General features: G+C 65.3%; 106 protein-coding genes and 1 tRNA gene. 65 read left to right on the top strand and 42 right to left on the bottom strand.

What is annotated here, in order from left to right:
• The first annotated feature begins 197 nt into the window (after positions 1–197).
• The gene (gene smc / locus AC5P67_RS03380; RefSeq protein WP_241889344.1) at positions 198–3,701 is read left to right on the top strand and encodes a chromosome segregation protein SMC; all 3,504 of its coding nucleotides are present in this window, start codon (positions 198–200) and stop codon (positions 3,699–3,701) included.
• A gap of 46 nt (positions 3,702–3,747) precedes the next feature.
• The gene (zipA, locus tag AC5P67_RS03375) at positions 3,748–4,488 is read left to right on the top strand and encodes a cell division protein ZipA (RefSeq protein WP_005410225.1); all 741 of its coding nucleotides are present in this window, start codon (positions 3,748–3,750) and stop codon (positions 4,486–4,488) included.
• A gap of 118 nt (positions 4,489–4,606) precedes the next feature.
• Here the strand turns inward: zipA and AC5P67_RS03370 are convergent, their stop codons facing one another.
• The gene (locus tag AC5P67_RS03370) at positions 4,607–5,731 is read right to left on the bottom strand and encodes a pyridoxal phosphate-dependent aminotransferase (protein WP_165710647.1); all 1,125 of its coding nucleotides are present in this window, start codon (positions 5,729–5,731) and stop codon (positions 4,607–4,609) included.
• Positions 5,732–5,979: 248 nt separating this feature from the next.
• Here AC5P67_RS03370 and ligA point away from each other — a divergent pair, with 248 nt between their 5' ends.
• The 8 genes from ligA (at position 5,980) to AC5P67_RS03330 (ending at position 18,237) form a co-directional block, all read left to right on the top strand.
• A complete protein-coding gene (gene ligA, locus AC5P67_RS03365) occupies positions 5,980–8,451 on the top strand; it encodes an NAD-dependent DNA ligase LigA (RefSeq protein ID WP_172711800.1) in 2,472 nt (823 codons plus the stop codon).
• Positions 8,452–8,500: 49 nt separating this feature from the next.
• A complete protein-coding gene (locus AC5P67_RS03360; protein WP_005413904.1) occupies positions 8,501–8,986 on the top strand; it encodes a GNAT family N-acetyltransferase in 486 nt (161 codons plus the stop codon).
• Positions 8,983–9,939: an EF-P lysine aminoacylase EpmA gene (epmA, locus tag AC5P67_RS03355; protein ID WP_099523252.1), complete on the top strand. Its 957-nt coding sequence runs from the start codon at positions 8,983–8,985 to the stop codon at positions 9,937–9,939. Before AC5P67_RS03360 ends, epmA begins: the two co-directional genes overlap by 4 nt.
• Before the next feature lie 138 nt (positions 9,940–10,077).
• Positions 10,078–10,806, top strand: coding sequence for a DUF3011 domain-containing protein (locus AC5P67_RS03350; RefSeq protein ID WP_099523256.1), 729 nt, complete (start codon positions 10,078–10,080; stop codon positions 10,804–10,806).
• Between the two features lie 47 nt (positions 10,807–10,853).
• The gene (mtnA, locus tag AC5P67_RS03345) at positions 10,854–11,918 is read left to right on the top strand and encodes an S-methyl-5-thioribose-1-phosphate isomerase (protein WP_005413901.1); all 1,065 of its coding nucleotides are present in this window, start codon (positions 10,854–10,856) and stop codon (positions 11,916–11,918) included.
• 217 nt (positions 11,919–12,135) lie between these two features.
• Positions 12,136–14,850: a DNA gyrase subunit A gene (gene gyrA, locus AC5P67_RS03340; RefSeq protein WP_088431503.1), complete on the top strand. Its 2,715-nt coding sequence runs from the start codon at positions 12,136–12,138 to the stop codon at positions 14,848–14,850.
• A 131-nt stretch (positions 14,851–14,981) separates the two neighbouring features.
• Complete coding sequence (locus AC5P67_RS03335; protein ID WP_495214296.1) at positions 14,982–17,510, top strand: membrane-bound PQQ-dependent dehydrogenase, glucose/quinate/shikimate family; 2,529 nt, start codon at positions 14,982–14,984, stop codon at positions 17,508–17,510.
• A 244-nt stretch (positions 17,511–17,754) separates the two neighbouring features.
• Positions 17,755–18,237 carry an REP-associated tyrosine transposase gene (locus AC5P67_RS03330; RefSeq protein WP_165711286.1) on the top strand — a complete coding sequence of 161 codons (483 nt, stop codon included), beginning with the start codon at positions 17,755–17,757 and terminating at the stop codon, positions 18,235–18,237.
• 151 nt (positions 18,238–18,388) lie between these two features.
• Here AC5P67_RS03330 and AC5P67_RS03325 read toward each other — a convergent pair whose 3' ends face one another.
• Together AC5P67_RS03325 and AC5P67_RS03320 are read right to left on the bottom strand one after the other, a co-directional pair.
• A complete protein-coding gene (locus tag AC5P67_RS03325; protein ID WP_024957221.1) occupies positions 18,389–18,790 on the bottom strand; it encodes a DUF3037 domain-containing protein in 402 nt (133 codons plus the stop codon).
• Positions 18,768–19,544, bottom strand: a complete 777-nt coding sequence (locus AC5P67_RS03320; RefSeq protein ID WP_165710642.1) for a HipA family kinase — start codon at positions 19,542–19,544, stop codon at positions 18,768–18,770. Before AC5P67_RS03320 ends, AC5P67_RS03325 begins: the two co-directional genes overlap by 23 nt.
• A 239-nt stretch (positions 19,545–19,783) precedes the next feature.
• Here AC5P67_RS03320 and AC5P67_RS03315 point away from each other — a divergent pair, with 239 nt between their 5' ends.
• The 3 genes from AC5P67_RS03315 to AC5P67_RS03305 all read left to right on the top strand — a co-directional run bounded on the left by AC5P67_RS03315 (position 19,784) and on the right by AC5P67_RS03305 (position 23,254).
• Complete coding sequence (locus AC5P67_RS03315; RefSeq protein WP_005413891.1) at positions 19,784–20,113, top strand: hypothetical protein; 330 nt, start codon at positions 19,784–19,786, stop codon at positions 20,111–20,113.
• Positions 20,114–20,280: 167 nt separating this feature from the next.
• Positions 20,281–22,743, top strand: a complete 2,463-nt coding sequence (locus AC5P67_RS03310; RefSeq protein WP_495214295.1) for a S9 family peptidase — start codon at positions 20,281–20,283, stop codon at positions 22,741–22,743.
• Positions 22,744–22,933: 190 nt separating this feature from the next.
• The gene (locus AC5P67_RS03305; protein WP_005410210.1) at positions 22,934–23,254 is read left to right on the top strand and encodes a hypothetical protein; all 321 of its coding nucleotides are present in this window, start codon (positions 22,934–22,936) and stop codon (positions 23,252–23,254) included.
• Positions 23,255–23,264: 10 nt separating this feature from the next.
• Here AC5P67_RS03305 and AC5P67_RS03300 read toward each other — a convergent pair whose 3' ends face one another.
• Positions 23,265–24,248 carry a hypothetical protein gene (locus AC5P67_RS03300; protein WP_043034683.1) on the bottom strand — a complete coding sequence of 328 codons (984 nt, stop codon included), beginning with the start codon at positions 24,246–24,248 and terminating at the stop codon, positions 23,265–23,267.
• Between the two features lie 138 nt (positions 24,249–24,386).
• Between AC5P67_RS03300 and AC5P67_RS03295 the strand changes: the two genes are divergently transcribed.
• Both AC5P67_RS03295 and AC5P67_RS03290 read left to right on the top strand, forming a co-directional pair.
• Positions 24,387–25,352: a DUF2268 domain-containing putative Zn-dependent protease gene (locus tag AC5P67_RS03295; RefSeq protein ID WP_099490502.1), complete on the top strand. Its 966-nt coding sequence runs from the start codon at positions 24,387–24,389 to the stop codon at positions 25,350–25,352.
• A gap of 49 nt (positions 25,353–25,401) precedes the next feature.
• Positions 25,402–26,190 (top strand): SGNH/GDSL hydrolase family protein, encoded by a 789-nt coding sequence (locus AC5P67_RS03290; protein WP_099473759.1) that lies wholly within the window; start codon positions 25,402–25,404, stop codon positions 26,188–26,190.
• On the opposite strand, the gene AC5P67_RS03285 is transcribed toward AC5P67_RS03290, so the two are convergent.
• Positions 26,165–27,049 (bottom strand): LysR family transcriptional regulator, encoded by an 885-nt coding sequence (locus AC5P67_RS03285; RefSeq protein ID WP_005413886.1) that lies wholly within the window; start codon positions 27,047–27,049, stop codon positions 26,165–26,167. The genes AC5P67_RS03290 and AC5P67_RS03285 overlap by 26 nt on opposite strands.
• 104 nt (positions 27,050–27,153) lie before the next feature.
• Between AC5P67_RS03285 and AC5P67_RS03280 the strand changes: the two genes are divergently transcribed.
• Positions 27,154–28,287, top strand: a complete 1,134-nt coding sequence (locus tag AC5P67_RS03280) for an agmatine deiminase family protein (RefSeq protein ID WP_100438731.1) — start codon at positions 27,154–27,156, stop codon at positions 28,285–28,287.
• A gap of 6 nt (positions 28,288–28,293) precedes the next feature.
• Here AC5P67_RS03280 and AC5P67_RS03275 read toward each other — a convergent pair whose 3' ends face one another.
• A complete protein-coding gene (locus tag AC5P67_RS03275) occupies positions 28,294–28,839 on the bottom strand; it encodes a thioesterase family protein (RefSeq protein ID WP_100438730.1) in 546 nt (181 codons plus the stop codon).
• 69 nt (positions 28,840–28,908) lie between these two features.
• On the opposite strand from AC5P67_RS03275, the gene AC5P67_RS03270 reads away from it, so the two are divergent.
• Positions 28,909–29,484: a TetR/AcrR family transcriptional regulator gene (locus AC5P67_RS03270; RefSeq protein ID WP_065183680.1), complete on the top strand. Its 576-nt coding sequence runs from the start codon at positions 28,909–28,911 to the stop codon at positions 29,482–29,484.
• Positions 29,485–29,518: 34 nt separating this feature from the next.
• Here AC5P67_RS03270 and AC5P67_RS03265 read toward each other — a convergent pair whose 3' ends face one another.
• Positions 29,519–29,830, bottom strand: a complete 312-nt coding sequence (locus AC5P67_RS03265; RefSeq protein WP_223846431.1) for a hypothetical protein — start codon at positions 29,828–29,830, stop codon at positions 29,519–29,521.
• Positions 29,831–30,105: 275 nt separating this feature from the next.
• Between AC5P67_RS03265 and AC5P67_RS03260 the strand changes: the two genes are divergently transcribed.
• The 4 genes from AC5P67_RS03260 to AC5P67_RS03245 are packed head-to-tail and all read left to right on the top strand — an operon-like array spanning position 30,106 to position 32,559.
• Positions 30,106–30,258, top strand: a complete 153-nt coding sequence (locus tag AC5P67_RS03260; RefSeq protein WP_157803281.1) for a hypothetical protein — start codon at positions 30,106–30,108, stop codon at positions 30,256–30,258.
• Between the two features lie 51 nt (positions 30,259–30,309).
• Positions 30,310–31,155 carry an energy transducer TonB gene (locus tag AC5P67_RS03255; RefSeq protein WP_100438728.1) on the top strand — a complete coding sequence of 282 codons (846 nt, stop codon included), beginning with the start codon at positions 30,310–30,312 and terminating at the stop codon, positions 31,153–31,155.
• The gene (locus tag AC5P67_RS03250; RefSeq protein WP_100438727.1) at positions 31,155–32,027 is read left to right on the top strand and encodes a hypothetical protein; all 873 of its coding nucleotides are present in this window, start codon (positions 31,155–31,157) and stop codon (positions 32,025–32,027) included. The genes AC5P67_RS03255 and AC5P67_RS03250 overlap by 1 nt, the downstream gene beginning before the upstream one ends.
• Positions 32,028–32,040: 13 nt before the next feature.
• Positions 32,041–32,559 carry a hypothetical protein gene (locus AC5P67_RS03245; RefSeq protein WP_088431533.1) on the top strand — a complete coding sequence of 173 codons (519 nt, stop codon included), beginning with the start codon at positions 32,041–32,043 and terminating at the stop codon, positions 32,557–32,559.
• A gap of 46 nt (positions 32,560–32,605) precedes the next feature.
• On the opposite strand, the gene AC5P67_RS03240 is transcribed toward AC5P67_RS03245, so the two are convergent.
• The 6 genes from AC5P67_RS03240 to hutI all read right to left on the bottom strand — a co-directional run bounded on the left by AC5P67_RS03240 (position 32,606) and on the right by hutI (position 41,773).
• A complete protein-coding gene (locus AC5P67_RS03240; RefSeq protein WP_495214294.1) occupies positions 32,606–34,717 on the bottom strand; it encodes a TonB-dependent receptor family protein in 2,112 nt (703 codons plus the stop codon).
• Between the two features lie 193 nt (positions 34,718–34,910).
• Positions 34,911–36,347, bottom strand: a complete 1,437-nt coding sequence (locus AC5P67_RS03235) for a serine hydrolase domain-containing protein (RefSeq protein WP_099523301.1) — start codon at positions 36,345–36,347, stop codon at positions 34,911–34,913.
• Between the two features lie 149 nt (positions 36,348–36,496).
• On the bottom strand, positions 36,497–38,164 hold the full coding sequence (gene hutU / locus AC5P67_RS03230) for a urocanate hydratase (RefSeq protein WP_060380668.1): 1,668 nt from the start codon (positions 38,162–38,164) through the stop codon (positions 36,497–36,499).
• Entirely contained in the window at positions 38,161–39,015 is an 855-nt protein-coding gene (gene hutG, locus AC5P67_RS03225; RefSeq protein WP_495214293.1) for an N-formylglutamate deformylase, read from the bottom strand. The genes hutU and hutG overlap by 4 nt, the downstream gene beginning before the upstream one ends.
• Positions 39,012–40,553 (bottom strand): histidine ammonia-lyase, encoded by a 1,542-nt coding sequence (gene hutH, locus AC5P67_RS03220; RefSeq protein WP_049431539.1) that lies wholly within the window; start codon positions 40,551–40,553, stop codon positions 39,012–39,014. The genes hutG and hutH overlap by 4 nt, the downstream gene beginning before the upstream one ends.
• The gene (gene hutI / locus AC5P67_RS03215) at positions 40,550–41,773 is read right to left on the bottom strand and encodes an imidazolonepropionase (protein WP_049452061.1); all 1,224 of its coding nucleotides are present in this window, start codon (positions 41,771–41,773) and stop codon (positions 40,550–40,552) included. The genes hutH and hutI overlap by 4 nt, the downstream gene beginning before the upstream one ends.
• 67 nt (positions 41,774–41,840) lie before the next feature.
• On the opposite strand from hutI, the gene AC5P67_RS03210 reads away from it, so the two are divergent.
• The 4 genes from AC5P67_RS03210 to AC5P67_RS03195 all read left to right on the top strand — a co-directional run bounded on the left by AC5P67_RS03210 (position 41,841) and on the right by AC5P67_RS03195 (position 44,645).
• Entirely contained in the window at positions 41,841–43,211 is a 1,371-nt protein-coding gene (locus tag AC5P67_RS03210; protein WP_005413873.1) for a formimidoylglutamate deiminase, read from the top strand.
• Between the two features lie 28 nt (positions 43,212–43,239).
• Positions 43,240–43,968, top strand: coding sequence for a histidine utilization transcriptional repressor HutC (gene hutC, locus AC5P67_RS03205; RefSeq protein ID WP_005413872.1), 729 nt, complete (start codon positions 43,240–43,242; stop codon positions 43,966–43,968).
• A 94-nt stretch (positions 43,969–44,062) separates the two neighbouring features.
• Positions 44,063–44,239, top strand: coding sequence for a type II toxin-antitoxin system HicA family toxin (locus tag AC5P67_RS03200; RefSeq protein ID WP_076738546.1), 177 nt, complete (start codon positions 44,063–44,065; stop codon positions 44,237–44,239).
• A 13-nt stretch (positions 44,240–44,252) separates the two neighbouring features.
• Positions 44,253–44,645, top strand: a complete 393-nt coding sequence (locus AC5P67_RS03195; protein ID WP_005410188.1) for a type II toxin-antitoxin system HicB family antitoxin — start codon at positions 44,253–44,255, stop codon at positions 44,643–44,645.
• A 146-nt stretch (positions 44,646–44,791) separates the two neighbouring features.
• Here AC5P67_RS03195 and AC5P67_RS03190 read toward each other — a convergent pair whose 3' ends face one another.
• The 3 genes from AC5P67_RS03190 to AC5P67_RS03180 form a co-directional block, all read right to left on the bottom strand.
• On the bottom strand, positions 44,792–45,802 hold the full coding sequence (locus AC5P67_RS03190) for a restriction endonuclease (RefSeq protein ID WP_024956382.1): 1,011 nt from the start codon (positions 45,800–45,802) through the stop codon (positions 44,792–44,794).
• Positions 45,803–46,039: 237 nt separating this feature from the next.
• The gene (locus AC5P67_RS03185; RefSeq protein WP_024956383.1) at positions 46,040–46,531 is read right to left on the bottom strand and encodes a phasin family protein; all 492 of its coding nucleotides are present in this window, start codon (positions 46,529–46,531) and stop codon (positions 46,040–46,042) included.
• Positions 46,532–46,611: 80 nt separating this feature from the next.
• Complete coding sequence (locus AC5P67_RS03180) at positions 46,612–46,887, bottom strand: polyhydroxyalkanoic acid system family protein (RefSeq protein ID WP_005410185.1); 276 nt, start codon at positions 46,885–46,887, stop codon at positions 46,612–46,614.
• Between the two features lie 125 nt (positions 46,888–47,012).
• Between AC5P67_RS03180 and AC5P67_RS03175 the strand changes: the two genes are divergently transcribed.
• The 4 genes from AC5P67_RS03175 (at position 47,013) to aroA (ending at position 51,740) form a co-directional block, all read left to right on the top strand.
• Positions 47,013–47,819, top strand: coding sequence for an FHA domain-containing protein (locus AC5P67_RS03175; RefSeq protein ID WP_495214292.1), 807 nt, complete (start codon positions 47,013–47,015; stop codon positions 47,817–47,819).
• A gap of 194 nt (positions 47,820–48,013) precedes the next feature.
• On the top strand, positions 48,014–49,099 hold the full coding sequence (serC, locus tag AC5P67_RS03170) for a 3-phosphoserine/phosphohydroxythreonine transaminase (RefSeq protein WP_495214291.1): 1,086 nt from the start codon (positions 48,014–48,016) through the stop codon (positions 49,097–49,099).
• Between the two features lie 51 nt (positions 49,100–49,150).
• Positions 49,151–50,356 (top strand): prephenate dehydratase, encoded by a 1,206-nt coding sequence (pheA, locus tag AC5P67_RS03165; RefSeq protein WP_057503311.1) that lies wholly within the window; start codon positions 49,151–49,153, stop codon positions 50,354–50,356.
• Positions 50,357–50,432: 76 nt separating this feature from the next.
• The gene (gene aroA / locus AC5P67_RS03160) at positions 50,433–51,740 is read left to right on the top strand and encodes a 3-phosphoshikimate 1-carboxyvinyltransferase (RefSeq protein ID WP_043034626.1); all 1,308 of its coding nucleotides are present in this window, start codon (positions 50,433–50,435) and stop codon (positions 51,738–51,740) included.
• Between the two features lie 174 nt (positions 51,741–51,914).
• Here the strand turns inward: aroA and AC5P67_RS03155 are convergent, their stop codons facing one another.
• Both AC5P67_RS03155 and AC5P67_RS03150 read right to left on the bottom strand, forming a co-directional pair.
• Entirely contained in the window at positions 51,915–52,487 is a 573-nt protein-coding gene (locus tag AC5P67_RS03155) for an energy transducer TonB (protein ID WP_043034627.1), read from the bottom strand.
• Positions 52,488–52,606: 119 nt separating this feature from the next.
• Positions 52,607–53,245 carry an energy transducer TonB gene (locus AC5P67_RS03150; protein WP_005410179.1) on the bottom strand — a complete coding sequence of 213 codons (639 nt, stop codon included), beginning with the start codon at positions 53,243–53,245 and terminating at the stop codon, positions 52,607–52,609.
• A gap of 113 nt (positions 53,246–53,358) precedes the next feature.
• Here AC5P67_RS03150 and serS point away from each other — a divergent pair, with 113 nt between their 5' ends.
• A complete protein-coding gene (serS, locus tag AC5P67_RS03145; RefSeq protein ID WP_005410178.1) occupies positions 53,359–54,639 on the top strand; it encodes a serine--tRNA ligase in 1,281 nt (426 codons plus the stop codon).
• A gap of 158 nt (positions 54,640–54,797) precedes the next feature.
• On the opposite strand, the gene AC5P67_RS03140 is transcribed toward serS, so the two are convergent.
• Together AC5P67_RS03140 and AC5P67_RS03135 are read right to left on the bottom strand one after the other, a co-directional pair.
• Positions 54,798–55,148, bottom strand: a complete 351-nt coding sequence (locus tag AC5P67_RS03140; RefSeq protein ID WP_099527313.1) for an SH3 domain-containing protein — start codon at positions 55,146–55,148, stop codon at positions 54,798–54,800.
• Between the two features lie 186 nt (positions 55,149–55,334).
• A complete protein-coding gene (locus tag AC5P67_RS03135; RefSeq protein WP_024956390.1) occupies positions 55,335–55,922 on the bottom strand; it encodes an FMN-dependent NADH-azoreductase in 588 nt (195 codons plus the stop codon).
• Between the two features lie 127 nt (positions 55,923–56,049).
• Between AC5P67_RS03135 and AC5P67_RS03130 the strand changes: the two genes are divergently transcribed.
• Complete coding sequence (locus AC5P67_RS03130; RefSeq protein ID WP_005410175.1) at positions 56,050–57,042, top strand: LysR family transcriptional regulator; 993 nt, start codon at positions 56,050–56,052, stop codon at positions 57,040–57,042.
• An 81-nt stretch (positions 57,043–57,123) separates the two neighbouring features.
• Here the strand turns inward: AC5P67_RS03130 and AC5P67_RS03125 are convergent, their stop codons facing one another.
• Complete coding sequence (locus AC5P67_RS03125) at positions 57,124–58,194, bottom strand: DUF4241 domain-containing protein (protein ID WP_495214290.1); 1,071 nt, start codon at positions 58,192–58,194, stop codon at positions 57,124–57,126.
• Between the two features lie 124 nt (positions 58,195–58,318).
• On the opposite strand from AC5P67_RS03125, the gene AC5P67_RS03120 reads away from it, so the two are divergent.
• From AC5P67_RS03120 to AC5P67_RS03110, 3 genes are all read left to right on the top strand, one after another.
• Positions 58,319–58,408 (top strand) — tRNA-Ser (locus AC5P67_RS03120).
• A 436-nt stretch (positions 58,409–58,844) separates the two neighbouring features.
• Complete coding sequence (locus tag AC5P67_RS03115) at positions 58,845–63,350, top strand: RHS repeat-associated core domain-containing protein (protein ID WP_158471761.1); 4,506 nt, start codon at positions 58,845–58,847, stop codon at positions 63,348–63,350.
• A complete protein-coding gene (locus AC5P67_RS03110; protein ID WP_043034632.1) occupies positions 63,337–63,738 on the top strand; it encodes an ankyrin repeat domain-containing protein in 402 nt (133 codons plus the stop codon). The genes AC5P67_RS03115 and AC5P67_RS03110 overlap by 14 nt, the downstream gene beginning before the upstream one ends.
• A gap of 676 nt (positions 63,739–64,414) precedes the next feature.
• Here the strand turns inward: AC5P67_RS03110 and AC5P67_RS03105 are convergent.
• From AC5P67_RS03105 to acuI, 3 genes are all read right to left on the bottom strand, one after another.
• Complete coding sequence (locus tag AC5P67_RS03105) at positions 64,415–67,168, bottom strand: UvrD-helicase domain-containing protein (RefSeq protein ID WP_043034633.1); 2,754 nt, start codon at positions 67,166–67,168, stop codon at positions 64,415–64,417.
• A 107-nt stretch (positions 67,169–67,275) separates the two neighbouring features.
• On the bottom strand, positions 67,276–67,596 hold the full coding sequence (locus AC5P67_RS03100) for a hypothetical protein (protein ID WP_043034634.1): 321 nt from the start codon (positions 67,594–67,596) through the stop codon (positions 67,276–67,278).
• A gap of 146 nt (positions 67,597–67,742) precedes the next feature.
• A complete protein-coding gene (gene acuI, locus AC5P67_RS03095) occupies positions 67,743–68,732 on the bottom strand; it encodes an acrylyl-CoA reductase (NADPH) (protein ID WP_043034635.1) in 990 nt (329 codons plus the stop codon).
• A 101-nt stretch (positions 68,733–68,833) separates the two neighbouring features.
• On the opposite strand from acuI, the gene AC5P67_RS03090 reads away from it, so the two are divergent.
• From AC5P67_RS03090 to AC5P67_RS03080, 3 genes are all read left to right on the top strand, one after another.
• A complete protein-coding gene (locus AC5P67_RS03090) occupies positions 68,834–69,181 on the top strand; it encodes a winged helix-turn-helix transcriptional regulator (protein WP_005410145.1) in 348 nt (115 codons plus the stop codon).
• A 151-nt stretch (positions 69,182–69,332) separates the two neighbouring features.
• Positions 69,333–70,196 (top strand): Smlt3025 familytype IV secretion system inhibitor, encoded by an 864-nt coding sequence (locus AC5P67_RS03085; protein ID WP_087803497.1) that lies wholly within the window; start codon positions 69,333–69,335, stop codon positions 70,194–70,196.
• Between the two features lie 22 nt (positions 70,197–70,218).
• Entirely contained in the window at positions 70,219–71,541 is a 1,323-nt protein-coding gene (locus AC5P67_RS03080) for a Smlt3024 family type IV secretion system effector (protein ID WP_100438703.1), read from the top strand.
• Positions 71,542–71,651: 110 nt separating this feature from the next.
• Here AC5P67_RS03080 and AC5P67_RS03075 read toward each other — a convergent pair whose 3' ends face one another.
• The 3 genes from AC5P67_RS03075 to AC5P67_RS03065 form a co-directional block, all read right to left on the bottom strand.
• Complete coding sequence (locus tag AC5P67_RS03075; protein ID WP_005410142.1) at positions 71,652–71,849, bottom strand: hypothetical protein; 198 nt, start codon at positions 71,847–71,849, stop codon at positions 71,652–71,654.
• A 162-nt stretch (positions 71,850–72,011) separates the two neighbouring features.
• Positions 72,012–74,153, bottom strand: coding sequence for a TonB-dependent siderophore receptor (locus tag AC5P67_RS03070; RefSeq protein ID WP_100438702.1), 2,142 nt, complete (start codon positions 74,151–74,153; stop codon positions 72,012–72,014).
• A 73-nt stretch (positions 74,154–74,226) separates the two neighbouring features.
• Entirely contained in the window at positions 74,227–74,871 is a 645-nt protein-coding gene (locus tag AC5P67_RS03065) for a TetR/AcrR family transcriptional regulator (RefSeq protein WP_005410140.1), read from the bottom strand.
• Between the two features lie 82 nt (positions 74,872–74,953).
• Here AC5P67_RS03065 and AC5P67_RS03060 point away from each other — a divergent pair, with 82 nt between their 5' ends.
• Complete coding sequence (locus tag AC5P67_RS03060; protein ID WP_100438701.1) at positions 74,954–76,477, top strand: FAD-dependent monooxygenase; 1,524 nt, start codon at positions 74,954–74,956, stop codon at positions 76,475–76,477.
• A gap of 8 nt (positions 76,478–76,485) precedes the next feature.
• Here AC5P67_RS03060 and AC5P67_RS03055 read toward each other — a convergent pair whose 3' ends face one another.
• The 7 genes from AC5P67_RS03055 to AC5P67_RS03025 all read right to left on the bottom strand — a co-directional run bounded on the left by AC5P67_RS03055 (position 76,486) and on the right by AC5P67_RS03025 (position 82,032).
• A complete protein-coding gene (locus tag AC5P67_RS03055; RefSeq protein ID WP_049396605.1) occupies positions 76,486–78,189 on the bottom strand; it encodes an ATP-binding protein in 1,704 nt (567 codons plus the stop codon).
• A gap of 182 nt (positions 78,190–78,371) precedes the next feature.
• Positions 78,372–78,620, bottom strand: coding sequence for a hypothetical protein (locus AC5P67_RS03050; protein WP_005410137.1), 249 nt, complete (start codon positions 78,618–78,620; stop codon positions 78,372–78,374).
• 97 nt (positions 78,621–78,717) lie between these two features.
• Positions 78,718–78,963 (bottom strand): hypothetical protein, encoded by a 246-nt coding sequence (locus AC5P67_RS03045; RefSeq protein ID WP_005413847.1) that lies wholly within the window; start codon positions 78,961–78,963, stop codon positions 78,718–78,720.
• Positions 78,964–79,088: 125 nt separating this feature from the next.
• Positions 79,089–79,358 (bottom strand): hypothetical protein, encoded by a 270-nt coding sequence (locus AC5P67_RS03040; protein WP_005410135.1) that lies wholly within the window; start codon positions 79,356–79,358, stop codon positions 79,089–79,091.
• Between the two features lie 86 nt (positions 79,359–79,444).
• Entirely contained in the window at positions 79,445–80,089 is a 645-nt protein-coding gene (locus AC5P67_RS03035) for a hypothetical protein (protein WP_043034640.1), read from the bottom strand.
• Between the two features lie 133 nt (positions 80,090–80,222).
• On the bottom strand, positions 80,223–80,699 hold the full coding sequence (locus AC5P67_RS03030; protein ID WP_049460718.1) for a membrane protein: 477 nt from the start codon (positions 80,697–80,699) through the stop codon (positions 80,223–80,225).
• Between the two features lie 94 nt (positions 80,700–80,793).
• Complete coding sequence (locus tag AC5P67_RS03025) at positions 80,794–82,032, bottom strand: NADH:flavin oxidoreductase/NADH oxidase family protein (protein ID WP_180882404.1); 1,239 nt, start codon at positions 82,030–82,032, stop codon at positions 80,794–80,796.
• Positions 82,033–82,121: 89 nt separating this feature from the next.
• Between AC5P67_RS03025 and AC5P67_RS03020 the strand changes: the two genes are divergently transcribed.
• Positions 82,122–82,601, top strand: a complete 480-nt coding sequence (locus tag AC5P67_RS03020; RefSeq protein ID WP_005410131.1) for a MerR family transcriptional regulator — start codon at positions 82,122–82,124, stop codon at positions 82,599–82,601.
• Between the two features lie 16 nt (positions 82,602–82,617).
• On the opposite strand, the gene AC5P67_RS03015 is transcribed toward AC5P67_RS03020, so the two are convergent.
• Positions 82,618–83,829 (bottom strand): MFS transporter, encoded by a 1,212-nt coding sequence (locus AC5P67_RS03015; RefSeq protein WP_005410130.1) that lies wholly within the window; start codon positions 83,827–83,829, stop codon positions 82,618–82,620.
• Positions 83,830–83,954: 125 nt separating this feature from the next.
• The gene (locus AC5P67_RS03010) at positions 83,955–84,374 is read right to left on the bottom strand and encodes an HD domain-containing protein (RefSeq protein WP_049449078.1); all 420 of its coding nucleotides are present in this window, start codon (positions 84,372–84,374) and stop codon (positions 83,955–83,957) included.
• A gap of 130 nt (positions 84,375–84,504) precedes the next feature.
• Between AC5P67_RS03010 and AC5P67_RS03005 the strand changes: the two genes are divergently transcribed.
• The 20 genes from AC5P67_RS03005 to AC5P67_RS02910 all read left to right on the top strand — a co-directional run bounded on the left by AC5P67_RS03005 (position 84,505) and on the right by AC5P67_RS02910 (position 103,303).
• Positions 84,505–84,762 carry a hypothetical protein gene (locus AC5P67_RS03005; protein ID WP_005410128.1) on the top strand — a complete coding sequence of 86 codons (258 nt, stop codon included), beginning with the start codon at positions 84,505–84,507 and terminating at the stop codon, positions 84,760–84,762.
• Positions 84,763–84,798: 36 nt separating this feature from the next.
• Positions 84,799–86,478, top strand: coding sequence for a type IV secretory system conjugative DNA transfer family protein (locus tag AC5P67_RS03000; protein ID WP_043034644.1), 1,680 nt, complete (start codon positions 84,799–84,801; stop codon positions 86,476–86,478).
• A gap of 424 nt (positions 86,479–86,902) precedes the next feature.
• Complete coding sequence (locus AC5P67_RS02995; RefSeq protein ID WP_012480646.1) at positions 86,903–87,349, top strand: hypothetical protein; 447 nt, start codon at positions 86,903–86,905, stop codon at positions 87,347–87,349.
• A gap of 89 nt (positions 87,350–87,438) precedes the next feature.
• Positions 87,439–88,485, top strand: a complete 1,047-nt coding sequence (locus AC5P67_RS02990; protein ID WP_043034645.1) for a VirB8 family type IV secretion system protein — start codon at positions 87,439–87,441, stop codon at positions 88,483–88,485.
• The gene (locus AC5P67_RS02985; protein WP_012480644.1) at positions 88,482–89,261 is read left to right on the top strand and encodes a TrbG/VirB9 family P-type conjugative transfer protein; all 780 of its coding nucleotides are present in this window, start codon (positions 88,482–88,484) and stop codon (positions 89,259–89,261) included. The genes AC5P67_RS02990 and AC5P67_RS02985 overlap by 4 nt, the downstream gene beginning before the upstream one ends.
• Positions 89,258–90,511 carry a TrbI/VirB10 family protein gene (locus AC5P67_RS02980; RefSeq protein ID WP_012480643.1) on the top strand — a complete coding sequence of 418 codons (1,254 nt, stop codon included), beginning with the start codon at positions 89,258–89,260 and terminating at the stop codon, positions 90,509–90,511. The genes AC5P67_RS02985 and AC5P67_RS02980 overlap by 4 nt, the downstream gene beginning before the upstream one ends.
• 14 nt (positions 90,512–90,525) lie before the next feature.
• A complete protein-coding gene (gene virB11, locus AC5P67_RS02975; protein WP_033833165.1) occupies positions 90,526–91,569 on the top strand; it encodes a P-type DNA transfer ATPase VirB11 in 1,044 nt (347 codons plus the stop codon).
• 3 nt (positions 91,570–91,572) lie between these two features.
• The gene (locus AC5P67_RS02970) at positions 91,573–92,538 is read left to right on the top strand and encodes a lytic transglycosylase domain-containing protein (protein WP_024958422.1); all 966 of its coding nucleotides are present in this window, start codon (positions 91,573–91,575) and stop codon (positions 92,536–92,538) included.
• Between the two features lie 73 nt (positions 92,539–92,611).
• Positions 92,612–93,031, top strand: a complete 420-nt coding sequence (locus AC5P67_RS02965) for a TrbC/VirB2 family protein (protein ID WP_012480640.1) — start codon at positions 92,612–92,614, stop codon at positions 93,029–93,031.
• On the top strand, positions 93,024–93,332 hold the full coding sequence (locus tag AC5P67_RS02960; RefSeq protein ID WP_012480639.1) for a VirB3 family type IV secretion system protein: 309 nt from the start codon (positions 93,024–93,026) through the stop codon (positions 93,330–93,332). The genes AC5P67_RS02965 and AC5P67_RS02960 overlap by 8 nt, the downstream gene beginning before the upstream one ends.
• 84 nt (positions 93,333–93,416) lie before the next feature.
• Entirely contained in the window at positions 93,417–95,864 is a 2,448-nt protein-coding gene (locus AC5P67_RS02955; protein WP_012480638.1) for a VirB4 family type IV secretion/conjugal transfer ATPase, read from the top strand.
• A 24-nt stretch (positions 95,865–95,888) separates the two neighbouring features.
• Complete coding sequence (locus AC5P67_RS02950; RefSeq protein WP_024958425.1) at positions 95,889–96,716, top strand: hypothetical protein; 828 nt, start codon at positions 95,889–95,891, stop codon at positions 96,714–96,716.
• Positions 96,717–96,790: 74 nt separating this feature from the next.
• The gene (locus tag AC5P67_RS02945; RefSeq protein ID WP_099484038.1) at positions 96,791–97,948 is read left to right on the top strand and encodes a TrbL/VirB6 family protein; all 1,158 of its coding nucleotides are present in this window, start codon (positions 96,791–96,793) and stop codon (positions 97,946–97,948) included.
• A 14-nt stretch (positions 97,949–97,962) separates the two neighbouring features.
• On the top strand, positions 97,963–98,481 hold the full coding sequence (locus AC5P67_RS02940) for a DUF4189 domain-containing protein (RefSeq protein ID WP_223846428.1): 519 nt from the start codon (positions 97,963–97,965) through the stop codon (positions 98,479–98,481).
• Positions 98,482–98,591: 110 nt separating this feature from the next.
• Positions 98,592–99,137 carry a DUF4189 domain-containing protein gene (locus AC5P67_RS02935; protein ID WP_080356704.1) on the top strand — a complete coding sequence of 182 codons (546 nt, stop codon included), beginning with the start codon at positions 98,592–98,594 and terminating at the stop codon, positions 99,135–99,137.
• Positions 99,138–99,316: 179 nt separating this feature from the next.
• A complete protein-coding gene (locus AC5P67_RS02930; RefSeq protein ID WP_154329493.1) occupies positions 99,317–99,490 on the top strand; it encodes a hypothetical protein in 174 nt (57 codons plus the stop codon).
• A 150-nt stretch (positions 99,491–99,640) separates the two neighbouring features.
• On the top strand, positions 99,641–100,189 hold the full coding sequence (locus AC5P67_RS02925; RefSeq protein ID WP_225792051.1) for a DUF4189 domain-containing protein: 549 nt from the start codon (positions 99,641–99,643) through the stop codon (positions 100,187–100,189).
• Positions 100,190–100,506: 317 nt separating this feature from the next.
• A complete protein-coding gene (locus tag AC5P67_RS02920; RefSeq protein WP_005410114.1) occupies positions 100,507–101,043 on the top strand; it encodes a hypothetical protein in 537 nt (178 codons plus the stop codon).
• Positions 101,044–101,100: 57 nt separating this feature from the next.
• Positions 101,101–102,105 carry an XVIPCD domain-containing protein gene (locus tag AC5P67_RS02915; protein ID WP_099473709.1) on the top strand — a complete coding sequence of 335 codons (1,005 nt, stop codon included), beginning with the start codon at positions 101,101–101,103 and terminating at the stop codon, positions 102,103–102,105.
• A gap of 97 nt (positions 102,106–102,202) precedes the next feature.
• Positions 102,203–103,303: a hypothetical protein gene (locus tag AC5P67_RS02910; RefSeq protein ID WP_241889374.1), complete on the top strand. Its 1,101-nt coding sequence runs from the start codon at positions 102,203–102,205 to the stop codon at positions 103,301–103,303.
• A gap of 49 nt (positions 103,304–103,352) precedes the next feature.
• Here AC5P67_RS02910 and AC5P67_RS02905 read toward each other — a convergent pair whose 3' ends face one another.
• From AC5P67_RS02905 to AC5P67_RS02895, 3 genes are read right to left on the bottom strand one after another with little or no spacing between them, the layout of a single operon-like run.
• On the bottom strand, positions 103,353–104,681 hold the full coding sequence (locus AC5P67_RS02905; RefSeq protein ID WP_099473705.1) for an XVIPCD domain-containing protein: 1,329 nt from the start codon (positions 104,679–104,681) through the stop codon (positions 103,353–103,355).
• Positions 104,678–105,331, bottom strand: coding sequence for a hypothetical protein (locus AC5P67_RS02900; RefSeq protein ID WP_012480629.1), 654 nt, complete (start codon positions 105,329–105,331; stop codon positions 104,678–104,680). The genes AC5P67_RS02905 and AC5P67_RS02900 overlap by 4 nt, the downstream gene beginning before the upstream one ends.
• Before the next feature lie 40 nt (positions 105,332–105,371).
• Positions 105,372–106,028 (bottom strand): hypothetical protein, encoded by a 657-nt coding sequence (locus AC5P67_RS02895; protein ID WP_414486467.1) that lies wholly within the window; start codon positions 106,026–106,028, stop codon positions 105,372–105,374.
• A gap of 274 nt (positions 106,029–106,302) precedes the next feature.
• Between AC5P67_RS02895 and AC5P67_RS02890 the strand changes: the two genes are divergently transcribed.
• On the top strand, positions 106,303–106,809 hold the full coding sequence (locus AC5P67_RS02890; protein ID WP_111173730.1) for a GNAT family N-acetyltransferase: 507 nt from the start codon (positions 106,303–106,305) through the stop codon (positions 106,807–106,809).
• A gap of 22 nt (positions 106,810–106,831) precedes the next feature.
• Here AC5P67_RS02890 and AC5P67_RS02885 read toward each other — a convergent pair whose 3' ends face one another.
• The 3 genes from AC5P67_RS02885 to AC5P67_RS02875 all read right to left on the bottom strand — a co-directional run bounded on the left by AC5P67_RS02885 (position 106,832) and on the right by AC5P67_RS02875 (position 108,368).
• On the bottom strand, positions 106,832–107,038 hold the full coding sequence (locus AC5P67_RS02885) for a hypothetical protein (RefSeq protein WP_088429380.1): 207 nt from the start codon (positions 107,036–107,038) through the stop codon (positions 106,832–106,834).
• A gap of 56 nt (positions 107,039–107,094) precedes the next feature.
• Positions 107,095–107,532, bottom strand: a complete 438-nt coding sequence (locus tag AC5P67_RS02880; RefSeq protein WP_060380224.1) for an acetyltransferase — start codon at positions 107,530–107,532, stop codon at positions 107,095–107,097.
• A gap of 68 nt (positions 107,533–107,600) precedes the next feature.
• On the bottom strand, positions 107,601–108,368 hold the full coding sequence (locus AC5P67_RS02875) for an NAD(P)H-dependent oxidoreductase (RefSeq protein ID WP_171968743.1): 768 nt from the start codon (positions 108,366–108,368) through the stop codon (positions 107,601–107,603).
• A 78-nt stretch (positions 108,369–108,446) separates the two neighbouring features.
• On the opposite strand from AC5P67_RS02875, the gene AC5P67_RS02870 reads away from it, so the two are divergent.
• The 5 genes from AC5P67_RS02870 to AC5P67_RS02850 all read left to right on the top strand — a co-directional run bounded on the left by AC5P67_RS02870 (position 108,447) and on the right by AC5P67_RS02850 (position 112,357).
• A complete protein-coding gene (locus AC5P67_RS02870; protein ID WP_099527322.1) occupies positions 108,447–108,806 on the top strand; it encodes a winged helix-turn-helix transcriptional regulator in 360 nt (119 codons plus the stop codon).
• 75 nt (positions 108,807–108,881) lie between these two features.
• Positions 108,882–109,406: a tRNA adenosine(34) deaminase TadA gene (gene tadA, locus AC5P67_RS02865; protein ID WP_099527323.1), complete on the top strand. Its 525-nt coding sequence runs from the start codon at positions 108,882–108,884 to the stop codon at positions 109,404–109,406.
• Positions 109,407–109,481: 75 nt separating this feature from the next.
• Complete coding sequence (gene orn, locus AC5P67_RS02860; RefSeq protein WP_099490477.1) at positions 109,482–110,054, top strand: oligoribonuclease; 573 nt, start codon at positions 109,482–109,484, stop codon at positions 110,052–110,054.
• Positions 110,055–110,224: 170 nt separating this feature from the next.
• The gene (locus AC5P67_RS02855) at positions 110,225–111,100 is read left to right on the top strand and encodes an EcsC family protein (RefSeq protein ID WP_109337108.1); all 876 of its coding nucleotides are present in this window, start codon (positions 110,225–110,227) and stop codon (positions 111,098–111,100) included.
• A gap of 141 nt (positions 111,101–111,241) precedes the next feature.
• Positions 111,242–112,357 carry an alkene reductase gene (locus AC5P67_RS02850; RefSeq protein ID WP_495214289.1) on the top strand — a complete coding sequence of 372 codons (1,116 nt, stop codon included), beginning with the start codon at positions 111,242–111,244 and terminating at the stop codon, positions 112,355–112,357.
• Positions 112,358–112,540 lie beyond the last annotated feature (183 nt).

The following is a 112,540-nucleotide window of genomic DNA, read 5'->3' as shown; positions in this document are numbered from 1 at the left end:
TTTTGGCGCCGTTCCGCGGTGTCGGGCCAGGTCCGTCCGACGGGGTGGGGGTGGGCAATGTTCCACGCCCATTCGTAGAACACGTCCACATCGGTATACTCAGGGCGTCACACCCGTTCCACGAGCATCGATCCCAACAGGATCAATGGCTTGGAGGGTAAACGCAGGCCGCTTGCCGGCCCCAGTCCGGAACCCCTATGCGTCTTTCCACGATCAAGCTGTCCGGCTTCAAGTCGTTCGTCGATCCGACCACCCTGCACCTGCCGACCAACATGACCGGCGTGGTGGGGCCCAATGGCTGCGGCAAGTCGAACATCATCGACGCCGTGCGCTGGGTCATGGGCGAGAGTTCGGCCAGCCGCCTGCGTGGCGACTCGCTGACCGACGTGATCTTCTCCGGGTCCAATGCCCGCAAGCCGGTGTCGCAGGCCACGGTCGAGCTGATCTTCGACAACTCCGACCACACGATTTCCGGCGAGTACGCCTCGTTCAACGAGATCTCGGTCAAGCGCACGGTCAGCCGCGACGGCACCAGCAACTATTACCTCAACGGCACCAAGTGCCGTCGCCGCGACATCACCGACCTGTTCCTCGGCACCGGCCTGGGCCCGCGCAGCTACTCGATCATCGAGCAGGGCATGATCAGCCAGATCATCGAGGCGCGCCCGGAAGACCTGCGCGTGTACCTGGAAGAGGCAGCCGGCATCTCCAAGTACAAGGAGCGCCGCAAGGAGACCGAGACCCGCATCCGCCACACCCGTGAGAACCTGGACCGGCTGGGTGACCTGCGCGACGAGATCAGCAAGCAGCTCGAACACCTCAAGCGCCAGGCCAGGCAGGCCGAGCAGTACCAGGCCCTGCAGGAAGAGCGCCGGATCAAGGATGCCGAGTGGAAGGCGCTGGAATTCCGTGGCCTCGATGGGCGCCTGTCGAAGCTGCGCGAAGGCCTGTCGCAGGAAGAGACCAAGCTGCAGCAGCTGATCGCCGATCAGCGCGACGCAGAGGCCCGCATCGAAACCTCGCGAGTGCGTCGCGAAGAGGCCGCCGATGCGCTCAACACCGCGCAGGCGGCGGTCTATCAGGTCGGCAGCACGCTGGCCCGCCTGGAGCAGCAGATCCAGCACCAGCGCGAGCTGTCGCAGCGCCTGCACAAGGCGCGCGACGAAACCCAGCAGGCCCTGGCCGAACTGGGGCAGCACATCAGTGGCGACGAGGCCAAGCTGAGGGTGCTGCGGGAGGCGGTAGAGGCCGCGACCCCGCAGCTGGAAGAACTGCAGGAAGAAAACGAGATAAAGCAGGAAAGCCTGCGCGAGGCTGAAGACCGGCTGGCCAGCTGGCAGCAGCGTTGGGAACAGCACACCTCGCAGAGTTCGGAAGCCTCGCGCGCCGGCGACGTCGAGCGCACGCGCGTGGACTACCTGGACAAACAGATCCTCGATGCCGACCGGCGTCGTGAAGCCCTGGCCGCCGAGCGCGCCGGGCTGGACGTGGACGCGCTGGAAGAAGCCTTCGAGCAGCTGCACCTGCAGCACGACACGCAGAAGACCGCGCTGGATGAACTGAGCGAAGACGTTGAGCTGCGCAAGCAGGGCGTGGCGGCGGTGCAGGAACAGCAGCGCAATGGCCAGAACGAACTGGCCGAACTGCGCAAGCAGGCCAATGGCCTGCGCGGTCGCCTGGCTTCGCTGGAAACCCTGCAGCAGGCTGCGCTGGGCCAGGAGCAGGGCGCCGCCGTGGCCTGGCTGAAGGCGCGTGGGCTGGATTCGGCGGCGCGTGTCGGCGAACGCCTGGATGTCGATGCCGGTTGGGAAAACGCGGTGGAAAGCGCGCTCGGCCAGTTGATCGAAGGCGTGCTGGTCGATGACCCGGCCAGCCTGGTCGACGCGCTGGGCGAACTGGGCGAGGGCCACATTGCGCTGGTCGCCAACGATGGCGCGGACCTGAAGGTCGCGCCGACCTCGCTGGCTGCACGCGTGCGTGGCCCGGCAGCGATCCGGCGCCTGCTGGCGCACCTGCACGGTGCCAGGGATCTGTCCGAGGCCAAGGCGCTGCAGGCCAGCCTTCCGGAAGGCGATTCGATCATCACCCAGAGTGGCGAGCGCCTGGGCCAGGGCTGGATGCGCGTATCGCGCTCCGGTGCCGCCGCGCAGGGCGCGCTGCTGCGCGAACGTGAGATCCAGGAGCTGCGTGAGCAGATCGAGCAGCTGCAGGACCGCGAGGCCGAACTGGAAGAACAGCTGGCCGGCTTCCGAGAGCAGCTGCAGGCTGCCGAACAGCAGCGCGAAGACGCGCAGCGTGCGCTGTACCAGGCCCATCGTGCGGTGTCCGAACTGGCCGGCCAGCTGCAGGGCCAGCAGGGCAAGGTGGAGGCAGCGCGCACGCGCATCGATCGCATCGAAGGCGAGCTGAAGCAGCTGCAGGAAACCATTGAAGCCAACAACGAACAAGCGCGTGAAGCGCGCTCGCGGTTGGAGAACGCGGTCAGCAGCATGGGCGACCTGGAATCGACCCGGCAGCGGCTGGAGGGCGAGCGCCGCCAGTTGACCGAGGCGCGCGACCTGGCTCGCGACGCCGCCCGCGCGGTACGCGAGCGCGCGCACTCGCTGGCCCTGACCCTGGAATCGCAGCGTGCGCAGCTGGCCTCGTTGAGCCAGGCGCTGGAGCGCATGGGCACCCAGCGCGGGCAGCTGGATTCGCGCCTGGGCGAGCTGCATTCGCAGCTGGACGAAGGTGATTCGCCGGTCGAAGCGCTGCAGGCCGAGCACCAGAATGCGCTGGAAGAGCGCGTTCGGGCCGATCGCGTGCTAACCGAGGCGCGCACGCTGCTGGACGGCATCGACGCCGAGCTGCGCAACTACGAACAGACCCGCCACCAGCGCGACGAACAGGCATTGGCCCAGCGTGAGCGTATTTCGCAGCGCAAGCTTGACCAGCAGGCGCTGGTGCTCAGCGCCGATACCCTGCAGGCGGCGGTGGAAAAGGCCGGTTTCGTGCTGCAGGACGTGCTCAACGCGCTACCCGAGGACGCCCGCCTGGGCGACTGGGAGCAGGCCGTGCACCAGATCGATGGCCGCATGCGCCGGCTGGAGCCGGTCAACCTGGCCGCGATCCACGAGTATGGCGAGGCCTCGCAGCGCTCGGACTACCTGGATTCGCAGCACGCCGACCTCACCACAGCGCTGGAAACCCTGGAAGATGCCATCCGCAAGATCGACCGCGAGACCCGCGGCCGCTTCAAGGACACTTTCGACCGTGTCAATGCCGGCGTGCAGGCGCTGTACCCGCGCCTGTTCGGTGGCGGCCACGCCTACCTGGAATTGACCGGTGAAGACCTGCTGGACACCGGCGTGACCATCATGGCGCGCCCACCGGGCAAGCGCGTGTCCAGCATCTCGCTGCTGTCCGGCGGCGAAAAGGCGATGACCGCAGTAGCGCTGGTGTTCGCCATCTTCCAGTTGAATCCGGCACCGTTCTGCCTGCTGGACGAGGTGGACGCACCGCTGGATGAAGCCAACGTCGGTCGCCTGGCCAACATGGTCAAGGAAATGAGCGAGAAGGTGCAGTTCCTGTTCGTCAGCCACAACAAGGCGACGATGGAGGCTGCGCACCAGCTGTCGGGCGTGACCATGCGCGAACCGGGCGTCAGTCGGCTGGTCAGCGTGGACCTGGAAGAAGCCGCACGATTGGCGGGCGCGGCCTGACGTGCCATCCTAATTACCTGAATGAACTAGCCGGAGAACCTATCGAATGTCCGACACGGCACTGTTGCGCATCGGCATCCTGGCCGCCGGCCTGCTGTTGATCGCTGCGATCTTCCTGTTTGGCCGTCCGAAGAAGAAGCCCCAGGGGCGTCGCGTGGAAAGCGCGGAACCGACCGGCGGCGAGCGTCGCGAGCCGGTGCTGGGCGATGATGGCGTCACTGTGGCCGATGGCCGCGTAGAGCCGGGCATGGGCTCGGAAGGCGAGCAGGCCGAGCTTGGCCTGGCCGACACCGACGCCGGCGCGGCCAGCGACCTTGGCAAGCGCGCCACCCAGGACTTCGACAAGATCGTGTCGCTGTTCGTGGCCGCTCGCGCCGGCGAACAGCTGCGTGGCGAAGACATCGTGGTGGCGGCGGAGAAGACCGGCCTGGTGTTCGGCCACATGAACGTGTTCCACCGCCTGGTGGAAGGCCACCCCGAGCGCGGCCCGATCTTCTCGATGGCCAGCATCATGAAGCCGGGCAGCTTCGACATGGCCAACATCCGCGCCATGGAGACCCCGGCCATCGCCTTCTTCCTGACCCTGCCGGCGCCGCTGACCGCGCTGGATGCCTGGGAGAAGATGCTGCCCACCGTGCAGCGCATGGCCGAGCTGCTGGACGGCGTGGTGCTGGACGACAGCCGCAACGCTCTCGGCCGGCAGCGCATCGCGCACATCCGTGACGAACTGCGTGCCTATGATCGCCAGCACCAGGCGCCGCCGCTGACCAAGACCCCGCGCTGGTGAGCGCCATGGTGTGCCGACCAACGGTCGGCACCCACCCCGACCAGCGGTCGGCACCCACAACAGTAGATCCACGCTATGCGTGGATGGGGCGAACCAAGGTTCGCCCCCACCAACAGGGTTAGGCCGGTACGCCGGCGACCTTGGCAAATGCCCTGCGGAACGCGGCCATTTCATCTTCGGTGCCGACGGTCACGCGCACGCGCTGCGGCCAGATCGGCCAGCTGCGGCCGATGATCACGCCGTTGTCTGCCATCGCCTTGGCAAAGGCGGCACCGTCGCGCTGCACATCCACCACGAAGCAGTTCGCTTCCGACGGCACGCAGCTGAAACCACGCTTGCCCAGCCACGCGATGGTGGCCTGCCGCACCTTGGCATTCTGCAGGCGCCGCTGCGCGATCAACTGAGGATCCTGCAGGCTGGCCAGTGCCGCGGCCAGTGCTGGCACGGGTAGCGGGTTGTCGCCCAGGCTGGCCAGTTCGCGCAGGCGGTCGGGATGCGCGGCCGCCACGCCCAGGCGCAGGCCGGCCATGCCATAAAGCTTGGAGAACGTGCGCAACACGATCAGGTCATCGCGCTGCGCCACCTGCGCGATCAGGCTCGGCTGCTCGCTGTACTGCAGGTAGGCCTCGTCGACCAGTACGCGGGTGGACGCAGGCTTGTGGGCCAGCAGCCAGGCGAGCTCATCCGGCGGGCTGATCGAGCCGGTCGGGTTGTTCGGGTTGCACACATACAGCAGGCCGGTCGAGCGCGCGTGTGCGGCGGCCACCATCGCGCGCAGGTCATGTGCGCCGTCGTCGTGCAATGGCACTTTCTGCACGTGCGCACCGTGTGCGGCCGCGACCTCGCCCAGCGTCTCGAAGGTCGGATCGGCGACTACCAGTCCCGCCTGCGGGCCGGTCCACAGCACGGCGGCACGGTTCAGCGGTTCGCTGGAACCCGGATAGAGCCGCACGTGATCGGCCGGAATGCGCGCCTGTTCGATGAAGGCGTCGCGCACCTGACCGGCCAGTGCGAAACGGTAGCGGCCGCAACCGGCGATGCTGTCGCGTGCCGCCTGCTGGGCTGCGGGCGAGGGGCCGTAGGGGCATTCGTTGAAATTCAGCAGCACCGCACCTTCGGCGGGGCCCGGGGCGACGGCTGTCGCGGGTTGGGCATGGCCGGGCCGCGGCAGCCCGCTGCCGGCGACGGCGAGGCCGGCTCCGGCCAGTTGCAGGAAGCGTCGACGGGAAGCGGGCAGGGTCACGGGCAGGATTCCGAAGGGCAGACCGTCGCACGCTAGCGCCGGCGAGGGTGGGCGGCAAGCTGCTTTTTGTGGCGTCGCGCCATGCAGATGTGCCAACCAAGGTTGGCACCTGCCGGAACGAGGGAGAAGGTTGGCACCTGCCGGAGCGGGGAGTGCCCGTCGAGCACGCTCGACGCTGCAAAGGCGGAGGCGTTACAGGGCCTGACGGCTGGGCGCGGTAGAATCCCCGGCCATCCCAGAACCACCGGATCCCGATGAGCCCCAGCCCCGCCGAACGCGCCGAAGACCTTCGCCGGCAGATCGCCCAGGCCAACCGCGCCTATCACGAGCTGGACGCGCCGGAGATCCCCGACGTCGACTACGACCGGATGGTGCGCGAGCTGGAAGCGCTGGAGCGCGAGCACCCGGAACTGGCCCGTGCCGACAGCCCGACCCAGCAGGTCGGTGCGCGCCCCTCTGGCCGCTTCCCGGAAGTGCGCCATGCGGTACCGATGTTGTCGCTGTCCAATGCCTTCAGCGACGAGGAAGTGGCCGATTTCGTGCGCCGCATCGATGAGCGCCTGGGGCGTCGCAGCCTGCGGTTCTCGGCCGAGCCGAAGATGGACGGCCTGGCGATCAGCCTGCGCTACGAGGACGGTCATTTCGTGCTCGGCGCGACCCGTGGCGATGGCAGTACCGGCGAGGACGTGACCGCCAACCTGCGCGAAATCGGTGACATTCCCAAGCGCCTGCACGGCAAGGACTGGCCGGATGTGCTGGAGGTGCGCGGCGAGGTCTACATGGCCCGCGCCGACTTCGAGGCCTACAACGAACGTGCGCGCCTGCAGGGCGGCAAGGTGCTGGCCAATCCGCGCAACGCGGCGGCCGGTTCGCTGCGCCAGCTCGACCCGAAGATCAGTGCGCAGCGCAGGCTGAGTTTCTTCGCCTACGGCACCGGCGAAGTGCAGGGCGGCGAGCTGCCGGACACCCATTCGGGCACCCTGGCCCAGCTCGGCGCCTGGGGCTTCCCGGTCAGTGAGCTGTGCAAAGTGGTGGAGGGCACCGACGGCCTGCTCGGTTACTACCGCACTATCGGTGAACGCCGCGACGGCCTGCCGTTTGATATCGATGGCGTGGTCTACAAGCTGGATGACCGGGCGGGTCAGCAGGCGATGGGCTTCGTCTCCCGTGCGCCGCGATGGGCCATCGCGCACAAGTTCCCCGCGCAGGAACAGAGCACCACGGTGGAGGCGATCGAGATCCAGATCGGCCGCACCGGTGCTGCCACGCCGGTCGCGCGACTGGCGCCGGTGGCTGTGGCTGGCGTGATCGTGTCCAACGCCACCCTGCACAACGCCGACCAGATCGCGCGCCTCGATGTGCGCGTTGGCGACAGCGTGATCGTGCGCCGCGCTGGCGACGTGATTCCCGAGGTGGTCAGCGTCATTCTCGACCGCCGCCCGCAGGGCACCACGCCGTGGCAGATGCCGACGCGCTGCCCGGTGTGCGGCTCGGAGATCGTGCGTGAGGAGGGGGCGGCGGCGTGGCGTTGTTCGGGCGAACTGTCCTGCCCGGCGCAGCGCAAGGAAGCCATTGCCCATTTCGCCTCGCGCCGCGCCATGGACATCGACGGTCTCGGCGACAAGTACATCGAAACCCTGGTCGACGCGGGCATCGTCAAGAGCGTGGCCGACCTGTACCGGCTCAGCCGCGATACGCTGCTGCACCTGAAGCTGGTGCTGGACGCCGAGGAGCCGTCGGCGCTGGCAGCGGCGCTGAAGCTGCACCTTCCCGCCGAGGGCAGTGGTGCGGTGCTCAATGCGGTGCTCAAGCTGGACGGCAACGATCCGGGCTGGCGCGCGCAGGCGCTGGCGCAGCCGGCCAGCTTCGAATGGAACACGAAGAAGATCGCCACCAAGTGGGCCGACAACCTGATCGCAGCGATCGACGCCAGCCGTGCGGCCACGCTGGAGCGCGTGCTGTTCGCGCTTGGCATCGAGCACGTGGGCGAGAGCACGGCCAAGGCGCTGGCGCAGTGGTTCGGTGACCTGGAGCTGATCCGCCACCTGCCGTGGCCGCTGTTCAAGCGTGTGCCGGACATCGGTGGCGAAGTGGCGCGTTCGCTTGGCCACTTCTTCGAGCAGCAGGGCAACCAGCAGGCCATCGATGACCTGCTGCAGGTCGGCCAGGTGCGCATCAGCGACGTGCATGCGCCCAGTGCCAAGCTGCGCGACGGGCTGGATCTGGCGCAGTTGCTGGTCGAGTCGGAGATCCCCGGCATCACCCGTCTGCGCGCCGAAAAGCTGGTGGCTGCGCTTCCCGGCGCACAGGCGGTGCTCGATGCCGAGCATGGCCAGTTCGTCAACGCCGGCCTGCCCGATGACACCGCGCGCGGTCTGGCCGAATGGCTGGACGCTGATGGCCACGGTGCGATGCTGTTGGCCGCCGAGAACGCGATGCGGGAGATCCTGGCCAAGGCGCCGGCGCTGGCCGAGATCGTGGCGGGTCCGCTGGATGGGCAGACCGTGGTGCTGACCGGCACCCTGGCCCAGCTCACCCGCGATGCCGCCAAGGAACGCCTGGAAGCGCTGGGTGCCAAGGTCTCCGGCAGTGTGTCGAAGAAGACCAGCTTCGTGGTGGCCGGTACCGAGGCCGGCTCCAAGCTGGACAAGGCACAGTCGCTGGGCGTGCCGGTGTGGGATGAGGACCGCCTGCTGGCCTATCTTGCCGAACACGAATGATGACGCCGCCGGGTGCCCGGCACCCGGCATGAAGCACAAAGGAACACCGATGCAGACTGCCCCACTGGATTTCCGCCTGGCCACCCGTGCCGACGAAGAACTGTTGATCGCGTTGATGCGCGAGTTCTATGCCGAAGACAGGATCGACTTCGACGACGCGCGCGTGCGTCGCGGCGTGGATGCGCTGCTGGCCGACCCACGCAACGGCGAAGTGCTGCTGTGGCTGGACGAGGCGGCCGAGGTGGTCGGCTACGCAGTGATCGCGATGGGCTTCAGCCTGGAGCAGGGCGGCCACTTCATGCTGCTGGACGAGCTGTACCTGAGCCATCGTGCGCGTGGTCGCGGCCGCGGCAAGCAGGCGCTGGCCATCTGCGAACAGCGGGCACGGGGCCGCGGCGTAAGCCGCCTGCGCCTGGAAGTGAACCATCACAACGAGCTGGCCCGTCGCCTCTACCTGGCGAGCGGTTACATCGATGACACCCGCGATCTGCTGACCCTGCCGCTGGACCACCCGCGCCCGGAGGGCATCCTGTGAGCGAGGCCCTGCTGCGCGCGCTGCAGCAGCGCGCCGCGCTCAATGCGCTGGTCCGCCGCTTCTTCGCCGAACGCGATGTGCTGGAAGTGGAAACGCCGATCCTGTCGGTGGCCGGCAACACCGAGCCGAACATCGACAGCTTCCATACCGATTTCACCGGCCATGTCGATGCCGGCGGACGCCGCCGCTGGCTGCGCACCTCGCCGGAGTATCCGCTCAAGCGCCTGTTGGCGGCGGGCGTGGGTGACTGTTACGAACTGGGCCGGGTGTTCCGCAATGGCGAGGCGGGCGGCCGCCACAACCCGGAATTCACCATGCTGGAGTGGTACCGGGTTGGCTGGGATCATCATCGCCTGGTGCAGGAGACCGCCGAGCTGGTCGGCCAGGCGCTGGCGCTGGTCGGGCGCAGTGCGACCCTGCGCGTGCTGAGCTACCGCGAGCTGTTCCAGCAGCATGTGGGCGTTGACCCGTTCAAGGCCGATGAGGCTGCATTGCGGGCCACGCTGGGTGATGTGCACATCGATCCGGTCGGGTTGACCCGCGACGACTGGCTGGACCTGTTGATGACCCATCGCATCCAGCCGCACTTCGATGACGCGGTGATGACCGTGGTCCATGACTGGCCGGCCAGCCAGGCGGCGCTTGCGCGCATCCGTGCCGGTACACCGCCCCTGGCCGAGCGTTTCGAGTTGTACCTGGGCGCGGTGGAGCTGGCCAACGGCTATCACGAACTGAACGACGCCCACGAGCAGCGCGCGCGCTTCCAGCGTGACCTGCAGCGACGCCATGAACGTGGCCAGGTGCAGCCGGCGCTGGACGAGGCGCTGCTGGCCGCACTGCCATCGATGCCGGCGTGCGCGGGCGTGGCGGTGGGGGTCGATCGCCTCCTGATGGCGATGAACCGCACGCCGCGCATCGCCGACGTGCTGGCCTACGACTTTGCCCACGCATGAGCGACCTGCGTTCCTGAACGTCAAAGACTGAACGGAATTCCGCGATTCCGCGCTTGCTTCGGTAAGCAGGATGATGCTCTTATCACGGCAGATGCCGGACACTGGCACGCAGTTCATCCATTCCTGCTGGGGAAGGCTTTGGTCAAGTGGTTTGCGGTTGTCGCTGCACCGGTTTACTCCATCGCGCTCTGGGGTGCCTGGCTGCCGTCATCGGCATCTGCGCAGCAGGCCGGCTACGACGGTGAAGTGGTGACCTGCGAATCACGCGACATGGGCTGGGTGCATTGCGATATCGATGTCAGCAACGGCGTCGACCTGGTGCGCCAGCTTTCCAACAGCAGCTGCATCCGTGGCAGCGAATGGGGCACCGACCGCAGTGGCGTGTGGGTCACGCTGGGCTGCCGCGCCGAGTTCCGCGCACGCCGCGCTGCGGGTGGCGCACCGGTAGCCAGCGAGGGCAAGCGCCTGGTCCGTCGCGTGGTGCGTTGTGAATCCAATGGTCGCCCGCAGAGCTGCCCGGTGCGCCTGGATGGCGCGCCAGTGCGCCTGCTGCGCCAGCTGTCGGCGCTGCCATGCCGCGAAGGGCAGGGCTGGGGCTACAAGCGCAATGAAGTCTGGACCAGCCGCGGTTGCCAGGGGGATTTCGAAGTGGCTGACGAGGACGGCCGATTCGTTGACGTACCACGCCGGCTGACCTGTGAATCGAAGTCGAAGAAGCGCCGTTTCTGCGGCGCGAGCATTTCGGTCGGCGCCGTCGTCACCGAACAGTTGTCCAGCACCCCGTGCGAGGAAGGCAACACCTGGGGCTGGAACCGCAACGGCATCTGGGTGGACGGTGGCTGCCGCGCCGAGTTCTCGGTGAATTGAGCCCGGGCGGGCTCCAACCCCGGGGGGCGTGGCCCTACAATGGGCCCATGAACACTGCCTCCGACATCGACTACGCCCGTTACGACCATATCCGCCCGATCCTGTGGACCGGCGATGCCCTGCAACTGCTGGACCAGCGCAAGCTGCCGTTCGTGGTCGAGCATGTGGTCTGCCATGACAGTGACGAAGTGGCTGCGGCCATCCACGCGTTGACCGTGCGCGGTGCGCCGGCCATCGGCATCGCCGCCGCCTGGGGCGTGGTGCTGGCCGCACGTGACGTGCAGGCCGCAGACGGTGCGCACGCGCTGCAGCAGCTGGAACCGGCGCTGCAGCGTCTGAACGCCTCGCGTCCGACCGCCGTCAACCTGGCCTGGGCGCTGGCGCGCATGCGCCGTTGCCTGAATGCCGCCGGTGCTGACTGGAAGGCGAAGCTGGAGGCCGAAGCGCAGGCCATCGCCGAGGAAGACCTGGCCGCCAATCGCCACATGGGCGCGCTGGGCGCAGGCCTGATCGAAGCCGGCAGCGGCGTGCTGACCCACTGCAACACCGGCTCGCTGGCCACCGCCGGCTTCGGCACCGCGCTGGGCGTGATCCGCGCCGGCATGGCCCAGCACCGCATTGCCCGCGTGTTCGCTGGCGAGACCCGTCCGTGGCTGCAGGGCGCGCGCCTGACCGTGTGGGAGCTGCAGCAGGATGGCATTGACGCCACGCTGATCGCCGATTCGGCCGCCTCGCACCTGATGAAGACCGGCGCTGTGCAGTGGGTGATCGTCGGTGCCGACCGCATCTGCGCCAACGGCGATACCGCCAACAAGATCGGGACCTACCAGCTGGCCATCGCCGCCCGCCATCACGGCGTGAAGTTCATGGTCGTGGCGCCGTCCTCGACGGTGGACATGGAGACCGTGGACGGCAGCCAGATCGAGATCGAGCAGCGCGATCCGGGCGAGCTGTACGGCGTGGGTGGCACCCGCACGGTGGCAGAGGGCATCGCTGCCTGGAACCCGGTGTTCGACGTCACCCCGGGCGAGCTGATCGACGCCATCGTGACCGAGCGCGGCGTGATCCTGAACCCGACCCCGGAGAACATGCGCGCCGCCTTCGGCGGCTGACGCGCGGGGGAGGGGCCGCGTGACCTCCGCCCCCGGTGGGGCCGGCCGCGGGCCGGCAACCCCCTAAGTTCCTGATTTGTGCAGGTAAAATACCCGTAAAGGGAGGCGGAAAACGGCCTGTTGTGGTAATATCCGCAGGTTGAATCGAGGTTCCGGCACGACCCCCTCCCGCAGGGTGCTGCGCCGGACTGGACCGCTACCAGACAACGGAACCCGAATGGCAGAAACCGCCAAGGAAATCATCCAGGTCAACCTGGAAGACGAGATGCGCAAGAGCTACCTCGATTACGCCATGAGCGTGATCGTGGGCCGCGCGCTCCCGGATGCGCGCGACGGCCTCAAGCCGGTGCATCGCCGCGTGCTGTTCGCGATGAATGAACTCAACGCGCACAGCAACAAGCCCTACTTCAAGTCGGCGCGTATCGTCGGTGACGTCATCGGTAAGTACCACCCGCATGGCGATCAGTCGGTGTACGACACGCTGGTGCGCCTGGCACAGCCGTTCTCGCTGCGTTACATGCTGGTCGATGGCCAGGGTAACTTCGGCTCCATCGATGGCGACTCCGCCGCGGCAATGCGATACACCGAAGCGCGCATGTCGCGCCTGGCGCATGAGCTGATGGCGGACATCGACAAGGAAACCGTCGATTTCCAGCCCAACTACGACGAAAAGGAACTGGAGCCGACGGTCATGCCGACCCGGTTCCCGAACCTGCTGGTCAACGGTTCGGCCGGTATCGCGGTGGGCATGGCGACCAACATCCCGCCGCACAACCTGAGCGAATCGATCAACGCCTGCATCGCGCTGATCGACAACCCGGAAATCGACGTCGACGGCCTGATGGAGTACATCCCGGGCCCGGATTTCCCGACCGCCGGCATCATCAACGGCACCGCCGGCATCGTCGCCGGCTACCGCACCGGCCGTGGCCGCGTGCGCATCCGTGCCAAGGCCGATATCGAAGTGGCCGACAACGGCCGCGAATCGATCATCGTCACTGAAATTCCTTACCAGGTGAACAAGGCGCGTCTGATCGAGAAGATCGCCGAGCTGGTCAAGGAAAAGAAGATCGAAGGCATCAGCGAGCTGCGCGATGAGTCCGACAAGGACGGCATGCGCATCTACATCGAGATCAAGCGCGGTGAATCTGCCGAGGTTGTGCTGAACAACCTGTACCAGCAGACGCAGATGGAATCGGTGTTCGGCATCAACATGGTGGCGCTGGTCGATGGCCGCCCGCAGTTGATGAACCTCAAGCAGATGCTGGAGGCGTTCGTCCGCCACCGTCGCGAAGTGGTCACCCGCCGTACCGTGTTCGAGCTGCGCAAGGCGCGCGCCCGTGCCCACGTGCTGGAAGGCCTGACCGTCGCGCTGGCCAACATCGACGAGATGATCGAACTGATCAAGACCTCGCCGAACCCGAACGAAGCACGCGAGCGCATGCTGGCCCGCGTGTGGGAGCCGGGCCTGGTCGGTGCGATGCTGGGTGCCGCCGGCGCCGAAGCCTCGCGCCCGGAAGACCTGCCCAAGGGCGTGGGCCTGATCGAGGGCGGCTACCAGCTGACCGAGATCCAGGCCACCCAGATCCTGGAAATGCGCCTGCACCGCCTGACCGGGCTGGAGCAGGACCGCCTGACCGATGAGTACAAGCAGCTGCTGGAAGTGATCGCCGGGCTGATCCACATCCTGGAAGATCCCGACCGCCTGCTGCAGGTGATCCGCGAAGAGCTGGTCAGTGTGAAGGCCGAATTCGGCGACGAGCGTCGTACCGAGATCCGCCACAGCGAAGAAGACCTGGACATCCTCGACCTGATCGCGCCGGAAGACGTGGTGGTCACCGTGTCGCATGCCGGTTACGTGAAGCGCCAGCCGGTGAGCGTGTACCGCGCGCAGCGCCGTGGTGGTCGTGGCCGTAGTGCGGCGGCGACCAAGGAAGAGGATTTCATCGAACAGCTGTGGCTGGTCAACACGCATGACACGCTGCTGACCTTCACCAGTTCGGGCAAGGTGTTCTGGCTGCCGGTCTACCAGCTGCCGGAAGCGGGCTCCAACGCCCGCGGCCGTCCGATCATCAACTGGATCCCGCTGGAACCGGGTGAACGCGTGCAGGCCGTACTGCCGGTGCGCGATTACGCCGATGGCCAGTTCGTGTTCTTCGCCACCAAGAACGGTACGGTCAAGAAGACCCCGCTGGGTGAGTTCGCCTTCCGTCTGGCGCGCGGCAAGATCGCGATCAACCTCGATGAGGGCGACGCGCTGGTCGGCGTCGGCCTGACCGACGGCCAGCGCGACATCCTGCTGTTCGCCTCCAACGGCAAGACCGTGCGCTTCGGCGAGGACAAGGTCCGCTCGATGGGCCGTACCGCCACCGGCGTGCGGGGCATCAAGATGCCGGCCGGCGAGGAAGTGGTCAGCCTGATCGTGGCCGAAAGTGCCGGTGGCATCGAGGACGAGAACGAGGACGACAGCGGTGTCGAGGAAGCCGCCGGCAATGGCGATGCGGTGATCGAAGGCGCCGACGACGCCAGCGTTCAGTACATCCTCACCGCAACCGAGAACGGCTATGGCAAGCGCACCCCGCTGCCGGATTATCCGCGCAAGGGCCGTGGCACCCAGGGCGTGATCGGCATCCAGACCACCGAGCGCAATGGCAAGCTGGTCGCCGCGGTGCTGATGGGCTCCAGCGACGAAGTCCTGCTGATCTCCGATGGTGGCACCCTGGTGCGTACCCGTGGCTCGGAAATCAGCCGCGTCGGCCGCAACACCCAGGGCGTGACCCTGATCCGCCTCTCCAAGGACGAGAAGCTGCAGGCGGTGGAGCGCATGGATGCCTCGATCGACGAGGACGAGGACGAGGTGGCTGCCGCCGCCCCGGCCACGACCGACGGCGCCCCGGCTGCTGCCAGCAGCGAGGACGCCGCGCAGGAGTGATCCTGCCGCGAGCCTGAGGTACCCGACGACGCCGGCCCTGTGCCGGCGTCGTCGTATCCGGGTGCCAGGCATACGCGCGCGCTTCACGCAGGCGGTGGGATAACGGCGCATGCTGCCCCCGGAGATCGACGATGTCCGCCACGCCGCAGTCCGCTCCTGCTCCCGTCCGCGCCTCCCGGCATCCCCTCGTCACCGTGCTGTCACTGCTGCTGGTCGTGCTCGGCCTGGTCATCGGCGGGCTCGGTGGGTGGCTGCTCCGCCTGGGTGGCTCGGCGTACTACGCCATCGCCGGGCTCGGCCTGCTGGCCAGCGGAACCCTGTTGTTCGGCAACCGCCGCAGCGGCGCGCTGCTGTATGCGCTGGTGTTCATCGGCACGCTGCTGTGGACCTGGTGGGAATCGGGCAGCGACTACTGGCGCTGGGTGCCGCGGCTCGGGCTGGTGACTGCGCTCGGCATCGTGCTGGCGCTGCTGGCGCCAACGCTTCGCGAGCCGGTTTCAAAACGCCTGTCGCGCAGCGTGGCGGGCGTGCTGATGCTGGTGTTCGTGGCCGCCTTCGGCCTGGCCTTTGCCCCGCATGGGGAAGTGGACGGGCACCTGCCGTTCCCGGAAGGCGCAGTCAGCGCCGGACTGGAACCTACGCGCGATACCACGGGCCTGCAGCCGGCTGACCAGCCCGCCGAGGGCGACTGGCCGGCGTGGGGCCGCAGCAATGCCGGCACCCGCTATTCGCCGCTGCAGCAGATCACCCCGGCCAATGTGGCCACGTTGCAACCGGCCTGGCAGTTCCGTACCGGGGATATGCCGAAGAAGCGCTGGGGTGCCGAAACCACGCCGCTGAAGATCGGCGACCGCCTGTACCTGTGCACCGCACGCAACCGCCTGATCGCGCTTGATGCTGCCAGCGGCAAGGAACTGTGGCGGTTCGATCCAAAGGTGAAGGATGCCTCGATTCCCTATACCGCTGCCTGTCGTGGTGTGAGCTATTACGAGCAGCCCAGCACGCCGACCCTTGCCGATGCAGCATTGGCCGATGTTGCCGCTGATCTGGCGTTGCCGGAACCTCCTCCCAGCGTCACCCGCAGCGCTGCACCGGGCAGTCGACCGGCGTGCTGGGCGCGCATCATTGAAGGCACGCTGGACGGTCGCATCATCGCGGTGGACGCGGACAGCGGCCGCCCCTGCGCCAACTTCGGCAACAACGGCCAGGTCGACATCACCCTGGGCATGGGCGAGGTGCCACCGGGTTACGTGTCGATCAACTCGCCGCCGGCCATCGTGCGCGGCGTGATCGTGACCGGTCATCAGGTGCTGGACGGGCAGCGCCGCGATGCGCCCTCAGGCGTGATCCAGGCGTACGACGCCATCACCGGCAAGCTGCGCTGGGCGTGGGACATGGACCAGCCCGAGCGCAGCGGTCTGCCTCCGCGCGAGCAGACCTACACGCGGGGCACGCCCAACATGTGGACCACGGCCACCGGTGATGAGGCGCTGGGCCTGGTCTACCTGCCGCTGGGCAATGCCGCGGGCGACTACTGGAGCGGCGCGCGCACGGAAAACCAGAACCGCTATTCCACCTCGCTGGTGGCGATCGACGTGGCCACCGGCAAGCCGGCCTGGCATTTCCAGGCGGTGCGCAAGGATGTGTGGGACTACGACCTGGGGTCGCAGGCCAGCCTGATCGACTACCCGACGGCGGCGGGCAAGGTGCCGGCAATCCTGCTGCCGACCAAGCAGGGTGACATGTACATCCTCGATCGCCGCAACGGCCAGCTCCTGACCGCCGCCGAAGAGCGCAAGGTGCCGGTCGGCGGCGTCGAACCCGAGCAGCGTTCTCCCACCCAGCTGTTTTCGCTGTACCACACGCTGCGCCGCGAACATGACCTGACCGAGCGTGACATGTGGGGCATCACCCCGATTGACCAGCTGGTCTGCCGCATCCAGTTCCGCAAGGCGTACTACGAAGGGTTCTACACGCCGCCGAGCAGCGAGCGCCATTCCATCGAGTACCCCGGCTACAACGGCGGCTCGGACTGGGGCAGCGTATCCATCGATACGCGCCGCGGCGTGATCGTGGCCAACTACAACGACATGCCCAACTACAACCGGCTGGTGCCTCGCGCGGAGGCCGACCGGCTGGGCTGGCTGCCGCGCGAGAAGGTCCGGTTCGACAAGGGCGGTGCCGAAGGCGCGGGCGACCCGCAGGTGGGTACGCCCTACGCCATCCAGGTCAACGCCGGCTGGCGGCTGCCGTTCACCGGCCTGCTGTGCAAGCAGCCGCCCTATGGCGGTATCCGTGCCATCGACCTGCGCACCGGCAAACTGCTGTGGGACCGTCCGTTTGGCAGTGCGCGCGGCAACGGACCGTTCGGCATCCGTTCCGGCCTGCCGATCGAGATCGGCACGCCGAACAACGGCGGTTCGGTAGTGACCGCCAGCGGCCTGATCTTCATCGCCGCCGCCACCGATGACCTGCTGCGTGCCATCGATCTGAAGACCGGCAAGGAGCTTTGGCATGCCAAGCTGCCTGCCGGCGGCCAGGCCAACCCGATGGTGTACGAGCAGGGCGGGCGCCAGTACGTGGTGATCATGGCCGGCGGCCACCATTTCATGGAAACCCCGAACGGCGATTACGTGATTGCGTTTGCGTTGCCGAGGTAGGGCCGACGGGGTAGAACCGGCTGGGTAGAGCCGACTGGGTAGAGTCGGCTGGGTAGAGTCGACTGTTAGTCGACTGCTCTTACCTCCCACGCTGGAAAGCCCGCGCTTCGCGCGATAGTCGACTAACAGTCGACTCTACCCAGGCGACTCCACATCCCCGGACGCTGCATCAAGATGATCCCTGATCCTGACGTTGGCAGTGAACCGATGTCGAGCATCCATCCTGGCGGGCATTCTCGAACTCATGCCCAGCCCTCAACTGCTTGCCGGCCGCCGATCCATAGTCGGCAACGTCTACACCATCACCATGGTGTGCCGGAACCGCCATCGTGTTTTCGATAGCCCTGCCAATGCCGACCTTGCCATGCAGCTCCTCGGATCGATGGATCGGGAAGGCCTGACTGCATCGTTTGCCTGGGTGATCATGCCGGATCACATCCACTGGCTGGCTCAACTACGTGGCCATTCGCTGGGCTACTGCGTGCAGCGCTTCAAGGCGCGCAGCAGCTTTCTAATCAACCGGCGGCGAGGGAGCCAGGGTGCAATCTGGCAGGCGGGTTATCACGATCATGCGATCCGCAGTGACGCGTCGCTGCACAGGCACGCTTGCTACATTCTGGCAAATCCCGTTCGAGCCGGTCTTGCCGCGCAGATCGGTGACCATCCGTACGGATGGTGCTGCTGGCCGTTGAGCGAGCTTGAGTCGGCAGGCGAACGTGCTTGGTGATGGAACCGACCGGGCAGAGTCGGCCGGGCAGAGTCGACCGGGTAGAGTCGACCCGGTAGAGTCGACTGTTAGTCGACTGCCTTAATCAATGCCGCCGAAGAGCCCGCACTGCGTGCGTTAATCGACTAACAGTCGACTCTACCAGTCGCCGCTACGCGTTAGGTGCCGGCACCCGCACCATCTTCGTCATCAAGTGTTCCACCACACCCGCCGGGTCGGCCGTGCGGCCCACATGCGTGCTCGACATCTGCACGATCGAGCTGCGCTTGGCGGTAAGGAAGTGGAAGCGGGCACGCGCGGGCAGTTGCGCGATCGGCCCGGCGCTGGCGTCGCCGCGGCAGATGGCCACGATCGCATCCAGCCATGGTTGCAGCGCCTCCTGGTCCAACGCCGGCGCGAAGGCACGCAGGCGCGCAGGATCGATCTCGATGGCCGCTTCCAGATGGCGCGCGCCAGGGCAGGAGACGATCACCCCGACGTTGATGAACTCCTCGCGTTCCACCCGCGGTACCACGCGGATGACCGCATAGTCATACGTGTGCAGCGTGGGCACGGATGGCCTCCTGCACGAACACCGCACGCACTTTCAAGCGGTGCTTGAGATAATCGATGTAACCCTGGCGGTAGGCTTGGGAGCTGTCGAACGCCGGCTCGTCCACCAGCCAGCTGTCCGGCACCAGGCCGACGATGCGCTCGATCTCGGCATCAGTCAGGCGCGCGGCCAGCTCGGCATCCACCTCGGCGATGCGACTGGCGAACGACAGCAGCACATGGTCGCGGATCAGCACGAACGGCTTTTCGCAGGCATCGCCGGCGTTGGCCCAGTCGTGATGGAAGTACATGGCCGCACCGTGGTCGATCAGGTACAGCTTTCGATGCCATACCATCAGGTTGGGGTTGCGGGTGGTGCGATCGACATTGCTGGTGAACGCATCGAACCAGACGATGCGCGAGGCCAGGTCGGCATCCACCGGCATCGCTGCCGGGTCGTAGTTGATTGCGCCGGGCAGGTAGTCCAGGCCCAGGTTCAGGCCCTCGCTGGCGCGGATCAACTCCTGGATTTCCGGGTCCGGCTCGGTGCGAGCGAACTCGCGGTCCAGCTCGACGAACAGGATTTCCGGAATCGGCAGGCCCAGCGAGCGTGCCATCTCGCCGGCGATCAGCTCGGCGATCAACGCTTTCGGGCCCTGGCCGGCGCCACGGAACTTCAGCACGGCCATGCCGTCGTCGTCGGTCTCGACCACGGCCGGCAGGGAGCCACCTTCCCGCAAGGGGGTGATGTAGCGAAGGGCATGTACGGTGCGCATGCGCGCATTCTAGCGTGGGTGTAGCTACAACCCTCTGATCGGCGAGGACCGATTTCGGCCTTCACCTGTCCCTTCCGCCTGCGATGGCAGCATCCTGCTACAGGAACCCTTGGGTTCATGAGCGTACTGGCACTCTCGATGCAGAGGCTCCAGGCCGGGCACCTGCTCGGCTGCCAGCGACGCGCACTGCGAAGCGGAAACCTCATCCACGATGTCCTGCAGGCTACGGAGGTGCACCGATGAGCGACGAATTCACTCCCATTCTGCCGACCTTGGACGATGCCAAGGCGGAAGAAATGATCGGCAAGGTCGTCCTGGTCGGGGTCACCCGCTATGGCGGCGACGGCCAGGTGAAGGGGCTGGAGCAGTACGCCGGCACGGTGTTGCGCATCAGCGCCGACGAGGGCGTGGTGCTGGCCGACGAGAATGATGGCCACGAGCGCTACCTGCCACCGATGCTGGACCAGTACCAACCAGCCGAACCCGGCGAGTACCGCATGCGCACCAGCGGCATGATCGTGGTCGACCCCGACTACCTGGCCACCTGGGACCTGCACGCGCAGCAGTAGTGCCAGGCCATGCCTGGCAGGTGCTGGCAGTGCCCCGGCACCTCCCGGAGCCGCACTTTGCCCCATCCGGCCACTAGTCCTTCCGGCCCATTCACGACAACCCCTGCGGTGCTAGATTCGGGTCCATGCCCGATTCCGGGTACCCATTCACACCCCAGGGGATAAGGATGCTGATCCGTCGAACCTCTCTGGCGGCGGCTGTTGCCGTTGCCACCGTCGGCCTACTGGCCGCTGGACCGGCTTTCGCTGATTACGCGAAGCCGCCGGAACATCTGCTCAAGGTGCTGAAGGCACCGCCGCCGCCGGCGCCGAACGTGGCCCCGGGCGGCCAGCGCCTGCTGCTGACCACCGCGCAGACCTACCCGTCAATCAGCCGCGTCGCCCAGCCCTATCTGAAGCTGGCCGGCGTGCGCCTGGAGCCGAAGAACCGCAGCCGACATGACACGCCAGGTGGCTACGGCATTCCGGCCTGCGTGGCCGACTTCACCCTGGTCGACATCGGCAGCGGCAAGGAAACCAAGGTCAACCTGCCGCAGGGCTGCGCCACCGGCGCGCTGTGGTCGGCCGATGGCAGCCATTTCGCCTTCCAGAATGCGATCGATACCAGCGTGCAGCTGTGGGTGGGCGATGCGGCCACCGGGCAGGTGAAGCAGGTGCCGAACGTGCAGCTGAACCCGATCTTCGGCTACACCGTGCAGTGGCTGGGCGGCAGCCAGAACCTGCTGGTGAAACTGGTACCGGCCAACCAGGGCCCGGCACCTTCCAACGGCGGCGTACCGACCGGCCCGGATGCACAGGAGTCGCTGGGCAGCAGTGGCGAGAGCAGCACCTACGAGGCCCGCGACACGCTGACCAGCGTGCATGACGAGAAGCTGTTCGCTTATTACGGTGCCTCGCAGCTGGCCGTGGTCGATACCGCCGCCAACAGCGTGCGTCCGGTCGGGCAGCCGGCGCTGTTCAACGAAGTCAGCGCCGCACCCGATGGCGTGCACGTGCTGACCGAATCGATCAAGGCGCCATACTCGCATGCGGTGACCTACCAGCGCTTCGCCAACGACGTGGCCGTGCTGGATATCGCCAGCGGCAAATCCACGCCGATTGCCAGCCTGCCGTTGGCCGACCGCGTGCCGGTACATGGCGTGCCGGAAGGCCCGCGTGGCTTCGACTGGCGTGCCACCGATCCAGCCACCCTGGTCTATGCCGAGGCACTGGACAAGGGCGACTGGAAGGTCAACGTGCCGCACCGCGACCGCGTGCTGATGCTGAAGGCCCCGTTCAACGGCAAGCCGACCGAAATCACCCGTACCGCGCAGCGATTTGAGGGCTTCGCGTGGACCGCCGATCCGGCCGTGGCGTTCCAGTACGAGAACGACGAGAACCGCCACTGGATGCAGACCCGCATCGTCGATGTGGACCAGCCGAAGAAGGAAGGCCGCCTGCTGTGGGACATGTCCAGCGACGAGCTGTACGCCAACCCCGGCAACCTGGTCTTTACCCGCTTGCCGAATGGCGCGCAGGTGGTGCGCCGTGAGGGCAACCATGTGTTCCTCAGCGGCCGTGGCGCGTCGCCGCAGGGCGACCGTCCGTTCCTGGACCGCCTGGACCTGGGCACCCTGAAGAGCGAGCGCCTGTTCCGCAGCAGTGCCGACGCCTACGAACAGTTCCTCGGTTTCAGCAGCACGCCGGGGCGCTACCTGACCTGGCACCAGTCGGTGATCGATCCGCCGAATGCCTTCATCCGCCAGCAGGGTGAGGCAGTGGCTGATGCGAAGGCCGGCGAGGCGCAGTTCGCGTCCACCGCGACCGCGCTGACCAAGCTGGTCGACCCGACCCCGGAGGTGCGCCAGATCAAGAAGCAGCTGGTGACCTACAAGCGTGCCGATGGCGTGGACCTGTCGTTCACCCTGTACACGCCGCCGGGCTACAAGGAAGGCCAGCGCGTGCCGGCGATCCTGTATGCGTACCCGGCCGACTTCGCCAATGCCGCGCAGGCCGGCCAGGTGTCCGGTTCGCAGCAGACCTTCACCCGTCTGCAGCCGTACCGCCTGATGCTGCTGGCCGGCTACGCGATCATCGACAACGCCTCGTTCCCTATCGTCGGGGACCCGAAGAACGCGTACGACACTTATCTGGAGCAGTTGGAAGCCGATGCCAAGGCGGCGGTGGACAAGGCCGTGGACATGGGCGTGGTCGACCGCAACCGCATCGGCGTGACCGGTCACAGCCACGGTGGCCTGATGACCGCCAACCTGATCGCGCACACCAAGCTGTTCAAGGCCGGCGTGGCGACCAGTGGTTCGTACAACAAGACCTTCACCCCGTTCGGCTTCCAGAACGAGCGTCGCTCGGTGTGGCAGGCGCAGGACGTGTACCTGAAGGCCTCGCCGTTCTTCTATGCCGACAAGATCAAGCTGCCGCTGCTGCTGGTCCACGGCGAGGACGACGCCAACCCGGGCACCGAGCCGTTCCAGTCGCGCAAGCTGTACCAGGCGATCCGCGGCAACGGTGGTACCACCCGCCTGGTGATGCTGCCGAACGAGCCGCACTGGTACACCGCGCTGGAGTCGAACGAGCAGCTGGTATCGGAAATGCTGAACTGGTTCGACACCTACGTGAAGAACGCCAAGTGAAGGAACAGGAAGGCCACCTCCGGGTGGCCTTCCTGCATCCTGCTGTAGCGCCGAGCCCACGCTCGGCTGTAACCAGCCGCACGTGCTCTGCAATCAACTGTGGAGACTCGGTAACGACGTGTTACCGGCACATTCGCATGCCACGCAGATGGGCTAGGCTGACCCTGTGAGTTCGTCCCGGGTCGGTGCAATGAAAGCCATCGTTCTTGCTGCAACGTTGTCGTTGGTCCTGGTTTCAAACGCCCATGCCCAGTCGCTGCCCACCGAGCTGGCGCAGCTGGGGATCATCGCGGGCATGCCCTACGCGAAGGCCAAGCGCCTGCTGGATGCTGCGGGATGGCAGGTGAAGCCGGCGCAGGGCGCGCCGGAATCGCTGGAGGGCTTTCCGGAAGTGGGGTGCCAGAAGGGCGGGAAGCAGTGCGCGACGACCTTCGAGAAGGGTGAACAGCAGATTGCGGTGCGGCTGGGCACTACCCTGGCAGGGCAGCCGTTCGTGCAGAGCGCTGATTGAGCACCCGAGCTCACGCCAACGGCAGGCGGTCCTGCGCATGCGCCAACCGGTCGTGCAGTTCGCGCACGTGCTCGGCCTTGGCATGGATGCGCGTGGTATCACCGAAACTGCGCAGGTAGGCGCACGCGGCGAAGCCGGCACTCTTCTTTTCGTACTCGGCAATCCAGGCCAGGCGATCCGGGTTGTTGGCCTGCTCGGCTGACCACGCGGCCACCGGCGGACGGATGCGGTACCTCAGGCCAACGCGCCACGGCTTTGGTGTCAGGCGCGCACGGAAGCAGTGCTGCAGCCGGCACATGCGCGCGTACAGGGTGTCGGCGCCCAGCGTTCTGAAGAACGCCTGAAGCTGCTCGTCTTCGGGCAGGAACGTGGCGTGCATGGCCAGCACGCGCAATCCAGCCGGCGTGCGGTACGTACGCAGATGCCAGTCCGGATGCTGTTCGCTGAAGGCCGCGACCCGCTGCAGGGCTACGCCTTCGGCGCCACCGGCCGCGGCCAGGCGCCGCTTGCGCTGCATCAGCATCGCCGTGTTGACCAGCAGCACCGCTGCCACCCCCAGCACCAGTCCCACCAGCCAGTGCCAGATCAGAGTGCCGATGACGGCGCCAGCGAACAGCAGCACTGCGGCGATGATTGCAGGCATCACGCAACCGGCAGGTGGCTGCGCATGATCGATGTCGGCGAACAGCACGTCCGGGGTGTTCAGGCACAGCGCACCGTAGCTGTTGCGTGTAATGATGACGTCGCCGTCGCGCTGCACGATCTGCTCGCGGATCGGCACGCCCTCCACGCCGTAGTTGCTGCGCACTTCGCGTCGCGGAAGCGCCTGCCCGGCGAGGATGGCATTGAGGGCTTCGTTGGCGCGGCGATCGGCGTGCACCTGCGCCTCGGCAGGGCCTTCGTCGGACCAGCCGAAGCGGCGCACGACCACCGGCCGGCCACGGAAACGGGCCTGCAGGCGGGCTTCGGCCCAGTACGCGGGAACGATCATCATCGTGCGGTGCTCCATCTTCCATGGCAGGTGCCGAAGCGAGTCTGGCACAGCGCCGGTGCGCCCGCATCCGCCTGCTGCAGTGGGCCGGGCGGAGTGATAGATTGCGCGCTTCGCATGCACTCCACCAAGGACGGAGCGATGTTCATGATCCTGCGCGGCCTGTTGGCCCTGGCCTGTGCCGGGGCGGTAGGCGTGGCCACCGCAGCGGTACCGGCAGGGCCGCAGATCCTCACCGAGGATGTCAGCCGTTTCTATGCACTTTATGACAGCGCTGGCGGCAAGCCCAGCGTTGCGCAGCTGCGTGGATACCTGGCCGAGGGTTCGGCCGGCCTGGCCGAACTGGCCAAGGCGCGCCGGGTCACTCCCGAACGCATTGCCGAGTCCATCGCCAGCCAGCCCGAGCTGTATGCACAGGGACGAAACTGCCTGGCCGAACTGCCCGCGGTGAAGCAACGCCTGACGCAGGTGTTTTCCAACCTGCAGGCGATCTACCCGCAGACCCGGTTCCCGCCGGTGACCATCGCGGTGGGCCGCGGCCGGCCGGTCGGGCTGACCTCGAAAAGCGGCGTGATCATTGGCCTGGAAGCGCTGTGCGCGGCCGACTTCATGAATGCCAATGTGCAGGATCGCTTCGTGCATGTGATCGCACACGAATACGTGCACATCCAGCAGACCGGCCTGATCGACTTCGAGCCGGGTGACCCGCGTGCCACGGTGCTGCGTGTTTCGCTGGGCGAGGGCATCGCCGAGTTCATCGCCGAGCTGATTTCCGGCAACGTCGGCAATGGGCGTCACGCGGCCTGGACCCGTGGCCGGGAAGTGCATGTCGAAAGCGCGTTCGCGCTGGATCTGGACAGCACCGATCTGTCGCCGTGGCTGTACAACTACAAGCCTGGCTCGCAGGAACCCTACGACCTGGGGTACTGGGTGGGTTACCGCATCGCCAAGGCCTATTACCTGCAGGCCAAGGACAAGCGTGATGCGGTGCGTGCGCTGATCCAGCAGGACAACCCGAAAACGATCCTGGCCGCCAGCGGCTGGACGCCGGGCATGTGGATGCCGGCGAAAGTCACGGGTGTAGCGGCGCGTACGGCTGCACGCTGAGCACAGGGCAGGGCGTTAGACTGCGCAGGATGATTTCAGGAGTACCCGCATGCGTGGACCTGTTGAGCTTGCCGCTGCAACCGTCGTGACGTTGGGCCTCGCGTTGGCTTCTCCGCTGGGTGCCGCCGAAGCCGTCGCAGTCAATCCGATGCTGCAGACGCCCATCGACCAGTTGCGCCCCGACGAGGTTCGTTTCATGCAGCAGCGCCTGGCCGATTTTCCGGAGTTGCAGCGTTATCGTGATGCCAACGCGCGACTGCCTGCGGCCGTGCCGGGCCAGCCGCGCGTGGTGTTCTTCGGCGACTCGATCACCGAAGGCTGGGGTGCGGAAGGCAGCGCCGGATTCTTCCCCGGCAAGGGCTGGCTCAACCGCGGCATCAGCGGCCAGACCACGGCGCAGATGCTGGTGCGCTTCCCGCAGGACGTGCTGGCACTGAAGCCACAGGTGGTGGTGATCCTGGCCGGCACCAACGACATTGCCGGCAACACCGGCCCGTCCACGCAGGCGATGATCGAGGACAACCTGCACGCGATGGTGGACCTGGCGCGTGCACATGGCATCGCCGTGGTGCTGGCATCGGTGCTGCCGGTCAGCGATTACCCGTGGCTGCCGGGAACAGCGCCAGCGCCGAAGGTGCGTGCATTGAACACGGCATTGAAGCGCTATGCCGATGCGCAGCATCTGGTCTATCTGGACTACTACACGCCGATGGCCAATGCCGCCGGAGGACTCGATCCGCAGTTGGCCGAGGATGGCGTTCATCCCACGGCGAAGGGCTATGCGGTGATGGCGCCGTTGGCCGAGGCGGCGGTCAAGCGCGCGCTGCAGCAGAAGTAGCTTCTGCGGGCAGACTCGCCAGCAACCACTCACAGAAACTGATCACCAGCGGATCGGCCGCGCTGTCCTCATGCACCAGCCAGCTCCAGCGCGGGCCGCGCACGCGTGCCTCATCCAGCGGCTGCAGCAGCCCCTGATCGCAGGCGCGTGCCGCCAGCAGCTCGCTGACCAGGGCGATACCCAGCCCTTGGCAGGCAGCATCCAGCAGCTGCCCGGGTTCGGAGAAGTTCATGCCTTCGCGGCGCTGGCCGACATCGGCGCCCCCCTGTACCTGCCACTGGCTCCAGTCCATTTCGCGCTCGCCATGCAGGGTGAGGCGTTCGTGCACCGGCGTGGCGAGCAGGGCCGGATGGCAGGCCGGAAAGAGGCGATCCTGCAGTAGCACGCGATGCTGGCACTGCGCCTGTGAGTCGAGGTCATCGCGTACCGCCACGTCCAGCGTCTGCGTGGTCATATCCGGTGCCTCCTCGCTGGTCAGCAGCCACAGGTCGGCGTCGGGATGCAGGCGGTGGAAGCTGGCCAGGCGCGGCACCAGCCAATGCCGGGCAAAGGCTGGACTGGTGTTGACGATCAGTTGATTCGGCTTGCGGTACTGATCGAGCCGGCGGATGCCGCTGGCCAGCTGCCGCAGCAGGGACTGGGTGGTTTCCAGCAGGTCGATGCCGGCGTCGGTGAGGGTGACGCTGCGGCCCTGCCGGAAGAACAACGGCTGCTGCAGCGAGGCTTCCAGGCCCCGGATCTGCTGGCTGATGGCCGACTGGGTCAGATGCAGTTCCTCGGCCGCCCTGTGGAAACTACCCAGGCGGGCGGCGGCCTCGAAACCACGCAGCGCGTTCAGCGGTGGCCAATGCTTCAGCATTTCAGATAAGTAAAACTGTTCAATTGGTGGCTGAATCTATCGTTTGTGCTTATCGATACGCAAGCGCAGCATAGGTCCATCCCACACCGGCCCTGGAGCCCGTCATGAGCAGCCGTCGTCACTTCCTCACCCAGCTGGCGGGCGCCGCTGGCCTTGGCGGCCTGGCCGCCCTCGGCCTGGCGGGGCTGCCCGCGCGCGTATCCGCAGCGGGGCCAGCAGCGGGCGTCTGGCGCATGCCGGACGAGCACGGCCCGCAGGAGCGCGTTTTCCTGGCCTTCGCCGCGCAGCCTCGGGTCTGGGGCGCGCAGGCCGATGCGGTGAACACCGCTGTGGCCCGGCTGGCCCGCACCATCGCCCGCCACCAGCCGGTCAGCGTGCTGTGCCGCCCGGCGCAGCGGAAGCTGGCGCAGGATCGCTGCGGCCGCGACAACATCGAGTTCCTCGAGGTGCCGCTGGATGACATCTGGGTGCGCGACTACGGCGGTTGTTTCGTCACCGATGGCAAGGGCGGGCTGGGCCTGGTTGATTTCAACTTCAACGGCTGGGGCGGCAAGCAGAGCGCACGGAACGATGGTGCGGTGGCGCCGTGGCTGGCGCAGGTGACCGGTGCCACGCTGCTGGAAAGCGATCTGGTGGGCGAGGGTGGCGGCATCGAAGTCGATGGCCATGGCACGGCCATCCTCACCGAAAGCTGCTGGGTGAACCGCAATCGCAATCCCGGCTGGTCGCGCGCGGATATCGAGGCCGAGCTGATGCACCACCTCGGCCTGCGCAAGGTGATCTGGCTGCCCGGCATCGCCGGCGAGGACATCACTGACGCACACGTGGATTTCTATGCGCGCTTCGTGCGTCCGGGCGTGGTGATCGCCAATCTGGACGACGATCCGGAGTCCTACGACTACGATCTGACCCGCGAGCACCTGGAGATTCTGCGCGGCGCCACCGATGCCGATGGCCGTCGTCTGCAGGTGCACACGCTGCCGCCGCCGCTGGACGGGCGCGACAACGTGCATACCCGCGACAACGATGATCTGGCGATGGGCTACATCAACTACCTGCCGATCAACGGCGCGGTGGTCGCGCCGCAGTTCGGTGACGACGCAGCCGATGGCTACTGCCGTGAACTACTGGAAGACATGTATCCCGGTCGTGTGATCGAACAGGTGGACATCGATGCGATCGCCGGTGGCGGTGGCGGCATCCATTGCGTGACCAAGAACATGCCGAAGGTAGGCTGAGGTGCCTCAGGCGTCGTCCTGCTTCAACGCCGCATCGGCCGCCAGCAGCGCCTCGGCGGCTGCACTGAGCGGCGGCGACGGCGGGGCAACCACGCCGATCGCTTCCATCATCTTCGGCATGCCCAGGAACTGGCGCGCGCGACGGTCGTAGATGCCGGTGACCAGCAGCGCACGGGTGGCGATCTTCTGCTCGGGCCCGATCAGCACGCGCTGCTCCATGATGCCGCGCGAGCCGATCCAGCCGACCAGGCGTGTTTCCAGGGTGAAGCGCTGGAACGGCTTCAGTTCGCGGCGGAACTGGATGGTGCCGGCGCCGACGATCGGTGCCCACTTCTCGCGCAGCGCCACCCGGCCCAGGCCCATGCGCAGGATCAGGTCCAGCCGGCCCAGATCGAAGATGTTCCAGTAGCGGCCGTTGGTCATGTGCAGGTTGCTGTCCAGATCGTTGGGCAGTACCCGGAACTGCAGCCGCGAGACCCCGAACGGCGCCTCCACCTTCGGCCGGAACAGGCTGCACAGCAGCAGGTGGAGCAGGCGGAACCAGAGATTCATGGTTATGACGACTGTTATAGAATCGCCGGTACGCTAATCTATGACGACTGTCCTGGCAAGGAGCTTGTCGTGAGCCCGCGTCCCTCTGATGCGCCACAACGCGTGATTGATGCTGCGGCACAGATGCTGGCGCGCGTGGGTCTCAATGCCACCAGCATCCGTGAGGTGACCAAGCTGGCCGAGGCGCCGCTGGGCTCCACCTATCACCACTTTCCCGGCGGCAAGCAGGAGCTGCTGGCGCGCGCCACCCACATGGCTGGTGACAAGGTGGAGGCGCTCCTCGTTGAGTTGTTGAAGGGCGGGGCCGTGCAGGGCCTGCAGCAGTTTCTGGCGATGTGGCGCGAGCGCCTGCTGCGCTCCGGGTTCCGCGCGGGTTGTCCGGTGCTGGCCGCTGCCGTCGAAGAGCCGGTCGAGGCGGTTACCAGCCAACCGCGCGTGGCCGCCGCAGAGGTGTTCGTGCGCTGGCAGGGGCATCTGGCCGCAGCCTTCATTGCCGACGGCCACGAACCTGCGGCGGCGGATGGACTGGCCAGCCTGGTGATCGCCAGCGTGGAAGGCGCCGTGGCGATGTGCCGCGCACTGCAGGACATCGCCCCGTTCGACCAGGTGGCCGCGCAGTTGCTGAAGGCGGCCGCGCCTCCTTGATCCGGCTATACGTGTGCGGAAGACGCGCAGCAGGTCATCGGAAGATCATCAGGTAGCCCCAGCCGAGCGCGATGGGCAGGAAGGCAGCGATGGCCGACGCGCCAAGCCAACGCAGGTAGCTGCGGGAGGCGGGGCATCCCTGCCGCTTGAGGGCCCAGGCATGCGTCGGGAGCACCAGCAACGCCTGCACCGCAAAGGTGGCCACGGCGGCAAGCCATGCCACCAGGACGCCGAGGCAGCCATCGCTGAAGCAGCGGCTACCAAACCACGAACCCCAACCGGCGAGGCCAATCATTGGAACGAACATCACGAGCGCGGTGGCGCGGGTGAACTGGGAGGCGTGCATGCCGTGGCGCATAGCTCTTCTGGTGGAAAATCATAATCCAGCCGCCGGCGCGCGGGTACAAGGCCGGCGCCAGTGCGGACTGTGGGTGATGGACCCACGGCCCCATCGCGCTAGAATCCGTCCACCACCGCCTACGCGTGCCCGGCAAGGATGTCCGCATGCAGTATCAGGTTTCTGAGGTCCCTGGCCGCAATGCCACGCGCCCGCTGGCGGCGGCATGAAGAACTCGCGCCATTTTTCCATCAGTGCATTGAAGTTGCCCAGGAGCCGCGGCAGTGAAGTCGTGCGTGCGGCTGGCCGCGCACGCGGTGGCCATGATCGTCGCGTTGACCGGCGCCACCGTTTTCCATGCCTCGGGTCTGCAGTTGGCGGCCGCTGTCGATGCAATGCCGCTGCGCTACCCGATTGCGGTAGTGCTGGCCGGGTAGTACTGCAATTCCGGGCGATTTCGTCTGTGCTTCACTTTTTCCAGGATCTTCATGCGACAGCGCATTGCACGGAAACGCGTCCTGGCCACAACGGTCGTTCTATCGATGGTTGCGGTCGTAGCGCTGCTGGCCAGCGTGCGCCCGCAGTGGCGGCGGGAAGTCGGACCGCCGCCGATCAATCTGGGAACGGCACGGATGCAGGCCGAAGTGATGGCAGAGCTCATCGACCTGCGACCGACACCGCCAGGAAAGCCGCCGGTTCCACCGACTCCAATGAAGGGAGTCTCCTCCCCGATGCTGGCCGGTAACAGTGGGTTCGCGACCGCAGCGGTGCGGTTGGAAGACGTCGCGCCAGCACACTTCGAGCCGCGCGGCTGGGAGCCCGACATTCCATTCGCTGTGATGGAATGGACTGCGCCTTCCTGCGGTGAAGGATATCCCGCCCCGGTCTGCCAGGTTCGTCACAGCGTCGTCGAGTGGCGCGATGATGACAGTGCGGCGTCCTTTCAACTGCAGCAGCATCTGGAGTCGATGCTGCAGGTTGCGAACCGCCGGGCTTCACGGGTACCCGGTCTCGCGTTCGAGCTTGCACACGTGCGGGCGCAACGGATGACGTGGGACGAGCTTCAGCAACGGCGCGCGCGCGGTATCGAGGGATGCACGGGTGGCCCGGGCAATCCGGATCTGGGCGTTGTCTATCTGCAGCGTCCTGTGTTCAGCCTGGATGGGAACTGGGCAATGGCATCGGTCGCCTCGGATCTGTGCAGTGGAGGAACGGCGATGCGTGTCCTCTACCTTCTGCATCGCAGGAAGGGCGGCTGGGAGCGTGTTCGAGTGGAGCCTGTCCGCCATATGAGCTTTGGACAGGGCCTGTGGCCCGCGTTGCCGGAGTCGTGATGACAGATACCTCGTTCAAGCCAAACCGTGACTGCCAACAACGGATCGCCTGGCGACGCATTGCATCGCTGGCGGCGGCGCTGTCGGCCTTGGCGCTCATGGCCGGGATCTGCAGCCTGCGCCCGAGGTGGCAGCAGGAGATCGGTCGGCTACCGATCAACCTGGGAACAGCGCAGATGCAGGCGGAGGCGATGGCGCTGGCGATCCGGCAGAGCCCCCCATTCCCCCCTCCACCCCCGCCAGTGCCGCAGCCAACGCCAGTTCTGCCATCGTCGCTGAGCGAGGTGCCCAGCGCACCGCAGACACCGTCCACGCGCGTTGATCAATGGCGCCCGCAGGAACAGCCGCAGTTGACCGACCCGGTGGGGGAGGACATCTACGTGATGGAGCAGACCTTGCCCTATTGCTGGCCGGGCAGCAGTGCCTCCATCTGCCAGGAGGTGGACGACCTGGTCCTGCCGCTGGACGACCGGTGGCCGCCGGACATCCATGCGCTGCGGTTGCAGCTGCAGGCGGACCTGGTTCCCGTCAATCGCCGGTCCACGCCAGTGCCTGCGGCCGCATTGGCCGGTGCGCAGCGGATGGACGGCGCGGGGCTTCGAGCGCTGCGGGAGCAAGGGTGCGGGGCAACGGTGCATGGGCCGACTCGGACATACGACCACGTCGCCTATCTGACCCGGCCTGTTTTCAGCGTCGATGGGCAGTGGGCTATGATTGCGGTCGCCTGGGATTCGTGTTCCGACGATTTCGTCTACCGGGAGCTTGTCGTGCTGCATCGGGAACAAGAACGCTGGATGGCCGAACCCCCGGAACGGGGTCTGGGCGGCGTATGGGACGGCCGCATACTGCGGCCCTGGACGTACAACCACTGACGAGGAAGAGCGCATGGATGTCGCTGCACGCAGGAACAGGACGTTGTTTCGTTGGATCATGGTGACGCTGCTGGCAGTATTGATGCCGTTTGCGGCACTGGCGCAGCCCGCAGCCGGGGAGGCCGCTGGCGCCGAAGCCGCCACTGCCGCGGAAGAGGCGCGATGCCGCGCCTGCACCTACGAGCGTATCGGGCACAAGGTCGATATCGGGCTGGTTGCACTGGTGTCGCTGCTGGTGGTGGGCCTGCTGGTAGCGGCGTCCCGCGAGTGGGGCACCACCTCGCAGCGCTGGACCTGCCGCACGCTGGCTCTGTTGCTGGTGGGTGTCGGTGTGGCATTGCTGTGGTGGGCTGGCAGCGTCGTCTACCTGGGCTACAACCCGTGGCAGGAAATGGCCGCCCCTGTCGATGGTTCGCTTACCTCGACACTGCTCAACACCTCACCGAAGTGGCTGGCGGCGCTGGCGTTGATTGGTTTCGCACCTTCCATCTGGAAGCGCAGCGAGCGCCTGCCGGCCTGGCGTATCGGCTGATCCTGGAACGACGGCGCCGGATCACACCCGGCGCCGCCTGCTGTCATCAGTCAAACCGCAAACGCACACCAGCGTAGATGCCACGGCCTTCGCCCGGCGTCGAGCGGGCAATATCCCTGCCTGCGTCGTCGTAGCCCGGCGTGACCGTGGCGGCGTAGTGGCGGTTGCCGAGGTTGCGCATCTCCGCCCAGGCCTGCCAGCGGCCACCGGGTGCGTCGTAGCCGATGCGGCTGCCGAAGATCACGTGGCTGTCGGCCCAGTAGCTGTTGGCGTAGTCGACGGCGATGCGCGAGGCGTATTCGGTATTGAGCGCGGCGTACAGGCCGGATGCATGATCGAAGCGCAGCTCGGCCTGGTAGGCGTGGCGCGGCAGGCCGGGCAGGCGGTTGCTGCCGAAACGCGCGTCGTGGCGATAGCGGAAATCGCTGAAGGTATACGCCTGGCGCAGCGACAGGCGGCCCGGTGCAGCCTGCCACAGCGTGCTGTCCAATCCGGCGTCCATGCCGCGGTGAACGGTGGGGCTGGCGTTGTTCTCGGCGATGAACAGGTTCGGCACCGGTTGCAGTTCGACGCTCAGCAGTTCGTGGTTCACGTGTGCGTAGTAGCCGGTCAGTTCCCAGCGGCCCAGCGCCGCGTCACCGCGCGCGCCCAGTTCCAGCGTGGTGGCGGTCTGGTTCTGCATCGGCACCGGCGCGCGCTGGCGGCCGCTGGACGGGCCATTGCCTGGCCCGAAGTACTGGTTCGAGCCCCAGATCATCGACCAGGGGTGCGGCGCCTCCACCGAGCGGCTGAGGTTGCCGAACCACTGGGTCTGGGCGCTGTGCTGCCAGGTGAAGCCCAGTCGCGGCGCATAGTCCCAGTCGTGGTCGCGCAGGCGGCCGCCGCTGCTCGGCCAGGTCACCTGCACATCGCGACGGGTGTTGATCAGTGCCAGCCCGGTCTGCATGCGCAGGCGGTCATTGAAGGTGAGGGTATTGCCGACGTGCAGCGTGCTGTCGGTGCCGTGGTGCCGGAAGTCACGCGTGCGCGTACCGGCGGCATAGCCGTTGCTGGCAAAGCGCAGCGACTCGCGCACATCGGCGTCCAGATCGTGGGTGACGCGCAGGCCGACCGTGGTTTCGCTGTCCAGGCCGAACAGCCGGTGGCGGCGGCGGTAGTCCAGCGTGGCGTTGAGGTTGGCGTAGTCCAGCTGCTGCCGGTACAGGCTCTCGTTCAAGTCCATCGGGTACTTGTGATAGACCAGTCCGGCCTGCAACGAGGAGTCTTCATCGATCTGCAGCGTGGTGACGTTGCCCACCCAGGTGCTGCCCGGCTGCGGGCGACGCGCATCGATGGCCAGATTGGCCGCGTTCGCGGCGCGCGGATCGTTGCGGATCTGATCGCGGGTCAGGCGCCCAGGTGTTTCGTGGTTGGTTTCGCGATAGCGCACGAAGAAGCGCGTCTGCAGGTCGGGCGTGATCTGCCAGCCGATGTTGGCCATCGCACCCTTGCCGTCGCCGCGCGAATGGCGCTGGTAACCGTCGAACTCGGTATCGGTGTAGGCCAGGAAGTAGTCGGCATCACCACTGACGCCGCCCCAGCTGATGCCGCGCTTCTGGTAGCCACGGCTGCCGGCTTCGTAGTGCAGCTGCACGCCCGCCGAATCACGACCGCTGCGGCTGACGTAGTCGATGGCACCGCCCAGCGCCAGCGCCCCGCGCTCGAAGCCGTTGGCGCCGCGCAGGACTTCCACGCGCGACAGCCACAGCGGTTCCAGCAGCTCGTAGGGCGTGCCGCCCGGGCCGGTCAGTGGCAGGCCGTCGATCGACACCGCAATACCCGAGGCGTGCGCGCCCGGACCCCGGTTGATGCCCGAGCCACGGATCGAGATCTTGGTGCCCTCATTACCCGGCGACTGCGCGCTGATACCCGGCTGGTAGGCCAGCACATCGGCGCTGGTGGACAGTCGGCTGTCGGCCTTGGCCATGTCGATCAGGTTGCTGGCGCCGGGCACGCGCTTCAGCGCCTCGCGCGCCTGCGCGCTGGCATCGGCGGCAGCGGTGACCTGTACGGCATCCAGCGTGGTGGCCTGTGGGGCCGCAGCGGCGGTGGAAGAGAGGCCGAGGGAAACGGCCAGGAACAGCAGCGAGGGGGTGGGGCGGTACGACGAGAGCGACATGCGGGAATGCTGTAAACCACCAAAGTGGCGCGCAAGTTAACAGGTCGGCGGCGTCACGTCACCCATCGCTCGCGTATGGCCGCCCGCAACATCCATGTAGAGCCGAGTCCATGCTCGGCTATCGCGCGCAGCGCGGGTCTCCTGAGATCGCAACGAAGAGCAGCCGAGCATGGGCTCGGCTCTGCAGCAGGGTTTAGGGCGAGGGCTTCGCCAGCGCCTTGGCCTTCGCGTACAGCGCCTTGGCAATCTCTGCATCGCCCAATGCCGCATGGAACTCGGCCAGGCTGTCCCACGCGTTGGCCGAATCCGGATACAGCTCGGCGTTGAGCGCGAACACTTTCAGTGCCTTGCTGGCACCCAGACTCTCGCGGATGGCATAGCCATCGGCATTGATCGCACGTTCCAGTTCATCGGTGGGAACGCCATTGCTGACGCGCAGCCAGCTACGCATTCGCGGTTTCGCATCGGTGCTGTCATCCACCGCATAGGCGATCAGCCGCTCGGACAGCACAGCGTGCGGAAACTCCCCGGGCGCAACCACCGCCATCGTGCTCTCCACCAGCGTGCTGGACCAGACATTGCGGGCGCTGCCGTTGGTCAGGTACACGAACACCCAGTAGCCGCTGGCCAGCGTGCCCTTGTAGGCCAATCGCGCACGTACACGGGTGCCACCATCGTGGCCGACCTGGGTGTAGCCGTTGCTTCGGGTGGTGTCCCAACCGGTGGAGAAGAAATTGCTGCCGCCACCGACCAGCTTCTGCGGCTGCCAGAGCTTTTCCAGGGTCGCCGTGCGCACCAGCTTGCCGGTGGCCAGTGCCTGCAGGAAGCGGTTCATGTCGCCCACGGTGGTCTGCAGGTCGGCATGGCCCCAGCCGTAGTCCGGCCAAGGGTCTTCATTGGCCGGCTGCAGTTGGCCGTCCTTGCCGATGTACGGCACCGCCGCGCGCGTGGCTGGCACGCTGGTGACACCCCACGAGGTGCTGGCCATCTTCAAAGGCTGCAGGATGCGTTCGCGTGCGATGGCCGGGTAGGGCTTGCGATAGTGCGCTTCCAGCAACGCCGTCAGCACCAGGTAGTTGGCCTGGGTGTACTGCACGCGGCTGCCGGTGGCGAACTGCATCGGCGCCGCGCCGGCCACCTTCAGTGCAGCGGCAAGATCAGGCGCCACGCCGGTGTAGCCCTTGCTGACCCAGCGGTTCTCCACCCGGTCGTAGTACTCGCCGATACCCGAGCTGTGGTTGAGGAAATCGCGCACGTGGATTGCCTGCCATGCTGCAGGCAGGTCCGGCACATAGCGGCTGGCCGGTGCATCCAGATCCACCTTGCCCTGGTCGACCAATTGCATCACCAGCGTGCTGGTCAGCAGCTTGGCCATCGACTGCGCGGCGAAGATGGTCTCGACGGTGGCGGGCGCATGGGTAGCGGGATCACGTTCACCGCTGGCGCCTTGGTACAGCACCTGGCCGTTGTGGGCGACCAGTACCGCCTGGCCGGCGATGCCGTAGCGTTCGCGGTTGGCCTGCAGCTGGGTGCTGAGCTGCTTGGAAAGATCGCCGGCAGTTCCAAGCGCCGAAACGGGTGGGATCGCAAACAGCGTGCAGAGCAATGCAACGGCCAGGGTGCGGTACATCGCGGTGATCCATCAGCGGTGATGGCGCATGTTGGTCACGTCGGAAGAGCGGGTCAAGGGCACCGATTCCCGCATCAGGGAGAGCCGGCCAGCGGCCGGCACTACCACACGTTTCCGGTAGTGCCGGCCGCTAGCCGGCACCCCTGCGATCAGCCGAGGATGCCCGGCAGATCCAGCCCCTTTTCCTTCGCGCATTCAATCGCGATCTCATAGCCCGCGTCGGCATGGCGCATCACGCCGGTGGCCGGGTCGTTCCACAGCACGCGGCCAATCCGCTTGGCCGCTGCCTCGGTGCCGTCGCAGACGATCACCATGCCGGCGTGCTGCGAGAAGCCCATGCCGACGCCACCACCGTGATGCAGCGACACCCAGGTCGCGCCGCTGGCGGTGTTGAGCAGGGCGTTCAGCAGCGGCCAGTCGGACACCGCGTCGGAGCCGTCGGCCATCGCTTCGGTTTCGCGGTTCGGCGAGGCGACGCTGCCACTGTCCAGGTGGTCGCGACCGATCACCACCGGCGCCTTCAGTTCGCCGTTGGCGACCATCTCGTTGAACGCCAGGCCGAGTCGATCGCGATCACCCAGGCCGACCCAGCAGATGCGCGCCGGCAGGCCCTGGAACTTGATCTTCTCGGCCGCCATGTCCAGCCAGCGGTGCAGGTGCGGGTTGTCCGGAATCAGTTCCTTCACCTTGGCATCGGTCTTGGCGATGTCTTCCGGGTCGCCGCTCAGTGCGGCCCAGCGGAACGGGCCGATGCCGCGGCAGAACAACGGGCGGATGTAGGCCGGCACGAAACCCGGGAAATCGAAGGCATTGGCCACGCCTTCTTCCAGCGCCATCTGCCGCAGGTTGTTGCCGTAATCCACGGTGGGTACGCCCAGCGCATGGAAGCCGAGCATGGCGCGGATGTGGTTGGCCATCGATGCACGCGCGGCCTTCTCCACTTCCTTGGGGGCGGAAGCGCGCTTCTCATCCCACTGTTCGACCGTCCAGCCCTGCGGCAGGTAGCCGTTCACCGGGTCGTGCGCGGAGGTCTGGTCGGTCAGCAGGTCCGGCTTCACGCCGCGCTTGAGCAGTTCGGCCAGCACATCGGCAACGTTGCCGAGCAGGCCCACCGACTTCGGCGTACCGGCCTTGCACGATTCATCGATCAGGCGCAGCGCTTCGTCCAGATTGTCGGTCCAGGTGTCGAGGTAGCCGGTGCGCAGGCGCATGTCGATGCTGCTCTTGCGGCACTCGACGGCCAGGCAGGAGGCACCGGCCATCACGGCAGCCAGCGGCTGTGCACCACCCATGCCGCCGAGGCCACCGGTGAACAGCCACTTCCCGGTCAGGTCGCCGCCGAAATGCTGGCGCCCCATTTCCACGAAGGTCTCGTAGGTGCCCTGCACGATGCCCTGCGCACCGATGTAGATCCAGCTGCCGGCGGTCATCTGGCCGTACATGGCCAGGCCCTTCTTATCCAGCTCGTTGAAGTGGTCCCAGTTGGCCCAGCGCGGCACCAGGTTGGAATTGGCGATCAGCACGCGCGGTGCATCGGCGTGGGTGCGGAACACGCCCACCGGCTTGCCCGATTGCACCAGCAGGGTCTGGTCATCGTCCAGGCGCTTGAGCGTTTCGACGATGGCGTCGAAGCTTTCCCAGTCGCGTGCGGCGCGGCCGATGCCGCCATACACCACCAGTTCCTGCGGGCGCTCGGCCACGTCCGGGTGCAGGTTGTTCATCAGCATGCGCAGCGGTGCTTCGGTCAGCCAGCTCTTGGCATTGAGCGTGGTGCCGGTCGGCGCGGCGATGGTGCGGGACGGGTCGTTGCGGGTCATGCGGCGCTCCGGTTCGTAGCGAATTCAAGGCAGGCGTTGAGCACCTGCGCCAGGGTGTGGCGCAGTGGTGCGGCGTGGTCGGGGTCGAGCGGGGGGGGCCAGCTGTGTTCGTCCACCTGGTCCGGCAGGGGTTCGTGCATGTAGCCGCGGCAGGCAAGTTCCATCTGCAGGCTGTGCACGCCGCCGGCGATGTTGCTGTAGTGGCGGGTGATCCAGCCGCCCTTGAAGCGGCCGTTGCGCACCTGGCTCATGCCACTGATCTTCAGCAGGTTCTCCACCACGTCGCTCAGGGCGTTGTCGCAGGAGGTGTCCGGTGCGCCGGACGGACCTGCAGTCCCCAGGTTGAACTGCGGTAGTTCGCCCTCGAACAGGTGCGGGATATGCGAGCGGATCGAGTGCGCGTCGTACACCACCACGGTGCCGTGGCGTGCACGCAGGCGCGTGATCTGCGAAGCCAGCGCATCGTGGTAAGGAAGGAAATACGTGTCGCGACGACGGGCGATTTCTGCTTCGTCCGGTTCGTGCCCGGCGTGGTACAGCGGCTGGTTGTCGAAGGTGGTCAGCGGACACAGGCCGGTGGTGTTCTGGCCCGGGTACAGCGACACGCCGCTGGGATCGCGGTTGAGGTCGATCACCGAACGCGAGATCGCCGAGCGCACCGTGGTCGCGCCCATGCCGCGCACGAAGTCGTACAGCTCGTGCACCCACCAGTCGGCATCGCGGCGGGCCAGCCACGGCGAGTGGTAGTCGCCGATCAGGTCGTGCGGCAGCTCGCTGCCGGTATGCGGGAAGCTGACGATGAGGGGGGCATCGCCCTCGTGCACCGTCAACCATTCAGGAAGAGTCGTCATGCCTGCGGTTCCACAGTCGGCAACAGATCGCCCAGGCCCTGCGCCAGCGCGCCACTGCGCACAAGATTCGTGGCGGTCACCATGTCGGGGTGGAAATAGCGGTCTTCTTCCAGCGTCGGCACCTGCGCACGCAGGGTGGCGCGCACCGTTTCCAGCGCGGCGCTGGAGCGCAGCGGCGCATGGAAATCACAGCCCTGCGCGGCGGCCAGCAGCTCGATGCCGATCACGTTGGCGGCGTTCTCGGCCATCTGCATCAGCCGGCGTGCGCCATGCGCGGCCATCGACACATGGTCTTCCTGGTTGGCCGAGGTCGGAATCGAATCAACGCTGGCCGGGTAGGCGCGCTGCTTGTTTTCCGAGACCAGTGCAGCGGCGGTCACCTGCGGAATCATGAAGCCGGAATTCAGGCCCGGGCGCGGGGTCAGGAACGCCGGCAGGCCGGACAGGGCCGGGTCCACCAGCATCGCCAGGCGGCGCTCGCTGATCGAACCGATCTCGCAAACCGCCATCGCCAGCATGTCGGCGGCGAAAGCCACTGGCTCGGCGTGGAAGTTGCCACCGGACAGCGCTTCGCCGGTGTCGGTGAACACCAGCGGATTGTCGGACACGCCGTTGGCTTCAATTTCCAGCGTGGTCGCGGCCTGGCGCAGGATGTCCAGCGCCGCGCCCATCACCTGCGGCTGGCAGCGCAGGCAGTACGGGTCCTGCACGCGCACGTCGTTGTCGCGATGCGACTCGCGGATGTCCGAGCCCTGCATCAGCGCGCGCAGGGTGGCGGCGGCGGCGATCTGCCCGCGCTGGCCGCGGATCGCGTGGATGCGCGGGTCGAAGGGCGTGTCGGAACCCTTGGCTGCTTCCACCGACAGTGCGCCGGTCACCAGTGCGGCCTGGAACACGGTCTCGATCTCGAACAGGCCCGCCAGCGCATAGGCGGTGGAGAACTGGGTGCCGTTGAGCAGCGCCAGGCCTTCCTTCGCGCCCAGTTCGATCGGCTGCAGGCCGGCACGTGCCAGTGCGTCGGCTGCCGGTAGGCGCTCGTCACCGATGAAGGCTTCGCCTACGCCCAGCATCACGCTGGCCAGGTGCGAGAGCGGCGCCAGGTCACCCGAGGCACCCACCGAACCCTGTGCGGGCACCACCGGCAGCACGCCCTTGACCAGCATCGCTTCCAGCAGCAGCAGGGTCTCCTCGCGAATGCCTGACGCACCCTGCGCCAGGCTGACCAGCTTAAGCGCCATCATCAGGCGCACCACGCTGGCCGGCATCGGCTCGCCCACGCCGGCGGCATGCGAGAGCACGATGTTCCGCTGCAGGGTGGCCAGATCTTCGCGCTCGATGCGCACGCTGGCCAGCTTGCCGAAACCGGTGTTGATGCCATACACCGGCGCGCCCTTGGCGACGATGGCGGCCACCGCCGCAGCACTGGCGCGCACCACCGGCAGCGCGGCCGGGTCCAGTGCAAGCGGCGCACCGCGATAGACCTGCCGCCACTGGGCAAGAGTGACATGGCCGGGGCGAAGAACCAGGGTGTTGCTCATGTGTTGCTCCAGGAGGCAGGCAGGTCGGGCTGTCCGCGCACCACGCGCGCGTGCAGCGGGTTGAATCCAATGCGATAGACCAGGTCGGCGGGGGCATCGATGTCCCAGATCGCCAGGTCGCAGTCCAGGCCCACGGCGAGGCGGCCGATGCGGTCGCTGCGTCCGAGCGCGCGCGCCGCTTCACGGGTGAAGCCGGCGATGCACTCATCCACGGTCAGGCGGAACAGGGTGGCGCCCATGTTCATCGCCAGCAGCGGGCTGGTCAGCGGCGAAGTGCCCGGATTGCTGTCGGTGGCCAGCGCCAGCGGCACGGCGGCCGCACGCAGCGCAGCGATCGGCGGCAGGGTGGTATCGCGGGTGAAATAGAAGGCGCCAGGCAACAGCACGGCGACGGTGCCGGCGGCGGCCATCGCGGCGATGCCGGCATCGTCCAGATGTTCGATATGGTCGGCCGAGAGGGCACCGAAGCTGGCGGCCAGTTCGGCGCCATGCTGGTTGCTCAGCTGCTCGGCATGAATCTTCACCGCCAGCCCGTTGGCGCGCGCCGCTTCGAAGACCTGCCGCGCCTGCGCCGGCGAGAAGGCGATGTTCTCGCAGAATACGTCCACCGCTTCGGCCAGGCCTTCGGCGGCGATGGCCGGAATCATCACGTTGCACACCTCGTCGGTGTATTCCTGCGCCTCGCGGCCTGGCGGAATCGCGTGTGCGCCGAGGAATGTGGTCACCACGTTGACCCGGCACTCCTCGCCCAGCGCACGCGCTACCTGCAGCTGCTTGCGTTCGTCGGGCAGGGTCAGGCCGTAGCCGGACTTGATCTCGATCGTGGTCACGCCTTCGGCACGCATCGCCAGCAGGCGCGGCCGGCTTTCGCTGGCCAGCTGTTCCGGGGTGGCAGCACGGGTGGCGCGCACGGTGGAGACGATGCCGCCGCCGGCACGGGCGATCTCGGCATAGCTGACGCCCTGCAGGCGCTGCTCGAATTCGTTGGCGCGGTTGCCGGCGTAGACCAGGTGGGTGTGGCAGTCGATCAGGCCGGGCGAGATCCAGCGGCCTTCGCCATCGATGCGGGTGGTCGGCTGCAGGTGGGCGTCGCTGCCGGCCGGGCCGACATGGACGATGCGGCCGCCAGCGCAGGCCAGTACGCCATCGCGGATGACACCCAGCCCCTCGCCATCGAGGGTCATCAGGTGGACGTTGGACCAGAGGGTATCGACGTGCATGGCATCCACAACGCGGCTGTGCTTATATGTCTATACAATATAGGCGTCCATTTCGGGTTGTCCAGCCATGTCCGATTCGCGTTCCCCGCTCTGTTTCCATGCCGCCCACGCCCTTCTGGCCGACGGCTGGGCCCGCGATGTCCGCCTGCAGGTGCAGGACGGCCGCATCACGGCGATCCACATGGGGCAGGGCGCCCAGCACGGCGACACCCGCGTCGACATCCTGGTGCCGGGCCTGCCCAACCTGCACAGCCACGCCTTCCAGCGCGGCATGGCTGGGCTGACCGAGATCGGCGGCGGCGACGGTGACAGCTTCTGGAGCTGGCGTGAGCTGATGTACCGCTTCCTGGCCCATCTGCGCCCGGACGCGGTGCAGGCCATCGCCGCCCAGGCCTACATGGAAATGCTGGAAAGCGGCTTCACCCGCGTCGGCGAATTCCATTACCTGCACCACGACGCCGATGGTCGCGCCTATGCCAACCGCGCCGAGATGAGTGCACGGATTGCTGCCGCCGCCGAGCAGACCGGCATCGGCCTGACCCTGCTGCCGGTGTTCTATGCGCATGCCGATTTCGGCGGGGCGGCGCCGAATCCAGCGCAGCGGCGCCTGATCCACGACGTGAACGGTTTCGCGCAGCTGCTGGACGCCGCCAAGCCGGCACTGGCCGCGCTGCCGGATGCGGTGCTCGGCATCGCGCCGCACAGCCTGCGTGCAGTCACCGGCGAGGAATTGAGTGCGTTGCTGCCGCTGACCGACGGCCCGGTGCACATCCATATCGCCGAGCAGGTGCGTGAAGTCGAGGCCTGCCTGGCCTGGAGCGGCCAGCGTCCGGTGCAGTGGCTGTACGACCATGCACCGGTGGATGCGCGCTGGTGCCTGGTGCACGCCACCCACATCACCGACGATGAGCGCGTCGCCATCGTGGCCAGCCAGGCCGTGGCCGGCCTGTGCCCGATCACCGAAGCCAACCTGGGTGACGGCCTGTTCCCGATGCAGGCGTTCGCGCGCGAGGGCGGGCGCTTCGGTGTCGGCTCCGATTCCAATGTGCTGATTGATGCGGCCGAAGAACTGCGCCTGCTCGAATACGGCCAGCGCCTGACCCTGCGCGGTCGCAACGTGCTGGCCCCGGATGCCACCCGCAGTACCGGCCGCTTCCTGTTCGAAGGCGCACTGCACGGTGGTGCACAGGCGCTGGGCGTGCCCGCTGGCCTGCAGGTCGGCGCCAGTGCCGACCTGGTCGAACTGGATGCCGGGCACCCGGCGCTGCAGGCGCGACAGGATGACGCATGGCTTGACAGCTGGGTGTTCGCCGCACGTAATGGCGCGCTGCGATCGGTCTGGCGCCATGGCCGCCAATGCGTGGCCGAGGGCCGCCACCTGCAGCGCGAGGCGATCACCACCGCCTTTACCGCCGCCCTGCGTGGCGTGCTGGGCTGATCGCCTCCCGCCACCGAGACCCCATTACGTGAAGGTCAGCAAGTCCGCCACGCTCAACCAGCGTATCCGCAGCGATCTGGAAAGCCGCATCCTCAGTGGAGAGTGGGCGCCGGGCTTTCGGATTCCGTACGAACACGAGCTGATGGAGCAGTACGGCTGCTCGCGGATGACGGTGAACAAGGTGCTGACCGCGTTGGCCGAGAGCGGCATGATCGAGCGTCGCCGCCGTGCCGGTTCGTTCGTGGCGCGGCAACCCCCGCACCTGGAGCAGGTGGCGCTGGAGATCCCCGATATCGCGATGGAGGTTGGCTCGCGCGGCCACCAGTACGCCTATCGCCTGCTGCAGCGCGACCTGCGCCTTGCCGATGCCGGCAATGCCGGTGAAGTCGAGCTGGCCGGTCAGGAAAACCTGCTGGCGATGCGCTGCCTGCATTTGGCCGATGGTCGCCCGCTGGCGCTGGAGCACCGCCTGATCAGCCCGGTGGGGGTGCCGGAGGTACTGGAGGTCGACTTCAGCACTACCGCACCGGGCAGCTGGCTGCTGCAGAACGTGTCGTGGACCCGTGCCCAGCACCGCATCAGTGCCTGGGGGGCAGATACCGCCACCGCCAAGCTGCTGGAGGTGAAGCCGGGTACCGCCTGCCTGGTGATCGAACGCCTGACCTGGCGTGGCGAACAGCCGATCACCCGCGTGCGCCAGGTGTTCCTGGGGGATGCCTGGGACCTGGTGGCGCGCTTCGCGCCGGGCGCGCGATAGGGATTCCATCCACGCATGGCGTGGATCTACTGGGCCGGAACGACTGTCGCCTTGAACTCTGTCGGGGCGTGTGTGCGATGTGTATCGTCCCTGCATGAAGAGCAGGGACCTCATCCGGGATCTGGAAGCGGCATGTTGGATCTGTCGTCGGATCCGCGGATCCCATCATGTATTCGTGCACCCGCAGCACCCTCACATCATCACCGTTCCTCACCCAAGGAAGGATCTGGGGAAGGGCTGGTGCAGGCGTTGCGGAAGCTCGCAGGACTGACGTAGGAGGGCCCATGCGATATCCAGTCCTGATCGAGGCAGGCGATGAGCGCACCGCGTGGGGTGTGGTCGTTCCAGATCTGCCGGGGTGCTTCTCGGCGGCCGACACGCTTGATGATGCGCTCAGCGCTGCCGAGGAAGCTGCACTCGCCTGGATTGATGCGGCCCTGGATGAGGGGCGCTCGATTCCGACACCTTCCGCGCCACAGAAGATCGCCGCCGAGGCATCCAAGGACATCCGTTGGATTCTTGCGTACATCTGCATTGATCCGGCTCTGCTGGACGATACCATCGAGCGGGTCAATATCAGCCTGCCACGCCGGATCCTGGCGAGGCTGGATGCGCAGGCCAGAGCGGCGGGTGAATCGCGCTCCAGTTACATCGCCCATCTCGCGGCATTGGGCTGAGCTGGCGCCATGTGGAGCCGAGCCGATGCTCGGCTGCTGTTCGCGTGTGGCTCAACTCTGCAAAGGCATCCACGCGTGGCGTGGATCTACCAAGGGGTCGCGCATCGGGGTTCAGTAAATCCACGCCACGCGTGGATGCGGCCCCATCAGTACGTGGCGCACTGCCGCCAGCGCACCGGCTCATCCACGCCGGGGCGGGCGTTGAGCTGGATGCGCACGTTGCGCAGGGCGGGGTAGTGCAGCACTTCCTCGCAGACCTGCGGCCAGACCGCGTCCAGCTCGCCCGTGCGGTTGATCGCCAGCGTCTGGCGGGTCAGCCAGACCCCGCTGGCGATACCGGGCTTGCCGGCCAAGGCGCGGGACAGATCGGCCTGGAAGCGCTCCAGCGTGGCGGCATCCGGGTTGGGGTTGCTGCGCGCGTCGGCTGAGGGCGCGGCCGGTGCAGGCGCAGCGGCCGGCGGCGTGGTGGCGGGGGCCGGCGCCGGTTCGGGCGCCGCTTCAACCGCAGGTGCAACCGGCGCGGGGGTGTCCGCCACCTCGGCAACAGGCGGGGTGTCCTGCACATGCAAGCCTTGCAGGCTCAATCCCACCAGCAGGCCCAGCGTGACCGCGCCGAGCGCGGCAATGGCGATCCGGCGCAGGGCTTCATGGCGGGCGCTGGCACGCACACGGGTTTCGATTTCCGCCGGCAGGTAGGGCTGCAGCAGCGGCCACAGGCGTGGACCGTCCAGCACCTCGACCGCCTGCTTCTCGGCAGCGCTGCGCCCGTCGCGTTCCATCCGGCCTTCGGTCAGCAGCACGCCGCCCTTGGCGCCGGCCAGGCGCGCAGCAGCCCCCAGCTCGTTCACTGCGGCGGTGCCGATACGGTAGGCAAGGCCATGCTTGCAGGACACCAGCCACTGGTTGGGGCCGTCGCTGAGCAGGAAGTCGCTGCTTGGCTCGCGGGACTCCTCCGCCGGGTCATTCAGTTCACGCAGGCCGCGCTGTTCGCGCAGCATGCGCTTGACCAGTACCGAGAACTCGCGCCAGTGCATGCCGGCCAGCGCTTGCAGGCCGAGTTGCATCTCCTTCTGCCGCCGCTTGATCCACCACAGATAGACAACAGCCAGGGAACAGGTAAGCAGGGCCGACAGCAGGGCCAGGATCCAAGGGAGCATGCAGGAGGTGCGCGGAAGGGGCGAATGCGGAAGACGACAGTGTAAAGGTCGCACTATCCGGCTGGGTCAGGACGTTCCTGACAGGAAGCGTGATGGAACGCTCAGATCGGCATACGGCGAGCACGAAAAACCCGCCAATCCTGAAGCCGTGAGGGGAGGGAACAAACGGCAGCCGAAGCGATTGGCGGGTTGCTCGCGATTGTCAATCAAATTTTATTGCATTGCAACAATGGCCGGTCAGGGCACGCTGCCTGGCGACTGATGGCTGCCCGGGGCGGGAGCATCGGCGCCCGAGGCCGCACGGTTTTCCAGCTTGGCCAGCCGCGCGTGCAGGGCGTCGATACGGGCTTCCAGCGCGGTCACCTCGTCCGCAGTGGGGACATGCAGGCGCTTGAGCACGCCCTGCACCTGGTCATCGAAGGCCTTTTCGACCTTGTTCCAGGTGCCAGAGGCCTTCTCGCGGGCCTCATCCAGTGAGGATTCCACGTTGTCGCGCCAGCCCGGGCCCTGTTCGCCGTGGCGTTCACGGCGGCGGGCCTCCCAGGCTTCGCCTTCCTTCACCAGGCCGTCGAAGAAGCGGCTGCCTTCGGCCTGTGCACGGCCCAGGGCGCCCAGGCCGGCCAGCCAGACCTGCTGCGCCGAGTCACTCAGCTTGCGCGAGAAGCGCTCGGCCTGGTCACCGAACGAGGCGTCGTCGTTGCGGCGGTCATCGTTTTCGTACTGGTTCATCGCACTTCCCGTGGGAGTTGGGCCTGCCCCGAGAGTAGCGCGCACTGGCGTTGCACGGCCGTGACGGCCGTCGCCGGGGTTCAGCCCAGCTTTTCCTTCAGCACGCGCTGGATCTCGCCCTCGACCATGCCCTTCATCGCCGACAGCAGGAAGCCCAGCTTGGCGGTCACGCGCACGGCGCCCGGCTGCAGCTCGATCGCACCGTCCACGCCGCTGCCAGAGAAGTTCAGCACGTCGGCGGCCCAGGACGACTTCAGGCCGAAGCGCTCGGACAGCTTGGCGGCGACCTGTTCGATCGCGGCGCGTGCCTGTGCGTCGGGCAGGGCGTGGGCGTGGCGGACATCGATGGTGGACATGCAGGCTCCTGGCGCAGGGCGGGGATGATCAATGAGGGCGAGCATTGTGCGCATCGAGGGCCGTCGCGCCAAGCACTCATCGCAGGTTCTTCTTCGTTGGCGGCCAACCTGCTAGGCTGCGCCGCGTGCAGAACCTGCTTGTTCACTTCAGTCAACAACAACAGCCCGACCAGCCGCTGCGGCCCGGGGTGCAACGCATCGTGCGCCAGGCCAACGGCAGCGTGCGGCTCGGCGACGCCGGCCACGGCGCGCTGCTGCTGGCGCAGTTCTGCATGGATGATCGCGGCCTCTGGCTGCAGGTCGGCAACGGCATCCGCGGCATCCACGTGAACGGTCGCCCGGTACGCCGGATGGCCCTGTTGCGTGCGGGCGACGCGGTGTATGTGGACGGTGTGGAGATGGTGCTGCAGGGCGAGGTCGAGAGCCTGCTGCAGGCGCCCGCACCGAAGAACGATGGCGGCAGCGACGAGCAGCAGCGCCTGCTGCGTGGTGTTGGTGGCCTGCATCATGGCCGCAGTTTCACCCTGTCGCGGGCCCGCCTGGTCGGTCGCGGCAGTGAGGCCGACATCACCATCGACGATCCGGCCTTCGCCGAACAGCACGCCCGCGTGGAAGTGCACGGTGATCGTGTGCTGCTGCGCGACCTCGGCAGTGCCGACGGCACCCGGGTCAACGGCGTGGCCGTGCGCCACTGCTGGCTGCAGGCCGGCGACCAGGTGGTGTTCGATGGCCAGCACCGTTTCGTGCTGGAAGTGCCGCACGACCCGCGCCGGCGTCCGCTGCCGGCCGAGGACGAGTCCAGCCAGGACGCGGAACAGGCGCCGGTGCTGCCGGTGACGCCGCGCAGGGTGCGGCGCTGGCCGTGGCTGCTGGCCAGCGCCTTGTTGCTGGCGGCAGTGCTCAGCCTGCTGCTCTGGTTCGGCGCGCGCTGACGGTCGCGCGGTGACGGTAGTGCCGGCCGCTGGCCGGCAACCGCCGCCCCGAATCCATGAGGTTGCCGGCCAGCGGCCGGCACTACCCGGTCGCGTCGCCAATGGATTCCAATGAAACCAAATTTCCCTTGCGCCACAAGGCCGCAAGGCTGGTGCACTGCGGCATACTAGGGTTCTTGCCCCACAGGTGTGACATGACGCGCGCGTTCAACTTCAGTGCCGGCCCTGCGACCTTGCCGGAATCGGTCCTGCGCCAGGCGCAGGCGGAAATGCTGGACTGGCACGGGTCCGGCGCTTCGATCGTGGAAATGAGCCATCGCGGCGCGGAATTCATGTCCGTGGCCGCCGAAGCCGAGGCCGACCTGCGTCGCCTGCTCGACATCCCCGACGACTATGCGGTGCTGTTCCTGTCCGGTGGCGCCACCACCCAGCAGGCGCTGATCCCGCTCAACTTCGCCGCCCCGGGCCAGCGTGCCGACTACGTGGTCAGTGGCCACTGGGGCAAGACCGCGGTCAAGCAGGCCGGGGTCTACGTGGACGTCAACATCGCCGCCAGCAGCGAGGCCGATGGCTACCGCACGCTGCCGCCGCGCGCGGACTGGCAGCTCTCGCCCGATGCGGCCTACGTGCACATCACCGCCAACGAGACCATCCACGGTGTCGAGTTCCGTGATGTGCCCGACACCGGCAATGTCCCGCTGATCGCCGATTTCAGTTCGTCCATCGCGAGCGAACCGCTGGATGTGCGCCGCTATGGCGTGATCTACGCCGGCGCGCAGAAGAACCTCGGGCCCGTCGGCATCGCGGTGATGATCATCCGCCGCGACCTGCTCGAGCGCAGTGGCCAGCCGCGCGCGGACATCTTCGATTACCGCTCGCACGTCGCCCGCGATTCGATGCTCAACACCCCGCCGACCTGGAACTGGTATCTGGCCGGCCTGGTGTTCAAGTGGATGCTGGCCGAGGGCGGCGTGACCGAGTTCGCCAAGCGCAATGCCGCCAAGGCCGCGCTGGTGTACGGCGCCATCGACGGCTCCGGCGGCTTCTACCGCAATGAGGTCGCACATGCGGCCCGTTCGCGGATGAACATCCCCTTCTTCCTGCCCGATGCCGATCTCGACGCCCGTTTCGTCGCCGAGGCCAAGGCCGCCGGTCTGCTGGCGCTGAAGGGCCACAAGGTGGTCGGCGGTATCCGGGCCTCGCTGTACAACGCCATGCCGCTGGCCGGGGCCGAGGCGCTGGTCGCCTTCATGGCCGATTTCCAGCAGCGTCACGGTTGAGCAATGAATGGCGCGCACCGTCAGGTGCGTGCCCCGCAACAGGGAATTCCGATGGCAAGCAGCAAATCCAGCAAGAAGGCGCCGAAGAAGGCCGAACCGGCCAAGGACAGCGCCTCCACCAAGGCCAAGGGCAAGAGCACGTCCAAGGCCGCGTCGAACCCGGCGCCCACCCTGGCGCCGCTGGCGCTGGCCGATGTGCGCTCGAAGATCGACCAGATCGACCGCGACATCCAGAACCTGATCGCCGAGCGCGCGCGTTTCGCCCACCAGGTCGGCAAGGCCAAGGGCAAGCTGGCCGCCGCCGTGGACTACTACCGCCCCGAACGCGAAGCGCAGGTGCTGCGCATGGTGGTGGACCGCAACGAAGGCCCGCTCAGCGACGAGCTGCTGGTGCACGTCTACCGCGAGATCATGTCGGCCTGCCTGGCCCAGCAGGAGCCGCTGAAGATCGGCTACCTCGGCCCGGAAGGCACCTTCAGCCAGCAGGCCGTGCTCAAGCACTTCGGCCGCTCCGCGCTGGGCCTGCCGATGGCCAGCATCGAGGAAGTGTTCCAGGAAGTGGAAGCGGGCAACGCCGATTTCGGCGTGGTGCCGGTGGAGAATTCAGGGCAGGGCACCATCCAGATCACCCTGGACATGTTCCTGACCTCGAACCTGAAGATCTGTGGCGAAGTGGAACTGCGCGTGCAGCAGTACCTGATGTCGCGCAGCGGCCGCATCGAGGACATCGAGCGTATCTACGCGCACCCGCAGTCGTTCATGCAGACCTCGGCGTGGCTGCGCGCCAACCTGCCGAAGGCCGAGAAGATTCCGGTATCCAGCAACGCCGAAGGTGCGCGCCGTGCGCGCAACGCCGACGACGCGGCTGCCATCGGCGGCGAGAGTGCCGGCCACGTGTACGGCCTGAAGAAGGTGGTCACCAAGCCGATCCAGAACGATGCCGACAACACCACCCGCTTCCTGGTGGTGGGCCGCAACATCTTCCCGACCTCAGGCCACGACCGCACCTCGGTGCTGGTGTTCATCCATGACAAGCCCGGTGCGCTGTTCGACGTGCTCAGCCCGTTCGCCCGCCACGGCATCAGCATGAACCGCATCGAGTCGCGGCCGTCGCACCACGGCAAGTGGGAGTACGGCTTCTTCATCGACCTGGCCGGCCACATCGACGACGCGCCGATGCAGGCCGCACTGGCCGAACTGGAAGCGCACTCGGCGCAGATCAAGGTGCTGGGCTCCTATCCGGTGGCCGTGCCCTGAGTGCTGCTGCGGCGGCCCTGGCCGCCGCTCCCTGATGCATCGCCGGCGCTGCCGGCGTTTACGGAATGATCGAACGATGAGCAACGCGCAACACTGGATCGCCCGCAAGGGCCAGCCGCTGCAGGGCAGTCTGACCATTCCCGGCGACAAGTCGGTCTCGCACCGCTCGGTGATGTTCGCCGCGCTGGCCGATGGCACCTCGCATATCGAAGGTTTCCTGGAAGGCGAAGATACCCGCGCTACCGCGCGCATCTTCAGCCAGCTGGGCGTGCGCATCGAAACCCCCAGCCCGTCGCAGCGCATCGTGCACGGCGTCGGCATCGACGGCCTGAAGGCGCCGGATGCGCCGCTGGACTGCGGCAACGCCGGTACCGGCATGCGCCTGCTGGCCGGGTTGCTGGCGGGCCAGGCGTTCGACTGCACGCTGATCGGCGACGAGTCGCTGTCGGGCCGACCGATGCGCCGCGTCACCGGCCCGCTGTCGCAGATGGGCGCGAAGATCGACACCCAGGATGACGGCACGCCGCCGCTGCACGTGCATGGCGGCCAGACGCTGCATGGCATCGACTTCGCCTCGCCGGTGGCCAGCGCGCAGATCAAGTCGGCGGTGTTGCTGGCAGGCCTGTACGCGCAGGGCGAAACCAGCGTTGTCGAGCCGCACCCGACCCGCGACTACACCGAACGCATGCTGTCCGCGTTCGGCGTGGACATCGAATTCTCGCCGGGCAAGGCGCGCCTGCGCGGCGGCCAACGCCTTCGTGCCACGGATATCGTGGTGCCGGCCGACTTCTCGTCTGCGGCGTTCTATCTGGTGGCTGCCAGCATCATTCCGGGCTCCGAGCTGCGCCTGAAACAGGTCGGCCTGAACCCGCGCCGCACCGGCCTGCTGCACGCGCTGCGCCTGATGGGTGCCGACATCACCGAAGAGAATCCGGCCGAGCAGGGCGGTGAACCGGTGGCGGACCTGGTGGCGCGCTATGCCCCGCTGAAGGGTGCACGCATTCCGGAAGAACTGGTGCCGGACATGATCGACGAGTTCCCGGCGCTGTTCGTGGCGGCAGCTGCTGCAGAAGGTCAGACCGTGGTGACCGGCGCCGCCGAGCTGCGGGTGAAGGAATCCGATCGTCTCGCAGCGATGGCCACCGGCCTGCGCGCGCTGGGCATGCAGGTGGACGAAACCGACGACGGTGCCACCCTGCATGGTGGCGTGCGCCTGGGCAGCGGCACCATCGAAAGCCACGGCGACCACCGCATCGCCATGGCGTTCGCCATTGCCGGCCAGATCAGTGACGGCGAAGTGCGCATCAACGATATCGCCAACGTCGCCACGTCCTTCCCGGACTTCGACGGCCTGGCCCGCAGCGCCGGATTCAACCTGGCCTGATCGTCACCGCATCCGCCGGGTCATGCCCGGCGGATCGCATTGCCCGGCAGGTGCCAACCTTGGTTGGCTCGCTCACATCTCCCGGTAGGTGCCAACCTTGGTTGGCACGCTTTCCCGCATAAAAGGACGGAGGCCGAAGCCTCCGTCTAAACATCACGAACCCCTCGTCCGCGATCAACGCTGCTCGGTACGGAAATCCACCGGGACCCGCACTACGCTTGCTACTGCGCGGCCGTCATGCACCGCCGGCTGGAACTTCCAGTTCTGCACGGTATTGAGCACCGCACGATCCAGATCGCGACTGCGCTCGCCGCTGCGCGAGACGATCGCAGCGCTGGCGACATTGCCGCGGGTATCGACATTCAGGCTGGCGATCACGCTGCCCTGCACGCCGCTACGCAGCGCGGCGGCGGGGTAGGTGGGCATGCGGTTGCTGGCCAGCGGGCGGGCTTCACGATTGCGCACTACCGGCGCGGCCTTCCGCGAAGCAGTAGCCGGGGTTGCCTGGCGCGCGGCAGGGGCCGCTGCATCCGTCACCGCGGGCTGCTCAGGGGCCGGCAGCATGCGCTCACCGATCGGCGCCGGTGCCACGTCTTCCTGGTTCGAATGACGCAGCCAGAGCAGGGCGCCGGCAAACATCGCCACGATCAGCGCGATCCACATCCAGAGCGACGTGGGCTTGTGCTGCGCGCTTGAATCCTGCGGCAGCTGCGGCGAATGAAGGTCTTCATGGGTGGTGGCGGTCATCGCAAACTCCTTCCGTCAATGGACGACGTGGGCAGTGTTGCCCGAGCCACGGACGGGAAGTGTCAGCGTTGCGTCAACGCCACCGGCAGGGTTCAGTTTGCCTGCCGGGAAGTGTTCAGTTACTGCGTCTTGAAGTCGAACGGCACTTCAATGCTGCCGGGTACGGCCTGGCCGTTGCTCTGCGCCGGAGTGAAGCGCCAGCGGCGCACAGCGTCGGTGGCGGCACGGTCGAGCTCGCGTGAACCGCTGCGCTGGATCACCGTGGCGTTGTTCGGATAGCCGGTGGCGTCCACGTCCACGCGTACCACCACCGTACCGGTTTCACCGGCGCGCAGGGCGGCGGCGGGATAGGACGGTGGCGGCGACTGTCCGGCAATCGGCATCGGCTGGCTGTTGCCGGTGGCCGCCGGCGCAGGGCCCGGTGCAGCCGGGGCCGCTTCAGCCACGGGCGCGGGCGGCGGCGGGGCCGTTTCCACCAGCTTCGGCGCTTCTTCCTCCACCGGTGCCGGCTTGGCATCGGGCATGTCGCTGGAACCGGCGGCAGCGGCCAGTGGTTCCGGCAGGGGCTCGATCTGGGCGGTTTCCTGCGGGGTCTGGGCAGCCGGATCGGCGCGGAAGAACTCCTTGTCGCGGCCGGTCAGCCAGACCAGCACGAACAGCAGTACGCCCACGCCGAAGGCGATGCCGGCGATCTTCAGGGCGTTGCGCGGGATATGCACAGTGAACGACTTGGCGGACGACGAGCGGGGTGCAGACATGGACCGGACCAGTACGGAATGGCTCGATTCTGCCACGGCGGGAATGAACCGGGCGGCAGAAATCCGTATAACAAGCGATAATCCCATCCCTGATACCCACCACGACACCTGCCATGCTTGATCCAGCCCTGCTCCGCCACCAGCCCGCCGACCTCGCCGAACGCCTGCGCACCAGCCGCGGCTTCGAGCTCGACGTGTCTGCCCTGGAGTCCCTGGAGGCTGATCGCAAGCGCATCCAGGTGCGGACCCAGGAGTTGCAGAGCCTGCGCAACAGCCGTTCCAAGGCCATCGGCCAGGCCAAGGCCAAGGGCGAGGACGTCTCGGCCATCATGGCCGAGGTCGCAGCCTTCGCCGACGAGCTGAAGGCCTCGGAAGTGGCGCTGGACGAGCTGCGCGAGAAGATCGAAGCGATCTCGATGGGCATCCCGAACCTGCCGGCCGATGACGTGCCGGCCGGTGCCGACGAGAACGACAACGTCGAGCAGTCGCGCTGGGGAACCCCGCGCCAGTTCGACTTCAAGGTGCTCGACCACGTCGAACTGGGCGCCCGCAACGGCTGGCTGGACGGCGAGACCGCGGCCAAGCTGTCCGGCTCGCGCTTCACCGTGCTGCGCGGCCCGATCGCGCGCCTGCACCGTGCGCTGGCCCAGTTCATGGTCGACCTGCACACTGGCGAGCACGGCTATGAGGAAACCAACGTGCCGCTGCTGGTCAACGCCGATTCGCTGCGCGGCACCAGCCAGCTGCCGAAGTTCGAGGACGACCTGTTCAAGACGGCCGTGGGCGATTCCACGCGCTACCTGATCCCGACCTCGGAAGTGCCGCTGACCAACATCGTGCGCGACGAGATCGTCGACGCCGAACGCCTGCCGTTGCGCATGACCGCCCACTCGATGTGCTTCCGTGCCGAGGCCGGCAGCGGTGGTCGCGACGTGCGCGGCATGATCCGCCAGCACCAGTTCGAGAAGGTCGAGCTGGTCTCGATCAGCCGCCCGGAAGACAGCGATGCCGAACACCAGCGCATGACCCGCTGCGCCGAAGTGGTGCTGGAAAAGCTGGGCCTGCCGTACCGCAAGGTGCTGCTGTGCACCGGCGACATGGGCTTCTCTGCGGTGAAGACCTACGACCTGGAAGTCTGGCTGCCGTCGCAGGAGACCTACCGCGAGATCTCCTCGTGCTCGAACTGTGGTGATTTCCAGGCCCGCCGCATGCAGGCGCGCTGGCGCAACCCGGCCACCGGCAAGCCGGAACTGGCGCATACCCTGAACGGCTCGGGCGTGGCCGTCGGCCGCGCGATGATCGCGGTGATGGAGAACTACCAGAACGCCGACGGCAGCATCACCGTGCCGGAAGCCCTGCGGCCGTACATGGGCGGACTGGAAACCATCGCCTGATTCCCTGATCGGGCGGTGCTGCGGCTCCGGTGGGTGCCATGCTTGCATGGCACCGAATCCACGCATGGCGTGGATCTACTGGAGGATGTTGCAGGCGCTCGGCATGATTTCACCGATGCCCCAGCAGATCCACGCCGTGCGTGGATGAACCGCCGTGATCACTCCACAGCGCGCAACTTCTCCAACGGCACCCATCCCGGGTCGCCGGCCTCCGGCACGCACCACGCCCAGCCATTGAGCGTGCGCTGCCCACGCAGCAGCTGCCCGGGATCCACATCCAGTTCCCGCGCGCAGTAGTCCTCCGTGGCAAACGCGCCACCCTGCGCGTCGCGACCGATCACCGGCGCCGGCACGAAACCGGGGTGCTGCCCCTCGGCCTCGCACAGGAACCAGTCATCCCAGCCCTCCGGGCCTTCATGGCGTTCGCCCACTACCAGCGCCTGGCCGCGGCGCAGGGTGATCGGGTGCGGAAATTCGCTGCGGTGCGCAGTGGTCACGATGTAGTTCATGGCCCCAGCCTAACGTGCTGGTGAGCGCCGCGCATGGCACCGATCCACGCATGGCGTGGATCTACTGATGCAAAAAAAACGGCCCCGCAAAGCGGGGCCGCCAGGGTGGGCCGGGATGGGGGAGGGGATCCACGGCCCGCGTTCAGCGCCTCGACGAGGAGAGAGCGGCGCCGAACGCTGGAACGCTTATGCAGCGACGGCTTCGACCACTTCGTGCGACGGCAGGGCTGCCAGTGCACCGGCAATCGCGTCTTCGCGGTGCTGCGGCGAGTAGGCGATGCCCTCGGCGCGCACGAACTCGACCTCGTTGACGCCCATGAAGGCGAACACCTGGCGCAGGAACGGCTCCTGGAAGTCGGCCGGCGAGTCGGTGTAGATGCCGCCGCGGCTGCTGGCGATGATCACCCGCTTGCCACCGGCCAGGCCCACCGGGCCGTTCTCGGTGTACTTGAAGGTGCGGCCGGCCACGGCCACGCGGTCGATCCAGGCCTTCAGCGTGGAAGGAATGCTGAAGTTGTACATCGGCGCGCCGATCACCACGATGTCAGCCTCCAGGAACTGCTGCATCACCTGTTCAGCATCGGTCGCCTCGGCGGCATCGGTCTTGGCCAGCGAGCTGCTGCGCAGATGCGGTACCGGATTGGCGTCAAGATCGCGATAATCGACCTGCAGGCCATCGATCTGGCCCGTGAAGCGGGCGACCACGGCGGCCGACAGCTGGCGCGAGACGGAATTGTCGCCAAGCACGCTGGCGTCGAGATGCAGAAGCTTCATGGCAGTCACCTATGTTCTGGAGGGAAGGGGCGGGGTGGCCCCGCCGACGGAGAGAACGATAGGTTGTTGCAAAGGCGGAATAAAGGTGATTGAATGCCACGTATTGTTCTAGATATGGAACTCGGGCATGCATGACCTGAATGATCTGTACTACTTCGCGATGGTGGTCGACCACGGCGGATTCGCCGCCGCCGAGCGCGCCTTGGGTATCCCCAAGTCGCGACTGAGCCGCCGCATCAGCCAGCTGGAAACCGACCTGGGCGTGCGCCTGCTGCAGCGCTCCACGCGCCGTTTCGCGGTCACCGATGTCGGCACCAGCGTGCACCGCCACGCCCAGACCATGCTGGCCGAGGCACAGGCCGCGCGTGAAGTTGTCGACCGCCTCAGCGCGGAACCGCGCGGCGTGGTGCGCGCCAGCGTGCCGGTGTCGCTGGCGCAGATGCAGCTGCCCAAGCTGCTGCCCAAGTTCCTCGAGCAGTACCCGAAGGTGCGCCTGCAGCTGAACATCAGCAACCGCCGCGTGGATATCATCAACGAAGGCTACGACGTGGCCCTGCGCGTGCGCTCGCGCCTGGACGATGACGGCAGCCTGGTGATGCGCAGCTTCGGCCAGGTGCAGGAATTGCTGGTGGCCAGCCCGAAGTACCTGGACCGCGCCGGCCGGCCGAAGGATCCGGAAGAATTGACCCAGCACGTCACCCTCAGCATCAGCGAAGACGAAGCCCGCCAACGCTGGGAGCTGCACGGGCCGGAAGGCGAAGTGCGCCGGGTCGACCTGCAGCCGCGCGTGGCCGGCTTCGACTTCCCGCTGCTGCAGAGCATGGTGAAGGACGGTTTCGGCATCACCATGCTGCCGGAAACCGTGTGCGCCGACGCCGTGCGCAACGGCGAGCTGGAAGTGGTGCTGCCGGACTGGTCGCTGCCGCAGGGCGTGTGCCATGCCGTGTTCGCCTCGCGCCGCGGCCTGCTGCCGGCGGTGCGCGTGTTCATCGACTTCCTGGCCGAACATCTGCCGCCGCAACTGGAGGCCTCGCGCCTGGATTGCGGTGGCGCCTGTGAAAAGGCCAAGGAGCGGATCAAGGCCAGTGCGCTGGGCGCGCTGGCGGTGGACGCGGGCTGAGGCACCTACCCGCAACTGCACCGCCAATCTGTGAAACGGTAGCGCCGGGCCATGCCCGGCGTTGCTACTTTTCGGCCCCGGTCAGTTCCGGCCGAACAGCCGGTCCCAGAAGCTGCGCCGCGGCGGTGCGGCCGGCCTGGGCTCGGTAATGACCGGTGCTTCCAGCACCGCCATCAGCTCCGCGCTGCGTGGCTTCTTCAGGAAGCGCGCGTAGTCCAGGTAACTGGTCACCTTGCTCATGTGCAGCCGCTCGGGCATTGCCGGCAGCGCGCCGCCCTGCAGCAGTACCCGCAACGCCTCTGGGCGATCCAGACGGATCGCCTCGAACACGGCGGTGCCACCGCATCCGGGCTCGATCTGGTTGGCGCGCTGCGGCGCATCCTCCAGCAGGGCACGCAGTGCCTCCACGTCATCGCGCTCCACGGCGGCCACCAGTCGCGCCAGCGCCTCGGCCTCCGCAGCTGGCAGGTTGTCGCGATACGCCTGGTCGGCGATCTCGCGCTGGGCGCGCCCATCACCGCCTTGGATGCACAGGAAATCTGTGACCAGAGCGACCGGAATGCCGGACGTATCCAGCGCCCAGTAGCTCGGATAGACGCCGTCGCCCCAGCCGCTGGTGAATACGACCAGGCCGTGCGGTGAGTCCTCGCCCCAGGGGCGGTACTCGGCGCCTTCATCCAGGCCGTCATGGTCGATCAGCGCATCCGACCACGCGTTGTCTTCGTCGCCATCGGCCTGTTCGATCAGGGCCAGCAGCGCCCGCTGGGTGTCGGTGTCCATGAAGCAGCCGATGCCAGCGTCGACCGGATAGCCGATGAAGCTGTCTTCATCCAGGCCGGTCAGGTCCTGCGTGGTCCAGCGCGCCATCTGCCAGTGCAGGGCAGACGCAGTGAGGGCTTCGCGGGGTTTGAACCAGACCACGGCCAACGCCGGGCGGCCGCTGTGCACGATGACTTCGACCGGATGCCGGCCCAGCGGCGCGGTGTAGTCGGCCAGCGCCGGCGCCTCGGCCTGCACCAGCGGATCGCAGACAACCAGATGCCCGCTGTTGACCGGCAGGTGTCCGGCGAAGGTGCGATGCAGGGCCACTGCGGCCAGCTGGGTATCGTCCAGCAGGGTGGTGCGCAGGTTGGCCAGATCGAGGTGGGCCATGGCGGCTCCGGATGCAGTCGAGCCCTCACCGTGCCGGATGCGAGGGGCGGGGGCAAGGGTGGTCTTGGGCAAATGGCCTTCACGTGCGAGAATACGCCGCTGCCCGGGCGACCGGGACCAGATTGGAGAGGTGGCCGAGCGGTTTAAGGCACCGGTCTTGAAAACCGGCGAAGGGTCAAACCTTCCGTGGGTTCGAATCCCACTCTCTCCGCCAAGAGGTTCAGAAGAGCCCCTGGAAACAGGGGCTCTTTTGTTTTTCCGGACAGTGCGAGAAGGATCTCGTGGGCGAATGCCGTCAGTTGAGGGCTCGTGTCATCAGTCTGACTCCGGTTGTGCCGGATATTGCTGCACGAACTGGTGGGTCGATCTCGTTCGGCTATGCCCAGATTCGCTGCCAATTGTCTCAGTTGACGCTTATGGGCAATGTCATTGATGCGGGCATCGTGTAGCTTCCTCAAGAAGCTTGTTGCCCCGCCTGCCGACTGGAAGCATCGGCTGATGGTTAGCAATGGATAGCAGCACAGTTGGATCGGAGCGACGGGCAGCGCTGCATCGATATGGTCCTATGTACATGTCGAAGCCTCCGTACCCGCTGCGAAATGCTGTTGCTAGGCAAGTTCGATCGGCAATTTCAAGGAAGAGGTAAGGTCATGAGGAAGATCCGACGGGGAAGTCCGGGTACATTTCTTTCTGAAGCAGGTATCAGCTGGCTTGCCGCTCGGCTGATGATTACGCTTCTCTTTGTGGCGGGCTGTGCGATGTCCCCTGCAGCGCGTGCATACACGTCTATGCAGCAGGCAATGGCTACATGCCAGGCAACACTGCCTGCATACGCTGGGCACAACTATTGCGCACCTGGATATGGGGTCGGTTGGATCGGAAACCCGCCTGGACCTCACGCTTTCATGCGTCCTGTGGGGCAGTCACGATTGCATGTGGCAGCTTGGGGGTTTGGGTGTCCTTCCGAGGAGAAGTGGAGCAGGCGCGCAGGGCGATGCGTTCAGAAAGACGGCCCACCCGAGTATCCGCTTCCCGGTCTCGAGGATCCTGAAACTGGCGAGTACGGCTCACCGAAATGCGACAGCAATTGTCTCATTGCGGGAGGCAACGGAAGCAATCCCATTGACAGCGCCACCGGCAACAAGCGGCAGCATGAAGTCGACTTTGTTGGTGCGGGCGTCTTCCCGCTGAGCCTGGAGAGGACATACAACAGCGGTCGGGCGCTTGAAGGTGATCCTCTGCCGATGGGGGCGGGTTGGACGCATTCGTACTCAGCACGCCTTTATCCGGTGACGGATGGCAACTATGTGATGTATCGGATCATTGCGCGGCGCTCAAATGGAGCGCGGCAGAGCTTCACTCGCGTTGGCGATGAGTGGCTGAGCGATGCAGATGTTGCAGGTAGGATCAGTGTTTTCATGAGTGGAGGGGCACTCAGCTCGTTCACCTATTCGCGCGGCGACGGCACCGTAGAAACCTATGATCGTGATGGTCTGCTCACATCGATCACCGATCTTGGCGGTCATCGACAGGTACTGTCCAATGCTTATGCGGATGGCATCAAGAGGCTGGAGAAGGTAACCGACCCCGAAGGGCGAAGTCTGGTCTTCACGTACAAGGATCGAATGGTCGCATCGGTTACGTTGCCAACCGGGCGTGCTATCCGATATGGCTACGCCGATGGGGATCTGGTCAGCGTTTCCTATCCGGAAGCGCCAGCCGGTGAGTCCGTCCGTCGCTACCACTACAACGAATTGGATCAGACGACTGGTGTTTCCCAGCCCCACACGTTGACGGGCATCACCGATGAAAGTGGTCAGCGCTACGCGAGCTGGGGTTACGATGGCTATCGGCGTGGTGTTTTGAGTGTCCACGGTGACTACGCGACGGGTACCATCGATAGAACCTTGCTAGCGTTCAATGACGATGGCACGACGACTGTCACCGACAGCTTGGGGAAGGTGCGCCACTATGGCTTCGATGTGAAGCATCGTGTCGCCCGGCTCGCGTCCCTCGATGAGCTGTGTCTGGGGTGTAGCAACACCGCCAGGGCCAAGACCTATGATGGGAATGGCATGGTGCAGTCATCGGTGGACTTTGCCGGTAACGAGACAACATTCAGTCACAACGCGCGCCTGCTCGAAGTCCAGCGTGTCGAAGCTGCCAACGATGCAACGGGTCTGCGGCGAACCGTGCAGACCGACTGGCATTCCAGTTTAAGGGTGCCGGTCGAGCGCCGCATTCTTGATGCGGCGAACGTATTGGTATCCAAGTCCACCTGGACCTATAACGCACGCGGGCAAGCGCTGGCTGCCACGCAGGTCGATCCGGCGACGGGCGAGACGCGAACCACGACAAGCACCTACTGCGAAGCGGACGATGTGGCTGCAGCGCGGTGCCCATTGCTTGGTCTGCTTACTCAGGTCGACGGACCCCGATTGGATGTCACTGACACGACCTCCTATGTCTACTATCCCAGCAGCGATGCGGGCTGCGCTGCGGGCTCCGGCTCATGCCTCTACAGGAAAGGCGACCTGTGGAAAGTCGTTAACGCAGCGGGTCACATCTCCGAGGTGCTTGCCTATGACGGGGCTGGAAGACCGACGTCTGTCAAAGACCCCAATGGCATCGTTACCGAGATTGCGTACCATCCACGTGGCTGGCCAGCCATTGTCAGATTTGATTCCGCATCCGGCGCCGGTGCGCGCGCGATCAGTCTCGACTACTGGCCCACAGGCCTAGTCAGGCAGGTGACACAGCCAGATGGATCATCTATTTCCTACTCCTACGACGTAGCTCACCGATTGACGGCGATTTCCGATAGCCAAGGAAACTCAATCACCTTCATCCTGGACAATGCGGGGAATCGCGTCGCGGAAGAGACGCGGGATGTAAATGGCGAACTGAAGCGAGCGCTCAGCCGGATCTACAACCAGTTCGGGCAATTGGCGACAGAGGCGGATGCCGGCGCCAATCCCACTGATTTCTCCTACGATGCCAACGGTAACATCGCTTCCACGACCGATGCTCTGGGCCGCAAGAACCGACAGCAATACGATCCATTGAATCGCCTTGTGCTGTCCCTTCAGGATGTCGGCGGTTTGAATGTGGAAGTCCGTACGCACTACAACGCCATGGATCAGGTGACCCGGGTAACTGATCCCAAGGGGCTGTCTACAACCTATTCCTACAACGGCTTCGGCGACCTGACTGGGCAAGTCAGTCCAGACAGCGGTGCCAGTCTGTACACGGTTGACTCCGGTGGTAACCGTCGGACGTTCACCGATGCCCGTGGTGTTACTGCTTCGTATCGGTACGATGCTCTGGATCGGGTGATTGGAATTGCCTACCCGGATACCAGTCTTGACGTGAGCTACAGCTATGACCTGGCGCCAGAGTCGTGCCCTGCCGACGAGCGGTTTGCAAAGGGGAGGCTCGGCGAGGTGCAGCATGCTGGCGGCAGCACGCTGTATTGCTACGGTCGGCTTGGCCAGATCACCCGGAAGGTGCAGACGATCAATGGTCTGACACGGACAGTGCGATACTCCTACAGTCCATCCGGAAACCTTGCGACATTGGTGTACCCGGACGGGAGCATTGTCGACTACGTCCGGGATGGCTTTGATCGTGTGAATCAAATTGGCCTGACCCGGCTTGGTCAGGCCCGGCAGGTCGTGGTGAAGGACGTAGCCTACGCCGCCTTCGGTCCGGCGATCGGCTGGACGTATGGCAATGGTCGGCGGCTGGATCGTTCTCTGGATCTCGACTATCGCGCACAGGCTGTGAATGATCCGACTCCCGGGGGGCTCTCCCAGAGCTACAGCTACGATCCCGTTGGCTCCATCGTGGCGCTGAAGAATGGCAGTGGCTCGCAGGTGATGGCCCGCTATGCCTATGATGCCTTGGGGCGCCTCACGCAGACTCAGGATGGGCTCACCGCAACGCCCATCGAAACCTATGCATACGATTCCACTGGTAACCGCACGTCGCTGAAGACCGCGGGTGGCGCCTCGCTCTACACCTATCCCGCGACGAGTCATCACCTGACGGCTGTGGATGGTGTGGGGCGCGATCATGATGCCTCCGGCAACACCGTTCGCGTGGAAGGCAAGGAATACGTGTACAACGACGCCAATCGCATGGCAGCGGTGAAGCAGGACGGGAATTTGCTTGAGGGCTACGCATACAATCACCTAGGGGAGCGCATTCTTCGCGTTCCGTTCGGCGGTGATAAGCAGATCACCCTCTATGACGAAGCCGGGCAATGGCTGGGCGACCACTTTGAATCAGGTCGGTCGCAGCAGGCGATCTGGCTTGAAGACTATCCAGTGGCATTGATCAGCTCTGCAGACGCTGGTTCTCCGGAGTTGGTCTACATCCAGCCCGATCACCTCGGAACGCCGCGCGTCGTGGTCGATCCTGTCCGCAACACTGCCATATGGGAATGGAGCAGCAAGAGCGAAGTATTCGGCAATCAGATGCCGAATACGGATCCAGATGGAGATGGCGTGGCATTCGACCTTTCACTTCGTTTCCCGGGGCAGCAGGCGACGGAAGCGACCGGGTTGTTCTACAACTATCAACGCGAGTATGACCCAGCAGTGGGGCGCTACTCCCAAAGCGATCCGATTGGGCTCGCTGGGGGTATTTCAACATTCAGTTATGTAAGTGCTCGGCCTGTCCAGCGCGTTGACCCAAAGGGTCTTCGCGAGCTGCAGCGCTTGGCTGGACAGCTGGCCGATACAGGGCGGAGCTCGGAGATGGATACCGCAGGCGTTGTGGCATCGAGTGCAACGGCAGCGCAGTTCATGGATCTCGGTGCGTGGCTCGATCCGACAAGCGGCAACGCGTCGCTGTTGGGGGCGCTGATGAATTCGGCGTGGTTGACCGATAAGGAACGAAGGGATCTCGAGTACCGGAAGTACAAAGAGTTGAATCAGCAGGGATATAAGCGGGATGAGGATCCATGCAGAAATCTTAGGAATAGAATCGAGTACATGAAGAAGCTTGCCTTGGCGCGGCATTCATGGGACATGCGATGGATGACGCCAAAGTACCCTGGAGGGCGCCATGCTGCGGTGAATGCCAGAGATTGGGCGGAGCTGAAGATCCTTGAAGAGAGACTTCGGAGGGAGTGCCCCGATGAGTGCAACTGATCCGGAACTGAAGAGGCTGCTTGCGAGGTTCGATGATTACCACACCTTCGAAGGCTGCGAGCTGACGTGCCCTGAAAGCCATGGGATCGATGACGATACACCGCTGCATGTAGCGGCGTTCAACAATGACGTGGAGCTGCTGAAGGGGCTGATGCCGTTCGTGACGAATATTGACGTGCTCGGAGATATTGGGCTGACGCCGATGGCGAATGCGGTGATTAATGAAGGTTTCGAGGCCGTTGTCTATCTTCTTTCCTGTGGTGCGGACCCCATGATCTTGGATGAGGTGGGCGATTCGGTGCTGGAAATAATGAAGAGGAGGCCCGTCTTCAATGAGCTGGTCGAGCAGATCGAGAGCGGGTCGCCGGGGAAGGTTCGAGGTCGATGAGGTGTGGGTAATGGAGCGCGCTCTTGACTCTGCAGTTCTCGGCGGCCTGAGAGGATCGCGGCGTCAGGATGGCGCGTGATTGCTCGTAGGTGCCATCGTGTTTCGTCGGCGACACTTCCACTGGCGCGCTAGGCTGGATCAGCTCGTTCATATCGACTGCTGATGCATTGAGCCCAACCTGCGCCTCGAACTCTCACTTGTTCTTGTGCCTCGCGCAAGCAGGTCACCGACCGCGCTGACTCGGGGACAGGTATCGTCTTTCCCCACATTCTGTTTCAGCGCATCTCAATGGGTTCCTCGCAGTATGAGCAGGTGTGCATGCTCGGCGCGATCGCGCTCCCAGGTGATGCCGGACCGGCTTGAAAGCGCTGTGGCACGCGCGAATGCAGTCATTGACATTTCGGGTGTCCGCGCGGAAGCGTATGAGCGGGGCAGTGGCTTGAGGTCACCGCCGCTCGTGGAGCTTCGCTGTGTGTTCACCATTATCTGCAGTACGGAGGTTGCATGATCCCGTAAGAAGACGTCGTGAGGACGTGCGGGGTCTTTGCGATGCCTCGCAACTCCGCCTCCATTCAGACGAAAGCTTCGGCCCAGGAGGGGCTTTTTCTTTTCCGGAGGTGCCATGGCTCAGGGCCGGCACCCTGAGTCAGGCGCATGTGGATGGAGCAGGGTGTATTCACCCAGGCCGCCCACCCCTCGGCTTGTTATGGCACAACGGGTAACTCGAGCACGACCGGAAGGCCCCATGCGGCCCATTGCGGTCCACGAACACGCCGACCTTGCACACCGGACAGCGCTCTTCGTGGATGGCTGCGCCTGAAATCGCGGTCACTTCCACTGCTCCGTCCTTCACCAGCTCGTCCAGGAACGGCGAACGCTTCCCCTGTAGGGTGAACATGGCCACCGAGCGTCGCGCACGCGTCAGCGCGACATAGAACAACCGCCGCTCTTCGCTCAGCGGGTAGGTATCACCCTCCGGCATTGCCAGGGAAAGCACCGGGTCATCCGAGCGCAGGCTCGGGAAGCTGCGGTTGATCATGCCCGGCAGAATCACGTAGTCCGCCTCGCATCCCTTCGACCGATGGACCGTGAGGAACTCCACGTCCATCGTGCTGCCGAAGGCAGTCTTCCAATCCGGTGGTACCGCGCTGCGATCGGCGCGATACCGCCCCAGGATGAATACAGTCACGCGCCCATTGCGGCCCTGCGGCACCGCGCCTGACAACAGCTGCTGATGCAGCCTGGCGAGGTACTGGCGAACGCCATCCTGCAGCTCCTCGCGACGATTCATCTGGAACGCTTGCAGCACTGGCCCCATTGCCGGTGAGGCAGAACGAACCGCCTTGGCAATCTGCGCTGGATTCCGGCTGATGAAGCGGCTGGACGCATCGCAGAGCGCCTGCGGGCAGCGGAATGTCTGCTCCAGTTTCAGCACCTGGCCATGCCCCATCCATTCGCGGAATCCGGTCATCACCGAAACGTCGGCGCCGGCGAAGCGATTGATCGACTGCCAGTCATCGCCTACTGCAAACAGGTAGCGTCCTGGTTTACTTACCAATGCTCGGCAGAGCCGGGCGCGGGCGCGCGAGGCATCCTGGAATTCGTCGGCCATCACCAGTTCGTAGGGCGATTCATAGCGGCCCTGTTCGAGCAGGTCGGCCGCCATGTTGAGCATGTCTTCGAAATCGATGCCGTGCTCGTCAGCCAGTGCGTTGTCCCAGGCCTGGAAAACAGGGCTGGCGATTTCCAGGAAGCGCCGATGCCGTTCCTTGAACTGGTCTTCGGGCATCTGTCGCAGGCGCTCCGCCATATCGTCCAGCGTCAGGCAGTTGCTCTTGGCATGGGCAATGAAGGTGCGCATCAGCCCGATCAGATCCGCGTCCGGCATGGGCTTTGCGCCCTGCTCGGGCAGCTCGCGGTCGGGGTTGGGGTCGAGTTCGACACCGGACTCGCCAAGCCTCTCCGCAAGATCCTGCAGGGCATGTCCACTGCGCAGACCAAACGAAGTGGTTTCGACAAGGGCGGTGCCGCGTGCCGCATGCTGCTGGCGCTTCCAGTGCATGCCATCGGCGTAATGGGCGAAGTGCGGCGGCGGTTGGCCATCGGCATCCAGCGCAAAGTGCTCGTGATACAGCCCGGCGTACGGGTAATAGAAGTTGGGGCGATACTGGCAGTGGGTGTCCGTCGCAGTATCGAACTCGTAGCGTCGCTCGTAGTCGTACGTCACGCCGTTGTAGAACAGCCAGTCGGCGATCACGCATTCTTCCAGGCTCTTCACCCGCTCACCCTGCAGGGTGCGGATGTAGGGCGTGCCATCGCGTTCGTAGCCATCGGCCTCCATTTCCGCGCCGAATGCCGGCAGGTCGCGCCCGAACACCAGGCGGAACATGTCCCACTGGGTGCGGAAGTGGATCGAGCGATCCTTCAGGTCGTCCACCAGTTCGGCCAGCTTGTTGAAGCCCAGCGTGGCGTCAATGGCCCATTCGGGGATGTCGGGCTTGCGGCCGGTGGCCTTGGCGATGATGGCCAGGCCCAGGGCGTGGAAGGTCCGGGCCTCAACCACGGTGTTGCCCATGCCGAGTCGATCGAAGGTTCGCTGCGCACGCTCCTCCAGTTCCTTGGCAGCATCCTTGTTGAAGGCGAGCATCACGATGCGTTCGGGCTCGACAAAGCCGCGGTCAATGGCATAAGCGGCCTTGGCGACCATCGTGGAGGTCTTGCCGGAGCCGGCCGCGGCCACGACCTGCACCCGATTGTCGAAGCAGATGACGGCGCGGGCCTGTTCCTCGGTCAGCGGCTTGCTCTCGACCCGGCCCAGGAAGTCCCTGGCCAACACCAGCTCGCGCAGGGTCATGGCCTCATTGGCTTCGGCCCAGGCAGCGGGCCAATCCAGGTTCCAGTCGCGCAGGGCGTCCAGCGCTGCGTGATGGCTGTCCGCATGCAGATCTTCATGCACGTCTTCATCGCGGAACAGCTGCTCCAGCTCAGGCGGCTGCAGGGGCAGGTCTGAGCGCTTCGCCAGCAGCGCCTGCTGTTGCTCATGGGTGATCCAGCGGCGGCCGGCACTGCCACGATCGATGAGGGCATCCGCGTCGCTCAACCAGGACTGGATCTGCTTCAGAATCGTGTCGAACAGGGCCTTGCGTCCACGCGTGGTTCGCGCAAAGAGCAGGTGCTGCAGGGCCCCCGCAAGCCGGGACGCTGGTCCGTTGGGGAGCCCGTCCACGCACAGCCCGGCAGCATCGCCGGTCTGCAGTTCGACCCGTGACCAGCAGACCCCTCGATGGACCTGCACCTGCTGATCATCATCCACGCGCAGCCGGTACTGCTGGCCGGAGACACTGAGTTCAACGTACTCGCCATCAAGCCGCAGCGACCAATGGGGCGAACGGGTCAAGCGTCGGCCCCAGCCCGAAGGGCGCCATTCCATAGACATCCAGATACTGCCCCGCAAGCCTCAGTGGGGCGTACAGCGCCCCCAGGCCCACATGATAAGGGCCCTTGAAGATGCGTGCGGCCTTGCCCGCGGGCACGCCATCACTCGTAGGCGCGCTCCTGCTTCGTCGGCGGTACTTCCACCACATCACCGCGTCGGATCAGCTCGTCCAGATCCACCGCCGAAGCGGCCAGGGCATCCTGCGCGTTGAAATCCCACTTGTCCTTGTACTCGCGTGCCAGCAGGTCGCAGACCGCTTTGGCACGCGGATAGGCATCGTCCTTGCCCTCGTTCTGCTTCAGCGCATCGCGATGGATCTGGCACAGCATGAGCTGGTGCGCATCCTCGGCGCGCTCGCGCTCCCAAGTGATGTCGGGCAGGCCCGAAAGCGCAGCGGCAAGTGCGAACGCGGTCATTGGCATGTCAGGTGTCCAGGCGGCGATGGGAATCCGAGCGTATGCGAGCGGCGTTGGCTTGAGGCCACCGCCGCCCGCGTCGTTTCACTGCGTGTTCACCATTCGCCGCAGCATGGAAACTGCATCAAATGCAGTTGATCCAGACGATCTGCTCACGCATTCACATCCACGACAATCCGCCCACGCACCTTGCCCGGGATGATCTGCTCATAGACATCCAGCACCTCGGCAAGCCCAATCAGCTGCACTGTGCTTTCAAGCTTCTGTGGATCCAGGTCGGTGGCAAGGCGATCCCAGGCGCGCTGGCGAACCTCCTGCGGCGCATTCACCGAATCCACGCCGGCAAGCGTCACGTTGCGAAGAATGAAGGGCAGCACCGAGCCATGGAGCTCATCACTCTGCGCCAGCCCGCAGGCGGCCACGGCGCCTCGGTATTTTGTCTCGGCAATGGCGTTGACGAGGGTAGGGCCACCGGCCACATCCACCACCCCGGCCCAGCGTTCGGCGCTCACCGGCCGCTCGCGCGGTTCTGAAAGCTGCGCGCGATCGATGATCTCGGCGGCGCCCAGGCTGTGCAGGTACCCGGCGTGTTCCGGGCGCCCGGTGGCGGCCACCACGCGATAGCCCAGCTTTGAGAGGATCGCCACCGCGATCGAACCGACGCCACCGTTGGCGCCGGTCACCAGTACATCGCCCTTTTCGGGCGTCAGCCCCGCATGTTCGAGGGCCAGTACGCACAGCATGGCGGTATAACCTGCGGTACCGATGGCCATGGCGTCGCGGGTGCTGAAGTTGCCGGGAATCCGGTTGAGCCATTCGCCCCGCACGCGCGCGCGCTGGGCCAGCCCGCCGTGATGTCCCATGCTCAGATCCCAGCCATTGAGCACAACGCGGTCGCCTGGCTGGAAGTCGGCTCTACTGGATTCCAGCACCACACCTGCCAGATCGATGCCGGGAATGAGCGGGAACGTCCGGATGACCGGACTCTTGCCGGTCAGGGCGAGCGCATCCTTGTAGTTCAGCGTGGAGTACTCGACGTCCACCAGGACGTCGCCGTCCATCAGATCGGCTTCATCAAAATCGACCAGCTCGGTCGAAACCTGGTTGTTCGTCTTGCGGGTGAGCAGTGCTTTGAACGTCATGCTGGGCCTCACATTCAAGGAATGGGGCCATGCTAGGCTCGCACCGTCATCGCAACAAGAACGATGAATTTCCGTAGGTACTATGGTTTTCAGGAGTATGCATGCGTAGCAGGCGTTGGGATGGCAAGAGCGGTTGCGCGGTGGAAGTCACGCTGTCGGTGATGGGCGGCGTGTGGAAGCCGATCATTCTGTTTCACCTGATGACAGGCAAGCGACGTTTCATGGAGCTGACCCGGCGTGTGCCCAACGCCACCCAGTCCATGCTGACCAGCCAGCTGCGGGAACTGGAGGCTGACGGGGTGGTGATCCGCCACGTGTACCCGGAAGTGCCGCCGAAGGTGGAGTACGAGCTTTCCGAATTCGGTCGCACGCTGGTGCCGGTGCTGCTTGCCATGCGCGAGTGGGGTGAAACCTATCGCGGCCATAAAGGCACGGACAGCAACGGCTGAGACCTGGAGTGGAGTGCCGAAGCAGTATCCGCAGTACTGCAGGCAGCGCATGTGGCGCGCTGCCTGGTTTCATGAAGGGCTGCGATGCGGTTCCTGTTCCGTGGACGCCCGGTTGCCTATAGTGGCGCTGGAACCCTGCAATGGAATGCCCATGCACGTGATGTCCCCCAGCCGGTGTCTGACGCTTGCACTTGCCGTTGCAGTGAGTGCCGGCGCCTGTGCGCGGCCACCGTCCAACGAACACGAAAGGAATCCCGCCATGTCCGGCGCAACCCCGACCGGCCGCACGATCAACGGCCACACCTATACCGATGCACCCGTGGACGTGAAGCTCGGGCCGAATACCTTCCGCATTCCAGCCAACTACCTGGACAGCCAGATCGCACCGTGGCCGGGCGAGGGCGTGACGCTGGTCATCGAGTGGCCGGACATGAAGCCGACGGCGCCGGGTGCGCGGGCGAATCCGCGTACGAATGATTTCCGGAAGGAGATTGCTGTGGCGATCGATTACATCGATCGCGCGCCAATCGAAACATCATTGGAGCGATTGTCCTCTAACCAGGCATCCACCGAGGAAGGATCGGTGGAGCGAGGGGATCCTCGGGATCGGCTCGATCTGCGCATTGCGCGGCCCGACGTCATGGGTCTGACGCCTTACGCCATCGATGAAACGAGGATGGGGGTTTTCTCGAAGGAATACGAAGCACGCTATGGAAAACCGCCCACGCGCAATCCTGCCTTTGAAGATGACTGGTACATCGCGCGCGCTCCCAACGGCGGCCTGGCCACATTCATCAAATGCGAAAGCACGGCGTTCCGGGGGGATGGCGTTCGCCTGCAGGGCGATCAGGTCATCAGTGAGCAAGGACAAGCCGCCGCGGGGTGCTTCCACTATTTCTCGGATGTGGAGAACAAGCTTTCCATCTCGCTGAACTACAAGCGGGCCTTCCTGGCGGACTGGAAGCGGATGGAAGATGCGGTGCGGGATGTTCTCGCGCGCTCCCGCGTCCGGTAGTGAATGCATTCAGGAGCAGGCTATGAGTGGATTGACGCAAGAGAATCTCAAGATTCTGGCCAGCTATGCCAAGGCCGGAAACCGCGAGTTGTACTGGAACTATCTGTCGCAGCTGCCAGATGCGGATGGCTATGGCACGCTTGCGCTGGGTGTTGTTCGCAACGACAGCCTGCCAGGCCGCGTTGCAAACAGCTACGCGCAGGATTACGCCCGTGATCAGGAGGGCAAGGGCTCCGGCTTTCCCGATGCGCAGCTGAGCGAGCGCCAATGGGAGATGTTTGGGCAGACGCTTCTGCGCCAGGACCTGGAGCGACGCCTGTACTGGATGGAGCAGGGCCGCCCAGACCTGGCACTGAATCTTCCCGGCAAGGATGTAATGCTGGCTCACGACCGTGCATTTGAACGGCATGAACTCGATCCCAACTGCTGGACGCCGCGCGTGTTGCTGCAGGCGGCTGAGCAGAAGAGCGGCCCCGCGAAGCTGGAGCAGATCTGGACCAACATGCTCAACAATGACTACGCCGGAGGCCCGCGTGTAGGCAACACCAGCGTCGATGCCATCAGCCAGATGGGATGGACGAAAGGCGGCCAGTACCTCACCCGGTTGAGCGTGCTGGAAGCCACCCAGGCCCTGGAAGGGCGCTCGGCGGTCGATCCGAACGTCATCGGTGGCAACAGCTACTACGCGATGTACTTCGAGGCGGACAGGAAATGGGCCAGCATCAGTGCGGGCGGCGGTCACATGTCGCTGCGCGAGATCACCGATCCCTCACGTATCGCCGAACTCAACGACGCGCGCGAGGTTCGTCTGGAGCGCCTGGAGAAGCGAACCCAGTTCCACCCGGACGACCCATATCGGACCATTACCCGCAGCCCGCTGACCGCAGCGGTGGACGACGTGGCGGATCCCTCACAGGCGCCGACCCGTCTGGCCGACATTGGTCCTGGCCACCGTGAGTACACATTGCTGCAGCAGGTGCGCGAAGGCGTGGCCGCGATCGATGCCAGCGCGGGACGTACCCACGATGAGAACAGCGAGCGTCTTGTGGCGAGCGTGATGGCCTTGGCCCGCCGCAACCAGCTTGAACGCGCCGATCACGTGCTGCTGAGCGCCCAGACGGCCGACGCTCCCGCAGGGCGGAACGTGTTCGTGGTGCAGGGCGAGATGACCGACCCCGCCCACCTGCGCGTTTCAATGCCCACGGATATAGCAGTACAGACGCCGGTTGCGCAGTCGTTGCAGCAGATGAATGCGATCGACCTGGATCGCCAGCAGACTGCCGGGCAACGCCAGCAGGAAATTGATGTGCAGGCGCGCGAGAACCATGCGATGCGGATGGGATGAAATCACACCGCCAGTCGCGTATGGAACCTTTTCAGTAGTAAGGCGCAGCGCCTGCCAGCCAATGCCAGCCCCCGAAATGGGGGCCGGCACGCATCACGGCAGTGCGTGACTTACGGGATGGTGCAGCCGCTGTTCCGCAGGCAACGAGCAAACGCCGGGTAACAGACCTTCTCGCCATTACCCGCCGCCAGGCACGCGTCATACGCGGTGTAGCAAGGGGTACAGCGGGACTGCGCGGAGGCACTGCCGATTCCCAGGGTCAGTGCAGCAGCCGCAATAGCAACAGACAGCTTGAATCCAATCTTCATGCTTCACTCCGTTGATAGCCCTCCTTGGGCAACGGCAACGCTACAGGCGGAGGAGATCGTGCACAAGTGACTGGAAGTGCCGACGGTTTCGGACGTGCGTGAACCAGTGCCATGCAACGACCTGCTTGCCGACAGTGAATTCAGCGCTGCAAATGCTTCCGGTCAGAAGCTGTAGGCCGCCTGCACATACACCCGCCGTGGATCTCCGGGGAAATGCCCGTTGCGTTCAATGAAGCCACTGGCCGCGTACACCTTGTCGAACAGGTTCTTGACGTTGGCCTGGAACTGCCACTGCCTCCACGTGGTCTTCCAGCTCATGTCGAACACGGTGTAGGCCTTGACGGTCTGCCCATCCAGGCTGACGCGCTCGCCGACGTGATCCGCGCCAAAACCGATGGCGGAGTTGATCGCCGGCAGGTCATAACGCGTCCACAATCCCAGCTTGTTGCGCGGCGCATTGGCGAATCGGTCGCCTGAGGCGTTGGTGATGCCATTCGGGCCGGCGTCCTTCACCCGCGCATCGTTGTAGGCGTAGGTCAGGTTCAGCACCCAGCGCTCGCTGAGGTCGGCCAGAAGGTCAAGCTCCATGCCGGTACTGCGTACCAGGCCCAGCGCGGCCAACTGGTTCACGCCACCGATCACCTCGCCGGTGGCCTGCACGATGTTGCTGCGGTCGATCCGGTAGGCCGCCATGTTCAAGGTCACACGGTCGGCCAGCAGCGACTTCATGCCCACTTCCCACTGCTTGCTGCGCTCGGCATCGAACGGTCCGCCAGCGGCCGGGTTCTGGTTGGCGGCACTCTGCGGCACGAAACCACTGGCGACGTTGGCGTAGACGTTCAGGCCCTCGCGCACGGTGAACGTGCTGCCCAGCCGCCAGCTGAGATCGTTGCCATCCACACTGTTGCCAGTGATGCGATCCTCATCCTTGAAGCCATCCCAGCGCACCCCGGCCAGCACATGCCAGCGCGGGCCCAGTGCCAGTTCGTCCTGCAGGTAGCCGCCATGGCGCTTGCTGCGGGTGGATGTGCTGCGCCAGGGCAGGGCCGCCAGGTTGTAGTCGTGCCAGGTACTGGCGCCGTACACGGGATTGAACAGGTCGATGCCGCGCACCGGCCCGGCGCCACGCGCAAGGTCAGCGCTGTTCGCGGTCTGTGCGGTGAAATCCGCATCCAGCTGGTACACATCGGCGCCGAACAGCACCTTGTGCTCAACCGTGCCGGTGGCCACCCGCCAGACGGCATTGCCGTTGGCAGTGAATGCTTCGTTGTCGCGTATCTGGTTGCGCAGCTGGCGGGTCATCCACTCGGCCACGCCATCGCGGTCACGATCGATCAGGCCCATCGGCTCGTGGTACATCTGGTGTTCGTTGTTGCTGAACCAGCGGGCGGCGAAGTCCAGGTCCAGAGTGTCGCTCGGCGCGAAACGGTACTGCGCCAGCGCCACTTTGGCGCGCATGTCGAGGAAATCACTGGCCTCGTTGTGGTTCCAGCGGCGGTCGGTCAGGAACGTGCCTGCATCGTTGACCGGCACGCCACGCAGGCGGTTGCCGCCAAGGTTCTGGGTGATGTCGGTGAACTGCAGCACCAGCTCGCCGGTCTGGCCAACGTCGAAGGCCAGCGAGGCGTCGCCGATCACGCTCTCGCTGTCGGTATTCCAGCGCACGCCCTGTTCACTGTCGGCATAGAGCCCGGCGCGATAGCGTACGCTGCCGGCGGCATTCAACGGCCCGGTACCCTCGATCGATCCGGCACGGAAGTCCTTGTCGCCGAGCTGGACTTCGATGCGGCGTTCGGCGCTGGCTTTCGGCTTGCGGGTCACGTAGTTGATGACACCGCCCGCATCACCCCCGCCATACAGCGCGCCTGCCGGCCCCTTCAGCACTTCCACGCGCTCGATGTTGAACAGTTGCGGCACCGAAAATCCTGCGTACGGGTCGCCGCGCAGGCCGTCATACAGCACGTTCTCCTGGCGGAAGCCGCGCAGGGTCACCCCGGCATAGCTGAAATAGCTGATGCCGCTGATGCTGCGATAGAGGTCGGTCACCTGACGCGCGGCCTGGTCGTCGATCAGTTCACGCGGGATGACCTGGATCGACTGTGGGACCAGCTCCAGGGGCGTATCGGTGCGGGTGCCGACCGCGGCATCGTCTACCCGATACAGTGTCTGTGCGCGTCCGCGGACTTCGACCTTGTCCAGATCCTTGGGTGCGGCAGCGGAGGACTCAGCTGCATGCGCAAGGGGCGCCACGTGCAGGGTCAGTGCCAGGCACAGGGTGCGTTGCAGGGGCATGGGCAGGGGCATTGGGGAGGGTCACGTGTCTGCAAATGAGAAAGATTAGCATTTGCGATACTTCGACGCCTATTCCCCGGATGCGCTATGGACGCGCGCCGGGGTCCGTATACGGGGTGCCCGCCAAGGCCACCAGTACCCCGGTGGCACCGCGCACGATCAGCTGCCGCATGGCCTCACGCGGGTCCTTGCCCTGCAGCTGGCTTGCCAGTCCTTTCTCATAGGCCGCCACCATCGACGCCAGCAGCATGGCCGCGCCCAGTCGCGCTTCGGCGTCATGTTCGGGCCGGCCGACAGCGTGGGCCATCAATCGCGCCAGATCGTCAGTCAACTGCGCCTGCAGCCGTCGCGCGTGCGCGACCAGTACCGGGCTCTCCGCCACGGTGCCCCAGAAGGCGACAGCGCCGGCATTGATGCGCAGCAGCGGATGGCCAGCCTCCAGCAACTCACGAACGAGCGACTGGAAGGCCGCGAGCGGGGTCAGGCCGCTGCGCGCCATCATGCCCTCGCGCAGCAGCGTGCGCGCCTCCTCATCCCGGTCGAACACCAGGTCTTCCTTGCTGGCGAAGTAGTTGAAGACCGTCTTGCGTGAGACGCCCGCGGCTTCGGCGATCTCGGACATGGAGACGGCCTCGAAGCCGCGCCGGATGATCAGCTCGGTGGCGACGTCCGAAATCGTTTGTCGGGTCACGGCCTTGCGTTGTTCGCGGCGGCCAGGAGGCGGGGTCATGGGCGGTTCACTTGTGAAAACGTACACCGAGTGTAACATTTGATCCGCCAGAGCGCCGACCCGGCGCTCAAAAGGAATCTCGATGCTGTACGACGTCGTCATTGCCGGTGCTGGCCCGGTTGGCCTGTTCCTGTCCTGCGAACTGGCCCTGGCCGGGTGTTCGGTGCTGGTGCTGGAACAGGCCGGGTCCGCCGGTTCGCCGTTGAAGCGCCTGCCATCCGGGCTGCGCGGCCTCAACGCCCCCACGCTGGAGGCACTGGATCGGCGCGGCCTGTTGGACGCGGTCGCCGCGACGCAGGTGCTCAAGCCCGACAAGGGCGCGCCGCCGCCCGGCACCGCCCATTGGCTGGCGCAGCCGCGTGCGCTGGGTGGGCACTTCGCGGGTATTCCATTTGTACTGGACGATGTGGACCAGGCGCGCTGGAGCTGGCGCCTGCCGACACCGGTGGGCACCCAGATGGCGGTGGAGTTGCAGGCCCTGGAAGCGGTGTTTGCCGAACGTGCGACTGCGCTGGGCGTGCGCATCGAACGCGGGCGTGCGGTACAGGCGGTGGATGCGCACGAGGCGCAGGTTGCCGTGCACACCGGCTCCGGCAGGGTCCACGGCCGCTGGCTGGTCGGTTGTGATGGGGCCCGCAGCACGGTACGCAAACAATCGGGCTTCCTCTTCGCTGGAACCGGGCCAGAGTTCACCGGTTACACGCTGCTGGTCGAACTGGCAGATGGGTGTGTACTCACACCAGGCCGACAGTTCACCGATCACGGGATGTGCAATTTCAACCCGCCAGGCATGCTGGCGCTGGCCGATTTCGATGGTGGCGCCGGCCATCGCACGCCACTGGACCGGCACACCGCGCAAGCGTTGCTGCGGCGGGTGTCTGGCCGCGAGGCAACGATCACTGCATTGCACCTGGCCACGACATGGACCGATGCTGCGCGCCAGGCGACGGCCTATCGCAGCGGACGTGTGCTGTTGGCAGGTGATGCCGCGCACATGCATTCGCCGTTGGGCGGCCAGGGACTGAACCTCGGCATCGGCGATGCGATGAACCTCGGTTGGAAGCTGGCCGCCGTGGCGCGGGGCAAGGCCGATGAGGCGCTGCTGGACAGCTATCAGGCTGAGCGCCATCCGGTGGGTGCCAAGGTGCTGGACTGGTCGCGCGCGCAGGTTGCGCTGATGCGACCCGGGCCCGGTTCGCGCGCACTGGCAGCGATCATGGCCGACCTGGCCGGCACCCGCGATGGGGCCACGTATCTGGCCGAGCGGATCTGGGGTGTTTCGCAGCAGCTGGATCTTGACGGAGACCACCCGCTGGTCGGCAGGAACGCGCCGGATTTCCGGTTGGTCGATGGCCGCCGCCTGGGCGAACTGCTGAGAGCGGGGCAGGGGGCGCTGCTTGTTTTCGACCCGGCGTCTTCGCCGCCGCAGCATGGCCAACGCTGGCAGCCTTCCATCGCCTGCGCCGCAGATACTGGGGATGCGACATCGGGCCTGGGGGCGGTGCTGGTGCGCCCGGATGGCATCGTTGCCTGGGTCTGTGGCACACGGGGGGATATGTCCGGCCTTGATTCAGCGCTTGCTTCCTGGACCGGTCCGATCCGGTGATCTGCCCGCTAATGCGCAGTCACCATCGTCTGCGAGCGACAGCTGGCCTCGGTCATCACCAAGGCCAGCTGCTTCAGTGAGTAGGGCTTGCGCAGCAGCGTGAAACCGTGGCCTGGATCGCGGGCCAGCAGTTCGCTGTAGCCACTGGTGAGAATGATCGGAAGATCGGGCAGGCGGCTGCGGATGGTGCGGGCCAGATCCAGCCCATTGGTCCCGGGCATGACCACGTCGCTGAACACCACGTGGAAACGCGCAGCGTCGCGCTCGAGCTCCGCCAGTGCTTCGTCGGCATTGCGCGCGAGTACGACGTTGTACTCAAGCTCGCGCAGCGCACCGACTGCAAATTCGGCCACATCCACATTGTCTTCCACCACCAGCACGCACAATCCGTGACCATGCAGCAATCCCGGTTGCGCGGTCGGCAGCTCGATGGAGGCGTTAGCCTGCGCCAGCGGCAGATACAGCGTGAAGCGCGTACCGACACCGGCCTGGCTCTGTACGTCCACTTCGCCCTCGGACTGCTTGACGAAGCCGAACACCTGGCTGAGGCCAAGCCCGGTGCCCGCGCCCACTCCCTTGGTGGTGAAGAATGGCTCGAAGATCCGGTCCACCACGGACGGATCGATACCGGCACCGGTGTCGCTGACGCTGATCGCAGCGAAGTTGCCTTTCATCGGCGCCGCGAACCGCACGGAAGGCACCGATGTCAGCTGTTCCACATCGATCGTCACCTTGCCGTGGCCGTCGATGGCGTCGCGCGCGTTCACCGCGATGTTGATCAGTGCGGTGTCGAGCTGGGTCCGGTCCAGCAGCACCGGCAACGGGGCGTCGGGCAGGTTCACCGACACGGAGATGCGTGCACCCAGCACTGTGGTGATGATGTCTGAAAGCGCGCGTACGCTCTCGCAGAGGTCGAATACCTGCGGCGACAGGCTCTGCCTGCGCGAGAACGCCAGAAGCTGGGCGGTCAGGCGAGTGGCGCGGTCAGCGGCGGTTTCGATCGCCTGTACATAGCGCAGGCGCGCATCTTCGGCCGGCCAGGTATGCAGCAGCATGTCCACGGAGCCGGTGATGACCTGAAGCAGATTGTTGAAGTCGTGGGCAACGCCGCCGGTCAGCTGGCCGATGGCCTCCAGCTTCTGCGACTGCCGCAGCTGTTCGCGGGCGCGTACCAGTTCAAGATGGGCCTCGCGTGCCTGCTCGGTGATGGCCGCCACCTGGCGGGTGTGCCGGTCGCGTTCGATCACCCGTTCGGTCTGCTCGCTGACCATGCAGATGATGCCGGCCACGCCTCCGCAACCGGCACGCAGCGGCGAGTAGGAGAACGTCCAGAATGTCTCGCGCAACGTGCCATCACGGTCCATCATCAACGGCATGTTCTTGAAACTGCGGCTTGTACCGCCGAAGGCGTCGTTGACAGCATCGACGACGTCGGCCCAGACGTCCGCCCAGACGTCTTCCAATCGGCTGCCCATGGCGCCGTGCAGCTTGCCGCCCAGCATCGGCAGGTAGGCATCGTTGAAGAAGAACGCCTTGTTGTCGTGGCCCCATGCGATCCACAGAGGCTCCGGAGAATCCAGGATCATCGCCAGCAGAGCGCGAAGTTCGGGAGGAGCATTGATCGCGTCGGTGGAACGGGCCCAGTCGCTGTCCTGCAGCAGTCGGTAGGCGAGTTGATCGGGTGCCGAGACAGGAAGGGGGAAGGGATGCATGGCCGTGCGCGAAGAAAGGTGCCGCAGCTTAGCCGAGGTGATGTCATTGCGCCCTGCACAGCTCCTTTGCCCTGGCTGTCATCGGCCCTGCGCGGCGCACGAGGTGGCTCACGGGGCGCCCTCTGACTGCACCATCATCCCTGCGCCAACAGCCTGCGTCGTGGCACCGTCGTATTGCAGCCTCAGACACCCAGAAGCGAATTCACCTGCCAATCGGCAACCCGCGCATGGCTCACCGCCTGATGACTGCCGCATCCGTCGCAGCGGAACAAGGCGCCGCCCGGCAGCTGGACCAGATTGTCTTCGCTGGCCGAGCGGGTTTCAGAGCAATGCCGGCAGATGACAGTGAGCGCCGTAATGCGCTCCACCCCGCCAGACAGGTCGAACACAGCTTCAAAGGCATGGATGACAGGGTGACCAGTGGCCGGCATCGGGAAAGTCGTCGTGATGGGGAGGCCTTATCCTGCCCCCCCGATCGTGACGGGCTGGTCATCCGCATGCATTGGAACGATCAAGATGCCCGGCGGATCAGAGATCCTTCTTCTTGCCGCTCAGGTCGATCGGCCTGTCACTGCCCTTGCGCTCGCTCGACCACACTTCCATGCTCTTGTTGCAGCGGCTCTCGCGGGCAGCCACTTCGGGCGGCAGGTCCTTCAGATGCGGCGACTCCTGGCAGGCCTGGTGCATGTTGCTGTCGTCATACGTGGCACAGGCGCTGAGCGTGGCCAGAGCAATGGCGGTGAGGGAAGCGCGAAGCAGGGGCTGCAGGATCATGGGGAGGTCTCGGGTGGTGCCGGGCTGGCCATGGAATTCAAATCCGTGACCCCGGGCACGAGCAATCCGTCCAACCGCACTTGTTATTCTGTAACAGATGCGCGATAGTCCGGCGCCTGCTGCTGTCAGGCGACGCAGATCATCAGGATCATGCTCAGCGCCAGCATCAGCACGAATACGCGCCGGCTCAGCGCAAGGCAGGCCAGGCAGGCGGCCAGTGCCCAGGCAGCCAGCAGCGCGCAGGCCAGCAGCCACAGCCCGATCACGATCAAGGACCCGGTCGCCAGCGCCGACAACGCGATGGCCTTGTACAGAGCCACGCCCAACACGCTGCCGAGCACGCCCGCCTGCAGGGCGATGGCATCGTGATGTGCGGGGGCAGGCGCGTGGAGCATGGTGGCTGGATGGTTCCAAGCGTGAGCGGCGCGCGTACTGTGCCCGAATACACATCCACGCCATGTGTACTTCGCCGACGGCGTGATCAGTGACGGCGGCGCGACAGCAATAGCCCAATGCCCACCACGGGCACGATCCCAAGGATCGGTGCTTTGTACAACGGCCAGCCATGCAGTACGCCCGTGATCACCAGTGCCGCCGTCGCCAGCAACAGGCCCGCACCCCAAACGCGTGCGGGCCAGGCACCGAAGAAGTGGCGACGTTGCGGAGCCGCGGCAGCGTTGGCGGGCCGATCTGCGAGCGCCTCTGCCAGTGCGTCCCGGAAGGTTGGGAAATCATGCATCGATGCCCGCGTGCGCTGCAGCAGCACGCTCGGTCCATCGATCAGGATCAGATCGACATGATCGTCCAGGTTGTAGGACCGGATCTGCTTGAACGGGAGAGGAGGACGGTGCTGGAATACCAGACGATCCTGTTCCAGTACCACCCGGTCCCGTTGTGGGGAATAGACAACGAAGCCGAGAATCAGCGGCGACAGCGTGAAAATCGCTGCCGCGCCCAGTGCCGGAAGCGGCCCAAGTTCGGGTGCGACGGCAAACAGGAGTATTGCCAGTGGTCCGGCTCCGGCGGCAACGATGGCGTACTGGTGATAGCGCCTGAAGATGCGTACTTCGCTGCCGATTTTCCGCGGCCGGGCGGGGAGACGGGAGCGGGCGGGGGGTGACTTCATGGATTGCGTTCGATCACGGCATTCTGGCAAGAAAGCGTGGCGTCGCGTTGCAATGAAGTCCATACAACTATTTCGAATCCACCCTTGCTGGACCCCTGTGTGAGTCCTCGTGCGCCTTCGCCCACGCATCTGCTCAGTCGAACTCGCCCTCGGCCGATTCCAACCGCTGCCGGTACGCCGCCCGATGCTGGTACAGGCGCTGGCACTCGGCGGACCGGTGGATCCGGCTGGCCGGTTCGTTGGCCACGGCGTCGCACATCCTTGCGATGTGGTTGTTGGACGCCAGTTCGGTCACGAAGAACACGGCGGTGATGCCGGTACCCAGCAGCACGACATAGAGCAGGCGGCTGAGCCAGCGCGTGCGCTTGCGCTCGAAGTGCTGCTGGAGGGTCAGGTCGAAGCGGATGATGCTGAGCACGATCCAGATGATCGCGACCAGGAAGCAGATGGTAGGCAGCAGGCCTCGCCAGATTCCTGCTTCGTACACCGACTCGCTGTAGTGAACTGCTGCCCCGGCACCTGCGATGGCGATCGCCAGCGCCCAGTTACGTCCCAGCGAGAGCAGGTCATCGAGCAGCTTCTCCCGGTTCCTGGTCGATCCTGCTGCCACGTGGGTTCCGTCTCCATGCTGCGACCGGCGGCGGAACTGCCGCCGATCCTGCAGATGGTGGAGCATCGCTGCGGCGATGAGAAGACCGCGCGGCTCAGTGTGCGATGGCGCGGGCGCCGATCCAGCGCCGGTAGCGGCGGGTCCGACACTTTGCGGCCGCCTGTGCCAGCAGCAGGGCCCATACCGGTGAGACCGTGGGTGCGGTGGGGCGGCGCCGGCTCAACCGGCCCAGCTGATACTTCACTGCGGCCATGTGCGCACTGGCCGCCAGCGGCTTGCTGCGCCAGTTGATGTTGCGCAGTGTCGGCACCGGATCGCGGCCCTGCTGCCAGTGCTGCGGCAGATCCGGCTCGATCGCCAGCGCCGTGGCGATGCCGATCATGGCCACGCCGCTGGCCAGCACCTGCTCTGCCACTTCGCGGCGGCGGATGCCGCCGGTGACCATCAGCGGCATCGTTGCCACCGTGGCGATCTCGCGCGCGAATTCGAGGAAGTACGCTTCGCGGGCCACGCTGCGCTGGTCGCGTGCGGCGCCGGTCATGGCCGGTGCTTCATAGCTGCCGCCAGACAGTTCGACCAGATCCACGCCGAGGGGCGCCAGCATCTCGACCACGTCGCGCGCGTCCTCGGGCGAGAAGCCACCCCGCTGGAAGTCGGCGGAGTTGAGCTTCACCGCCACCACGAACGTGGGCGCCACCGCCGCGCGCACACCCTGCACGATCTCCAGCAGCAGGCGTGCACGGTTCTGCAGGCTGCCACCCCAGCGGTCATCGCGGCGGTTCGACAGCGGCGACAGGAACTGGCTGAGCAGGTAGCCGTGCGCGGCATGGATCTCCACGCCGCTGAAACCGGCGCGCTCGGCCAGCTCGGCACTGCGGATGAAGCGGGCGATCACGTCTTCAATATCCGCCTCGGTCATCGCCCGCGGCGGCGCGAACTGTTTGGACAGTGCGCCCATGTCCAAGGGGACCGCCGAAGGAGCCAATGCCGGCTGGCCGAGCGCGGCCGGCATCTGCCGCCCGGGGTGGTTGATCTGCATCCACATCTGCACCCCGCGCGAGCGCGCGGCGTCGGCCCAGGCGATGAAACGCTCCAGGTGGCGATCGTCCTCCAGCACCACGCCGCCGGGGCCGGTCATGGCGCGGCCATCAACCATCACGTTGCCGGTGATGATCAGTCCGGCGCCGCCGTCGGCCCAGCGCTGGTACAACTGCAGCAGCGCTTCGGAGGGGGCGTGGTCGGCGTCGGCCATGTTCTCCTCCATCGCCGCCTTGGCGATGCGGTTGCGGATGAGGGCGCCGGAAGGCAGCGCCAGGGGCGAGAACAGCGACATGGGACAGCTCCAGGACAGGGGAATGGCGCTACGCTAACCTTCAAGCTTTATTGAAGGTCAATGGGTTCCGATGTCGAGGATTCAGGCAGATGAAGATCGGTGAGCTGGCCCGCCGCACGGGCCTGGCGGCGTCACGCATCCGCTTCTATGAGGAGGCAGGGTTGCTGGTCGTCCAGCGGCAGGCCAACGGCTACCGCGACTACCCGGAGCAGGCGGTGCTGCTGCTGGAGCTGATTACCGGTGCGCAGCGCGCCGGCTTCAGCCTGGAGGAGATACGCGCCTTGCTGCCACCGGACATGGGCCAGTGGCAGCACGACGCATTGATCTCGATGCTGCAGCAGAAGGTGGCCGACATCGAGGCGCTGCAGTTGCGGCTGGCAGAGAGCCGGGCGCACCTGCTGGCCCTGATCGAGGACATCCAGGCGCGGCCGGAGGGCATCGACTGCGCGGCCAACTCGCGGCGGGTGCTGGAGCGCGTCAAGCGCGGTGAGCTGGCGCGCCCGACACTTGCGGCCGGCGATACGGCGTTGCTGCGGCCGGATCGCCGCCGCCGCGCGGGCAGCAGCTGACGATCCGGCGCGAAGGTCAGTGACTGCCCACGCCGGCTGTCTTGCGCTTCCTGTCCAGCATCACCGCCACGCACCACAGCAGCAGGCCGCCGATGGCAGTGGCGGCACCGACATAGCCGGTGCTGGCCGGGCTGAAGCCGGCACTGATCGCCATGCCGCCCAGCCACGGCCCGAGCGCATTGGCGGTATTGAAGGCGGCATGGTTGGAGGCGGCGGCCAGGGTCTGTGCTTCGCCGGCCACGTCCATCAAGCGCGTCTGCAATACTGCGGCCAGCGCGCCCATGGTGCCGACGGTGATGATCATCGGACCGATGGTCCACACCGATTGCGCGGCCAGCGGATACAGCAGCAGCATCACGATCGACCACAGCAGCACCACCGCGGCGGCCTTGAAGTGGAACTTGTCGACCAGCCAGCCACCGGCGATGTTGCCGATGATCGCGCCGATGCCGAACACGCCCACCGCCAGCGGCATCCACGATTCGGCCACGCCGGTGACCTGCACCAGGGTCGGTGCCAGGTAGGTGAACACGCAGAACATGCCGGCGAAGCCAACGGCGCCGATCGCCAGCGCCAGCCACACCTGGGTGGTGTTGAAGGCGCGCAGTTCGCGCATCGGCGAGGTACGAACCTCGTCCGGGTCCGGCAGCAGGAAGCGCGCGATCATCGCCACGGTGGCGATGGCCAGCACGCTGACCAGGGCAAAGGCGGTGCGCCAGCTCAGCTGCTGGCCCAGCCAGGTGGTCAGCGGATTGCCGACCAGGATCGCGATCGACAGGCCCAGCAACACGCGCGACATCGCCTGGCCGCGCTGGCCGGCAGGGCTGATCGCGGCGGCCACCAGCATCGCCACGCCGAAGTAGGCGCCATGCGGCAGGCCGGCGACGAAACGCGCAATGAGCATCGTGCCGTAGTTCGGCGCCAGTGCGCTGGCCAGGTTGCCGACGGCATAGAAGCCCATCAGTGCCAGCAGCAGCTTGCGGCGAGGGAAGCTGGCGCCGACGAAGGCGAGGATCGGGGCGCCGACGACCACGCCGATGGCGTAGGCGCTGATCAGGTGGCCGACCTGGGTTTCGGAAATCGACAGGCCGCGGCTGATCTCCAGCATCAGGCCCATGCTGGCGAATTCACTGGTGCCGATGGCGAAGCCGCCCAGCGACAAGGCAAGGATGATCAGGGTGCGCTGACGGGGCGTCAGCCGCGCAGCCAGGGAAGAGTTGGGGCTCATGCGGGGCGCGATGGGGGCGGGGAGCCGGTCATTGTACTGCTGCACCGCAACAAGGGCAGCAGCACTCAGGGTAAATCAGCGTTTGATCGGTGACACGTTCGCCCACCCGCCATCGCGCGGCGCGATCAGAGGCCCAGCGCTGCCCGGGCGTGCGCATACTTGCCGCGCAGGCGCCCGGCCGTCGCCGCGTCGAGCATCGCCAGGCGCTGCGGATCGGCGTTGTCATCCAGATCGGCCTGCTTCACCTTCAGTGCCAGCGGGTGGGCGGCAATGCGCGCGTAGTAGCTGTCCGCGTCGGGGGCCGCGTCGCGGTTGAGCAGGTGCACCGCCTCGCGCAGCGGGGCGGGAAAGACCTCGATCCGTGCGGCAAACGCCGGGCAGTCTTCGGCTACGTCATGCAGCCAGGCCACCACTTCGGCGTCATCGTCGCCGCGCACCGCGGCCGCCACCCGCGCCACATGGCAGATGTAAGGCTGGCCGGCCTTGTCCGTCTGGCCCGTGTGGGCCTCGGTGGCCAGCGTGCGTGCAAGTGCTACCCAGTCCATTGCAATCTCCTTGGATATCCGCAGACAGTTTCGCGCAGAAACCGTAGCGCTTGTGCATACGCCGATGACACTGCGATGGGCATCATGGCGGGGCAGGGGACGCAGTGTTGCCCCGACAAGGAGGAATGCGATGCAGGAATTCAGGCATGTGCTGGAAACCCGTGGCCGCTATCAGCTGGTAGCAGTGTCCTACGAGCCGGTGTACGCTCCGGGCGATGTGGTCGGCCATGCGGTCGTCGCCGACGATGGGGATCGTCTGACCGACCTGGTATCACTGGCCGAAGCGCGCCAACTGCTGTTGCAGCGGGTGCGTGAAGAGGGCGAAGAGCCCGGGCTGGAGAACGAAAACAACCTGCGGAAGAAGGCGTCGCGCTGGCGCCGCCGCTAGGCCGTCGCGCCCTCGTGCGCATCATGGAGGATTCGGGTGTTGCCCAGTAAGAAGTATCTGCTCATCGCCATCGTCACGCTGGCGACCCTGCTGCTTGGTTTCGTGTTTTCCGGCTACCTGACCCTGTTGTTCCTGGGGTTGGACACCAAGCTGTTCACCTGGAACACGTACTACCAGTACTACCACGCCATCGGCCAACCGCAGGTTGCGCCGTTCGTGGGCAAGATCAAGTGGGCCGGCTACGTGGGCTTCGGCTTGCCGCTGCTGGTCCTGCTGGTGACCGGTCTGGTGCTGCTGCTGAAGAAGGACAAGCGCTCGCTGCATGGCGACGCGCGTTTCGCCACCGGCGCCGACCTGTCCAGGCATGGCATGTTCAAGAAGACCGGCCAGAGCATCGTGGTCGGCAGCCATGGCGGCAAACTGGTGCGGCTGGACGGCCAGCAGTTCGTGATCCTTGCGGCACCCACCCGTTCAGGCAAGGGCGTGGGCGTGGTCATCCCGAACCTGCTGGAATACGGCGAATCGCTGGTGGTGCTGGACATCAAGCAGGAGAACTTCGACCTGACCAGCGGCTGGCGCGCCAGCCAGGGCCAGGAGATCTACCTGTTCAATCCCTTCGCCGAGGATCGGCGCACGCACCGCTGGAACCCGCTCAGCTATGTCTCCGACGATCCGGCATTCCGGGTGTCGGACCTGATGAGCATCGCTGCGATGCTGTATCCGGACGGCGCCGAGGACCAGAAGTTCTGGGTCAGCCAGGCGCGCAACGCGTTCATGGCCTTCACCCTGTATCTGTTCGAAAACTGGGACGACGAGCGCAGCAGTGGCTTCCCGGGCGGCTCGGGCACGCCGACGCTGGGTTCTGTCTACCGGTTGTCGTCCGGCGATGGCACCGATCTGAAGAAGTACCTCAAGGCCTTGTCGGAGCGTGCGTTCCTCAGCGCCAACGCGCGTTCGGCGTTCGCCAACATGCTGTCCCAGGCCGACGAGACCTTCGCCTCGATCCTGGGCACCTTCAAGGAACCGCTCAATCCCTGGATCAACCCGGTGCTGGACAAGGCCACCAGCAGCAACGACTTCCTGCTGACCGACGTGCGCAAGAAGAAGATGACCATCTACATCGGCATCCAGCCGAACAAGCTGGCCGAGAGCCGGCTGATCATCAACCTGTTCTTCAGCCAGCTGATCAACCTCAACACCAAGGAACTGCCCAAGTCCAACCCGGACCTGAAGTACCAGTGCCTGCTGCTGATGGACGAATTCACCTCGATCGGCAAGGTCGAGATCATCGCCTCGGCGGTGTCCTACATGGCCGGTTACAACATCCGCCTGCTGCCGATCATCCAGAGCATGTCCCAGCTCGATGCCACCTACGGCCGGGAAGTCTCGCGCACGATCATCACCAACCACGCGCTGCAGATCCTGTACGCGCCGCGCGAGCAGCAGGACGCCAACGACTATTCGGACATGCTGGGCTACACCACCATCCGCAAGAAGAACGTCACGCACGCCCGCGAGAAGACCCACAGCTTCACCGAGGAGCGGCGGGCACTGATGCTGCCGCAGGAGCTGAAGGCGATGGGGCCGGACAAGGAAGTGTTCCTGTACGAGGGCATACCGCATCCGGTGAAGTGCGACAAGATCCGCTACTACAAGGATCGCTACTTCACCTCGCGGCTGCTGCCGAAAGTCGACGTTCCAATGCTTAACGTCTAATTCACGTCGTTAAATTTGTGACGTAGATTCATATTCACTGACGTGAAAACGTGAGTTGAGTCAAGAATTCGGCATTTGTTCATAGATTTTCAGACTTGTCTGACATGGAATTGACGCGTGGTTGTGCGACCCTGTGCATGCCGTTCAGAAATGTGTGATGGATGGCAGATGTTGTAGAGCAGGGTGGCCAGGAGTTTGTGCCATGAAACATGGATGGTTTCGACGTTGGTGAGGTATGCGGGTGTGTCGCCGGGAGTGTCTGGCGGCCCCGCGACTTGGTTGGCAGCCGTTGGCTGCAGGGGAGCCGGAGTGGGTGTGCTGCCAGTCAGTGCGTCGCTCCGATTCCGGCGTGCGCGACGCAGCGCCGGACGACCAGGGGACCAATGCTCGGGACTGCTTTTTCGTACGTCAAAGTGAAGCCCGTATGAATCAGGCGTTTATCGCGAAAATGTCCATCGCCGCAGTGGCGGCGTTGATGGTGGCCGGTTGCGCCACCAAGTCCGCTCCCGATTTCGGAGGCCGCTGGAAGCCGGTGAACCGCTTTGCTGCGGCAACCACCGAGATCCCGCTGTACTCCAGTTACGTCTACCAGGCCTCGCCGATGGATGGCACGCTCAAAGCCATGCTCGAGCGCTGGGCCAAAGATTCCGGACGCACGCTGGATTACCGCCTGAGCTCGGACTTCACCCTGTACGGCGCGGTCTCCAACATCGACACCACCAACGCTCAGCAGGCCGTGATCGATCTGACGGCGGCCTATGCAGCGCAGGGCATCTCCGTCTCCATCGTTGGCAACCAGATCGTTGTGCAGAGCGCTGGCTCGACGCCGACCGCGTCGGCACAGGGCGCTGATTCCAACAGCGGCACCTGAGTCCACCTCGAAATCATCGAACGTGCCGCTCCCCGCGCCTGTCGCAGGGGTGCCACGCCCATTGATGTTTCAGCAGTACGGAAGAATCCATGTTCCGCAAGAAGGATCCCGGCAATAGTCCCAAGGTCGAGCAGTCGGTCGCCAAGGCGGTCAGCTACGAGATCACCGTGGCCGACATGGCGCGTCGCAGTGAGCGCCGTGCCTGGTGGGTCGCCACCGGCTCATTGCTGATGTCGCTGGCACTGGCTGGCGGCTACTACTACATGCTGCCGCTGAAGGAGAAGGTGCCGTTCCTGGTGATGGCTGATGCCTACACGGGTACCGCCACGGTGGCGCGCCTGAGGGGCACGTTCCAGGGCGAGACGATCACCACCAATGAAGCGGTCAACCGCAGCAATGTCGCCCAGTACGTGCTGGCGCGCGAGTCGTACGACTCCGCGGTGATGGGGTTGCGCGACTGGGAGCTGGTGTTCGTCATGTCCAGTGATGCCGTGGCCGCAAGCATGAAGCAGCGCTATGCCAGCAATAATCCGCAGAATCCGTTCGTGATGTACGGCCGGGGCAAGGCGATCAGGGTCAAGATCCTCAGCATCACCCCGCTGGGCGTGCAGGCGAACGGCAGCTTCCGTGGCGCGTCGGTGCGCATCCAGCGCAGCCTGCTCGACAAGCGCAGCGGTGCATCGACCTATCTGGACAACCAGTTGGTCACCATGCGCTTCCAGTACAACCAGAATCTGGCGCTCTCCGAACAGGACCGCGTGCTCAACCCATTGGCGTTCCAGGTCACGGAGTACCGTGTCGACAACGACTATGCGCGCGGCGTGCCCGTGCCGGATGACGGTGCCATGCAGCAGCAGGCCCAGGATGCCGCGCAACAGGCACAGCTCGCCGCACAGCAGGCGCAGGGCATGTACGTTCCGAACAATCCGGCCGCTGCCACCATGATCGATCCCGCCACCGGTCAGCCCGTCGCAGTGCCGGCCAATGGGCAGATGCAGCCGATGCAGGGTGCGCCCATGCAGGGGCAGCCGGTCCAGGGGCAGCCGATGCCGGGGCAGGGCGCGCCGGGACAGCCGGCAATGATGCCGGCACCGAACCATTCCACCGGAAATGCTGATGGAGCAAGCAACCGATGAGTAGTCGAAAAATCAGGGGAAGCGCGTGGGCGCTGCTGTCGTTGCTGTCGCTGGTGTTTTCCAGCGCGGCGATGGCACAGGCAGTTGACCACTACGAGTATGAGAAGGACCGCATCTACCCGGTTCGCACCGGCCTGGGCCTCACCACCCAGATCGAGCTGAGCCCGAACGAGAAGATCCTCGACTACAGCACCGGCTTCAGCAGCGGCTGGGAACTCACCCGTCGCGAGAACGTGTTCTATCTCAAGCCGAAGAACGTCGATGTCGACACCAACATGATGGTGCGTACCGAGACCCATTCGTACATTTTCGAGCTGAAGGTCGTTGCCACCGACTGGCGCCAGCTTGAGCAGGCCCGTCGCGCCGGCGTGCAGTACAAGATCGCATTCGTCTATCCGAATGACACTGTGTTCGGCCCTGCCCAGTCGGCGGTCGAGGAGGAGGCGCAGCCGCTGCTCAGTACCGAGCTGGCCAAGGATCGCCAATACAACTTCAACTACTCCTATTCGACCAGCAAGGCCAAGAAGATGGGATGGCTGGTCCCGGTCAACGCCTACGACGATGGCCGTTTCACCTATCTGAAACTGCCCAACTCGCCCGAGTACAAGACCGGTATCTTCCCGGCCGTATTCGGTCGCGAGAAGGAGTATGGCGAGGATTTCGTGGTCAACACCACGGTTGAGGGCAATACGCTGATCGTGCACGGGACGTACCCGTACCTGGTCATCCGCCACGGCGACTTCGTCGTCGGCCTGCGAAGGAACGTGAAGAAATGAGCCAGCAGAACACTCCCGAAAACGATCCGAATCCGTCTCCGTACGGACAGGGGCCTGCGGCTCAGGAGCCATCGGCGAACCCCTACTACGGGCACGCGCAGGCAGAGGCGGCGCCGGATCTGGATGCCAGTGCCCCACAGCTTCGCTCTGCGGAAGAGCAGCGCTTGAACCGCAAGGCGCTGTTGTTCCTCGGCGGCATCCTGGTGTTGTTGCTGGCCATGGGCTTCCTGCTGCTGCGCAAGGGCAAGGAAGACGCTGAAGAAGCCAAGGCGCCGCCGCAGGTTGCACGTTCGAGCACCCCCGACCTGCCGATCATTGCACCCTCCGCGATTCGCGAGGCCGCCCGGGAAGCCGCCGAGCCCATTCCGATGCTGCCGCCACCGCCGCAGGAAACGATGGGCCCGACGTTCATTCCTCGTGCCGAACCCGAACGCGAGGTCGAGCGTGGCCCGAGTCTGCTGGATCGCCGCATTGCCGGTAGTGGTGGCGCAGGCGTGGGCACGGGCGACGCTGGCGGCCAGGCCGCAGCAGGGGACAACGACGATCCCTACATGCAGGCCACGTTGGCTGCGCTGCAGGCGCAGAACGGCAATGCTCCGCCGGCCAAGGTGCGCCGCGGGCCTGATGTGGAGGATGTGTCCAATGCTTCCTACATCCGGAGCCCCGACGCGCTGCTGGTGCGTGGCACCTATCTGCGTTGTGTACTCGAGACCCGCATCATCACCGATCTTGCAGGTTATACGTCGTGCCTGTTGACCGAGCCGGTCTACTCGATCAACGGCCGCAGCCTGCTGCTGCCCAAGGGGTCCAAGATCTATGGTGCGTACGGTGGCGGTCCCAAGGGCAAGCGCGTGGAAGTGATCTGGGATCGCATCACCACGCCCAATGGCATCGACGTGGCCATGTCCAGCCCGGGCGTGGATCAGCTGGGTGGTGCCGGTCATCCTGGCCAGTACAGCGCGCACTGGGGTAGTCGCATTGCGTCGGCGTTGATGATCAGCCTGATCGCCGACGCCTTCAAGTACGCCGCAGCCGAGCATGGTCCAGAGTCGACGACGGTTTCCAGCAATGGTTTCGCCGTTCGTTCGCCCTATGAAAGCGCCACTGCGCGCACGATGGAGCGTCTCGCCAACGAAGCCCTCACCAGTTCGAATCGCCCGCCGACTGTCACCATCAACCAGGGCACCATCGTGAACGTCTACGTCGCAAAGGACGTTGACTTCACCAACGTGCTCAACCCGCGCCGGTAACCCGAAGAACAACCATGGACGCCGAAGTGTCACCCCTCGCCCTCGTTTCCAGCGATTTCCTGCGCTATCAGTACGAAGTGCTGGGCATCGCCGAGTACATGACATCCCCGGAAGTGACGGAAATCTGCATCAACCGTCCCGGTGAGCTGTACCTGGAAACCCGGGCCGGGTGGCAGCGGGTGGAGGTGCCGGGCCTGACCTTCGAGCGGGCCCGGCAGTTCTGCACGGCAGTGGTGAACGAGAGCAACACCGGCCAGCGCATCACCGATGCCGATCCGGTGGTGTCGCTCACGTTCCCCACCGGCCAGCGTGCGCAGTTCGTGATTCCACCTGCCTGTGATGCCGGCAAGGTTTCGATCACGATCCGCCTGCCGTCCAAGCACACCAAGTCGCTCACCCAGTACCACGAGGATGGTTTCTTCAACCAGATCCTGGAACAGGATGGCAGTCTGAGCGAGCAGGACCGCGAGCTGCTGGAACTGCGCCAGCAGCGCGAGTACGCAGAGTTCTTCCGTCGTGCGGTGATGTACCGCAAGAACATCGTGGTCTCCGGTGCGACCGGTAGCGGCAAGACCACCTTCATGAAAGCGCTGGTCAATCATATCCCGGACAACGAGCGCCTGGTCACGATCGAGGACGCACGCGAGCTGTTTCTGACCCAACCCAATGTGGTGCACCTGCTGTACTCCAAGGGCGGGCAGAGCACCAGCAATGTCAGCGCAAAGAGTTGCATGGAAGCCTGCCTGCGCATGAAGCCAGAACGCATCATCCTGGCCGAGCTGCGCGGTGACGAGGCGTTCTACTTCATCCGCAACTGCGCATCGGGCCACCCGGGCTCGATCACCAGTTGCCATGCCGGCAGCCCGGAGCAGACCTGGGATCAGCTGGCGCTGATGGTGAAGGCCTCGGCCGAGGGTTCGGGCCTGGAGTTCAACGTGATCAAGCGACTGTTGATGATGACCATCGACATCGTCGTGCATATCAAGGCGCATGCCGGCTCGCGCTACATCACCGGCATCGACTTCAATCCTGGGCGTGCCCAGGGGCAGGAGGGCTGACCAATGCTGCCAGGACTGGAAATGATGGCGTGCCCGGAAATGGCCGTCTCGATGGACGTGATGCAGCACGTCATCAACGTGGAATCGTCGCGCAACCCCTATGCCATCGGCGTGGTCGGCGGCGCCCTGGTGCGCCAGCCCAAGGCCCTCGACGAGGCGCTGGCCACCGTTCGCATGCTGGAGGAGAAGGGCTACAACTTCTCCATTGGCCTGGCTCAGGTCAACCGCTACAACCTGGGCAAGTACGGGCTGGATTCCTACGAGAAGGCCTTCCAGCAGTGCCCGAACCTGCAGGCTGGTTCGCGCATCCTCGCCGACTGCTACAAGCGCTCCGGTGGTGACTGGGGCAAGTCGTTCAGCTGCTACTACTCGGGCAACTTCGAGACCGGCTTCCGTCACGGGTACGTGCAGAAGATCTACGACTCGATCCGCCGCGGTCAGCAGGTCGCAAGCAACGGCGTCGCGCCGATTGACGTGGTCAGCCGCGGCGAGCGTCGGGTGGTCAGGGTCGAACATCATCCGCAGACGGCCTCGCCGGCCCAGGCACGCATCGTCGCCCAGGCCAGTGCGCCGGTGTACGTGCCGTCCAATGACCCGGCCCGGGCCTACACCGTTTACCCATCCACCGGTGCGATGGCCCGCGGCAGCCTGCTGAACATCGCCGACCAGGCGGTGTCGCGCGTGGTGCTGGGTTCGGTCGATCGAATGATGCAGCCACAGGCGCAGGGCGGAAACGATATGCCGCAGCAGGCTCCGCAGCCGTATCAGCAGCCTGGTGCGGCGCAGGGTGGGGCAGCCATGCCGCAACAGCTTCCCGGAATGGCTGCCGGCGCGAACGCGCCGGTGATGCTGCGCCCGTGGAATGAGCGTAACGCGCCGGCAGCGGACACCCAGAATTTCTACAACGCACCGGCGCCCCGTGCGCCGGTGCAGCAGATTCCCGCAGGGGATGCGGCCTTCGTGTTCTGACGAAGTCGTGGTGCGACCGGTCCCCCGGCTGGTCGATTCAGTTGTGTTAGTCCATCAACAAGGAAATCAATCCATGAAGCGATTCAATCTCGACCTCGTCCAGGCCCAGCGCACGCTGAAGACCATGCTGATGGCCGTCGCATTCGCCGGTGCCGTGTTCGCTCCGCAGGCCCTGGCCGGCACTGACTTCGGTGGTACCGATGGCAAGGTCTGCGGCTTCTTCTCCAACATCAACGGTCTGCTGAACATGGCCTCGATCGCCGTGGTCACGATCGCCGTGATCTTCGCCGGTTACCAGATTGCGTTTGCCCACAAGCGCATCGGTGACGTGGCCCCGATCCTCATCGGCGGTGTGCTGATCGGCGCGGCAGGCCAGATCGCGCGCATGCTGCTCGGCAAGGAGGCTGGCAGCTGCGAAAAGGTCGGTGGTGGCGACGGCGCTGGCATGGCGTTCGAAATGATCAAGCACGCCGTCCAGTACTACAGTGCATAAGAACGTCCTGTTCCGGGGATGCACGCGCCCAGCGATGTTCCTGGGCGTTCCCTACCTGCCATTTTTCATGGTGGCGGGTGGGTTGTTGCTGCTGAGCATGTACACGAACTTCTGGTTTCTGCTGACCATCCCGGTGGCCATTTTCATCATGCGGCAGATGGCCAAGCGTGACGAGATGATCTTCCGCCTGCTGGGCCTGCGCCTGATGTTCAAGCTCAAGGTGCGCAACGTGCAGGAGCATGATGGCATGTGGGTGTTCAACCCGAATCACTACCGCAACAAGCCAGCCCCCAGGGATTGAGGGCTGGATCCGGCCAGGCGGGCGTTGAGCGCCCGCCTGGCCAACTCCGCATCTTTGTCGGCAGTACCTTTTGGAAGCAGTCGTATGTTCAACCCAGATACCTCCATCAGCGAATTCATCCCCTTGTCGTCGCACGTGGCTCCGAATGTGGTGAAGACCACGGGCGGCGACTACCTGTTGACGTGGCACCTGGAAGGGCTGCCGTTCGTGGGGCGCGAAGAATGGGAGCTTGAGCATCGGCACAACACCTTCAACCGGTTGCTGCAGACGCTGCGCGCGCCGGATTTCGTCAACGTTGCCTTCTGGGTGCATGACATCCGGCGCCGTCGCACCCTGAAGGGAAAGAGCTACTACAAGCAGCGCTTCAACCAGGATGTGTCCGACCAGTACATGGGCATGCTGTCCTCCCAGCGCATCATGCAGAACGAGCTGTACCTGACGATGATCTATCGCCCGGTGGTGGCGGGAAAGCGCTTCGTGGAGAAGTCCGCGAACGTGGACAAGCTGCGCGCAGAGCAGGAGCAGGCCGTCGAGAAGCTGATGGAGCTCGCCGGCAACGTCGAGGCTGTGATCCGCGACTACGCGCCTTACCGGCTCGGTATGTACGAAGCCAGGAACGGCGTGGTGTTTTCCGAAACGCTTGAGCTGTTCGGCTACCTGATCAACCGCATCGATGAGCCGGTACCGGTGCTGTCGGCGCCTGTGAAAGACTATCTTCCGGTCAGCCGTCATATGTTCTCGGCCAAGACCGGCGATTTCGTGATCAATACGCCCAATGGCGTTAACCATTTCGGCGCGATCCTGAATATCAAGGAATATGCCGAGGGGACCTATCCGGGCATCCTCAATGGTCTGAAGTATCTGGACTACGAGTACGTCATCACCCATTCGTTCAGCCCGATGGGGCGCCAGGACGCATTGAAGGTGCTGGACCGGACCAAGGGCATGATGATCTCCTCGGGCGACAAGGCGGTCAGTCAGATCGTCGAACTCGACCAGGCGATGGATCATCTGTCGTCAGGCAACTTCGTGCTGGGCGAATACCACTTCATCATCGCGGTGTATGGCGACAGCCAGGCGAAGCTGTCGCAGAACGTGGCCTCGACCCGTGCCGAGCTGTCGAACGCCGGTTTTGTGTCGACCAAGGAGGACCTGGCAGTCACCTCGTCGTTCTATTCGCAGCTGCCGGCCAACTGGCGCTTCCGCACGCGGCTGGCCAACGTCAGCTCGCTGAATTTCCTCGGCCTGTCGCCGCTGCACAACTTCGCCACGGGCAAGCAGCACAACAACCCGTGGGGCGACTGCGTGACCACGCTGCAGACCACCAACGGCCAGCCGTACTACTTCAATTTCCATGCCACCCATCCATCCGAGAATTCGCTGGGTGAGAAGGCGATCGCCAACACCATGGTGATCGGCAAGTCCGGTACCGGCAAGACCGCGCTGATCAACTTCCTGCTCAGCCAGGTTCAGAAGTATGAGCCGTCACCGACCATCTTCTTCTTCGACAAGGACCGCGGTGCGGAGATCTTCGTGCGTGCCTGCGGTGGCAATTATCTGGCCCTGGAGAACGGTGCGCCGACCGGCTTCAACCCGTTCCAGTGCGAGAACAACGAAGCGAACGTGCAGTTCCTGGCCGACCTGATCAAGGTGCTGGCCGGCAAGCGCGAGTACAGCGCCCGCGAGGAAGAGGACATCTACCGTGCGGTGGAGAGCATGCTCGATACGCCGATGCATCTGCGCAGCATGACCAACTTCCAGAAGAGCCTGCCCAACATGGGCGACGACGGCCTCTATGCGCGCATGCGCCGTTGGACTTCGGGCAATTCGCTGGGTTGGGTCTTCGACAATCCGATCGATACGGTGGATCTGAGCAAGGCCAACATCATCGGCTTCGACTACACCGACATCATCGACAATCCCGAAGTGCGCGTGCCGGTCATCAATTACCTGCTGCACCGCCTGGAATCGCTAATCGACGGTCGACCGCTGATCTATGTAATGGACGAATTCTGGAAGATCCTGGACGGCGAGGGTGGCCTGAAGGAGTTCGCGAAGAACAAGCAGAAGACCATCCGTAAGCAGAACGGCTTGGGCATCTTCGCCACGCAGAGCCCGGAAGACGCGCTGAAGAGTGATATCTCCGCTGCCCTGATCGAGCAGACCGCCACGCTCATCCTGCTGCCGAACCCGAACGCCAGCAAGAGCGACTACATGGATGGCCTGAAGTTGACCGAGGCGGAGTTCAAGGTGGTCACGGCACTGGACGAGCGCTCGCGCTGCTTCCTGGTCAAGCAGGGCCATGCTTCCAGTGTCTGCCAGCTCAACCTGCGTGGCATGGACGACATCCTGTCGGTGATCTCGGCCTCGACCGACAACATCGACATCATGCATCGGGTGCTGCAGACGGCTGCAGTCCGCAATCGGATCACCGTGGACGAACTCACGCCGGAACAGTGGCTGGAGGACTTCTACAAGAACCGAAAGGGCTCTGGTAAAGCCAAGGCCTCTGCCGAAACCGATGCGGCTTGAAAGCCCTGGATCAGACAGCGCCGAATGAAATCCATTCCCCTGGAGAAGAACATGAGCATGACATCCCGAAATCACAAGCGCCACCGCGGTCTGCGCCAGAAGCGCCTGGCAGCCATCCTGCTGGGGAGCATGGTCATGTTCTCCACCACGTCGGTTTCGGCCGGTGGTTACCCTGTCTTCGACCTCAGTAATCTCATGCAGGCGCTGAAGGACTTTGCCCAAGGGAAGGCGCAAATGAAGGCTGACGGGCTGGAGTACGCGGCTCAGGTAACTCGGTGGAGAAGGACGTTCCAGGAGTACCAAAATGCGCTTGTCCAGATCCAGGGCATGATCAACAACTTCGGCTTGCCGCCAGGCGCCACATTGGAGCGGGTTCCAGACGACTATATGGTCGCCGACCTCTGCCGTACGTCGGCGGGCTTCAGCGCTGGCAGCTTGCTGAAGAAGTTTGTGCTGGATACCTCCGGTGATCTCTACGCGCAGCAGCAGCAGCTGTGCGTCAACATCCAGATGATGGAAAACCGGAAGCGCAACGAGACGGTGGATTTCATCGAGAAGACCATTCCCAGCATCAACGCGTCGTTGTCTGAGATCATGGGTTGGCGAGGCGGCGCCGATGGCAATCTTGCGGGAACTCTTTCGGCCGTGAACAGTGACTCCCTGCGTACGGCAAACGATATTTCCAAGCTGCAGCAGGAGTGGGAGGCGCGCATGCGGTCCTACGACGCCTATCAGGAGTCAATGATGGCCAATCAGCGCGTGCTGGCGCGCGTGGCATTGAAGGGCAAGCCGGGCGTCATCTCGCAGCTGGTCAAGACGGCTGCATTGGAACGCGCTTTGCACGTCGACTGACGCCGCTTGGGGCAGGTGCATAGGCACCCGCTCCACGAGGTTGTCCGGTAGGGATACATCAAGGGATTGCGGAAATGATCAGGTCGATTGCCAATTTTGATTTCAATGGCGGATTCCAGGATTTGATGGGGCACGTTGCACGTGTCCAGTCGATCGGGGATTTCGTGTTCTTCAAGTTCATCTTCGACTTCCTGCGAAGCAAGATAAACAAGTTCGGCATCGACATGATGGGGGAAATGATGCAGTGGGTCGGCGGCATCGCCCTCACGCTCATGACCCTGTGGGTGCTGGTGCAGGGCTTCCGCATCGTGACCGGCCGCAGCCGGGACTCAATGATGGTATTGGTGACCAATATGGCGCGTGCGGCGTTGATCGTCAGCGCGGCCACCACGATGGGCGCTTTCGGCACCAACCTTCAGAGCTTCCTCACCCACGACGTCAAGGCAGAAATCACGAAGGTCGTGACAGGCTCGAACGAGTCACCCGAAGCTCAGATCGACAAGAGCCTGGCATGGATGCAGGTGGCGCTTTCCAGTATCGACGCCATCCAGATCATGAATGACGGGGAGCTGCTGGAGGACAAGAAGCGGGCACTGTTCTTCATCGGCATGGGCACCGCAGGTCCAGCCATCACCGCTGGTGCGATGCTGATGCTGTATGAAATCGCCATGGCGCTGTTCATCGGCTTTGGCCCCCTGTTCATCCTCTGCCTGTTGTTCGACCAGACCAAGCAGTTGTTCCAACGTTGGCTGTTCTACGGCATCGGCACGATGTTCTCCATGGCCGTACTTGCAGCGATGGTTTCCATCGCACTGGACATGGTGGTACGTGTGGCGGCCACTTTCTGGACCACAGCGCTGGTGCAGGAATTCATCCTCAAGGAAAGCATGTCCGACGGCATGACCAGCCAGGCGATGCAGCAGGGAGGCATGGGCCTGATCCTCACCGCGTTGATCCTGACTACACCCCCAATGGCAGCGATGTTCTTCCAGGGCACCCTGGGCACCTTCATGGCATATTCGCAGATAGGCGGTGGTGCCAGTGCCTCGCCGAGTGCCGATGGTCGTCCGCCGGGCATGTCGGCTCCGCCGCCGGCGGCTCCGGAGGCCGCGTCGGGCCACAATGCAGCAAATCCTCAGAACAGTCTGGGCCGAGTGTTTGACGGCACGGGCGGGGCGGGAGGAACCACACCTGGTCAACGTGGCGCGGCGAACGCCAATCAAGGAAATTAGAGGCTGGACTGACGATGAGCGCCAACGGTTTTCTGAAATATCTTTGCTTGTCTTTCGTGTTTATGGGTTCTGCATACATCAATTCTGCGTTAGCAGAAGGTCGCTGCCCGCCGGGCCAGTATCCGATCGGCGATCAGGGAGTGGGCGGCTGTGCTCCCATCCCTGGGGCAGGCCGGAGCGCGCCTGATGAGAATCCCGGGCACTGGGTTAAGACGTGGGGAGCCGTTGCGGGATCCATGAATGGCGATGCGGGTGCATCGACTGGCCATCAGGCCAAGGCCTCGGCCGAGCGACAGGCGATCGAGCGCTGCGGTCACTGGGGAGCAACTGATTGCAAGGTTCTGTACACCTATTACAACCAGTGCTATGCGTCCATCAGAACCGGCCGGCCGGACAATGGAACGATGTTCAACGCGGGTGCTACCAAGGAACAGGCGCTGGAAAGGGCGACGCAGGATTGTCGGAATTCGGGAAGCCAGGAGTGCACGTTCGTCCACTCGGACTGCACCAAGCCCTTCTTTCAGGAGGGCTGATATGGCGACTCATGTTGCCTCCCGTTCTTTGGATGTCGCTTGAAGCACTGCGGAAGGCTTCAAGGAAGATGACTGGTGCGGAGCATCAGACCACCGAGTGATCAACAGTGATGTCCCAAAAGTCTTGGCAATGGCCGGATTCAAGCATTTGGGTAACATTTCTTGGGTTTTTGACGTTGGCGTTTGCCGTGCTCGTCGTTACTGAAAATGCCAATGCCGAAGGTCGTTGCCCTGGGGGCCAGTACCCGATTGGCGACCAGGGCGTTGGAGGCTGCGCACCTATACCCGGCGCGGCTCAGAGCGTCCCCGAGGAGAATCCCGGGTACTGGGTCAAGACATGGGGTGCTGTCGCCAGCTCGCCTGGAGGAGATGCAGGTTCCGCCACTGGGCATCAGGCCAAGGCTTCGGCAGAGCGCCAAGCCGTCGAACGATGCCGGCAGGGCGGAGCTACCGACTGCACAGTCGTTTTTACCTACTACAACCAGTGCTATGCGGTTGTCCGGGCTGCACGACCGGAAAATGGCATGAGATTCAACACCGGGGCGACGAAAGAACAGGCGCAGGAGCGGGCAACCAAGGACTGCAAGGATTTGGGAAGTCAGGCTTGCTCCGTTTTCCATTCTGACTGTACCAAGCCTTTCTTCCAGCAAGACTGATCGGTTGTGACATCACACGGAGATTCAAGGCAAGGGCCGACTTCAGATCTTTGCGCGGTGATTCAGCTTTCGTAATTTCTGCTCTGCTGTTTGCTGCATTACTTGTTGCCAGCAACGCCTGTGCGGAGGGCCAATGCCCTGCAGGCCAGTACCCATCGGCGATCAAGGGGTTGGCGGGTATGCCCCGGTTCCTGGAGCAGTGGGAACTGCCCGCGAACCCGGACCTGCTGGCCAGCGCCGAGGACGCCGCCGAAGCGTGGAAGTTTGCCCAGCAGTCGTGCGGCGACACCGGTGGATGGGCGTGTCAGGTTGCATACGAGGACTGTACGAAGCCGGTCTATGAGTCATTCTGACCCGTTGATCGGATTGTCGGACTGGTAGTCAGCGCAACTCGCGATGGCGGCGGAAAGCTTCATGTGTTTGGGCGCAGCTCCGTTTGTTCTCTTGGCTCCAGCATCGACAGTGGGCAACGATCGTCCGCTCAGGTCGTCCCACCTCTCACAATGGGCAAAGGAATGATTCTCCCCATGAAACGAATCCACCTCGCTTTTCTTCCGTGTCTGCTGATTGCAGGCCTGCTGCCGTTCACTGCGCTCGCCGAAGGCAACTGCCCGCAGGGCATGTATCCCATCGGTGGCCAGGGTGTACAGGGCTGTGCGCCCATTCCGGTGAGCAGCTCAGGCTCCCCGTACAACAATCGCCCCAACTGGGCGCAGACCGTGCGTGGCGTGGCGATGGATGCCCGCGGCGATACCTTCATCAGCAACTCGATGCGTTCGCGGGGCAAGGCCAAGCGTGCTTCCATGAAGGAGTGCAGGGAGTTCGGGAAAGGCGAATGTACGTTGGCGACCCTGTTCCAGGCGCAATGCGTGGCGGTCGCCCACGCGGGCCTGGGCACTGAAACCACCAGCGTCGCCACCGCCATGTCCGAACAGGGAGCGGTCATTGTCGCGATGCAGCAATGCAACGCGAAGGCGGCATGGAAGCAGCTGCCGCAGGGACAATGCGGGATCGCCAGAACGGCCTGCACGGCGGATCTGTTCATCAGGTAAGGCGCCATTCACGCTAAGCCCCGTTTTCTGTGATCAATTCCGCTTTTCGATTTCCTCGCACTTCGACGCGGCAGAACGCCTCGCGGTAAGCTCCCCACGCGTCATGAAAATGACGCGCCAGTGCCGCCGAATGCAGGGGTTCTTCCGTCCAATGAGGACGCTGTCAGCCCCTGCGTCGGGTGACGCTCGCCATCATCGCGGTCTTGCCGTACGCAAGGCTATGATTCCTGTCCGCGCAGGCGCGGATAAGCCGGAACGCGTTCCGGCTGGGCAGGGAGGCGGGTATCGGCATGACCACATTGAAGGAGTGGGAGGGGATGGAAGACAGGGTTGGCGCACACATGGACGATGCCCTGGCATTTGTTCCGTCCGGTGCGAACCTGCTGGAAGCCGTAAGGGGCGAACTCAACGGCGATGGCATCGAGTATCAGCTGCTGGTCATCGACCAGCCGACGCCGGAAGGGCTGGTGCCCGGCCAGCACGGGCCAAACCGGGTGCTGCTGTTGCTGCGCGGTGATGGGCGCGGGCGCTGGCAGCTGGCCGCGCGCAACGACAAGCTGGTGCCGTGTTCCACCCGAGGTGGCCTGGCCGGCGACCCTTTTGCGTATGCAATGGTCGAGAAGGGCACCTTCAGCGTGATCACCAACGGCGGTAGCCGCGAGCGCTGGAGCAGCACCTACCGGTTCCGCTATGCGCCCGCGGACAAGGCCTGCTGGGTTGACGGGGTGAGACGCAAGGTCGTGGATATCGAGACCGAAGCGACCAACATCCGGGATTACTCGGCGGCGGAGCTGGGCAGGGTGAGGTTCGAGGACTTCGACCCATCCAGTGTTGCCGAGGTGTCGCTTCCATGAGCCAAGCTCCAACCGGCGGAAGGGAATCCGCGCTGATGAAGATTCAGGAGTTGCACTGTGTCGACCGATAGAGAGTCGCAGCTGTTGCGACAGGCGACCAAAGCCGGCATCGACTCCCCGCTTGAACTGGCCAATTTCATGGCCCAGGCAGGGCACGAGTCGCGCGGCTTGAGCCGGCTCAACGAGAGCTTCAACTTCACCCGGGGAATCTCGCAGATCCCGGTGGAGGCTGCGTGGCGCAATGGCAACGCCGCGTTGGAGAGCGCCCGCCAGGAAGCGCTGCGTGGTCGCCCGGAAAACCTGGCTGAGTTGATGTACGGCGGGCGCATGGGCAACGACGCGCCTGGTGACGCGCTGAAGTACCACGGCCGCGGCTATCTGCCATTGGTCGGCAAGGAGAATTACGAGCGTGCCGGCAAGGCGCTGGATCTGGACCTGGTGAATCACCCGGAGCTGGCAGCGCAGCCCGAGCACGCAGGCCGTATTGCCGTATGGCAGTGGCAGACACGGGTGCCGGAGGGGGCGCGCCATGATGTGCGCGAAGCAACTTATGCGCTCAACGGCGCGCTCAATGGCATCGAGGCGCGCCGGCAACGATTTGAGGTCTGGCAGCAGAAGTTGACGCCGGACGTGATGGCGCGACTGGATCGCGGCGAAGTCGGTGCGCCGGCGCAGACCGTTGCACGCGACATGTCGCATGCCGGTGAGCCCGGCAACGCATTGTTCGAGGATGCGCGCCAGCACCTGCGGCAGATGGGGCCGCAAAGTGGACTGCGCAGTGCACAGGAGCTCGACAATACCGCTGGCGCATTGGCGCTGGGGGCGCAGAAGGCCGGCCTGTCGCGCATCGATCATCTGCTGGCGGGCAACGACGGCCGTACGCTGTTTGCAGTGCAGGGCGCGCTGGGTGATCCGGCCATGCTGCGTGCGTCTGTTGACCGGGAGCAGGCCTCCCAGCAGCCACTGGCGCAGAGCAGCCAGCAGTTGGCGGCCAGCGTTGCGCAGCAGGATCCGACGGCCGCGCTCGCCCGCGAGCAGGAGCAGCGTTCCCGATCCCTGTAGCACTTGGTGCCGGCGGGCAGGGTGCCCGCTGGCGCTTTACGTACGACGCGTGGCGCCCTGTGGCGCCGACATGGAAACCCACCCGTAAGGACACCACATGCGAATCGTTCCCTTGAATGCCCTGCAGGCCGCCGCCCACTGCAATGCATCCGCGCGCCGCCTGCCGCCGCTCTGGCTGCTGTCACTTGGACTTGCCGCAGCCTCGGCACAGGCTCAGGAGACAGCGCCGCCCGTCGCGGAAACGCCCGCCGCGGCACAGGCGATCGCTGATGCGCCCGCAGGAACGGCACCGCCTGCTACCGCCGAGCCAACCGTTCCGGCGGTAGCACCCGCACCGCCCGCATTGGCCATCGTGCCATTGCCGCCCGAACGGGCGGCCGAGCGGGCGCTCGGTGCGCGCTGCCCGGTGGATCTGGCCGGGCGACTGGCGACCCAGGGCGACCTGCTGACCGGCGCCTGCCAGGGCACCATGCCGGCGCATCTGGCCGCTCTGCTGGTTGCGCTGCCCGAGCAGGACATCCACCTGCCGCGCAACTGGCGCGAGCGAGAGGTACAGCAGAAGGCCTGGTTCAAGGCGGTGCCTGGGTACGGCCAGCGCCCGGACTTCATCGTGCGGATGGGCGACGTCTGGGTGCGCTCGCTGGAAGGGCGCGACGCCGACAGCACGTTCTACCTGGTGTCCGCGCCGTTCACCTGCAGCGACCAGGTCGCCAACCGCGATGGCTACAGCGCGGAGCCGGTACGTGTGCCAGCGGGTAGCTGCCGCGAGGCCTATGTGGGCCAGCGTGTGTACCAGGTGCGTGGCGATGCGCCGCCGAGGGATGTTACCGCCGAAGCGATGCCGGCCATGCCACAGGTGACCGAGGCGGATCGCGCACGCCAGCTGGCGCGTGAGGGCAGGATCACGCTGGATCACAGCAAGCTGCAGTTCGGGCCGGCCATGCGTTGGTTCGTGCAGTATCCGGAGACGGTGCCGAAGGGTGGGGCGCGTGCGTTCAGTGACTGGAACCGCGAGCATCTTGCCTTCGTGGTCTGGACCGGCGATCGCTTCGAGTTGCGCGACAAGGTCCCGCGCAGCCAGTGGCCGTGTGATCCGGTCGCGCCGGGCGATCGCGCCTGCGGCGGCTTCCCGGATTCCGAGCCGGATCTGTTCGTGACCGCCAGTGCATCTGCGCCGGTCGCGGCCACCAGCCCCTGAGTCACGGTGCTGAGGCGGGAGCCGGAATGACCGGCTCCCGCGCTGTCCATCAGGCCTGCAGGCTGCGGGTCTGATGCTGCTGCTGTTCCAGCTGTTGGTCGCGCTCCAGCGCAAGGCGCTGGCCTGCAGCCTGCTGGTCGATGCGCTGGCTGCTATGTTCCAGCGGCGTGTTCATCGCCACTGCCGTATCCACCGACACGCGAAGGTGGGCGGGGTCACCGCCCTGGCCCTGCACGGCGAAGCTGCGCGAGGCATCGGCGTTCATCACCACTTCGTCGATGCGCTTGCCGCCTGCAGCGTGCATCTCCGCCGCCAGGCTGCCCGCCAGCTGCGTACTCATCACGTCCGGCACGCGGCCAACGCGCACGTCATGTGCGTGCACGCCGCGGATCGCGTCGTTGAACAGCGGGTTACCCAGGTGGTTGGCATCGTCCATGCGCAGCATGCTGGTGTGATGGCCATTCTTCTCCGCTTCGCGGCGTGCCGGTTCACCGGGCTGCAGCGGGCCGCGGATGTGGTCGTACAGATCGATGGCGCCGCCCGGGATGCCGCGTGCAGCGCGGGTGACGCCGCGACGCAGTGACTCGACGTCGTCGCGATACTCCTCGATCATCTTGGCGTTGTCTTTCGCCAGCTTCTGCGTTTCCGGGTGCTTCAGCACCGAGCCTTCGTTGAGGAAGTTGCCCAGCTTGTGCGCACCGAACGAGCTGGTGGCCGCGATGATCGGGCGGTCCGGAATCAGATCACGCAGGGCGTGATTGCTGAAGCCGTTTGCCGCGAGCGTCTTGATCTCGTCGGGCTTGGCATAGATGCGTACCTGGCCGAAATGCGGTGACGCGGCGCTGACCGGATCGGAGGCCATGACGTGGTTGATCATGGTGTTGCCGCCTTCCGGAATGCGATAGCTTAGGCTGACCGCGCCGTAGGCATTGAAGGTCTCGCCCTTGACGTTGAAGTGGTGCGAGGTGATCTGGGCAAGAGCGCCGCCGAGGGAGTGACCGGTGACGGTGACCTGGGGCGCGGGCACACCGTTCAAGCGGGATTGAAGCGCAGCGCCTTCGAGCGTCCTCTGTGTCAAAGCAATCGCGTCAGGCGCCTGCACGTTGGTGCGCGCAACCACCATGCCGCCGTCGGTCAGAATCGCATCGCGAGCGATCTGCTCGGTGCCACGATGCGCAATGACGATCTCTTTGGTGTCTACGCGCTGATAGACGGTGCCCTGATAGCCGTTGAGACGATTGTTGACATGCTCAAGTATCTTGTACTCATGGCCGTTTAACGTGACTTTTTCTTCTTGGCCGGGTTCACGTCGGCCGACGGCCCGATCCTTGTAGGCGTCATTGGATAACGCGGCGTAGTCCTGAGAGGTGATGGTCACGGCGCGACCTCACTTGCGGAGAGGGTGATCGTAAACAGCTTGTCCTGCAGATCAGCGGCGTAGTTGCTGCGATCGGGCTCGCCACTGGCTGGGAAGTTGGGAACGCGATCTGCCTTCGGATAGACCAGATCCGGATAGTAGAGCGTATGGGCGCCACCTTCGGTCAGCGGCTTGGCGTCGACGAAGGTGAGGAAGCGGGTCTCTTCTTCGGCACCCGTCGCCTTCAGCATTGCCCCGGCACCGGTGAACTCCCACTTGCAGACGCCACGACCGTAGTAGTCCTCATCCAGCATGCGGTCCACATATAGCGTGCCGCGGTACTCGCCCTCAGCGACCTTGCGCAGCTCCACCGGTTCCTGGCTGGTGATACGTGCAGCTGTGCCGGTGGCCGGCTCGATGTGGCCGCACTGATCCTCGTTGGTGACGTCGTACTGCGCTACGCCCTTGACCAGTGCGAAATCGCCGGGGGCATCCTTCAGGCGCAGCACCAGCTCATAGGCCTTGCGCGGGGTGGGGTTGAGCTTGGCGAGGCCGCGCCCGCCCTGGGCGACATCGGCTTCAGCAGCGGCACGTTCCTGGTTCATGGCGGTCTCCGGGTTGCAGGCGGTCAAAAGAAGCAGAGCAAGGCACGGAATCATCTTGTGGCGCAATGTCGGCCTCCTTGGGGGTAGGGGTTGTTGAACTGGCAGCTCATGGCACGAGCTTCTGCACAGTGGTGGTGGTTGAGAACAGCGCGTCGCGCAGATCTTCGCTGTACCCCGACGGATCTTCCTCGCCACTGGTGCCAAAGTTGGCGACAGTGTCGGCGCGCGGATAGATAAGGTTTGGGTAATAAAGCGTAAGAGGTGAGTCGCTCTCCATGCGCTCCTTGTCGACGAACGTAAGGAATCGCGTATCCGCCTCGCCGGTCGTAGCGCGCAACATCGCACCGACACCCGTCAACGTCCAATGGCAGACGCCACGCCCGTAGTAATCCTCGTCCTGCATGCGGTCGAGGTAGAACGTACCGCGGTATTCGTTCTCGTCGACCTTGTGTAGTTCCACCAACTCCTGGCTGGTGATACGGCTGGCGGTACCGGTCGCCCACAGGACCCGGCCGCAGTCCCTGTGGTTGCTGACGTCGTACTGGGCAACGCCCTCGACCACCGCGAAGGGACCGGGGGCATCCTTCAGGGTCAGTACCAGCTCGTAGCCCTGCTGCGGTGACGGGTTGAGCTTGGCCAGGCCGCGTCCACCTGCGGCAACGTCACGCTCTGCGTCCGCGTAAGGCGAGCAGGCCGTCAGCGCCAGCAAGAGGCCCATCGGTACCAGATGGCATCCCTTGCGTGTCGGCATGGCTACATCCATGGCGGCATCCTGCATCGTGCGTCCGTGTCCATATATCCTTCCCTGGTGACAGGTTTATCGATTATGGAGTGTTCTGGAAACCTGGCGCCAGCTGCGGCAAGGCGTGGGTGACGGAATTTTGACGCATTCAGCGTTCGGCAGCGTCGCCGAATCGATTGCGGCACAGGCGATTCGGGGTTGGCCAGGCGATTGCGCTTCGCGTTCGACATTTCACCACCAATTTGTGACAACGGTCGCCAATTCACGCGACTCTCACGCAAGCGAGCATTACGCCATGAACTACACCATCCGTGCCGAAGCCATTGATGATCACGCCACCCTCCATGCGCTCACCGAGGCCGCATTCCGGAACGCTGCGCACAGCAGCCATACCGAGCAGTTCATCGTCGACGCCCTGCGCGCGCGCGGGGAGCTGAGCGTTTCGCTGGTGGCCGAGTTGGACGGGAAGGTGATCGGCCATGTGGCGGTGTCGCCGGTGACGATCAGCGATGGCAGCACGGGCTGGTTTGGCCTGGGGCCGATTTCGGTATTGCCTGCCTGGCAGGGGCAGGGCATCGGTGCGGCCCTGATGCATGCCGCACTTGAAGCACTGCGTCAGCAGGGCGCACATGGCTGTGTATTGCTGGGCGAGCCGGCCTATTACGGTCGCTTCGGCTTCTGTGCCGAGCCGGGCCTGGTGCTGCCGGGTGTGCCGCCGGAGTACTTCCAGGCACTTTGCCTGCAGCCTCCGTTGGCACAGGGCGAAGTGCAGTACTCACCGGCCTTCGAGGCGACGGCCTGATCCGGGCCTGGCACGTTTCTGCTCAGGGCGCGCGCCAGGCGGTCGGTTCGGGTTGCGGCTTCGGAATGCGGTAACCGCCGATGTGTTCAAGCAGTTCATTGGTACGGCGCTGCTCGACCAGTACTTCACGCAGCAGGTTGCGCACGGCGAAGATGGCGAACGGCACCAGGATCCAGACCAGGCTGATGCCCAGCGCAAACAGGGTCAACAGGGCTTTTGCACCATCCATGCGGCATTCCTTGGTCGAAAGCAGCCACGCTAGCACGTGGCTGCTGCCGACGGATGTCAGCCGTTGTGCCGAAGGTGGATCAGCGGATACGGACGGCCTTGCGAATCCAGCGGTGAACGTCCGGTTTCGACGAAGCCCATGCGCAGATAGAAGCCCACGGCCTGCGCGTTCTGTGCGTTGACGTCGGTGCTCAGCTGTGGGCACAGGGTCAACGCGTGCTGCAACAGTTGGCGACCAACCCCGGTGCCACGCACGTCCGGGTCAATGAACAGCGCTTCCATGTGGGTGCCGTCGATCAGCATGAATCCGAGGGGGCGATCCTGTGCGTCGACAGCAACGGTCATCGGCGCCTGCGGCAGGAAACCGGCTACTTCGGCATCGATAGCCATGCGGTCTTCGGCACTGAGGAAGTCGTGGGTGGCGTCGACGGCGCGACGCCAGAGGTCGACAAGAGCGGCGCCGTCGTCGGCGCGGGAGGGGCGGAGGGTGGTCATGGGTTCGCCAAGGTGCTTGCAAAGAATGCGTAGTATGGCGCGTCCCGATCCAGCGCGCAGATGTGGATTCATCCGGCGTTGCGATGGCGGATGAAGGGGCTGTAGGTAGTGGCCTCTGCGCGCAGCACAACGCCGTCCTCGAAATCGCTGCTGTCGTTGAAGGGCACGGTGGGCAACTGCGGCCATTGCGCCAGGCGTTCGCGGTAGTGGTGGGTTGCTGCAGCCAGTGCCTCGTCGTGTGCCTGCATGCGCTCCGGTGCCAGCCCGGAACGCACGCCGTGCACCACGTGCGGTTCCATCACGTCGAAGCCGACGTAGCGCAGGCTGTACATCAAGGGCCACAGCAGCAACCGGGTATCTCCCTCGCGGCCGTCGACTGCGCAGGCCCGTGCCGATGAGCCGGTGGTGACGCTCAGCAACGCACGCTTGCCGCGCATCGCTCCGTGCTCGTGACGCAGGCGGCTGTTGTACATCGGCCCGTACACCAGTACGCGGTCCAGCCAGCCCTTCAGGATGGCCGGCGCCGCGAACCACCACAGCGGGAACTGCAGGATCAGCAGGTCCGCGGCCCGCAGCAGTTGCAGGTGACGTTGCACATCGACGGGCAGCTGGCCCTGCTCGGCGCTGTGCCGCTGCTCGCGTTGGGCGTCGAAGTGGCCGGGATGCAGGCGATGCGGATGGTGGTCAGCCGCTTCCAGCGGATCGAAGCCCTCCGCATACAGGTCGACCACGTCCACCTGCAGCGCGTCATGCCGCAGTTGCTCGGCGGCCTGAGCGGCCAGATGTGCATTGAAGGAGCGGGGCTCGGGGTGGGCAAGCAGGATCAGGGCGCGCATGGGGCGAGGTGTTCGAGGAGTGTGCGACCATCCTCGCGGTGCCGGCACGCGCCGGCAATTACGCACCTTGAGGTAACCATGGCCTTTCCCGGGGATGTCTATGCCGCCGACTGTTCGGCACGCGATGCGCTTGCGCTGATTTCAGGCAAGTGGGTGATGCTGCTGCTGCCGGCATTGGCGCAGGGCCCGCTTCGCAACGGCGCGTTGCTGCGGAAGATCGAAGGCATCTCGCAGAAGGTGCTGACCCAGACCCTGCGGCAGCTGGAGCGCAACGGGCTGGTCGAGCGGTGTGACCGGGGCAGCAAACCACTGCATGTGGAGTACCGCCTGACCGAGATCGCGCGCGGCCTGGTCGAGACGCTGTCCGCCCTGGATCGCTGGGCCGAGCACAACTTCCCGGCGCTCGATGCGGCCCGCGAGCGCTTCGACGCGCGCTAGCGGCGCCTGCACGGCCCCGGGCGTACAATGCGCCCCCGGCGGCCATCCTGGCCCAGTTGAAAAGCGAGAACCGCCATGACCGATGTCCTGGGTGTACCGGTGCACGACGCCGATGAACACTGGATGCGCCGTGCACTGGCCCTGGCCGAGCGCGCGCAGCGTGAGTTCGACGAGATTCCGGTCGGGGCGGTGCTGGTGGGCGCCGACGGCCAGCTGCTGGGCGAGGGCTGGAACCTCAACATCGCCTCGCACGACCCCAGCGCGCATGCCGAGATCGTGGCCATGCGGGCCGGTGGAAAGCTGCTCGCCAACCATCGCCTGCTTGGCAGCACGCTGTACGTGACCTTGGAGCCGTGCGCGATGTGCGCGATGGCGATCGTGCATGCGCGCGTTTCGCGCCTGGTCTACGGCGCCAGCGACCCCAAGACCGGTGCGTGCGGCAGCGTGTTCGACCTGCTCGGCGATGCCCGCCACAACCACCGGGTCGAGATCCACGGCGGGGTGCTGGCCAAGGAAGCCAGTACGCGCCTGACCAATTATTTCCGCGCCAAGCGTGGCAAGCCGCCGCTGCTGCTGGAAGACCACGTCGGCGAGGGCTGAGGGGCGAACGGGTATGATGGGCGCCTCTTTCCTTCACCGGTAGGCCGCGCGCCTGCCCAGCAACGAGGCGACACAATGGCGGACACCGGCGCGGCCAACGAACGACTGATCTGGATCGACCTGGAAATGACCGGGTTGGACACCGACAACGATTCGATCATCGAGATCGCCACCGTGGTCACCGACGCCCAGCTGAACGTACTGGCCGAAGGTCCGGAATTCGCCATCCATCATCCGCTGGAAACGCTGGAGGCGATGGACGAGTGGAACCGCAACCAGCATCGTCGTTCGGGCCTGTGGCAGCGCGTGGTGGACAGCACCACCGCCCTCGGCCAGGCCGAGGCGCAGACGGTAAACTTCCTGGCGCAGTGGATACCGGCCGGCCTTTCGCCGATGTGCGGCAACTCGATCTGCCAGGATCGCCGCTTCCTGCACCGCCAGATGCCGCGCCTGGAGAAGTACTTCCACTACCGCAACCTGGACGTATCCACGGTGAAGGAACTGGCCAAGCGCTGGGCGCCGAGCGTGGCCGCCGGCGTCGGCAAGAACAGCAACCACACCGCACTGAGCGACGTGCACGACTCGATCGCCGAGCTGCGCCATTACCGCCAGTTCATGGGCACGCTGTCGGGCTTGCCCACGGCCTGAACAACAACGCCGGGCATGGCCCGGCGCGACCGGGTGACACGCGAAGTGGTAGTGCCGGCCGCTGGCCGGCAAGGCGTCGGGGTCGGATCCCTTTCCCGCGGCAAGGGCTCCGACCCCTCTGTCGTGCCTCGCGACGAACCGTTCAACTCCCCGGCGCTAAGATCGGCGCCATGAACGAGCCCATCCTGCTTCCCCGCGACATTGCCCACGACCCCCGCGACTGGTCCGACCTGCAGCGGGCGGTGGCCCTGCTGGAAGCGCCGACCCTCACCGCGCGCATGGCCAACCTGGTCGGCACGCCGCTGGAGTTCGCGGTGAAGGCGCTGCCCAAGGCGGTCTCCGGTCGCATACACGGAGCGGTGCAGGCGGCGCTGTCCAAGTCCGCACAGGCGGCGCTGTGGAGCATGGACAACACCCCCGGCAAGGGGGCGTCCACCCGCTGGCACAAGCTGGCGGCAGCCACCTCGGGGGCGGTCGGCGGGGCCTTCGGCTTTGCCGCCTTGTTTATCGAACTGCCGGTGTCGACCACCATCATGATGCGCGCCGTGGCCGACGTGGCCCGCAGCGAGGGCTTCGACCTGTCCGAGTTCAGCACCCGGCAGGCGTGCCTGGAGGTGTTCGCGCTCGGTGGCAACTCGCCGCGCGACGACGCCAGCGAGACCGGCTACTACCTGGCCCGCGGCTTCACCACCGACGTGATGCGGCATCTTTCGGCCGAACTGGCTGGGCGTGTGGTGACCGGCCGCGACCTGACCCTGGGCGTGGCACCGAAAGAAGCTGGAAAGCTGCTGGCGAAGATGGTGGAAAAGGTGGCGGCGCGCTTCGGCGTGGTGGTCACTGAGAAATTCGCCGCACAGGCGGTGCCGATCGTCGGTGCTGCCGCCGGTGCAACACTCAATACCATGTTCACCGACTACTACCAGGACATGGCGCGCGGCCACTTCATCGTGCGCCGGCTGGAGCGCAAGTACGGGGAAGACGTGGTGCGCGCCTGCTATGACCGCGTGGCGCATGGTGCGGTAAAGATCGAGCCAAGGCTGGAGTAGAAGAGCCACGCTATGCGTGGATGAGCCCTCGTGGCGGGGATCCTTGCCTCGAGGGAACAATTGTTTTGCCAGTGCATGCCTGTTGCCTGGCAGCCGGCATCCCCATCCTTTGCAGCACTCCCCCCGCAAGAGATTGCCGCCATGATGTTCACCCCCCACCGCCTGGGCGCGTTGACGCTGCCCAATCGCATCGTGATGCCGCCGATGACCCGCTCGCGCGCCGCCGATGGCAACGTCGCCACCGCAGAAATGGCCGCCTACTATGCGCAACGCGCCAGCGCCGGCCTGATCGTCAGCGAAGGTACCCAGATCAGCCAGCAGGGCCAGGGCTATGCCTGGACCCCGGGTATCCACAGTACCGAGCAGGTGCAGGGCTGGCGGCAGGTGACCGATGCGGTGCACGCCGCCGGTGGCCGCATCTACGCCCAGCTGTGGCACGTGGGCCGTGTTTCGCATGTGGCCCTGCAGCCCGATGGCGCGGCGCCGGTGTCTTCCTCGGCATTGCTCGCCGAAGGCGTGAAAGTGTTCGTCGACCCGACTGGGGCGGGTCCCGAAGCCGGTGTGGGCGAGATGATCCAGCATTCGATGCCGCGCGCGCTGCGCGAGGACGAGATTCCCGGCATCGTCGCCGATTACGCGCAGGCCGCGCGCAATGCGCTGGCTGCAGGATTTGATGGTGTGGAACTGCACGGCGCCAACGGCTACCTGATCAACCAGTTCATCGATTCGCAGGCCAACCAGCGCACCGATGCCTACGGCGGTTCACTGCAGAATCGCCTGCGCTTCCTGCGCGAGGTGGTGCAGGCGGTGGTCGAGGTTGCCGGTGGCGAGCGTATGGGCGTGCGCCTGGCGCCGCTGACCACGCTGCAGGGGGCGGTGGACGATACGCCGCAGGCGACCTATCTGGCTGCCGCACACCTGCTCGGTGAGATGGGGGTGGGCTACCTGCACATTGCCGAGGCCGACTGGGACGATGCACCGCCGATGCCGGTGGCGTTCAAGCAGGCGCTGCGCATGGTCTACCCGGGTACGCTGATCTACGCCGGCAAGTACACCGCCGAGCGCGCCGAGCAGGCACTGGCCGAAGGCTGGGCTGACCTGATCGGCTTCGGCCGGCCGTTCATCGCCAACCCGGATCTGCCCGAGCGCCTGCGTACGGGTGCGACGCTGAATCCGCCGGATCGCGCCACGTTCTTTGGCGGTGGTGCGGAGGGTTTCACTGATTACCCGGCGCTGGAAGAGAGCGTCGCTGCCTGATTCTGGAGGCTGCCGGCCAGCGGCCGGCACTACCAGTGGGCGAGGGGTAGTGCCGGCCGCTGGCCGGCATTTCAGTCAGGCGGCGAGGGGGGTAGTGCCGGCCGCTGGCCGGCATTTCAGTCAGGCGGCGAGGGGGGTAGTGCCGGCCGCTGGCCGGCATTTCAGTCAGGCGGCGAGGGGGGT

The sequence above is a fragment of the Stenotrophomonas sp. YJH_SMC_21 genome, assembly GCF_059369555.1.
Note: the sequence above shows the minus strand (reverse complement) of the source record. Positions and strands in the feature narration are given on the sequence as shown.

Coding starts and splice junctions, on each gene's coding strand:
- smc (WP_241889344.1), top strand. CDS start 198: ATGCGTCTTTCCACGATCAAGCTGTCCGGCTTCAAGTCGTTCGTCGAT.
- zipA (WP_005410225.1), top strand. CDS start 3,748: ATGTCCGACACGGCACTGTTGCGCATCGGCATCCTGGCCGCCGGCCTG.
- AC5P67_RS03360 (WP_005413904.1), top strand. CDS start 8,501: ATGCAGACTGCCCCACTGGATTTCCGCCTGGCCACCCGTGCCGACGAA.
- mtnA (WP_005413901.1), top strand. CDS start 10,854: ATGAACACTGCCTCCGACATCGACTACGCCCGTTACGACCATATCCGC.
- gyrA (WP_088431503.1), top strand. CDS start 12,136: ATGGCAGAAACCGCCAAGGAAATCATCCAGGTCAACCTGGAAGACGAG.
- AC5P67_RS03335 (WP_495214296.1), top strand. CDS start 14,982: ATGTCCGCCACGCCGCAGTCCGCTCCTGCTCCCGTCCGCGCCTCCCGG.
- AC5P67_RS03330 (WP_165711286.1), top strand. CDS start 17,755: ATGCCCAGCCCTCAACTGCTTGCCGGCCGCCGATCCATAGTCGGCAAC.
- AC5P67_RS03320 (WP_165710642.1), bottom strand. CDS start 19,544: ATGCGCACCGTACATGCCCTTCGCTACATCACCCCCTTGCGGGAAGGT.
- AC5P67_RS03315 (WP_005413891.1), top strand. CDS start 19,784: ATGAGCGACGAATTCACTCCCATTCTGCCGACCTTGGACGATGCCAAG.
- AC5P67_RS03310 (WP_495214295.1), top strand. CDS start 20,281: ATGCTGATCCGTCGAACCTCTCTGGCGGCGGCTGTTGCCGTTGCCACC.
- AC5P67_RS03305 (WP_005410210.1), top strand. CDS start 22,934: ATGAAAGCCATCGTTCTTGCTGCAACGTTGTCGTTGGTCCTGGTTTCA.
- AC5P67_RS03300 (WP_043034683.1), bottom strand. CDS start 24,248: ATGATGATCGTTCCCGCGTACTGGGCCGAAGCCCGCCTGCAGGCCCGT.
- AC5P67_RS03295 (WP_099490502.1), top strand. CDS start 24,387: ATGTTCATGATCCTGCGCGGCCTGTTGGCCCTGGCCTGTGCCGGGGCG.
- AC5P67_RS03290 (WP_099473759.1), top strand. CDS start 25,402: ATGCGTGGACCTGTTGAGCTTGCCGCTGCAACCGTCGTGACGTTGGGC.
- AC5P67_RS03285 (WP_005413886.1), bottom strand. CDS start 27,049: ATGCTGAAGCATTGGCCACCGCTGAACGCGCTGCGTGGTTTCGAGGCC.
- AC5P67_RS03280 (WP_100438731.1), top strand. CDS start 27,154: ATGAGCAGCCGTCGTCACTTCCTCACCCAGCTGGCGGGCGCCGCTGGC.
- AC5P67_RS03275 (WP_100438730.1), bottom strand. CDS start 28,839: ATGAATCTCTGGTTCCGCCTGCTCCACCTGCTGCTGTGCAGCCTGTTC.
- AC5P67_RS03265 (WP_223846431.1), bottom strand. CDS start 29,830: ATGCACGCCTCCCAGTTCACCCGCGCCACCGCGCTCGTGATGTTCGTT.
- AC5P67_RS03255 (WP_100438728.1), top strand. CDS start 30,310: ATGCGACAGCGCATTGCACGGAAACGCGTCCTGGCCACAACGGTCGTT.
- AC5P67_RS03250 (WP_100438727.1), top strand. CDS start 31,155: ATGACAGATACCTCGTTCAAGCCAAACCGTGACTGCCAACAACGGATC.
- AC5P67_RS03245 (WP_088431533.1), top strand. CDS start 32,041: ATGGATGTCGCTGCACGCAGGAACAGGACGTTGTTTCGTTGGATCATG.
- AC5P67_RS03240 (WP_495214294.1), bottom strand. CDS start 34,717: ATGTCGCTCTCGTCGTACCGCCCCACCCCCTCGCTGCTGTTCCTGGCC.
- AC5P67_RS03235 (WP_099523301.1), bottom strand. CDS start 36,347: ATGTACCGCACCCTGGCCGTTGCATTGCTCTGCACGCTGTTTGCGATC.
- hutU (WP_060380668.1), bottom strand. CDS start 38,164: ATGACCCGCAACGACCCGTCCCGCACCATCGCCGCGCCGACCGGCACC.
- hutG (WP_495214293.1), bottom strand. CDS start 39,015: ATGACGACTCTTCCTGAATGGTTGACGGTGCACGAGGGCGATGCCCCC.
- hutH (WP_049431539.1), bottom strand. CDS start 40,553: ATGAGCAACACCCTGGTTCTTCGCCCCGGCCATGTCACTCTTGCCCAG.
- hutI (WP_049452061.1), bottom strand. CDS start 41,773: ATGCACGTCGATACCCTCTGGTCCAACGTCCACCTGATGACCCTCGAT.
- AC5P67_RS03210 (WP_005413873.1), top strand. CDS start 41,841: ATGTCCGATTCGCGTTCCCCGCTCTGTTTCCATGCCGCCCACGCCCTT.
- AC5P67_RS03200 (WP_076738546.1), top strand. CDS start 44,063: ATGAAGAGCAGGGACCTCATCCGGGATCTGGAAGCGGCATGTTGGATC.
- AC5P67_RS03195 (WP_005410188.1), top strand. CDS start 44,253: ATGCGATATCCAGTCCTGATCGAGGCAGGCGATGAGCGCACCGCGTGG.
- AC5P67_RS03190 (WP_024956382.1), bottom strand. CDS start 45,802: ATGCTCCCTTGGATCCTGGCCCTGCTGTCGGCCCTGCTTACCTGTTCC.
- AC5P67_RS03185 (WP_024956383.1), bottom strand. CDS start 46,531: ATGAACCAGTACGAAAACGATGACCGCCGCAACGACGACGCCTCGTTC.
- AC5P67_RS03180 (WP_005410185.1), bottom strand. CDS start 46,887: ATGTCCACCATCGATGTCCGCCACGCCCACGCCCTGCCCGACGCACAG.
- serC (WP_495214291.1), top strand. CDS start 48,014: ATGACGCGCGCGTTCAACTTCAGTGCCGGCCCTGCGACCTTGCCGGAA.
- pheA (WP_057503311.1), top strand. CDS start 49,151: ATGGCAAGCAGCAAATCCAGCAAGAAGGCGCCGAAGAAGGCCGAACCG.
- aroA (WP_043034626.1), top strand. CDS start 50,433: ATGAGCAACGCGCAACACTGGATCGCCCGCAAGGGCCAGCCGCTGCAG.
- AC5P67_RS03155 (WP_043034627.1), bottom strand. CDS start 52,487: ATGACCGCCACCACCCATGAAGACCTTCATTCGCCGCAGCTGCCGCAG.
- AC5P67_RS03150 (WP_005410179.1), bottom strand. CDS start 53,245: ATGTCTGCACCCCGCTCGTCGTCCGCCAAGTCGTTCACTGTGCATATC.
- serS (WP_005410178.1), top strand. CDS start 53,359: ATGCTTGATCCAGCCCTGCTCCGCCACCAGCCCGCCGACCTCGCCGAA.
- AC5P67_RS03140 (WP_099527313.1), bottom strand. CDS start 55,148: ATGAACTACATCGTGACCACTGCGCACCGCAGCGAATTTCCGCACCCG.
- AC5P67_RS03135 (WP_024956390.1), bottom strand. CDS start 55,922: ATGAAGCTTCTGCATCTCGACGCCAGCGTGCTTGGCGACAATTCCGTC.
- AC5P67_RS03130 (WP_005410175.1), top strand. CDS start 56,050: ATGCATGACCTGAATGATCTGTACTACTTCGCGATGGTGGTCGACCAC.
- AC5P67_RS03125 (WP_495214290.1), bottom strand. CDS start 58,194: ATGGCCCACCTCGATCTGGCCAACCTGCGCACCACCCTGCTGGACGAT.
- AC5P67_RS03115 (WP_158471761.1), top strand. CDS start 58,845: ATGAGGAAGATCCGACGGGGAAGTCCGGGTACATTTCTTTCTGAAGCA.
- AC5P67_RS03110 (WP_043034632.1), top strand. CDS start 63,337: ATGAGTGCAACTGATCCGGAACTGAAGAGGCTGCTTGCGAGGTTCGAT.
- AC5P67_RS03105 (WP_043034633.1), bottom strand. CDS start 67,168: ATGGAATGGCGCCCTTCGGGCTGGGGCCGACGCTTGACCCGTTCGCCC.
- AC5P67_RS03100 (WP_043034634.1), bottom strand. CDS start 67,596: ATGCCAATGACCGCGTTCGCACTTGCCGCTGCGCTTTCGGGCCTGCCC.
- acuI (WP_043034635.1), bottom strand. CDS start 68,732: ATGACGTTCAAAGCACTGCTCACCCGCAAGACGAACAACCAGGTTTCG.
- AC5P67_RS03090 (WP_005410145.1), top strand. CDS start 68,834: ATGCGTAGCAGGCGTTGGGATGGCAAGAGCGGTTGCGCGGTGGAAGTC.
- AC5P67_RS03085 (WP_087803497.1), top strand. CDS start 69,333: ATGCACGTGATGTCCCCCAGCCGGTGTCTGACGCTTGCACTTGCCGTT.
- AC5P67_RS03080 (WP_100438703.1), top strand. CDS start 70,219: ATGAGTGGATTGACGCAAGAGAATCTCAAGATTCTGGCCAGCTATGCC.
- AC5P67_RS03075 (WP_005410142.1), bottom strand. CDS start 71,849: ATGAAGATTGGATTCAAGCTGTCTGTTGCTATTGCGGCTGCTGCACTG.
- AC5P67_RS03070 (WP_100438702.1), bottom strand. CDS start 74,153: ATGCCCCTGCCCATGCCCCTGCAACGCACCCTGTGCCTGGCACTGACC.
- AC5P67_RS03065 (WP_005410140.1), bottom strand. CDS start 74,871: ATGACCCCGCCTCCTGGCCGCCGCGAACAACGCAAGGCCGTGACCCGA.
- AC5P67_RS03060 (WP_100438701.1), top strand. CDS start 74,954: ATGCTGTACGACGTCGTCATTGCCGGTGCTGGCCCGGTTGGCCTGTTC.
- AC5P67_RS03055 (WP_049396605.1), bottom strand. CDS start 78,189: ATGCATCCCTTCCCCCTTCCTGTCTCGGCACCCGATCAACTCGCCTAC.
- AC5P67_RS03050 (WP_005410137.1), bottom strand. CDS start 78,620: ATGCCGGCCACTGGTCACCCTGTCATCCATGCCTTTGAAGCTGTGTTC.
- AC5P67_RS03045 (WP_005413847.1), bottom strand. CDS start 78,963: ATGATCCTGCAGCCCCTGCTTCGCGCTTCCCTCACCGCCATTGCTCTG.
- AC5P67_RS03040 (WP_005410135.1), bottom strand. CDS start 79,358: ATGCTCCACGCGCCTGCCCCCGCACATCACGATGCCATCGCCCTGCAG.
- AC5P67_RS03035 (WP_043034640.1), bottom strand. CDS start 80,089: ATGAAGTCACCCCCCGCCCGCTCCCGTCTCCCCGCCCGGCCGCGGAAA.
- AC5P67_RS03025 (WP_180882404.1), bottom strand. CDS start 82,032: ATGTCGCTGTTCTCGCCCCTGGCGCTGCCTTCCGGCGCCCTCATCCGC.
- AC5P67_RS03020 (WP_005410131.1), top strand. CDS start 82,122: ATGAAGATCGGTGAGCTGGCCCGCCGCACGGGCCTGGCGGCGTCACGC.
- AC5P67_RS03015 (WP_005410130.1), bottom strand. CDS start 83,829: ATGAGCCCCAACTCTTCCCTGGCTGCGCGGCTGACGCCCCGTCAGCGC.
- AC5P67_RS03010 (WP_049449078.1), bottom strand. CDS start 84,374: ATGGACTGGGTAGCACTTGCACGCACGCTGGCCACCGAGGCCCACACG.
- AC5P67_RS03005 (WP_005410128.1), top strand. CDS start 84,505: ATGCAGGAATTCAGGCATGTGCTGGAAACCCGTGGCCGCTATCAGCTG.
- AC5P67_RS02995 (WP_012480646.1), top strand. CDS start 86,903: ATGAATCAGGCGTTTATCGCGAAAATGTCCATCGCCGCAGTGGCGGCG.
- AC5P67_RS02990 (WP_043034645.1), top strand. CDS start 87,439: ATGTTCCGCAAGAAGGATCCCGGCAATAGTCCCAAGGTCGAGCAGTCG.
- AC5P67_RS02985 (WP_012480644.1), top strand. CDS start 88,482: ATGAGTAGTCGAAAAATCAGGGGAAGCGCGTGGGCGCTGCTGTCGTTG.
- AC5P67_RS02980 (WP_012480643.1), top strand. CDS start 89,258: ATGAGCCAGCAGAACACTCCCGAAAACGATCCGAATCCGTCTCCGTAC.
- virB11 (WP_033833165.1), top strand. CDS start 90,526: ATGGACGCCGAAGTGTCACCCCTCGCCCTCGTTTCCAGCGATTTCCTG.
- AC5P67_RS02970 (WP_024958422.1), top strand. CDS start 91,573: ATGCTGCCAGGACTGGAAATGATGGCGTGCCCGGAAATGGCCGTCTCG.
- AC5P67_RS02965 (WP_012480640.1), top strand. CDS start 92,612: ATGAAGCGATTCAATCTCGACCTCGTCCAGGCCCAGCGCACGCTGAAG.
- AC5P67_RS02955 (WP_012480638.1), top strand. CDS start 93,417: ATGTTCAACCCAGATACCTCCATCAGCGAATTCATCCCCTTGTCGTCG.
- AC5P67_RS02950 (WP_024958425.1), top strand. CDS start 95,889: ATGAAATCCATTCCCCTGGAGAAGAACATGAGCATGACATCCCGAAAT.
- AC5P67_RS02945 (WP_099484038.1), top strand. CDS start 96,791: ATGATCAGGTCGATTGCCAATTTTGATTTCAATGGCGGATTCCAGGAT.
- AC5P67_RS02940 (WP_223846428.1), top strand. CDS start 97,963: ATGAGCGCCAACGGTTTTCTGAAATATCTTTGCTTGTCTTTCGTGTTT.
- AC5P67_RS02935 (WP_080356704.1), top strand. CDS start 98,592: ATGTCCCAAAAGTCTTGGCAATGGCCGGATTCAAGCATTTGGGTAACA.
- AC5P67_RS02930 (WP_154329493.1), top strand. CDS start 99,317: ATGCCCCGGTTCCTGGAGCAGTGGGAACTGCCCGCGAACCCGGACCTG.
- AC5P67_RS02925 (WP_225792051.1), top strand. CDS start 99,641: ATGGGCAAAGGAATGATTCTCCCCATGAAACGAATCCACCTCGCTTTT.
- AC5P67_RS02920 (WP_005410114.1), top strand. CDS start 100,507: ATGGAAGACAGGGTTGGCGCACACATGGACGATGCCCTGGCATTTGTT.
- AC5P67_RS02910 (WP_241889374.1), top strand. CDS start 102,203: ATGCGAATCGTTCCCTTGAATGCCCTGCAGGCCGCCGCCCACTGCAAT.
- AC5P67_RS02895 (WP_414486467.1), bottom strand. CDS start 106,028: ATGGATGTAGCCATGCCGACACGCAAGGGATGCCATCTGGTACCGATG.
- AC5P67_RS02890 (WP_111173730.1), top strand. CDS start 106,303: ATGAACTACACCATCCGTGCCGAAGCCATTGATGATCACGCCACCCTC.
- AC5P67_RS02885 (WP_088429380.1), bottom strand. CDS start 107,038: ATGGATGGTGCAAAAGCCCTGTTGACCCTGTTTGCGCTGGGCATCAGC.
- AC5P67_RS02880 (WP_060380224.1), bottom strand. CDS start 107,532: ATGACCACCCTCCGCCCCTCCCGCGCCGACGACGGCGCCGCTCTTGTC.
- AC5P67_RS02875 (WP_171968743.1), bottom strand. CDS start 108,368: ATGCGCGCCCTGATCCTGCTTGCCCACCCCGAGCCCCGCTCCTTCAAT.
- AC5P67_RS02870 (WP_099527322.1), top strand. CDS start 108,447: ATGGCCTTTCCCGGGGATGTCTATGCCGCCGACTGTTCGGCACGCGAT.
- tadA (WP_099527323.1), top strand. CDS start 108,882: ATGACCGATGTCCTGGGTGTACCGGTGCACGACGCCGATGAACACTGG.
- orn (WP_099490477.1), top strand. CDS start 109,482: ATGGCGGACACCGGCGCGGCCAACGAACGACTGATCTGGATCGACCTG.
- AC5P67_RS02855 (WP_109337108.1), top strand. CDS start 110,225: ATGAACGAGCCCATCCTGCTTCCCCGCGACATTGCCCACGACCCCCGC.
- AC5P67_RS02850 (WP_495214289.1), top strand. CDS start 111,242: ATGATGTTCACCCCCCACCGCCTGGGCGCGTTGACGCTGCCCAATCGC.